This is a genomic window from Micromonospora sp. NBRC 110009 (assembly GCF_030518795.1).
GTDB lineage: Bacteria > Actinomycetota > Actinomycetes > Mycobacteriales > Micromonosporaceae > Micromonospora.
On record NZ_CP130427.1, the window covers coordinates 171,794 to 286,106 of the forward strand.

The window sequence follows — 114,313 nt, forward strand, 5'->3', positions numbered from 1 at the left end:
GTCGGGCGCCCGCCAGAACCGCTCGGTGGCCTGGTCGAGCTGGCTGGCCGTCATGCCGGGGCCGTTGTCGCGCACCGCCAGCGCGGTCCCGCCGTCGGCGGCGCGGACGGTCACCGTCACCTCGCCGCCGGCGCCGCTGAACTTGACCGCGTTGTCGATCAGCGCGTCGAGGGCCTGGTCGATGGCGGTCGGCACGGTCCGGGCGTACACGGGGGCGGTGGCCATGTCGAGGTGAAGGGCGACCGACCGGTGCCGGGCCAGCGGCAGCCAGGCCGCCACCCGGGACGCGGCCACCGCGGCGGCGTCCACGGTGACCCGCTGGTTCTCCTCGCGCTCGGCCCGGGCCAGGGTGAGCAGCGCGTCCAGCACGGTGGCCAGCCGGTCGGTCTCCTCCAGCGCCAGCCGGTGCTCGGCCCGGCCGTCCGCGTCGGTCAGGCTCGGTCCCAGTTCCTCCACCCGCAGCCGCAGCGCGGTCAGCGGGTTGCGCAGCTGGTGGCTGGCGTGCGCCACGAAGGCCCGCTGCCGGTCCATCACGTCGGAGACCACGTCGGCCATGTTGTTGAAGCTGGCCGCCAGCCGGCGCAGCTCCGGGGGGCCGAGCCGGGGGCGCACCCGGGCGGTCCGGTGTCCCTCGGCGATCTCGTGGGTGACCGCGTCCAGCTCGGTGACCGGGCGCAGCACCCAGCCGGCCAGCCCGAACGCGGTGGAGACGCAGGCCAGCACGGCGAGCAGGCCGATGCCGGCGAGCAGCAGCCACCACGTGGTGATGGTGTGCCGCACCTTGCCGGCCGGGGTGGCGGTCACCACCGCCCCGAGCACCTCGCCGCCGTCGTTGATCGGGACGGCCACCAGCACCGGCCCGTCCACCCACGGCCAGACCGACTCCGGCCCGCTGAACTGCTGCCCGGCGAGCGCGGTGTTCAGCGCCGCGTCGGCGCCCGGGCCGAATTTCCAGCTCACCGAGGCGGCCACGGTGCGGCGGTCCCGGTCGACCACCGCGGCGCCGATGCCGTACAGCTCGTCGTACGCGGCCAGCTCCGCGTCGAGCGGGCCGGGCCCGCCGCCGCGCAGCGCCGGGCCGGCCAGCGAGGCGACCCGGGTGGCGTCGGCGAGCCGGTCGGCGCGGACCCGGTCGGTCTCCCGGGTGGCGAGGGTGGCGGCCAGCGGCGTCTCCAGGGCCAGCAGCACCAGCACCATCAGCAGCAGGTAGCTGATCACCAGCCGGCGCCGCACCGCGGGCTCCTCACGCGCCGCGGAGCCGGTAGCCGACCCCGCGTACGGTCTCCACCAGCGTCGGGTCACCGAGCTTGCCGCGCAGCGAACCGACGTGCACCTCCACCGTGTGCCGGTCGGCCCACGTGGTGCCCCAGACGTCGAGCAGGATCCGCTCCCGGGGGACCGCCACGCCGGGCTGCCGGGCCAGGGAGAGCAGGATGTCGAACTCCTTGCGGGTGAGCGTGACGGCCTGGCCGGCGACGGTGACGGTCCGGCCGCCGACGTCGATGCGGACCGGGCCCGTCTCGATCAGGTTGCGCTCCGGCATGGTGTGGGCGGCCCGGCGCAGCACCGCCTCGATCCGGGCCTGCAGCTCCACCATGGAGAACGGCTTGACCACGTAGTCGTCGGCGCCGAGCCGGAGGCCGAGCACCCGGTCGCGTTCCTCGCCCCGGGCGGTCACCGCGATGATGCCGAGCTGGCTGCTGCGCCGGCGCAGCTCCCGGCAGAGGTCGGTGCCGTCCCCGTCGGGCAGGGTCAGGTCGAGTAGCACCAGGTCGCAGGGGGCGGCGGAGAGGGCGGCCTCGACGGTGGCCGCGTGCTCCACCTGGTAGCCACGCCGGGTCAGCGCGGAGGAGAGGGCGGCCGCCACCCGACGGTCGTCCTCGACCAGGAGGATCCGCACCCGTGCCTCCATCCGCTCGACGTACTGCCCTGCGAATGGTGGCAGACGTGGCGGCGGTACGGGAGGGGCGGTGTCCGGTCAGAGCCCGAAGACGTCCTCGGCGGTGGCGTCCCGGACGCCGTCGGTGAAGCCCCGGAAGCCGGGGTCGGCGTGGCTGAGCGGCACGCTGGTGAGGTTCTCCCCGGTGGCCTGGGTGACGGCGTCGACCAGCGGCCGGTAGTCGGTCTCGGCGTCGTCGAAGACGTCGTCGTCCGCCTCCGCCAGGTTGATCACGTGCTGGACGTCGTCCGAGGGGGTGTCCGGGTCGTCCGCCCACTCCGCGCCGGCCTGGTAGCACTCGTCGTAGATCGCCCGCTCGCCGTCGGTCCACTCCTCGTCGTAGCTCTTCATGCCCCTCCCTCCGCGGCCCTTCCCACCCGAGCATGCCGGTCGCGGCGGCGCGGGCGCGGGCGTACGCGGGAACACGCCCTAGGCTGCGGGGGTGATCTACAAGATTCTCGCCACCAGCGAGTGGGAGCAGGCGCGGGCGGCCGGGCACTTCGCCGGCAGCGAGTTCGACCACCAGTCCGGGTTCATCCACCTCTCCGGGGCGGACCAGGTCGTGGAGACCGCCCGGCGGGTCTTCGCCGGGGCGACCGGCCTCACCCTGCTGGCCGTGGACCCGGACCGGCTGGGGGACGCGCTGCGCTGGGAGGAGTCCCGGGGCGGCGCGCTGTTCCCGCACCTCTACGCGCCGCTGCCGGTCGAGGCAGTGGTGGCGGCGCACGCGCTGCCGGTGGACCGGCCGGCCGCCGACGCGGTGGCCGAACTGCTGCCCTGACGACTCGCTCCCGCGGCCCAACCACCGGGCACCCGACGAACGATCGTGGACATCGCACTATGCTGCGTCGAGCCCGTACCGGCACCGGGAGCCCCCGGGGGCGGCCGGGTGGTCCTGGCCCGGGCGGGTCCGCGCGCTGCGCCGGCGCGGTTCACCCGGCACCGACGGCGCGACGGCGCGCCCTGCCACGATGCGAGTAGACAATGACTGACACCAACGACCGGTCCGCCTCCGTGTTCGTCCACCCGACGGCCGACGTGGAGGAGGGCGCCCAGGTCGGCGACGGCACCAAGGTCTGGCACCTGGCCCACATCCGGTCGAGCGCGCACGTCGGCGCCGGCTGCATCATCGGCCGCAACGTGTACGTCGACGCGAACGTCACGGTCGGCGACCGGGTGAAGATCCAGAACAACGTCTCGGTCTACCAGGGCGTGACCATCGAGGACGAGGTCTTCGTGGGCCCCTGCGCGGTGTTCACCAACGACTTCCGCCCGCGCGCCCAGAACCCGGACTGGACGATCACCCCGACGATGGTCCGCCGGGGCGCCTCGATCGGCGCCAACGCCACCCTGGTCTGCGGGATCGAGGTCGGCGAGTACGCGATGATCGCCGCCGGCGCGGTGGTGACCAAGGACGTCAAGCCGTACCAGCTGGTGGCCGGCAACCCGGCCCGGCCGAAGGGCTGGGTCGACGAGAAGGGCGAGGTCGTCTCCCGCGACATCGACAACCCGCCGCACCGGGGCTGAACGCGCGACGGGGGCGGCGACCAGGCGGTCGTCGCCCCCGTTTCCCGCGTACGGGTCAGCCGCAGAGGCGGCCGACCTCGTCGCGGAACCGGTCCATCGGGTTCGACCCGGCCGGCCCGAGCAGATACTCCTTCAGCTCCCGCCGCGCCTCGGTCATCGGGTCGTCCCCGGCCCGGGTGACGGTCAGGACCTTCGCCAGCTCGCCGCAGTCGGCGGAGAGCAGGTAGGCCGCCCGCGCGGTGGGGAACCGGCGGCGGAACTCGTCCTCGGGCAGGCCGGCCGGGTTCGCCACCACGTACGGCCGCTCGCTCTGCACGAAGTCGGAGACCACGCTGGAGACGTCGCTGACCAGCAGGTCGGTGGCGTTGAAGCAGTCGAACAGCGACGGCGTGCGGCCGGTGACCACCAGGTGAGCGGTGCCGTCCAGCGAGTCGGCGTCGGTCTGCCCGCCGGCGGCCCGGATCCGGGCGACGATTCGCTCGTGGACCGCCCGGGCCTTCCTCGACCGGGTGCCGGTGAGCGGGTGCGGCTTGTAGATCACCCGGAGGCCGCCGGCGGCCAGCAGCCCGGCGACGATCTGCTCCCCCATCAGCACGAGCGAGGTGTGGTAGGGGTCGTCGTCCAGCCAGCCCTCCCAGGTGGGGGCGTAGAGCACGGTGAACACGTGGTCGGCGGCCCCGGAGCCGAAGGTGTGCACCCCGGCGAGCTGCGGACGGCCGATCTCGACGATGTTCCGGTCGAGCACGCCCACGCCGGCCCGGGCGTAGCGCTCCCGGCCCGCCGGACCGGCCACCCAGACCTCGTCGTACACCTTGCTGTAGGGGTTGACGCTGGCCTGCTTGTCGCTGTCGCCGTGGCCGACGAAGACGTGCTTCACGCCCGGCTCGCGCAGCAGGTGGATGTTCGCGCCGACGTTCGCCGCGTACAGGGCGACCTTGACGGAGCTGAAGTCGAGGTTCATGAAGTCGACCCCGGCCGGTACGCAGACCACCGGCAGCCGGGTGTCGGCGAGTTCGCGGAACGCGTCCTCGGCGCGGAGCAGCACGACCGCGCGGCGGCCGGCCGCCTCGACCGGGGCGAGCCACATGTTGGCCTGGTAGACGTCCTTGGCCGGGCCGGCGAAGTAGAGCGCCACCTCGGGCTGTTCCCGGGCCATCCAGGCGTGCACCGCGGGCAGCACGCCCGAGGTGCGGCCCCGCCCGCGTACCCAGGTCAGCGCCAGCGCCGCCGCGACGACCAGCCCCGCGACCAGGGTGACCGCGCCGGTCACCACCACGGGAGTGACCCGGTCGATCAGCGCGGCCACCACGGCCGCCGGCACGAGGAGCACGTTCAGCAGCGGCATCCGCAGGCCGGCGAGGCGCTGGGCCCAGGCCGGCGGGACCGGTACCGCGCGCTGCGCGCCGAGGTCGATGTTGCGGGTGAACGCCGGGGTGGCGGCGCGCCCGTTGACGATCCTGGTGAGGGCCGTCGTGCCCACCGCGACGGTCCAGAGCGCGGCCGGCAGCAGCAGGACGGCGACGGTGGCGCCCACCCCGGGGCGGACCGCGCTGACGGTCAGCAGGACCACGGACAGGTCGCGGAGGAGCCGCCGCCAGACCAGCCCGAGGCCGGCCTTGCGGAGCAGCTCGCCGGTGTCCGTGAACCGGGTGGCGAGGGACAGCTCACCGGCGATGACCACCGCCGCGGCGACCGCGTACGGGATCACCCAGCCGAGGACGCCGGAGAGGATCATGACCCCGTAGCCGAGCAGGGTCACGCCGACGGTGGCGACGCCCTGTTGGCTCCGTACTCTGCTGAACAACGACACGCTCCCTGTCTGCTCACCCGCGCCGATGAGGTCGATACCGGGCAGGTGCGACCTTAAACGGCGCAAGTAACACAAGTATTGCCGGGGTGTCCGATGGGTGAACAGCCAAAGACGGTGTTCCCCGCAGGCCGCGCAACGCAGCGGGCCCCGGCCGACGAGCGGCCGGGGCCCCGGAGCGCAGCGGGCGGGTCAGCCGCCGATGACCACCCGGCGGACGCCGGTCCAGCGGGCCGGGTCGGTGACCCGGCGGCCGTCGACCAGCACCGTCACGCCGGGCAGGTCGGCCGGGGTGAGGGTGCGGTACTCGGCGTGGTCGGCCTGGATGACGGCGGCGCCGACCGGCTCGCCGTCGTAGCCGGGCAGGCCGTGCGCGGCCAGCTCCTCGTTGGTGTACATCGGGTCGGAGACGTACGGCGTGGCGCCCCGCTTGCGCAGCGCCTCGACGGTCGGGAACACGCCGGAGAAGGCGCTCTCCTTGACCCCGCCCCGGTAGGAGGCGCCGAGCACCAGCACGCCCACGCCGGTCAGGTCGCCGTACGCGGCGGCGAGCAGGTCGACGGCGTAGTCCGGCATGGCGGCGTTGGCCTCGCGGGCGGAGCGCACCACGGTGGCGGCCGGGTCGTTCCACAGGTACATCCGCGGGTAGATCGGGATGCAGTGGCCGCCGACGGCGATGCCCGGGGAGTGGATGTGGCTGTACGGCTGGGTGTTGCAGGCCTCGATGACCTTGGTGACGTCGACGCCGACGGTGTCGGCGAACCGGGCGAACTGGTTCGCCAGGCCGATGTTGACGTCGCGGTAGGTGGTCTCGGCGAGCTTGGCCAGCTCGGACGCCTCGGCCGAGCCGAGGTCCCAGACGCCGTTGGGCCGGTTCAGGTCGGCCCGCTCGTCGAAGTCGAGCACCGCCTCGTAGAAGCGGACGCCGTGCTCGGCCGACGCCTCGTCGACGCCGCCGACCAGCTTCGGGTAGCGGCGCAGGTCGGCGAAGACCCGGCCGGTGAGCACCCGCTCCGGGCTGAAGACCAGGTGGAAGTCCTTGCCGGCGGTGAGGCCGGAACCCTCCTCCAGCATCGGCGCCCAGCGGCTGCGGGTGGTGCCGACCGGCAGGGTGGTCTCGTAGCTGACCAGGGTGCCCGGCTTGAGGCCACGGGCGATGGCCCGGGTGGCGTCGTCCATCCAGCCGAAGTCCGGCACGCCGTCGGCGTCCACGAAGAGCGGCACGACCACGACGACCGCCTCGGACTCGGCGACCGCGGCGGCGGTGTCGGTGGTGGCCGAGAGCAGCCCGGCGGCCACCGCCTCCTTCAGCTTGACGTCCAGGTCGGCCTCGCCCGGGAACGGCACGGCCCCGTCGTTGACCAGCTGGACGACCCGCTCGGAGACGTCGGCACCGATCACCCGGTGCCCCTTCGAGGCGAACTGCACGGCGAGCGGCAGGCCGATCTTTCCGAGCGCGACGACGCAGATGTTCATGAAACTACTTTCCTCCAGAGGGCCAGATTCGGCGCAGGCGGGCAAGGAACCGACGGGGGGTGACCGGCGTGATCGCGACGATCACCTGGCCCTTGTGGTTGGTGGTGGGCGTGACGAGGTGCAACCGGACACCACGCCGGGCCAGCAGGCGGGGTGCGGAGACACGGCGATCCGTGCGCAGCGGCACCGAGCCGGTGCCGCCCAGCGCGGTCACCTCCGCCCGTACCACCCGACGTTCCCCGTTCCCCGCGACGACCGCGAGCATCTGGTCCACCGCGAAGTCCGTCCTTACGACGGTACCGGGGCCACCGGCAGTGACCGTCGTCACACCCGTCAGCTCCCCGACGCTCACCCGGAGCGCCTCGGCGGTCAGCTCGGCCAGCTCCGCCCAGCGGCTCTGGGCGGTGACCACCAGCGCCCTGGCCCCGGCGGCGTCCCGCCCCCAGGCCAGCCCGGTCGCGGTGAGCTTCGCCATGGTCCGGGCGGCCTGGTCGGTGACGTCGTACCACTCGTCCGGGTAGCCCAGCGCGGGGTCGCGGAAGCCGACGTGGTGGGCGTACCAGCGGTCGCCCTCGATGGTGACCTCGGGCGGCGTCTTGTCGGCCTGCTGGCCGATCAGCTCGCGCAGCCGGTCCAGGCCGGCATCCCGGGCCAGCACCAGCCGCAGCCGCACGTCGGGCGCGAGCCGGGCCACGATGCCGTCGGTCAGGTACGCCTCGGCGAGCTTGCGGATCCGGTCGTGGACCTGCTGCTGGACGTCCGGGGCGAGGTCGAGGAACTCGTGCCGCAGCAGCTTGGCCACCTCCCAGCTGAAGTGGCGCAGCAGGACGGCGTCCCGCCGGGGACCGGGCTCGATCAGCCCGGCGACGAAGCCGACCAGCTCCTCGGCGCAGCGCAGCCGCTCCTCGAAGCGGCTGGCGTAGGTGATGTTCTGCGCGTTCTCCCGCTTGACCGCGTAGTAGTACTCGTAGTCGGCCAGCACGGAGATCTTCGCGGCCCGGACGCAGGCCTCCAGCGTGAACGGCTGGTCGCTGCCCATCGGCATGTCGGTGCGGAACCGCAGCCCGTGCCGCTCGACCAGGTCCCGCCGGAACAGCTTGGTGTTCGACAGCGACCAGGGCAGCTCGCTGTCGAAGAGGTCGACCCGCTCCTCGGTGCTGGCGTAGACGGCCTGGTGCACGTAGCGCTTGTTGGTGCCGACCATCCGGCCCAGCACCACGTCGGAGCCCCACCGGTCGGCGGCGTCGACCAGCCGCTCCAGCGCCTCCGGCCCCAGGTGGTCGTCCGAGCCGATGAAGAAGACGTACCGGCCGCGGGCCTCGTCGAGGGCCCGGTTGCTGGGCGCCGCCGGGCCACCCGAGTTGGCCTGGTGCAGCACCCGGACGGTGCCCGGGTAGCGCTTGGCGTAGCGGTCCAGCTCGGCCCCGCTGCGGTCGGTGGAGCCGTCGTCGACGGCCACCACCTCCAGCCGGTCCAGCCCGATGGTCTGCCCGACCAGCGAGTCCAGGCAGCTGGTCAGGTACGGCATGGTGTTGTAGACGGCGACGATCACCGTCACGTCGGGCTGGCTCACGCGCCCACCCCCACCGAGGTCGGCGCGGCGCCCGGGGCCGGATCGGCGTCGGGGGCCGGGCGGGGCGGGGCGTCCGGCAGCAGCCGCGCGTAGACGCCGTCCAGCACCTCCGCCTGCGCCTCCCAGGTCCAGCCCGCGAGCAGCCCCGGCCGGTCGTACGCGGCCCGGTAGCGGGCCGGATCGGCGAGCACCTCGCAGACCGCCCGGACGAAGTCGGTGACGTCCTCGGCGGTGAACACCTCGCCCTGCCCGGTCTCCCGGACCGTCTCGGACATCGTCCGGACGTCCGACACCACCAACGGCAGCCGCGCGTGCGAATACTCGAAGAACTTGGTGATCAACGCGATCTCGTGATTCGGCCAGTGATGGATCGGGATCACCCCGACCTGCGCCCCGGACAGGAACGGCACCACCTGGTGGTGCGGCACGTACGGCAGCACATGCACCCGCCCGGCCACGCCCAGCTCCTCCGCCTTGCGGGTCAGGCTCTTGACGTACGCCGAGTCGGTCTTGTTGACCACAAACGCCGCGTGCGCCTCGGGCAGCTGCGGCAGCGCCTCGACCATGACGTCCAGCCCGCGTCGGGCGGCGGCCACGCCGCTGTAGACCAGCAGCGGCACCTCCGGCCCGATCCCGCACAGCTCGCGGATGTCCGGCGCGGGTTCGTCGCCGGGCGCCGGCAGCTCGTCCAGCGCCGGGGCGTTGAGCACCACGGCCGGCCGCTCGGCCAGCTTGTGCTCGGTCCGCAGCAGGTCGGCCAGGCCGCCGGAGACGGTCATCGCCGCGTCCGCGTAGGGCACGAACTCCCGCTCGTGGGCGGTGTTGCCCGGCAGCCAGCGGGCGTTGTCCCGCCACGGCTGGACGCCGGGGAGGTACTCGTGGGCGTCCCAGACCACGGCGATCCGGCGGCCCTTGGCCGCGGCCCGCACCTTGGCCCGGGCGGCCACGCCGAGCATCCGGAAGTCGTTGGCGTGGATCAGGTCCGGCTGGAGCTCGTCCAGCGTCGCACCGTAGGCCAGCTCGTAGTCCCACAGCCCGGGCTCCAGCCGCCGCCACGCGCCGTCACCCTGAACCTGCTGCCAGAACAGCGTGTAGGCCCGGTCCCACGGGCCGGCCAGCTTGCGGTTGCGGCGGGCCCGGCTCAGCTCCCGGTTGCGCAGCGAGACCCAGCGGCGGACCAGACCGGAGAGCTTCTCCTCGAACCGCAGCGTCGGCCAGGCCAGCGCCGAGGGGCGGGCGCCCTCCCGGCCGGCCGCGGTCAGCGCCGCGCGCCGGAACCGCAGGTCCGCGCGCCAGGCCTTGACCGCTTGAGTGCGGTGCGCGCCGATCCCGGTCGGCGGGTACGCCAGCGGCGCGCGCAGCCAGGCGCGGCGGAACTCGTGCCGGCGCTTGGCCAGCGGCTCGGGCATCGGCAGCAGGCGCACCTCGGCGTCGCCGAGCCGCCAGCTGCGCCCGCCGCCGGCCGGGGCCTTGCCGAGGAGGATGACCTCCCAGCCGGCCGCGGCGGCGGAGCGGGCGGCCTTCTGCACCCGGGAGTCCCCGTTGACGCCGTTGTCGACCAGCATGACGACCCGACCCCGGGCACCCGGGATCCCGGCGCCGCCGTTGAGCTCCATCGTCTGTTTCTCCGCCTCTCCCCCACCGTGTCCGGCCGGGGAACCGGTCCGAAAATCCCGAGCGATTGTACGAGAACACGCGTCGCCGGCCCGCCCCTCACGACGGGCCTGCGGGCCGGAATCGCCGCCGCGCGCCCCGGAGCGTACCCCTCCGTCGTGCCTCTCGGCGTGACGCGTCGACGAGCGGGTCGCCAGAGCACCCTGCCACTCCGGCAACGGTCACGGAAGTATTCGGAGATGTCCGAAAAGTTAACATCTGGTGGCCCCGTCGACCAGTGGTCTTCCGCACCCGGCGCTCCGGCGGCACCGGGTGCGGCCGGCGGTCAGGCGGGGACCTGCGCCACGGCGTCGCCCCCGGGACGGGGCGCCGGGCGGGGCGGGGCGTCCGGCAGCAGCCGCGCGTAGACGCCGTCCAGCACCTCCGCCTGCGCCTCCCAGGTCCAGCCCGCGAGCAGCCCCGGCCGGTCGTACACCGACCGGTAGCGGGCCGGATCGGCCAGCACGGCCCGCACCGCCCGCACGTAGTCGGCCACGTCCTCGGCGGTGAACACCTCGCCCTGCCCGGTCTCCCGGACCGTCTCGGACATCGTCCGGACGTCCGACACCACCAACGGCAGCCGCGCGTGCGAATACTCGAAGAACTTGGTGATCAACGCGATCTCGTGATTCGGCCAGTGATGGATCGGGATCACCCCGACCTGCGCCCCGGACAGGAACGGCACCACCTGGTGGTGCGGCACGTACGGCAGCACATGCACCCGCCCGGCCACGCCCAGCTCCTCCGCGCGGGCCTGGAGATCCTTGATGTAGGGGGCCGCCGGCCGGGGCACCACGAACGCCACCTGCGCGTCGGTCAGCTCGGCGAGGCCGTCCACCATGATCCCGAGGCCGCGCTGCTCGGCGGCCGCGCCGCTGTAGACCAGCAGCGGCACCTCCGGCCCGATCCCGCACAGCTCGCGGATGTCCGGCACCGTGCCCTCGCCGACGCCCGCGGCGTCGCCGCTGCTCGGGGTGTTCAGCACGACGGTCGGCTGCTCGGGCAGGTGGTGCCGCTCACGGAGCAGGTCGGCCAGCCCGTCGGAGACGGTCAGCACGGCGTCGGCATACGGCGCGTACTCGCGCTCGTGGGCGGTGTTCGCCGGCAGCCAGCGCGGGCTGTCGTGCCACTGGCGGACACCGGGCAGGAACTCGTGCGCGTCCCAGACCAGGGCGATCCGGCGGCCGCCGGCCGCGGCGCGCAGCTTGGCCCGGGCGCCGACGCCGAGCATCCGGAAGTCGTTGGCGTGGATCAGGTCCGGCTTCAGCTTGTCGATCACCGGCCCGTACGCCAGCTCGAAATCCCACAGCCCCGGGTCCAGCCGCCGCCAGGACCGGTCCCCCGCCGCCTTCTGCCAGAACAGCGTGTAGAGCCGGTCGACCGGGCCGGAGAGCTGCTTGCGGGCCTCCTGGGCCCGGGTCAGCTGGCGCCGCCGCAGCCCCACCCACCTGCGGGAGGCCTTGGCGGCCAGCAGCTCGCCCCGGAGGACCTGCCGGCTCAGCGTGCCCCGCGCCCCGCCCGGCCGGCCCAGGGCCAGGGCGCCCAGCCGGGCCTCCACGTCGGCCCGCCAGGCGCGCACCTCCTGCTCCCGACGGGCGGCGACGCCGGTCGGCGGGTACGCCAACGGCCCGCGCAGCCAGGGGCGGCGGAACTCGTGCGGCGCGCGGCCCAGCGCGGTCGGCATCGGCAGCAGCCGCACCTCGGCCCCGCCGAGCTGCCAGGTCTGCGTCTTGTTGTTGGGCGAGCGGCCCAGCAGCACCACGTCCCAGCCCGCCTCGGCGGCCGAGATCGCGGTCTTCTGCACCCGGGAGTCGCCGTTGACCGCGTTGTCCACCAGCATCACGATCCGGCCCCGGGTGCCGGGGTTCCGGGCGGAGGCAACCGTCATGTCCACTCCTGTCTGAGTGCGGGCGACTCGGGCCCCGGCGAGTGTACGGCAGCCGTCCGTCCGTTCCGGGGCGCACTCGGGCGGCCGGGGGAACGCCAGGCGGCGGGCGGGCGGCCGGCCCCTCTAGCATGGCCCGGTGACCCCCTCACAGCCTGTCAACGTTGCCCCGACGCCGGCGACCGGACCCGGGCCGGCGACCACCACCCCCGGCCGCCCCGACGAGCGGCCCGCCGCCGCCGCGGCGCCCCCGGCCCGCGAGTACGGCCTGGACGCGCTGCGCGTGGTCGCCATCTGCGGCGTCGTCGCCATCCACATCTTCGGCGTGATCGTCGGCCAGGACGACCTGCGCGGCCATCGCGGCTGGTGGATCGCCACCGCGATCGACATCGGCGCGATCTGGACCGTCCCGGCGTTCATCATGATCAGCGGGGCGTTCGTCCTCGACCCGCGGGCGCACCGCGCCGGACCGGCCGCCTTCTACCGCAAGCGGTTCGCCCGGATCCTGCCCGCGATGATCGTCTGGCACGTCGTCTACGTGGTCGTGGTGCGGATGGCCATGCGCGGTGAGGACGTCACCGCCAGCGGGCTGGCCCGGCTGCTCATCGACGGCAAGGTCTTCACCGCGCTGTACTTCCTCTGGCTGATCGCCGGCCTCTACGTGGTCGCCCCGGTGCTGGCCCCCTTCCTGCACGCGGGCGGCCGGAACCGGTCGCTGATCACCGCCGGGGTGGCGCTGGGCTGGACCATGGTGGCGTACATGATCCCGGGCTGGGCGCTGCTCCTTGGCGACTCCCGGCCGAACATCCTGACCAGCTGGAACCGCTGGTGGCCGTACGTCGGGTTCTTCATCGCGGGCTGGGCGCTGCGCAAGGTGGTGCTCAACCGGCTCTGGACGACGGTGGCCCTGCTCGGCGCCGGGCTGCTGCTGGTCGAGGCGATCTGGCAGTTCGGGGTGGCGCCCCGGCACCGGCTGTTCCAGGCCACCTTCCCGGTGATGGCCACCGGCACGCTGGTCGCCGCGGCCACCCTGCTGATCTTCGTGGCCGCGGTGAGCATCGGCGCCCGCACCACGTGGCGGCCCGCGATCGCCCGGACCGTCGTCCGCCTCTCCGACGCCTCGTTCGGGGTGTTCCTGATCCACCTGCTGGTCTTCGAGGTGTTCCGCCAGCTGATCCCGGACGTGGCGGCGGGCCGGTCGCTGACGGTGATCGGTCTGGTCTACCCGGCGGTGGTGGTGATCTCGTTCGCCGTGTCGATGGTGGCGGCCCGCATCCCCTACGTCCGCGCCGTCTTCTGACCCCGTACGCCGAACGGCCCGCCGACCGGAAGGTCGGCGGGCCGTCGTCGTGCCGGGGCGGTCAGCTGCTGAGGAACGAGGCGAGCTGACGGGCCGTCCAGGTGCCGTCGTGGTACGCGCGGGCGTACTCGGCCGAGGCGAGGCCGATCTTGGCGGTGGCGTCCCGGTCGTCGAGCAGCGACTCCACCACCTCGGTCAGGTTGGCCGGGGAGGCGTTGACGATCGGCAGGTCACCGCCGACGGTCTTGGTCACCTGCTCGCTGAGGTAGGCCACCACCGGCTTGCCGGCCGCCATCGCCTCCACCGCGAAGGTGCCGAAGCTGCCCGTGGTGAACTGGTCGAGCACCAGGTCGCACTCGCGGACCAGCTCGCGCATCTCGGCCCAGGCGACGCCCTCGGCGAGGCGCAGCTCGATGACGCCCTTGTCGTGCAGCGCCTGCATGGCCGGCAGGATCCGGTCGGTGCCCTTGGTCCAGCGCTTGGAGGGCGCGTGCAGCACCAGCGGGCGGGCCCGCTCCATCACCGGCCGGTCGCACGCCCAGGACTCGACGTCCACCACCAGCGGCGTCCAGGTCGCCCAGGGCAGGTCCTCCAGCAGGTCCGGCGTGGTCACGAAGGCCGGCAGGCCGGACTCCTCGGCCACCCGCCGGTTCCGCTCCGCCTTCTTCTGCAGCTTGGCCGCGACGCCCTTCGGCGCGTCGGCGAAGAGCGAGAACTGGTGCCGCTCCTGGTGCCGCCCGGGGTGGCGGACCTCGCTGCCGTGCGCCAGCAGCGCCACCTTGATGCCGGCCTTGTGCAGCGCCGGCAGGTCACCCTCGATGTTGTCGCCGTTGAGGTGCCCGAGCAGCGGCATGAACGCGTCCACCAGCACGTGGGTGTACTGGCTGAGCACCCGGTTGACCTGCTCCAGCTGGAAGTCGAGCTCGGGCTGGCGCAGCGACTCGAGGTAGACGTCCGCGGGGTAGTCGAAGGAGGTGGGGAGCTTGTTCATCACCACCTCGATCGACACGTCCGGGTTGTCGCGGGAGATCGCCTTAGCGAACGCGGCGGCCTGCCCGGCGTAGTTGGCCGGGCCGAGGCCGAGCCGGACCTTGGTGTCGGTGAGGGCCCGCCAGGTCGGCAGCTCGCGCCGCTCGGCCGCCCGGCCGGGCAGCAGCCCCGCCGGGCGCTCCTGCACGGTCCACGCGATGTCCGGGCGCGGCGCCGCCGGGGCGAGACCGGAGATGTCCCGGTAGAGCTTGAGCAGCGTGCCGCTCTGCCGCTCCCAGGAGAGGTCGTCGAGGATCTCCTCGCTGATGTGCCCGGCCAGCTCCGACCGACGGGCGGTGGCCCGCTCGACCGCGGCGACGAAGCCCGCCACGTCGCCGGAGGGGAACACCTCGCCGATGTCGTGCTGCTTGACGTACGCGCTGACCACCTGCACGTCGCTGGTGACCAGGGGCAGCCCCGCGTGCAGGTACTCGGAGACCTTGGTCGGCAGGGAGAGCTCGCAGTTGGGCGTGCGCTGGAACGGGATCAGCCCCAGGTCGGCCGAGCTGAGGTAGTCGGCGACCTCGTAGGGCGCCACGTAGGGCAGCAGGTGCACCCGGTCGCGGGCGCCGAGCGCCTCGGCCTTGGCCAGCAGCTCCTCGAGCAGCGGGGTCATCCGTCCGGTGACCAGCGCCAGGTGGTGCTCGGGCAGCTTCGGCAGGGCCGCGATCACGGTGTCCAGGCCGCGCTCCGGGCCGATCCAGCCGCCGTAGACCATCAGCGGGACGTCCTCGGCCAGGCCGACCCGGGCGCGCACGGACGCCTCGACGTTGCCGCTGCGGATACCGTCCCGGACCGGCGAGTTGCCGACCACCAGCGGGCTCTTCGGCAGCGCGTACTGGCTGCGCAGCATCTCGGCGATCTGCTCGGAGACGGTCACCACGGCGTCGGCCCGGGCGATGAACTCCCGCTCGGCGGCCTTCACGCCGCTGGCCTGGTGCGGCTTGGGCCACTCCACGCCCTGGACGTACTCGTGGGCGTCGTAGAGCCAGACGCACTTCTTGCCCCGGGCGCGCAGCCGGGCCGCGCTCATCGCCGCGGCGGGGATGGTGTTGATGTCGTTGGCGTGGATGACGTCCGGCTCGAGCTCCTCGAGCACCGGCCCGAAGGCCAGGTCGATGTCGAGCAGGATCGGCCAGTCGGTCCGCCAGTCACCGGTCGGCGCGCCCGGCTTGCTGCCGTGGAACTGCTCCCAACCCCAGGCGCGCACGCGCAGCTCGTGGAACGTCTCGTGGGCCTTGATCCAGGCGCGCGGCGGCGGGTTCGCCTTGCCGGTCTGCTTGCGCAGCCACGCCTGGTGCCGGGCGCGGTAGCGGTTCAGCGCCGACTTGTCGGGGATGCGGAACTGGGTGAGCACGCGGCGCACCCGGTGCCGGCTGCCGTGCTGCCGGGAGAGCACCGGCGGGACGGGAACGCGGATCACCTCGATCGGGCCCATCGCGGAGTGCTCGGGCTCCTTGCCCTTCTTCTTCGGGCTGCGACCCACCAGGACGACGTCCCAGCCGTCCCGGGCGGCGGCGATGGCGGTCTTCTGGACGCGGGAGTCTCCGGTGATGCCGTTCGCGACCAGGACGACGAGTCTCGGCGGGCGGGAGGGCGATGACATTCGCGGTCCTTCGTGGAATGAGGGGCGGACGGGTTCGCGCCCGGCCGCGGCCCGCCGGTGCGGGCCGCGGCCGCCCGGGTCAGCGGGTAGGGACGGCGCCCTCGGCGGGGGACGCGTGCCGCGCCCCAACGGTCACGGTGCTGCCGTCCGAGGCCGAACGCAGCAGCGCCCCGGCCACCTCGACGGTGCGCAGTCCCTGACGGAGCGTGACGATGTCGCTCTCCTTGCCCTCCACCGCGTCGCGGAACCGCTCGTGCTCGACGAGCAGCGGCTCGCGCTTCGGGATGGCGTAGCGCACCATGTCGCCCTCGGCCACCCCGCGGAAGGCGCGCAGCGCCTCCCACTCGGTGTCGATCGCGCCGTTGGCGTAGAAGGTCAGGTCCGCGGTGAGCGTGTCGGCGACGAAGCAGCCCTTGTCGCCGGTGATCACAGTGGACCGCTCCTTGAGCGGGCTGAGCCAGTTGACCAGGTGGTTGACCATGGTGCCGTCGGTGAGCTGGCCGACCACGGCGACCATGTCCTCGTGCAGCCGGCCGCTGCGGGACACCGTCCGGGCCGAAACCGAGGTGTATTCCTGGCCGGTGACCCAGCTGGTCAGGTCGATGTCGTGGGTGGCGAGGTCCATGACCACGCCGACGTCGGCGATCCGGTGCGGGAACGGGCCCTGCCGCCGGGTGACGACCTGGTAGACCTCGCCCAGCTCACCGGCCTCCAGCCGCAGCCGCAGGCTCTGCAGGGCCGGGTTGTAGCGCTCGATGTGGCCGACGCCGGCGACCAGCCCGGCCGCCTCGAACGCCTCGACCAGCCGGGTGGCCGCCTCGACGGACTGGGCCAGCGGCTTCTCGATCAGCGCGCTGACGCCGTTGCGGGCCAGCTCCAGGCCGACCTGCTCGTGCAGCGCGGTCGGGCAGGCGACCACCGCGTAGTCGATCCCCATGGCGAGCAGCTCGCCCAGCTCGGGCACGACCGGCGCGCGCAGGGTGCCGGTGACGTCGCCGGCCGGGTCGACGATGCCGACCAGCTCGACGCCGTCGAGGCCGGAGAGCACCCGGCCGTGGTTGCGACCCATCGCGCCGAGGCCGATCAGGCCGGCGCGCAGCTTGCGGCCCTGGCTCATCGGGCACCCCCGGCCAGGTTCGCGCCCTCGGCGATCCGCTCCAGGTCGGCCTGGCTGAGCGACGGGTGCACCGGCAGCGAGACGACCTCGGCCGCGGCCCGCTCGGTCTCCGGCAGGTCCCACGGGCCCGGCTTGCCGTCCTCGGTCAGGTACGGCTTGAGGCGGTGGATCGGGGTCGGGTAGTAGACGGCGTTGCCGATGCCCAGCTCGGTCAGGCGGGCCATGGCGGCGTCCCGGTTGCCCTGCACCCGCACCGTGTACTGGTGGTAGACGTGCCGGGCGGCGTCGGCCACCGGCGGGGTCACCATGCCGGTGATGTTGGAGTCGAGGAACTTGGCGTTGGCCCGGCGCTGCTCGGTCCACTCCCCCAGCTGGGTCAGCTGCACCCGGCCGATGGCGGCGGCCACGTCGGTCATCCGCATGTTGGCGCCGACGATCTCGTTGGCGTACCGCTGCTCCATGCCCTGGTTGCGCAGCAGCCGCAGGGTGCGGGCGAGGCCGGCGTCGGCGGTGCTGATCATGCCGCCCTCCAGGGCGTGCATGTTCTTGGTGGGGTAGAAGCTGAAGCAGCCGGCGGTGCCGAACGCGCCGACCGGGGTGCCGTGCAGGCTGGCGCCGTGCGCCTGGGCGGCGTCCTCGACCACGGCGAGGTTGTGCCGCTCGGCGATCGCCATGATCTTGTCCATCGCGGCGGGGTGGCCGTAGAGGTGGACCGGCATGATGGCGACGGTCCGCGGGGTCACCGCGGCGGCGACCGCCTCCGGGTCGACGCAGAAGCTGCCCGGCTCGATGTCCACGAAGACCGGCTCGGCGCCGACCAGCCGGACCGCGTTGGCGCTGGCCGCGAAGGAGAACGACGGCACGATCACCTCGTCGCCCGGGCCGAAGCCGAGCGCCATCAGGGTCAGCTGCAGGGCGGAGGTGCCGGAGTTGACGGCGACGCAGTGCCGGCCGGCGACGAGCTCGCCGAACTCCTCCTCGAACGCCGCGACCTCGGGCCCCTGCACCACCTTGCCGCTACGCAGCACCCGGACAGCCGCCTCAATCTCGGCTTCGCCGATGATCGGCCGTGCTGGTGGGATAAAGTCTGGGTGCTGCCCAGCCATGGGGGATCCTCCTGGTGTAGATGGTGCTGGTGGGGGTTCGGTTGGCGATAGTAGCCGGTCCGACTGAGCGGTAAATTGTGCTCCCGCAACGTTCATGCGCCGGCCCGGTGCGGTTCAGATTCGGTCAGGGTGCGGGCGTCCCACACCTCTTGGTCCTGCTCGGCCGAACCCGTACATGCTACTCGCAGAGCCGCGACGACAGCGGTTGCCATGCGGCTGAGCTGAGGCGTGTCCAGGGGTGACCGGGAGATCGCCAGGCGCCAGTAGACGGGGCCGACGATCAGGTCAGCCGCGGCCCACGGGTCGGCGCCGGCCGGCAGCTCGCCGCGGGCGACCGCCCGGCCGATCACGATCTCGCCGACGCGCGCCTGGTAGTCGCGCATCGCCTTCTCCAGCGTCTCCGCGATCTGCGGGTTGCGCGCCGCCTCGGCGAGCAGGTCGGGAATGATCTGCGACGCCAGCGGGTGGCTGAGCGCCCCGGAGGCGACGAGGAGCAGCACCTCGACGTCCCCGTGCAGGGTGCCGGTGTCGAGCAGGGGCAGCTTGCGCCCCGCGGCGGCGGTCACCATGTCGAGCACCAACTCGAGCTTGGAGCGCCAGCGGCGGTAGATCGCCGTCTTGCTGACCCCGGCCCGCCGGGCGACCGCCTCGATCGACAGTCGTCCGTATCCGACCTGCGCCAGCTCCTGCATGACGGCCCGCCGGATGCCCTTGGTGATGTCGTCGCGAAGAACGGCCGCGCCGGCCGGTGCCCGCCTCTTGTCGGTCTTCACGGGGAACAATGTAGCGCAACGACGGTACGGTTGCGTCCCGACGTGTTTTGGACTACCTTCCACGCAGCAGCGAGGCACCCTCCCCACACCGGCCACGCTAGATTTCAACGCCGCGACACATTCTCATTGCTCCCCATCAGCACGAAAGATCGGAGCGCCTGACCATGGCCAACACCGCGGTGGCCGACCCCGAATCCGGGCTCACCCGGGCCCAGCTCGCGCAGCGGTACGGGCTCCGGATCGCCGGGGAACGCCCGCCCCTGGCCGAGTACGCCCGCCGCCTGTGGGCGTACCGACACTTCATGACCGCGTACTCGCGGGCGAAGGTCGCCTCGTCGTTCAGCCAGACACAGCTCGGCCAGCTGTGGCAGGTGCTGACCCCGCTCACCAACGCGGCGGTCTACTACCTGATCTTCGGCGTGATCCTGTCCCAGCACCGGACCGTGCCGAACTTCATCGCGTACCTCTGCACCGGTGTGTTCATCTTCATGTTCACCCAGAGCGCGGTGCTCCAGGGCACCAGCGCCATCACGGGCAACCTGGGGCTGATCCGGGCGCTGCAGTTCCCGCGGGCGGCGCTGCCGATCACCGTCACCCTGGTGCAGCTCCAGCAGCTGCTCATGTCGATGGTGGTGCTGGCCGGCATCGTCCTGCTGACCGGCGAGCCGCTGTCCTTCCGCTGGCTGCTGATCGCCCCGATGCTGCTGCTGCAGACCGTCTTCAACGTCGGGCTGACCATGGTGATGGCCCGGCTCGGCTCGAAGCTCACCGACCTCAAGCAGGTCATGCCGTTCGTGCTGCGGACCTGGATGTACGCCTCCGGCGTGCTCTACCCGGTCTCGCTCTTCCGGGAGCACCTGCCGCACTGGGCGGCCAAGCTGCTGGAGTGCAACCCGCCGCTGGTCTTCATCGAGTTGGCCCGCTACGCGCTGCTCGACTCCCACCAGCCGCACATGACGACCTCGCCGCTGATTCTCTGGGGCCTCGCCCTGGCCTGGGCGGTCGTGATGGGTCTCGGTGGGTTCGTCTACTTCTGGCGTGGAGAAGAGGAGTACGGACGTGGCTGAGCAGATCCAGCCGGCGGGCAGCGCCGCCGTCGTCGACTCGGGGCGCGTCCCCACCGTCGTGGTGGACGACGTGCACGTGATCTACCGGGTGCACAAGGGCGCCACCGGGGGCACCAGCCCGGTCTCCGCCCTCAAGCGCATCGTGTCCCGGACCAGCGCGCCGAACATCCGCGAGGTGCACGCGGTCAAGGGGGTGAGCTTCACCGCGTACGAGGGTGAGGCCATCGGCCTGATCGGCAGCAACGGCTCCGGCAAGTCGACCCTGCTGCGGGCCATCGCCGGCCTGCTGCCGCCGGCCCGGGGCGCCGTCTACACCCAGGGCCAGCCCTCGCTGCTCGGCGTGAACGCGGCCCTGCTCAACGACCTTTCCGGCGAGCGCAACGTGGTGCTCGGCTGCCTGGCCATGGGCATGCCGCCGGAGGAGGTCAAGCGGCTGGCGCCGGAGATCATCGAGTTCTCCGGGATCAACGAGCGGGGCGACTTCGCCTCGCTGCCGATGCGGACCTACTCCTCCGGCATGGGCGCCCGGCTGCGCTTCGCCATCTCCTCGGCGAAGAAGCACGACGTGCTGCTCATCGACGAGGCCCTCGCCACCGGTGACCGCAAGTTCCGCGCGCGCAGCGAGCAGCGGGTCCGGGAGCTGCGCGACAGCGCCGGCACGGTGTTCCTGGTCAGCCACTCCATCGGCTCGATCCGGGACACCTGCGAGCGGACCCTCTGGCTGGAGAGCGGCGTCCTGCGGATGGACGGCCCCACCGACGAGGTCTGCGACGCGTACGAGAACCAGAAGTAGTCCGACGGAGCGCACCGGTCCGGTTCCGCCCGGGTCGGTGCGCTCCGTCGTTCGCGTTATGGTTTCCTCGGTTGCCCACCAAAGTTCACCACCCGGTCACCGAGGCGTAAAAACCCCATCCCCCGCAGAAGTGAGGAACGGCAAATGACGCAGGACCGCACCATCGCACCGGACGCCGCATCGGCGAGCCCGGCGCCCTGGCGCCCCTCGCGGACGGTGGCGGTGATCCTCGCCGGGGGGACCGGGACCCGCCTCGGGCTGGGCATCCCGAAGCAGCTGCTGAAGATCGCGGGCAAGCCGATCATCGAGCACACCCTGGCCGTCTTCGAGGCCGCGCCGGAGATCGACGACATCATCGTGCTGATGGCCGCCGGCCACGTGCCCGACGCCGAGCAGATCGTCGCCAACGCCGGCTTCCGCAAGGTCACCAAGGTGATCGAGGGCGGCGACACCCGCAACGACACCACCCGCATCGCGCTCGACGCGGTCGGCGAGGGTGACGTCAACGTCCTCTTCCACGACGCGGTCCGGCCGCTGGTCAGCGCCCGGATCGTCCGCGAGTGCGTGAACGCGCTCTGGACGTACGCGGCGGTGGACGTGGCCATCCCGTCGGCCGACACGATCATCCAGGTCGACGCGGACGACTGCATCACCGACATCCCGGTCCGCTCGACCCTGCGCCGGGGCCAGACCCCGCAGGCGTTCCGGTCCGGCACCATCCGCGAGGCGTACCGGCGGGCCGAGGGCGACCCGCACTTCGCCGCCACCGACGACTGCGGCGTGGTGCTGCGCTACCTGCCCGGCACGCCGATCAAGGTGATCGACGGCTCGGACGAGAACATCAAGGTCACCCACCCGGTCGACGTGCACCTGGCGGACAAGCTCTTCCAGCTCGCCGCCGCCCAGGCGCCCAAGGTCAGCGACCACCGCAGCTACACCGAGGAGCTGACCGGCCGGACCATCGTGGTCTTCGGCGGCAGCTACGGCATCGGCCACGACCTGACCGAGCTGGCCCGCCGCTACGGCGCCCAGGTCTTCCCGTTCAGCCGCTCCACCACCGGCACGCACGTGGAGCGGGCCGAGGACGTGGCCGAGGCGCTGAAGACCGCCTTCGAGGCGACCGGCCGGATCGACCACGTGGTGGTCACCGCCGGCATCCTGGAGAAGGGGGCGCTCGCGGAGATGGACCAGGACACCATGGACCGGCTCCTGCACGTCAACTTCGTCGGCCCGGTCACCATCGCCCGGCAGTCCCTGCCCTACCTCCAGCAGACCAAGGGCCAGCTGCTGCTCTACACGTCCAGCTCCTACACCCGGGGCCGGGCCCGGTACGCGCTCTACTCGGCCACCAAGGCCGCGCTGGTCAACCTGACCCAGGCGCTGGCCGACGAGTGGGCGGAGTTCGGCGTACGGGTCAACTGCGTCAACCCGGAGCGCACCGCCACCCCGATGCGCACCAAGGCGTTCGGCGAGGAGCCGGAGCACACCCTGCTCTCCGCCGAGGCGGTCGCGCAGGCCTCCCTGGACGTGCTGATCTCCGAACTGACCGGCCAGGTGATCGACGTGCGCCGGGCGCCCGGCGAGCCGGTCGCGGCGGTGCCCGCCCAGGCCGGCCCGCAGTCATCCGAGCAGCTGCCCACCGGCGTCGACGCCTGAGCCGCGGGACGGGACGAGCCAGATGCGTGGTGACCTGGTCCGGAAGCTGCTCGCCCGGGTGCTGACCACCGGGCTGGCGGTGCTGGCCTTCCTCGTCGTGGCGCTCACCGGGGCCACCGGCTGGGGCCTGGCGATCGCCGTGGCCGCGCTGGCCGCCGCCGCGGTGGAGCGCCGGATCCGGCCCAACGCCGACGCCGTGGCCGAGTCGGTGCTGGTCGCCGCCGGGATCCTGGTCGGCTACGCCCGCCGGCTCGACGGCGGCTTCGACCCCGCGCTCGCCCTGACCGCGCTGGTCCTGCTCGGCCTGGTGCTGCTGGTGGGCCCGCTGCGCGACGCCGGCGCGCTGGAGATCCGCGCGGCCAACCTGCCGGTCCGCTCATGGACCCCGCTGGTCGCCGCCCGGCTCGGGGACGCGCTGCTCGGGCTGCTCGCCGTGGTGGCGGTGGCCGCCGGCCTGGCCCTGCCGGCCTGGGTGGCGCTGATCGCCGCCCTGCTGGTCGCGGCGGGCTGCGGCGCGGTCGGGCTGGACCTGGCCCGGCGCCGGTTCCGCCCGCCCGCCGGCGGCGGCCCGGTCGGCCGCGCGCTGCGCCGGCACCAGCCCGAGTTCGTGCTCTACTTCTCCGCCCCGCCCGGGTCGGAGTACCAGGTCACCATGTGGCTGCCGTACCTGGAGCGGATCGGCCGGCCGTTCCTGGTGCTGCTCCGGGAGCCGGAGTTCCTGCCGGCCGTCGCCGCGGCGACCCGCGCGCCGGTGGTCTTCTGCCCGACGCTGAAGACCATGGACGAGGCGCTGGTGCCGAGCCTGCGCGTGGCCTTCTACGTCAACCATGGCGCGAAGAACAGCCACTGCATCCGCTTCTCCCAGCTCACCCACGTGCAGCTGCACCACGGCGACAGCGACAAGGCGCCCAGCGCCAACCCGGTCTCGGCGATCTTCGACAAGATCTTCGTCGCCGGGCAGGCGGCGATCGACCGGTACGCCCGGGCCGGCGTGGAGATTCCCGCCGAGAAGTTCGTGGTGGTCGGCCGCCCCCAGGTCGAGGCGATCGAGGTACGCCGGGAACCGGCGCGCGGAGCGGCGAACCCGACCGTGCTCTACACCCCCACCTGGACGGGGCACCACGCCGACGCCAACTACTGCTCGCTGCCGGTGGCCGAGACGGTGATCCGCCGGCTGCTGGACCGGGGCGCCACGGTGATCCTGCGGGCCCACCCGTACACGGCGCAGAACCCGGCCTCGGCGCGGCAGCTGGCCCGGCTCACCGAGCTGCTCGCCGCCGACCGGGCCAGGACCGGCCGGGCGCACCTGTGGGGCGCGGCGGCCGGCCGCGAGCTGAGCCTGACCGAGTGCGTGAACCGCTCGGACGCGCTGGTCTCGGACGTCTCCGGGGTCATCTCCGACTACCTCTACTCGGGCAAGCCGTACGCGGTGACCGACATGGGCGCCGACGGCGCGGACTTCGTGACGCGGTTCCCCCTCGCCGGTTCCGGCTACGTGCTGCGCCGCGACATGTCCAACGTGGACGAGGTGCTCACCGAGCTGCTCGACACCGACCCGAAGGCGGCGGACCGCTGGGCGACCCGCAGCCGCTACCTGGGTGACTTCCCCGCCGAGTCGTACGCCGAGGCGTTCCTCGACGCCGCCCGCCGGGAGCTGGAACCGGAGTGGAACCGGCCCGCGCCGCGCGCCGCCGAAGCGCCGGCGCCGGACGGCTCGCCGCTCTCCCCCACCGCCTGAGCCGTCACAGGTACGGGTCGAGCAGGGCGAGCACCGCCTCCGGATCCTCGACGTGTGCGTTGTGGCCGAGCCCCGGCAGGCTGGTCACCGGCACGCCGAGCTCCTTGAGCTGCGCGTCGGAGACCATCGGGTCCTGCTCGCCGCGGGCCAGCAGCACCGGCACGTCCGTCGCGGCGAGCAGCGCGGGCAGCCGTGGCTCCCCCACCGCGAACGCGGCCGGGTCCATGGCCAGCCGCCAGCGGCCGTCCTCGCGGCGCAGCCCCGCGTCGACCACCGGGTGGTCCGGGGCGAACAGCCCGGCCAGCCCGGCGACCCGCAGGTAGCGGCGGGCGGCCTCGTCCCGGCTGCTGAACCAGGTCACCGGCCGCTGGGCCAGCTCCCGGGCCTTGTCCAGCTCGGCCGGGGACCAGGCGGCCTTGATGCCGAGCCCGACCACCGCGTCCACCGGTAGGCGCCGGGCCCGCGCGGCGAGGGCCAGCGCCACCACGCCGCCGAGCGAGTGGCCGAGCACGACGAGGCGGTCCCGGGGGCCGAGCCGCTCGGCCACCGGACCGAGGCTCGCCACAACCCGGCTCGCGAGGGCCTCGAAGGAGTACGCCGGCAGCGGCGGCGACCAGCCGTGGCCGGCGAGGTCGGGGGCGAGCCAGCGCCCCGGCCAGCGGCGCTCCAGCAGCGGCGCCCACGGCAGCCACACCTCGCCGGTGGCTCCCATGCCGTGGAGGAGCAGCAGATGGCGGATACCTGTCGCATCGCCCATACGGCGCAGTGTGCCACCCGGCGGACACGGCGCGCGAGACCGGCAGCGGCGGGAGTCCGACAGACGACGTCGGGCCCCGGCTCAGGAAGCCGGGGCCCGACGGGGAAGGGTGCGATCAGGCGGAGTAGCCGCGGGTGCCCGCCCAGTTCGCCAGGTCGATGGTGCTGATCCAGTACTCGGGCAGCGCCGGGTTCGCCGAGTCGGCGATCCGCACGGTCCGGCCGTCGTTCTTGTAGCCGATGACGGCGATGTAGTGGCCGCCCGGGAACGAGTGCCAGCCGCCGTCGGTGTCGGTGGCGTCGCCGGCCACGTTGACCACCACGCCCCGACCGTCGGTGATCGCCTTGACCACGTCCGCCTGGAGCTGGTCCATCTCCGCCGGGCTCGCCGAGCCGCCGAACATGTGGGTCTTGTACGGGTTGCCCTTGACCATCTGGTTCAGGCCCCGGGTGGTGTCCTCGGCGGAGTTGGTGCCGTTCTCGGTGGTGCCGAGCGGGACCGCCATCGCTTCCTGGGTGGTCTCGACGCCGCTCGCGCTGAGCGCGTTGCGCACCGCGGCCGGGCCGCAGTTCCAGAACTGGTTCTGCGCCTCGTAGGTGTAGTCGAGGACCTTGGTCGACGGCGGCTTCGGCTTCGCCTTGCGGGTGGTGTCCGGGTCGGCGGAGGCCTTGGCCCTGGCCGACGCGGACGCCGACGGCGACGCGCTCGGCGAGGCGGACGGCGACGGGGCGGCGACCCGGGCCTCGCCGCGGGTGGCGACGTCACCGAGGCGCGGGGCCAGCTCGGCGACGGCGGCCGCGTTCTCCTGGCGGACCGGGGTGCTGCCGTCGGTGGCGGCGATCGCCGCGCCGACGCCGCCGGCGAGCACGAGCGCCGCGGCCGAGCCGGCGACGATCCGGGCCGGGCGCTCGGTCACGACACGCCGCAGCTGACGCTTCATTCGGTGCTTCACGTGTTCCTCCACGGGGGGCCTGAGCGGCACACGCCGGCCCGACACGCGGAGGAGTTCACGCGCGTTGCGGGGAGCGGGTGGCCGCGGGGATGGGAGCGCCCGGCGGGCCGGGCTGGGGGACGGTGCCAGGAGTCGCCGGTCAGGCGAGCGCCGGCACCGCGATGCCGTGGAGGCGGGGGGAGTGTCGGGGGGTGGTTCGCACGAGGAATGGAACTCCTTCCGTGGCCGCCTACCGGGTTAGCTGACGGATTCGGGCGGGAAGTACGCCCTACCGCGGGCCGTGGCTCGCGGATTCACCCCGGTGTTGCCCTGGGTCCCCGGTTCGTGAGATCACGATTAGGCGGGTCGGCACGGCGTCGCCACTTGCGATCGAAAACCGCACCGGACGCGCCGACACTACCGGTGGGTACGCCGCAAGCCAAGCGCCCCCACCTGCGTAAACCTCGAACATCGTTACTCTGACCGGAACAGTCGATCACTGACGTTACTCAATGGGACGACCAGTTATCCCGGAACCGTCGGGCGACAATCGGACATCGGGTGGCGACCGACCCGGAATTGCGGGGGTCGATCGCCCGACCTGATCCCGATGACCGTTTCCGTCCGGCCGTGACCGGGCTCACCGCATTCGGGTAACGATTCAGCCCACGCGCGCCGGCCGCCACCGCGCCGTCGGCGCCGCCCGCGGGCCGGCCGGCACCGGGGCGAGGGGCTGGGTCGCCGGCTCGGCGGGGCGGGCCGGGGCGGGGCCGGGGCGCAGCGCCGCGGCGGCCGCGTACGCCTCGGCGGCCAGGGCGCGGGCCGCCTCGGCGGCCAGTTCGGCGTCCCGCCAGGCCCGCTGCTCCCGCTCGGCGGCGGCCCGCCAGCCGGCGCGCCGGCCGTCGCGTACCGCCCGGGCCAGCACGATCTCCTGCTCGGCCGGGTGCCGGCGCGGGTCCCACCCGTTGCGGTGCGCCAGCACGTCGGCGAGCTGCCGGGCGGTCAACTCGCCCCGCCAGTGCGCCGCCATCGCGGCGTGGTGCAGCCAGCGCTCCCGGGCCGCGTACTCGGCGGGTGTCCGGGGCGTCCGCGGCGGAGGCAGCGCGGCGGCGCCGGCGACGCGGCGGGCGGCCCCGTCGGCCTCGTCGTACGCCCGCCAGGCCCGATCGGCCTCGTCCTGGGTGGCGAGCCACTGCTCGCGCCGGCGCCGGGCGGTCTGCGCGGCCCCGTCGGCGGCCACCGCCACCTCGTCGGCGTAGCGGGACAGGTCGGCGAGGCGGGCCGCCCGCTCGGCGGTCGGATCGGGGGCCGGGTCGGGCGGGGCGTCCCGCTCCGGTCGGGCGACCAGCGCGGCGAGCAGCCCGAGGGCGAGCAGGAGCAGGGCGGACCAGATGGCGGTGGCTTCGGGGACCTCGGTCAGGAAGTGGTGGAGAACGGTCTTCTCCATGGTCGGCACCTCACGGGAAACGTCGTGGCGGAGAGGTCCGCACGGCCGGCGGGGCGGGGCGCGAACCGGGGCGGGCGCCGCCGGGCCGCCGTCGGGCGCGTGCGGGGGTGAGGTTCGGTGGTGCGGCGAGGGCGGGCCGGGCCGCCCCGAAGTCAGCGGGCGGGCGGGGCCCGGGAGCCGACGGTCGCGGGCACCAGCCCGACCGGGAGGGGGTATCGCTCCGGCGGGGCGACCCCGGCCGGCCGCGGTGCCGCCGGAGCCGGCACGACCGGCCGGTCGGCCGCCGTTCCCGGGTCGACGTCGGCGGTTGCCGCCCCGGCCCGCGCCGCGGCACCGGTCACCGTGTCGGGCGAACCGGTGGGGACGAAGCCGAGGGCGCGGTCGGGGGAACCGGCGCGGACCGTCCAGGTGTCGACCGGGCCGGGAGCGGCCTGGGCGGCAGCGGCCTGCGCGGCCACCCCGACCGGCAACGTGGCCGCGCCGAGCGAGCAGGCGACCACCACGGCCAGGCTGGCCAGCATGCGGGCCGTCCAGCGCGCCACCCACCACAGGGGACAGGTGAGCGCGATCGGAAGCACGTGCCAAACCTACCGTCGAGACCCGCGCGCCGCATCGTCCCGGGCGTGTCGCCAGGGCTCGGACCGGGGCACCGACCAGGGTGGACAGAGTTCGGAACGGGAGTTCCCGGCGCGCCGGCCGGGTCGGGCGTGGCTCAGCCCGGGTCGCGCCGTCCGGCGTACGCGACCGGCCGGCCCGGGGTGGGGCGGGCCTCGACCGGCCCGGCAGGGGCCGACCGCGGGGCCGGCACGGCGGGCGCCGGCGCGGCGGAGGCGGCCGGGACGCGGGCCCGGCGCGGCGGCCCGAGCAGGCGCATCATCGGCGTCTCCACCCAGCGGTGCAGGGCGGCGGCGAGCAGCAGGTTGGCCAGCAGGAAGCCGAGTACCGCGAGCGGGCCCCAGCCGCCGGGCAGCCCCGCACCCCAGTGCCCGGTGAGGCGCAGCACGGTCTGCATCACCAGGACGTGCACCAGGTAGAAGGCGAACGACACCTCACCGAGCCAGACCATCGGCCGGGACCGCCACGGCGTGGGTAGGCCGCGCACGTCGGCGTCCGCGGCGGCGGTGATCACCAGCAGGTACGCCACCGCGAGCAGGGCCGCCCAGAGCTCGGCGCGGACCCACTGCGCGGCGACCACCCAGGTGGCGACGAAGAGCAGGCTGGCCACGGTCAGCCCGGGCCCGCGCCAGCGTCCCCGGCGCATCAGCTCGGCCGCGGCCACGCCCATCCAGAACTCCAGCGACCGGACCACCGGGAAGATCTGGGTGAACCACCAGCGGCTCTCCTCGGGCACCAGCCGCTGGCCGGGCCAGAGGGCCAGGATGAGCAGCGGCGCGGCGATCAGCACCGCGCGGAGCACGCCGGTCCGGGCCCGGCGCAGCGCGGGCAGCACCAGCGGCAGGCAGAGGTAGAAGGCCAGCTCGCAGGAGAGCGACCAGCTCACCGTGTTGACGCTGTAGAAGTAGCCCGGGGTGGGATTCCACGCCTGGACCAGGGCGAGGTTGCCGAGCGCGGCCCACGGGGCGACCGGGTCGGCGAGCCAGAACGCGACGGCCAGCGCCGCGACGAACGTCACCAGGTGGTTCGGGTAGATCTTGGCGAGCCGGCGCCGCAGGAAGGTGCGTCGTCGCTCACCGTCCCGGTATGACCAGACCAGGACGAATCCACTGAGGATGAAGAAGAACTCCACACCGGACAGGCCGAGGGCGAACAGCCGATCCACGACCGCCCTGTAGTCGGGCTCGGCGACGATCCGCATGGTTCCCGCGTGGAAGCCGAAGACCAGCAGGGCGGCGACCCAGCGCAGCCCGGTCAGCGACGGCAGCCGGACGGCGGGGGTGGCGGTCGGGGCGCTGGTCATGACGGGCAACCCTACCCGCCGGTGCACCGGGCACCGTCCGGGCCGCCGGGCCGCCCGGCGCACGGGACACCTGTCCGTCAGTCGATGCCTTACGATTTCGGCGCCTGCACGGAACGGGGACCGTGCGCCGGCCACCGGCCCACTCCGGTTCCCACCGGGCTTGTCATGCCTGGAACGGAAGGTGGAGACCCGGATGCACCAGCGGATCCTACTGCGCGCCCGCAAGGGCCCGTTCGACGTCCTCAGCCCCGAGGAGACCTTCGAACGGAACTGGATCGGCGACAACAGCGGCAACCTGGTCTTCAGCCACGCCGCGTACAAGCTGCTCGCCACGTCGACGGCGGAGATCACCCCGTCACAGTTCCGGGCCAGCCCGCGCGACGCCGACGAGATCAACGAGAAGTACGACGTCTTCGTGATCCCGCTGGCCAACGCGTTCCGCCGCAGCTTCGTGCACCGGCTGGCGCCGATGACCCGGCTGATCGAGCGGCTGAAGATCCCCGTGGTGGTGCTCGGCGTCGGCGTGCAGACAAACCTCGACGGCGACCGGGAATACCTGCGCCCGATCGACGATGCGGTGCGCGCCTTCTGCCGGGCGGTGCTGAACCGCTCGCACAGCATCGGGGTGCGCGGCGAGATCACCGAGAGTTACCTGCGGACCCTCGGCTTCTCCGCGGTCGAGCAGATCGGCTGTCCGTCGATGTTCCTGCACGGGGGCAACTTCCGGATCGACAAGCCGAAGCCGACGCTGGACGGCGACGCCCGGATCGCGCTGACCATCTCGCCGTACGTCTCCTCGATGGCCGGGATCGTCCGCCAGCACCACGGGCGCTACCCCAACCTGCGCTACCTGCCGCAGGACCTGAAGACCCTCGGCACCCTGCTCTACGGCGACGCCCCCGAGCAGCGGGGGCGCGGCGGCGACATGCCCGTGCACACCTCGCACCCGCTCTTCGTCGAGGACAAGGTGCGGATGTTCGTCGACCCGTGGACGTGGATGGACTACCTCGGCGGGTTCGACTTCGCCTTTGGGACCCGGATCCACGGCACCATCACCGCGCTGATCTCCGGCACCCCCGGATACCTCTTCGCGCACGACTCGCGCACCCTGGAGCTGGCCCGGTACTTCGGCATCCCGCACCGGGCGATGCGGGACGTCCCGGCCGACGTCGACGCCGCCCAGCTCTACGAGGAGGCCGACTACACGGCCCTCAACGACGGCCACCAGGCACGCTTCGCGGCCATCACCGCGTTCCTGGCCAAGCACGACCTGGGCCACTCGTTCGCGGACGGGGACAGCGCCGGCCGCTTCGACCAGCGGGTCCGGGAGACGGTCTACCCGCCGGCGGTCCGACCGGCCGCCGGCACCCCGCCCGAGGAGCTGCTGTCCCGTATCCAGTGGCTGCGGGACCAGAACCGGACGCTGCGGGCCGACGTCGACTCGTTGCGGGCCCAGCAGCTGCGCGAACGGGTCAAGCAGGCCGTCGGCGGCGGGGTCCGCCGGATGCTGCGGCGCTGATCCTCGTACGCCGCGGACCGCCGGAGCCCCGCGGGATCCGTCCGAGCCGCCCGATGGCTTACGATTCCTCGTCTCAGGAGAACGCGAACCGCGCTCCGACCGGCCGGTCCGCTCGGGTTCCCGCCGGCCACATCGTGCCCGAGGGCGGAAGGTGGATATCCAGGATGCATCAACGGATTCTGCTGCGCGCCCGCAAGGGCCCGTTCGACGTCCTCACCGCCGAGGAGACCTACGAGCGGGACTGGATCGGCAAGAACACCGGCAACCTGGTCTTCAGCCACGCCGCGTACAAGCTGCTGGCCACCGCCACGGCGGAGATCACCCCGTCAAGGTTCCGGGCGGACCCGCGCGATGCCGGCGAGATCAACGAGAAGTACGACGTCTTCGTGATCCCGCTGGCCAACGCGTTCCGCCGCGACTACGCGGACCGGTTGGGGTCGATGACCCGGCTGATCGAGCGGCTGAAGATCCCGGTGGTGGTGCTCGGCGTCGGGGCACAGACCGACGTGGACGGCGACCGGGAGCACCTGCGCCCGATCGACGACGCGGTACGCGCCTTCTGCCGGGCGGTGCTCGACCGCTCGCACAGCATCGGCGTCCGCGGCGAGATCACCGAGGACTACCTGCGCGCGCTGGGTTTCTCCGCCGTCGAGCAGATCGGCTGCCCGTCGATGTTCCTGCACGGCGACAGCCTCCGCATCGAGAAGGCGAAGGCGGCCCTGGGCACCGAGGACCGGCTCGCGTTCGTCATCTCGCCGTACGTCCGCGCGCTCGCCCCGCTCGTCCGCCACCACCACCGGCGCTACCCGAACCTGCGCTACGTGGCGCAGGACCTCTACACCCTGGGCACCCTGCTCTACGGCGACGTGCCGAAGTTGCGCGGCAAGACCGACGACCTGCCGATCCACACCTCGCACCCGCTTCTGGTCGAGGACAAGGTGCGAATGTTCATGGACCCGTGGCCATGGATGGAGTATCTCTCCGGATTCGACTTCGCGTTCGGCACCCGGATCCACGGCACCATCACGGCGCTGATCTCCGGCACCCCCGGGTACCTCCTCGCGCACGACTCGCGCACGCTGGAGCTGGCCCGCTACTTCGACATCCCGCACCGGTTGATGCGCGACGTGCCGGCCGACGTCGACGCCGCCCAACTCTACGAGGACGCCGACTACACGGCCTTGAACGACGGCCACAAGGAGCGCTTCGCCCGGATCACCGCGTTCCTCGCCAAGCACGACCTCGATCTCTCGTTCGGCGACGGGAACAGCGCCGCCCGGTTCGACGAGCAGGTCCGCCGAACCGTCTACCCGCCGGCGGTCCGGCCGGCCTCCGCCTACCCCGCCGAGGACCTGCTGACCCGCCTCCAGTTTCTGCGCGACGAGAACCGGGCGCTCCAGCAGAAGCTCAAGGCGCTCCGCGCCCAGCCGCTGCGCGAGCGGGTCAAGCAGGCGGTCGGCGGCCGGGTCCGGCGGATGCTGCGCCACTGATCCTCGTACGCCTGTTCGATGACCGGGGTAGGATCGGCGGCGTGTCCGACGTCGCGTACCAGCCCTCGATGCTCGACTTCGCCGAGCAGGGTCCGAGCCTCGGCCCGCTCGCCGGCTCGCTGCGCCGACACCAGCTGAGCCGGGGCGCCTGGGTCGACCACCTGCCCGGCTGGGTGCGGGGCTCCGACGCGGTGCTCGACGTCCTGCTGCGGGACGTGCCGTGGCGGGCCGAGCGCCGCACCATGTACGACAGCGAGGTCGACGTCCCCCGCCTGCTCTGCTGGTACGCCGCCGGCCGACCGCTGCCCCACCCGGTGCTCACCGCGGCCCGTGAGGCCCTGACCCGGCACTACGCCGCCGAGCTGGGCGAGCCCTTCGTCACCGCCGGCATGTGCCACTACCGGGACGGCCGGGACAGCGTGGCCTGGCACGGCGACACGCTGGGCCGCTCCGCGCACGTCGACACCATGGTGGCCATCGTGTCGTTCGGCTCGCCGCGCCCGCTGCTGCTGCGTCCCCGCGGCGGCGGAGCCAGCCTGCGTTTCCCGCTGGGCCACGGCGACCTGGTGGTGATGGGCGGGTCGTGCCAGCGCACCTGGGAGCACGCCATCCCGAAGACCGCCCGGCCGGTCGGCCCCCGGGTCAGCGTCCAGTTCCGTCCCGCCGGGGTGGCCTGAGGCCGAGCCGGCCCCGAGGCCCGACGGGGCACGTGCTAGAAACAACTCTCAGGGTCGATCACCGCCCCCGTCACCTGACGACGCGAAGGGCGCAGCATGACCCAGTCCACCGAGTCACGATCCCGCAGGTCCGCCTGGCGCCTGCACGGCGACGGCCGCTCCGTCCGCCCCGGCGATGTGGTCCACCCGGACGAGCGACTCTCCTGGCCGCGTACGGTCGGCGTCGGCGTGCAGCACGTGGTGGCCATGTTCGGCGCCACCTTCACGGTGCCGCTGATCACCGGCTTCCCGCCGGCCACCACGCTCTTCTTCTCCGGGCTGGGCACCCTGCTGTTCCTGCTGATCACCGGCAACCGGCTGCCCTCGTACCTGGGCTCGTCGTTCGCGTTCATCGCGCCGGTGCTGGCCGCGAAGACCGGCGGCGGCATCGGCGCCGCGCTGGGCGGCATCGTGGTGGCCGGCGCGGTGCTGGCGCTGGTCGGCGTGGTGGTGCAACTGGCCGGGGCGCGCTGGATCGACGCGCTGATGCCGCCCGTCGTGACCGGTGCGATCGTCGCGCTGATCGGGCTCAACCTCGCCCCGGTCGCCTGGGACGGCGGCGGCAGCGGCACGGGCGTGAAGGCGCAGCCGCTGATCGCGGTGGTCACCCTGGTGGCGATCCTGGTCGCCACGGTGGTCTTCCGGGGCTTCCTGGCCCGGCTCTCCATCCTGCTCGGCGTGGTCGTCGGCTGGGTGCTCGCCGCGGTCCTCGGCGAGCTGGACCCGAAGGCGGTCACCGGGCTGAAGGAGGCCGCCTGGGTGGGCCTGCCGGTGTTCCACGCGCCCAGCTTCAGCCTGCGCGCGGTGGTGCTGGTCATTCCGGTCATCCTGGTGCTGATCGCGGAGAACGCCGGGCACGTCAAGGCGGTGGCAGCGATGACCGGCCGGAACCTGGACCGGGACATGGGGCGGGCGTTCCTCGGCGACGGCCTGGCCACCGTGCTCGCCGGCTCGGGCGGCGGCTCCGGCACCACCACGTACGCGGAGAACATCGGCGTGATGGCGGCGACCCGGGTCTACTCGACCGCCGCGTACTGGGTGGCGGGGGCGGCGGCGGTGCTGCTCGGGTTGAGCCCGAAGTTCGGCGCGCTGATCCTCACCGTGCCGGCCGGCGTGCTGGGCGGCGCGACCACCGCGCTCTACGGCCTGATCGCCATCCTGGGCGCCCGGATCTGGATCGAGAACCGGGTGGACTTCCACGACCCGGTGAACCTGATGACGGCCGCCGTGGCGGTGATCGTCGGTGCGGCCAACTACACGGTCACCGCCGGCGACCTGTCGTTCAGCGGCATCGCCCTGGGCACCGGCGCCGCCCTGGTCATCTACCACGGCATGCGCCTGATCGCCCACCTCCGCGGCACCACCCCGGACTCCCGCCGCGGCCCCGAACCCGAACTCTGACCCCTCCGGGCCCGGCCGATCCCGTTGATCATGAAGTTGGCTGCGCGAGATGCCCGGTTCCGCACCGTCAACTTCATGATCGACCGCGCCTGACGAGGGCGGGACGCGCGAAGGGGCCCTGCGGCACAGCCGCAGGGCCCCTTCGCCGGCCGGGTCAGTCGCGGTCGATCTGGTGGCCGATGACGGTGGGGCCGAGCATGACGGCGAAGCCGGAGCCGTCGCGGCGGGGGTCCGCCGGCGGCAGCTCCACCGGATCGCCGTTCGCCGTGGCGCCGACCGGGCGCGGGCCCACCCAGGCCACCGGCAGGTCCACCTCGCCCTTGAGGAACCGCTGCGCGCGCACGCCGCCGGTCGCCCGCCCCTTCGCGGGGTACGCCTTGAACGGCGTCACCTTGACCGTGGCACCGGTCGAGGTGACCACCATCGGCTCGCCGTGCGACGGGTCGTCGGTGCGGACCGCGCCGAAGAACACCACCGTCGCCCCGGCCGGCAGGTTGATGCCGGCCATGCCGCCGCCCTTGATGCCCTGCGGCCGGACCAGGGAGGCCGCGAAGCGCAGCAGCGACGCCTCCGACGAGATGAAGGCCAGGGTCTCGGCGCCGTCGGTGAGCCAGGTCGCCCCAACCACCTCGTCGCCGTCGCGCAGCGAGATCACCTCGAACTCGTCCGAGCGGACCGGCCACTCGGGCGCGCAGACCTTCACCACGCCCTGCCGGGTGCCCAGCGCCAGGCCGGCCGAGCCCTCGGCGGACGGGCCGAGCGGCGCCAGCCCCACCACCGTCTCCCCCGGCTCCAGCGGCACCAGCTCGGCCGCGGACATGCCGCCGCGCAGGGACACCGTGCCGGACTGCTCGGGCAGCACCGGCAGCGGCAGTACGTCGATCTTGAAGGCCCGGCCGGCGCTGGTGACCAGCAGCACCCGCCCCCGGGCGGTGGAGTGGACGACGGCGCGTACCGCGTCGTGCTTGACCCGGCCGGAGCGTCGCCGCGCCTCGGCGGCCTCCTCCGACTCGGCCGCCGTCCGGGCTACCAGCCCGGTGGCGGAGAGGATGACCTGGCACGGGTCGTCGGCGACCTCCAGCGGGCCGGCCGGCACGGAGGCCGCGAGGACCTCCTTGAGGTCGCCGTCGACCAGGGTGGTGCGGCGGTCCGCGCCGAACTGCTTGACCACGGCGGCCAGCTCGTCGGAGACCACCTTCTGCAGCACCTTCGCGTCGTCGAGGATCTTCGCCAGCTCGGCGATCTCGCCGCGCAGCTTCTCCTGCTCCGCCTCCAGCTCCAGCCGGTCGTACTTGGTCAGCCGGCGCAGCGGGGTGTCCAGGATGTAGGTCGCCTGGATCTCGGAGAGCTTGAACTTCTGCATCAGGCCGTCCTTGGCGGCCTGGGCGTCCTCGCTGCCCCGGATCAGCTTGACCACCCGGTCGATGTCGAGCAGGGCGATCAGCAGGCCGTCGACCAGGTGCAGCCGCTCCTCGCGCTTGCGCTTGCGGTACGCGCTGCGCCGGGTCACCACCTCGTACCGGTGGTTGATGAAGACCTCCAGCAGCGCCTTGAGCCCCAGGGTCTGCGGCTGGCCGCCGAACAGGACCAGGTTGTTCACGCCGAAGGACTGCTCCAGCGGGGTGAGCCGGTAGAGGTCGGCCAGCAGCGCCTGCGGGTTGACCCCGACCTTGCACTCGATGACCAGCCGGGTGCCGTTCTCCCGGTCGGTGAGGTCCTTGACGTCGGCGATGCCGGAGAGCCGCTTGGTCTTGTTGACCTCGTTGGTGATCGCCGCGATGACCTTCTCCGCGCCGACGCCGTACGGCAGCTCGGTGACCGTGATGGCCTGCCGGCCCCGGCTGCCCTCCAGCGGGCCGGTCTCGACCCGGGCCCGCATCCGGACCACGCCGCGCCCGGTCTCGTACGCCCGGCGCACCTCGTCGAGGCCGAGCAGCAGCCCGCCGGTGGGCAGGTCGGGGCCGGGGACGAACTCCATGAGCTTGTCCAGCGTGGCGTCCGGGTGGTTGATCAGCCAGCGGGCCGCCTGGACGACCTCGCCCAGGTTGTGCGGGATCATGTTGGTGGCCATGCCGACCGCGATCCCGGACGCGCCGTTGACCAGCAGGTTGGGGAAGGCCGCCGGCAGCACGGTGGGCTGGGTGAGCGAGCCGTCGTAGTTGGGTTCGACGTCGACGGTGTCCTCGCCCAGCTCGCCGACGAGGAGCATCGCCTCGCGGGACATCCGGGCCTCGGTGTAACGCGCCGCGGCGGGGCCGTCGTCGGGCGAGCCGAAGTTGCCGTGGCCGTCGATCAGCGGCGCGTTGAGCGAGAAGTCCTGGGCGAGCCGGACCATCGCGTCGTAGATCGCGGCGTCGCCGTGCGGGTGGTACTTACCCATCACGTCGCCGACGATCCGGGCCGACTTCACGTGGCCCCGGTCGGGGCGGTGGCCCTGCTCGTACATGGACCAGAGGATGCGCCGGTGCACCGGCTTGAGGCCGTCCCGCGCGTCGGGCAGGGCGCGGGAGTGGATGACCGAGAAGGCGTACTCCAGGTAGGAGTCCGAGACCTCGGTGACCAGCGGGTTGTCGAAGACCCGCGCGCCGGCCCGGTCGAAGGCGGACAGGTCGGCGCGGGCGCGGTCGTCCCTACGGCGTGCCATGGTTCAGCGTTTCCTTTCGAAACCCGGTGGTCAGGCGTCGATGGCTTCGCGGTCGACCCGGTCGGCCGAGTCGATCAGCCAGTTGCGGCGGGGTTCGACCTTCTCCCCCATGAGCAGTTCGAGGATCTGCTCGGCGGCCTCGACGTCGTCGAGGGTGATCCGGCGGACCGCCCGGGTGGCCGGGTTCATCGTGGTCTCCCAGAGCTCGTCGGCGTCCATCTCGCCGAGGCCCTTGAAGCGCGGGATCGGGGTGACGATCTGCTTGCCGGCCTTCTCCAGCTTGCGGATCGTCGCCTCCATCTCGGCCTGCGTGTAGGTGTAGATGGTCTGCGGGTTGCGCCCCTTGGTGGTGATCTTGTGCAGGGGCGGCATCGCCGCGTAGAGCCGGCCCGCCTCGATCAGCGGCCGCATGTAGCGGGCGAAGAGCGTGATCAGCAGGGTCCGGATGTGCGCGCCGTCGACGTCCGCGTCGGCCATGATGAGCACCCGGCCGTAACGCATCGCGGACAGGTCGAAGGTGCGCCCGGAGCCGGCACCGAGCACCTGCACGATCGCCGCGCACTCGGCGTTGTCCAGCACCTGCTGGAGGTTCGCCTTCTGCACGTTGAGGATCTTGCCGCGGATCGGCAGCAGGGCCTGGTATTCCGAGGAGCGGGCCATCCGGCTGGTGCCGAGGGCGCTGTCACCCTCCACGATGAACAGCTCGCTGCGCTCCACCCCGGTGGCCCGGCAGTCGACCAGCTTCGCCGGCATCGACGCGCCCTCCAGGGCGGTCTTGCGGCGGGCGGCGTCCTTCTGCTGCTTCTGGGTGAGCCGGACCCGGGCCGCGTCGACGATCTTCTGCAGCACCGTCCGGGCCTCGGCCTTGGTCTTCCGGTCCTCCAGCCACGCCTTGAGGTGCTGCTCGACCAGGCCCTGGAGCACCTTGGTGATGCCGGCGGTGGAGAGCTCGTCCTTGGTCTGCGAGGTGAACTGCGGCTCCGGGATGCGCACGTGCACCACGGCGGTCATGCCCTCCAGGACGTCGTCCAGGGTGGGCGCGTCCTCCTTGGGCTTGAGCAGGCCGCGGGTGTTGCGGGCGGCCTCGGCCAGGGTGCGCACCAGGGCCCGCTCGAAGCCCTTGCGGTGGGTGCCGCCGTGCGCGTTGCGGATGGTGTTGGTGAAGCACTCGACGGTGCGCTCGTAGCCGGTGCCCCAGCGGAAGGCGATCTCGACCTCGGCCCGGCGCTGCACGTTGGACTGCATCACGCCGTTGGCGTCGGCGGCGTTCTCCCGGTAGGTCCCCTCCCCGGTCACCAGCAGGGTCCCGGAGACCGGCCGGTCCCCGGCCGGGGCCAGGTATTCCACCATGTCGGTCAGGCCGTGGGGGAAGTGGAACTTCTCCTCGACGGTCTGCTCGCCCGTCTCGTCGCGCAGCCGGTAGGCGACGCCGGGGACGAGGAAGGCGGTGTTGCGCAGCTTGAGCCGGACCGCGTCGGTGTCGAGGTGGGCGCCGGTCTCGAAGTAGCGCGGGTCGTGCCACCAGCGGATCGAGGTGCCGGCGCGCTGGCCGCGCTTCATCGCGCCGACGATCTGCAGGCCCGGGCCGGGCGTGAAGGGGGCGTCCGGGCCGTCCCCGTCGAAGATCCCCGGCACGCCGTGCCGGAACGACATCGAGTGGATCTTGCCGCCACGCCGGACCGTGACGTCGAACCGCCGGGAGAGCGCGTTGACCGCCGAGGCGCCCACCCCGTGCAGGCCACCGGAGGTCTTGTAGCCCGAGCCGCCGAACTTGCCGCCCGCGTGCAGCCGGGTGAGCACCAGCTCCACGCCGGAGATGCCGGACTTGGCGTGCACGTCGGTGGGGATGCCCCGGCCGTCGTCGTCGACCTGCACCGAGCCGTCGGCGTGCAGGATCACGTCGACCTTCGTGGCGTGACCTCCGACACCCTCGTCGGTGGAGTTGTCGAGGATCTCGTTGACGAGGTGACCCACGCCACGGCTGTCGGTCGAGCCGATGTACATGCCGGGGCGCTTGGGGACGGCGTCCAGGCCCTCCAGGTGCGTCAGGTCGTCGGCCCCGTACAGGGTCTCAGGCTGTGCGGTCAACTGGTCGTACTCCCAGGTCTCGGCGGTGTGGTGCCGCTCACCGGCTCGATCGCCTCGCGCGGCGCGCCGGAGCGAGCCTAGCCCGGCACTCCGACAGAGCTGTGGCACCCGGTGCGGTGCGTTGTCCGGTTACCCTCCGGCCGGGGTCCACGCCGGCGCCGGCGGGACGACGCCGGAGGCGAGGCGGCGCCCGTGCACCACAACGATCCGACCCGGCGGCTCTCTTCCCCGGCGCTGGCGAAGGGCGACCCGACCGGCTGGTTCGAGCGGGTTCTGTGCCGGGCGGAGGTCCGGCCGCCGTCAGGCGCGGACGGCGGCGCCGAGCACGTGCGGGGCGGCGGGACCCGGCAACCCGGACGGCGGAAAGCGGAACCGGTCCAGCTCGACCACGGTGAACCCGGCCGCCCGGATGGCCGCCACGGTGTCCCGGCCGGTGTGGCAGCCGGCGCAGAACAGCGGCCAGAGGGTGGCATCCACCCAGCGCTGGGCCCGGCGCAGCCCGGGCGTCTCCGCCACGACGTGCTCGTAGAAGCGGAGCTGCCCGCCCGGACGCAGCACCCGGCGCGCCTCGCGCAGCGCGACCGCCTGGTCCGGCACCGAGCAGAGCACCAGGGAGAGCACCACCGCGTCGACGGAGGCGTCGGCGGCCGGCAGCGCCTCGGCGAGACCGGCGGCCACGGTCACGGGGACCGGGGCGTCGGGCGCGGCGGCCCGGCCGATGGCCCGCAGCCGCGGCTCCGGCTCGACCGCGAGCACGCCGGTGACGCTCGACGGGTAGTGCGGGAAGTTCCGGCCGTTGCCGGCGCCCACCTCGACCACCCGCCCACGCAGCCCGGCCACCAGGCGGCGCCGGTGCGCGGCCGCGCCGGCCCGGTCCATCGCCACGCTGGCCCGGGCGAAGATCCGGGAGAACACCGGATGCGAGACGGTCATCAGCTATGGACCTCCGGGGCGCCGAGGGTGAGCAGGAGCGGGCCGGCCGAGCCGTGGGCCAGCTCCCCGAGGCGTACGTCGTCGAGCACGGCGAGGAAGGCGGCCTGAGCCCGGCGGAGCTGCCCACGGAGCCGGCAGTCACCGGCCAGCGGGCAGAGCGGCTGCTCGCAGGAGACCACCTCGTCGTCCCCCTCGAAGGCCCGGACCACCTGCCCGACGGTCAGCTCGCCGGCGTGCTCGGCGAAGGCGACCCCGCCGGAGCGGCCCCGGATGGTGACCAGCACGCCGAGCCGCTGCAACCGTTGCACCACCTTGGCCACGTGGCTGCGGGGCAGCGAGAGCTGCGTGGCCAGCTCGTCCACCGTCGTCCGGACCTCGGCGGCGGCGGTGACCATGGCGATCCGCAATGCCATGTCCGTCGAGCGGTTGAGCTTCACAGCATCGACAGTAGCCAGCGGTTGCCAGCTCAGGAAACGGCCGGCAGGCGCGATCGGGAGTGTGATCCGGACAACCGATTGGCCGGGACCTTCGACCCTAAAGAGGAGTCCGCGATTCCTGTTCAGTGGAGATCGACCCGTTCGATGCCGCAAAAGGAGTAGTCGTGCTCTCGGAATCCTCAGCAGCCGTGGTGGCAGCCACCCTGCCCGCCGTACAGGCGCACGGTGAGGCGATCACCGGCCGGTTCTACCAGCGGATGTTCGACGCCCACCCGGAACTGCTGGACATCTTCAACCGGAGCAACCAGGCCACCGGGCAGCAGAAGGCGGCGCTCGCCGCCGCCGTGGTCGCGTACGCCGAGCACCTGACCGGCGACGGCACGGCCCCGTGGGGCCCGATCCTGGACCGGATCGCGCACAAGCACGCCTCGCTCGGCATCACCGCCACCCAGTACACGATCGTCGGCCGGCACCTGCTCGCCGCGGTCGGTGAGGTGCTCGGCGACGCCGTCACGCCGGCGGTGGCCGCCGCCTGGGACGAGGTCTACTGGCTGCTGGCCTGCGAGCTGATCGCCCGCGAGGCCCGCCTCTATACCGGCGCCGGGGTGCCGGAGAACGCCTCGGTGTGGCGGGAGTGGCGGGTGGCGGAGAAGGTCCGCGAGACCGTCGACGTCGTGTCGTTCACCCTGGTCCCGGCCGACGGCGGCCCGGCGCCGGCCTTCACCCCGGGCCAGTACGTCTCGGTGGCGGTCGACCTGGACGGCGGCCGGGGCCAGCAGATCCGGCAGTACAGCCTCTCCGGCCGGCCCGGCGCCACCCACTGGCGGATCACCGTCAAGCGGGTCCGCGGCGCCGCCGGCGCGCCCGACGGGATGGTCTCCACCGTCCTGCACGAGCGGGTGGCCGTCGGCGACACGCTCCGGCTCAGCCCGCCGTTCGGCGAGGTGAGCGCGATCGGCGAGGCCGGCCCGGTGCTGCTGGTCAGCGCCGGCATCGGCCTCACCCCGGCGATGGCGGCGCTGGAGCACCTGGCCGCGACCGATCCCGAGCGCCCGGTGACGCTGGTGCACGCCGACCGGAGCGGCGCGGCGCACGCCCTCCGCCACGAGCTGCCCGGCCTCCAGGAGCGGCTGCCGAACCTGTCGGTCCGGCTCTGGTACGAGGACGCCGCCGACGGCGAATTGGCCGGGCTGAAGGCGGAGGTCGCCGACGGCCTCATCGACCCGGCACGGATCCCGCTCGCCCCCGGGGCGGGGGTGCACCTGTGCGGGCCGGTGCCGTTCATGGCCCTGGTCCGGGGCGGCCTGCTGCGCCGGGGCGTACCGGCCGAGCGGATCGCGTACGAGGTGTTCGGTCCGGGCATGCTGCGCGGCTGAGCGAGCGGCCGCACGCCCTCGGGGCCGGTTCGGGCAATGCCCGCACCGGCCCCGCGGCGGCCCGTCACCCGTAGTTGTCGACCGCACCTCGGGCGCCTGCCCACCCGACCGTCAGGACCAGTGCTCGACCACCGCGGCGAACACCAGCAACGAGCCGACCAGCTCGATCACCCCGACCCGGACCGCGGTCAGCCGGCGGCCGGGCAGCAGCGCCGCGCGGAGCAGCAGGAGCGCGAAGACCATCGTGACCGCCGGGCCCCACCAGGCCGCCGCGATCAGCAGCGCCGCCAGGTGGTGGGCGGCCGAGGCGGCCCGGTAGCCGACCCTCCCCCGCTCCCGGATCATGGTCTTGACGTAGAGCACCGTGCCGACCAGATACGCGCCAACCGCCCCCGCCACCCCGACCAGCGCGCCGGGCGACACCCCGGCGACAGTGGCCACCACGAACACCATGAGCACGCTCTGGGCCACCGAGGCGAGGTCGTTGAGCAGGGCACGCTCGCGGCGCCGCCGGGCGTGGCCGACGTTGACCACGGCGAGCAGGGCGTAGAGCGGGGCGTACCCGAGGATCGCGGGCCGGGCGACCACCACCGGCGCGACCAGCAACGCGGCCGTGCCGCCGTAGACCAGCAGTTGCGGGCGCACCCGGGCCGGGCGGCCGGTCTTCACCGCCAGCATGGCGTAGTAGGAGAAGAGGTAGCCGGCGAGCCAGGCGCCGAGCAGCGGCAGGTGCGACCAGCGTGGACCGGCCACCCAGACGGCCGCGGCGTACGGCAGGAGCAGCATCGCCCAGGCACCGTGCTGCGGCGGCAGCCAGCGGTGCCGGCGCCCCCGCCCCGGCCGGGCGGCACGGGACGCGGCCCGCGGCACGGGCCGGACGGCGGCTGGCGCCGTATCGGGTGCGGCGGGAGCGGGCCGGACGGTGTGCGCGCCGGCGCGCGGGGTGGCGCTCATCCGCGGGCGACCGTGAGCAGCACCACGGCGTCCTCGTCGGCGTGCAGCGCGTGCCGGGCATCGGGGATCACCAGCAGGTCCCCCGCCGACCCCGGCCAGGACCGGTCCTGGGCAACCAGCCGGACCCGCCCGCGCAGCACCTGGAGGGTCGCGTCACCGGGGCTGGCGTGCTCCTCGAGGGCGTGCCCGGCGCCCAGGGCCACCAGGGTCTGCCGCAGTGGACTGCCCGGGCCGCCGTGCACCGTACGGGCACTGCGCCCGCTGCCGGTGGCCCGGGCCAGCGTGAGCTGCTCCTCGGCGAGCGTGGAGAGCGAGGACGGGGACACGGCCACCTCCGGGAATCGGTGCGGTAAAGGCGGTCACGAAAACTGGAGCCGCATGCACCTCTTGCACAGCTTCGTCGCTTCCGCGCTCCGCGACCAGGGACTTTGGTCCCTGATCCGAATCTCCACACGCGACCTCGACCTCTCCCCGAGAAGTCGATGATCTACAGGTTAGGAAGTGGTCGCCAGGGTAGGGACTGCTCATGCGCGTCCTCGGGATCAACGCAATCTTCCACGACCCGGCCGCCGCCCTGGTGGTGGACGGCACGGTGGTGGCCGCCGCCGAAGAGGAGCGGTTCAGCCGCCGCAAGCACGGCAAGCGTCCCGTCCCCTTCTCCGCCTGGGAGCTGCCCGAACTGTCCGCCGCCTGGTGCCTGGCCAGCGCGGGAATCGACGTCGACAGCCTCGACGCCGTCGCCTACTCCTTCGACCCCCAGCTGTGCCGGGACGCCGCCGACCTGGGGCTCAGCGACCCGTGGGACTGGCTGCGGGTGGACTACGCGAAGCGGGCCCCGCAGTTCCTCGCCGCCGCCCTGCCCCGGCTCGACCCGGAGAAGGTCCGATTCGTACCGCACCACGTGGCGCACGCCGCCTCCGCCGGGCTGGCCGCCCCGCCGGCCGGCGACGACACCGCCGTGCTGGTGCTCGACGGTCGGGGCGAGGTCGCGAGCCACCTCGCCGGCGTCTACCGCGACGGCCGGTTGTCACCGCTGTACGCGCAGCAGCTCCCGCACTCGCTCGGCCTGCTCTACGAGGACCTGACCCGGCACCTCGGCTTCCTGCACTCCAGCGACGAGTACAAGGTGATGGCGCTGGCCTCCTACGGCACGCCGAAGCACCTCGGCATGCTCCGCGAGCTGGTGCGGGTCACCGACGACGGCGGCTTCCACGTGGAGCGGATCGACTGGGCCAGCATGGCCAAGGCGCGCACCGCCGACGGCGAGATGACCGACGACCACGCCGACCTCGCCGCCAGCGTGCAGGCGCGGCTGGAGGAGATCATCCTCGACCTGTCCCGCTGGCTCTACGACGCCTCCGGCGGGGCCGGCACCCTCGCCATGGCCGGCGGGGTGGCGCTGAACTGCGTGGCCAACGCCCGGATCGCGGCCGAGGGGCCGTACCGGGACGTCTGGGTGCAGCCGGCGGCCGGCGACGCGGGCACCGCGCTCGGCGCGGCCCTGCACCTGGCCCGCGAGCTGGGCGACCGGTGCGTGCCGATGACCGGCGCGGACCTGGGTCGGGGCTGGTCGGACGAGGAGCTGGAGGCGGAGCTGCGCCGGGCGGCACTGCCCTACACCCGGCCGGCGTCGATCGCCGCCGAGGCCGCCCGGGTGCTCGCCGACAACGGCATCGTCGCCTGGCACCAGGGGCGCAGCGAGTACGGCCCGCGGGCGCTGGGCCACCGGTCGCTGCTCGCCCACCCGGGCGACCCGGACACCACCCGCAGGATGAACGACGTCAAGGGGCGGGAGCAGTTCCGGCCGATCGCCCCGATGGTCCGCGCGGAACGCTTCGCGGAGATCTTCGAGGGTGTCTACCCCAGCCCGTACATGCTCTTCGTGCACCGGGTGAAGCCGGAGTGGCAGGACCGGATCCCGGCCGTCACCCACGTCGACGGCACCGCCCGGGTGCAGACCGTGCACCCCGACACCGCGCCGGCGGTGGCCGAGCTGCTGGCCGAGTTCGAGCGGCTCACCGGCCTGCCGGTCGTGGTGAACACCTCGCTGAACACCGCCGGGCGGCCGATGGTGGACACCCCGCGTGAGGCGATGGAGCTGTTCGGCTCCGCGCCGGTGGACCTGCTCGCCCTCGGCCCGTTCGCGGTGCACCGCCGCGCGCTGGGCGGTGGCCGGTGATCAGCCTCGTGGTGCCGACGCTCGGCCGGCCGAGCCTCGCCACGCTGCTGGACGCCCTCGCCGGTCAGCTCGCCGAGCTGCCCGAGGCCGAGTTGCTGCTGGTCGACGACCGGGACGACGACACCGGGGAGCTGGCGGTGCCGGGGACGCTGGCGGCGTACACGAAGGTGCTGACCGGGCGGGGCGCGGGCCCGGCGGCGGCCCGCAACCTGGGCTGGCGGGCGGCCCGCGGCGAGTGGGTGGTCTTCCTCGACGACGACGTGCTGCCGGCACCGGACTGGGCCCGGCGGCTGCGCGCCGACCTCGCGACGACCGGCCGGGTGGGCGGCGTGCAGGGCCTCGTGACGGTGCCGCTGCCGGCGACGCGCCGCCCCACCGACTGGGAGCGCGGCACCGCCGGCCTGGCCGACGGAAAGTGGATCACCGCCGACATGGCCTACCGCCGGACGGCCCTGGCCGCCGTCGGCGGCTTCGACGAGCGCTTCCCCCGCGCCTACCGGGAGGACACCGAGCTGGCCCACCGGGTCCGGCGGGCCGGCTGGCTGCTGGTCCGCGGCCAGCGGCGGGTGACCCATCCGGTACGCCCGGAGAGCCGCTGGATCAGCCTGCGCACCCAGCGCGGCAACGCCGACGACGCGCTGCTGCGCCGGCTGTACGGCCGCACCTGGCGGACCGACCTGGAGCTGCCGCCGGGCCGGCGGCCCCGGCACGTGGCCGTGGTCACGGCCGGCGCGGTCGCGCTGGCCGGCCTGGCGCTGCGTGGCCTGGACCGGCCCGGTGGTCGGCGGCGCGCCCTCGGCGTGGTGGCCGGCCTGGCCGGGCTGGGCTGGGCGGCCGGCACGGCCGAGTTCGCCCGGGTCCGCGTCGCCCCCGGCCCGCGCACCGTCGAGGAGGTCACCACCATGCTGGTGACCAGCGCGCTCATCCCGCCGCTCGCGATCGGCCACTGGGTACGTGGCTGGTGGCGCACCCGGGCGGTGCCCGCCGGGGCGCTGGTCACGGCGGACCGGCCGGGAGCGGGAGGGTGATGTTTACTTCCCTTGCCCGGGGCAACTGCTCCGCCATGACGCCACCCGGCCCAGCCCTGTACGACGCGGTGCTGCTGGACCGGGACGGCACGCTGATCGAGGACGTGCCCTACAACGGCGACCCGGAGAAGGTCCGGCCGGTGCCCGGCGCCCGGGAGGCCCTCGACCGGCTGCGCGCCGCCGGGCTGCGTCTCGCCGTGGTGACCAACCAGTCCGGGCTGGCCCGGGGCTGTTTCACCGAGCGGCAGATGCGGGCGGTGCACGCCCGGGTCGAGGAGCTGCTCGGGCCGTTCGACCACTGGGCGGTCTGCCCGCACGACGACGGCGACCGCTGCGCCTGCCGCAAGCCCGCGCCGGGCCTGGTGCACGCCGCCGCCCGGGCGCTGGGCACCGTGCCGCGGCGCTGCGTGCTGGTCGGCGACATCGGCCGGGACATGGCCGCCGCGCTCGCCGCCGGGGCCACCGGGCTGCTCGTGCCCACCCCGGTCACCCGGGGCGAGGAGGTCGCCGAGGCGCCGGCGGTCGCCCGGGACCTGGCCGCCGCCGTGGACGAGATCCTGCGCCGGACGCGGGCGGTCCGGCCGGTGGTGCCCCGGGCCCGTCGGGCCGGCACGGTCCTCGTGGTGCGCAGCGACTCCGCCGGGGACGTGCTGGTGACCGGCCCCGGCATCCGGGCCGTGGCGGCCGGGGCGGAACGGGTGGTGCTGCTCTGCGGGCCACGCGGCCGGGCAGCGGCCGAACTGCTGCCCGGCGTCGACGAGATCATCGAATGGCCGCTGCCCTGGATCGACGGCTCCCCCGCACCGGTCGACCCGGCCGACATGCGCGCGCTCACCGACCGGCTGGCCGCCGTCGGCGCCGCCGAGGCCGTGATCTTCACGTCGTTCCACCAGTCGCCCCTCCCGCTGGCGCTGCTGCTGCGGATGGCCGGCGTCGCCCGGATCAGCGCGATCAGCGACGACTACCCGGGCTCGCTGCTGGACGTCCGGCACCGGGTACCCGTCGGGGTGCCGGAGCCGGAACGGGCGGTCTCGCTGGCCGCCGCGGCCGGGTTCGCGCTGCCGGCGGAGGACGAGCCGGCGCTGCGGCTCCGCGCCGACCTGGGCCGGCCGGGCCCGGCCGGCACCGGCGGCCGCGCCGCGAGCGGAACCGAAGCGGTGCCGGCCGGGCCCGGGCCCGAGCTGCCCGCGGGCGCCTACGTGGTGGTGCATCCCGGCTCGTCGGCGCCCGCCCGCGCCTGCCCGGCGCAGCGCTGCGCGGAGATCGTGGCCGCGCTCGCCGCCGACGGGCACCGGGTGGTGGTCACCGGGGGCCCCGGCGAACGGGAGCTGACCGCCCGGGTCGCCGCCGCCGGCGGCACCGACCTCGGCGGGAGCACCGACCTGGCCGGGCTCGCCCGGATCATCGCCGGCGCCCGCTGCCTGGTCGTCGGCAACACCGGGCCCGCGCACCTCGCGGCGGCAGTCGGCACGCCGGTGGTCAGCCTCTTCGCCCCGACCGTCCCGTTCGGACAGTGGGGGCCCTACCGGGTACCGACGGTGCGGCTCGGCGACGCCGGAGCGGCCTGCCGGGACACCCGGGCGGCGGTCTGCCCGGTCGCCGGGCACCCCTGCCTGACCGGCGTCGACCCGGCCCAGGTGGTCGCGGCCGTACGCCTGCTCACCCCCGGTTGACCCGCTCCCCGCCCCCGCCCCCGCACCCGTCGCCGACGAGGAGACACATGAACGTTCTGCTGTGGCACCTGCACGGCTCCTGGACGACGTCGTTCGTCCACGGGAGACACCGCTACCTGGTGCCGGTCACGCCCGACCGCGGCCCGTACGGGCTGGGTCGGGCCCGGACGTACGGCTGGCCGGCGAACGCCGTCGAGGTGACGCCGCAGGAACTGGGTACGGCGGAGGTGGACCTGGTCATCCTGCAACGACCCGAGGAGCTGGAGCTGGCCGAGCAGTGGCTGGGCCGCCGCCCCGGCCGGGACCTGCCGGCGATCTACGTCGAGCACAACACCCCGAAGGGCGACGTGCCGAACACCCGCCACCCGATGGCCGACCGGGACGACCTGCTGCTCGCCCACGTCACCCACTTCAACGAGCTGTTCTGGGACAACAGCGGCACCCGCACCGCCGTCGTCGAGCACGGCATCGTGCCGCCGAAGGTGGAGTGGACCGGCGACCTCGACCGGCTCGCGGTGGTCACCAACGAGCCGGTACGCCGCTGGCGGGTCACCGGCACCGACCTGATGCCGCGCTTCGCGGCGGTCGCCCCGCTGGACGTCTTCGGCATGGGGGTGGCCGGACTGCCCGAGGCGCTCGCCGCGGCCGGCGCCCCGGGGATCCCGGTGACCGGCCACGACGACCTGCCGCAGGACCGGATGCACGCCGAGGTGGCCCGGCGGCGGGCGTACCTGCACCTGTGCCGGTGGACCTCGCTCGGGCTGAGCCTGATCGAGGCGATGACCGTCGGCATGCCGGTGATCGCGCTGGCCTCCACCGAGGCGGTGGACGCCGTGCCGCCCGACGCCGGGGTGCTCTCCACCCGGGTGGACACGCTGGTCGAGGCGGCCCGCTGGCTCGCCGAGGACCGCGACGCGGCGTACCGGCTGGGGGCGCGGGCGCGCGAGGTGACGAAGGAACGGTTCGGGCTCGACCGGTTCCTCGCGGACTGGGATCGGCTGATGGAGGAGGAGACATGCGCATCGCGATGATTTCGGAGCACGCCAGCCCGCTCGCCGCGCTCGGCGAGGAGGACGCCGGCGGCCAGAACACGCACGTGGCGGAGCTCGCGGCCGCGCTGGTCGGCGCGGGTCACGACGTGCGCGTCTACACCCGCCGCGACTCCACTGCCCTGCCCGAATCGGTGTCCACCCCGGACGGCTATCAGGTGTGCCACGTGCCGGCCGGACCGGCCCGCCGGGTGCCCAAGGACCAACTGCTGCCGTACATGGGCGAGTTCGGCAGCTGGCTGGCCGACACCTGGCGGCGCGGCGACTGGCTCCCGGACGTGGCGCACGCGCACTTCTGGATGAGCGGGCTGGCCACCGTGCACGCCGGCCGCCGCACCGGGGTGCCGACCGTGCTGACGTACCACGCGCTCGGCACGGTCAAGCGCCGGCACCAGGGGGCGAAGGACACCAGTCCACCAGGGCGGGCCGGCTACGAGCGGGCGCTCGGGCGGGCCGTCGACCGGGTGATCGTGCAGTGCGAGGACGAGGTCCGGGAGCTGGTCCGGATGGGCGTGCCCCGGTCCCGGATGGCGCTGGTCCCGTCGGGCGTCAACCTGGCGGTCTTCCGCCCGGACGGGCCGGTCGCCCCGCGCGACCCGGCCCGCCCTCGCATCCTCACCGTCGGCCGGATGGTCGAGCGCAAGGGCTTCCTGGAGGTGGTCCGCGCGCTGCCGGCGGTGCCGGACGCCGAGTGCGTGGTGGTCGGCGGCCCGCCCGCCGACCTGCTCCCCGCCGACTCGTTCGCCCGGCGGCTGTCCGCACTGGCCGAGTCGTGCGGCGTCGCCGACCGGGTCAAGCTGATCGGCTCGGTGCCGCGCGAGGAGATGGGCGCCTGGTACCGCTCGGCGGACGTGCTGGTCGCCGCCCCGTGGTACGAACCGTTCGGACTCACTCCCCTCGAGGGGATGGCCTGCGGCGTGCCGGTGGTCGGCACCAACGTCGGCGGCATCGCCGACACCGTCGTCGACGGGCTCACCGGGGACCTGGTCCCGCCGCGCGACCCCCGCGCGCTCGGCACCGCGATCCGCCGGCTCCTCACCGACAAGGTCCGCCGCTTCGCGTACGCCACGGCGGCGCTGGACCGGATCCGCAGCCGGTACTCGTGGAAGCGCTGCGCCGAGCAGCTCGGCGCGGTCTACGCCACGCTGGCCACGGTGGCCCGGCCCGCTCCGGCGGTGGCCTGATGACCCACCGCGACGTCGTCGACGCGCACCTGGCCGGGCTGGCCGCGGCGCTGCTGCCGTACCGCCGGGAGGCGGAGCGGCTGGCCGACTGGGGCACCGAACTGACCTGGACGCTGGCCCGGGGCGGCCGGCTGCTGGTGGCCGGCAACGGCGGCAGCGCCGCCGAGGCCCAGCACCTCACCGCCGAACTGGTCGGCAAGCTCCGCGACGACCGCGAACCCCTGTCGGCCATCGCCCTGCACGCCGAAACCTCCGCCCTCACCGCCATCGGCAACGACTACGGCTACCAGCAGGTCTTCGCCCGCCAGGTCCGCGCCCACGGCCGACCCGACGACATCCTCCTGCTCATGTCCACCAGCGGCACCAGCGACAACCTCCTCACCGCCGCCCACGCCGCACACGACACCGGACTGCGCTGCTGGGCCTTCACCGGCCCCGCACCGAATCCACTGGCCGAACTGTGCCACGACGTGCTCGCCGTGCCGTCCCCGGACAGCCAGGTGGTGCAGGAGCTGCACCTGGTCGCCACCCACCTGCTCTGCGCGTACGTCGACCAGGCGCTCCCGCTGATCCGGCAGCTCCCGACCGCCGCCGTGCCGGTGAGCCGGGCGGCCACGGCCGGCCGGTGGGCACCCCCGTCGGTCCCGCGGCCGGCCGCCCCGCTCCCGGACCGGGACCGCCTGGGCATCCACGGGCAGCCGAGCAACGGGCACGCCCCGAACGGGCGGGCCACCGAGGGGGTGCAGTCGTGAGCGGGCCCCTGGTCGTGGTCGGGGACTCGCTGCTGGACCGGGATGTGACCGGCGCGGTCGGCCGGATCTGCCCGGACGCCCCGGTACCCGTGTTCGACGAGCGCTCGGCCACCGACCGGCCGGGTGGGGCCGGGCTGGCGGCACTGCTCGCCGCCGCGCAGGACAGCGAGGTCGCACTGGTCACCGCGCTCGCCGACGACGCCGGCGGGGCCCGGCTGGCCGAGCTGCTGGCCGCGGCCGGAGTGGAGGTCTACCCGATGCACCTGCCCGGCCCCACCGCCGAGAAGATCCGGCTGCGGGCCGGCGGGCAGACCCTGCTCCGGCTGGACCGGGGCGGCGACCCGCAACCGCCCCGCGAGCCGTCGGAGGCGGTGCGGGAGCTGCTGACCCGGGCCCGGGCCATCCTGGTCAGCGACTACGGTCGCGGGCTGCTCCGGCAGCCGACGCTGCGGGCGGCGCTCGCCGAGGCGACCGCCCCGCTGGTCTGGGATCCGCACCCACGCGGCCCGGCCGCGGTGCCCGGGGCCCGGCTGACCACGCCGAACGTCGCCGAGCTGCGGCAGCTCACCGGCGACGCGGGGGCCGGCTCGGCGCTCTCCACCGCCACCCGGGCCGGGCACGAGCTGCGCCGCCGCTGGCGCGCCGGGGCGGTCGCGGTGACCATGGGTGCGGAGGGCGCGGTGCTGTGCCACTCGGGCAGCGCCCCGCTGGTCGTCCCGCCACCGTCCAGCCTGGACCGCGTGGAGGACACCTGCGGCGCCGGGGACCGGTTCGCCGCCACCGCCACCCTCGCGCTGGGCGACGGCGCACCGGTCGCCGAGGCGGTCGGCGCGGCGGTCGCCGCCGCGTCCGCGTACGTGGCCGCGGGCGGGGCCGCCGGCCTGCACCGCGAGGCGGCGGAGCCGCGTCCCACGCTGGCCGCGGCCCGCACCGCCGAGGAGCTGGTGGCGAAGGTACGCGCCGACGGCGGCACGGTGGTGGCCACCGGCGGCTGTTTCGACATCCTGCACGCCGGGCACGTGGCCACCCTCCAGGCGGCCCGCCGCCTCGGCGACTGCCTGGTGGTCTGCCTCAACTCCGACCGGAGCGTACGCGGGCTGAAGGGCCCCGAGCGTCCGGTGAACCCGCAGGCGGACCGGGCCCGGCTGCTTGCCGCGCTGGACTGCGTCGACGCGGTGGTGGTCTTCGACGAGCCCACCCCGCACCAGGTGCTGGCCCGGCTGCGCCCCGCCGTCTGGGTCAAGGGCGGTGACTACGCCAGGGACGGCGCTGCGGAGCTGCCCGAGGCCGACCTGGTCCAGCGCTGGGGCGGGAAGGTCGTCACCGTCCCCTACCTGGCCGGACGGTCCACCACCGGCACCATCTCCGCCGCGCGCAAGCGCGGCCTCCACCTAGTCAAGGGAGCCGTATGAGCAGGGATCTGAACGGCAGGGCGGTCCTCGTCACCGGCGGGTCGAGCGGGCTCGGCGCGGCGGTGGTGACCGCCGTGGCCAAGGCCGGTGGGCGGCCGTACGTGCTGGACCGGCAAGCGCCGGCCGACGGGGTGCCCTGGGTCGAGTGCGACCTGGCCGACACCCGCGCCGCCGAGGCGGCCACCCGGCAGCTCGCCGACCAGGCCGGCGGCCTGGACGGGGTGGTCACCGCCGCGGGCATGGACGTGCCGGGCCGGTTGGCCGACATCGACGGTGCGACCTGGGACCGGATCGTGACGATCAACCTGCTCGGCACGGCAGCGGTCATCCGGGCGGCCCTGCCGCACCTGGAGCCGGCGCACGGCACCGTGGTCACGGTGGCGTCCACGCTGGGCGTCAAGGCGGTCAGCGACGCCACCGCCTACTGCGCGGCGAAGTTCGGGGTGGTCGGCTTCACCCGGGCGCTCGCCGCCGAGCTGGCCGGGAAGGTCGGCGTCACGCTGCTCATCCCGGGTGGCATGCGGACGGCGTTCTTCGACAACCGGGACGAGCGGTACAAGCCCGGTCCGGAGGCGATCCTCAACGACCCGGCCGACACCGCCGAGGCGGTCATGTTCGCCCTGGCCCAGCCGCCCGGCTGCGCCGTGCGGGAGCTGGTGGTCTGCGCCGAGCAGGAGTCGTCGTACCCGTGATCCTCGTGCTGCGGGCGCTCGGCGTCGGCGACCTCGCCACCGGGGTGCCGGCGCTGCGGGCGCTGCGGGCCGCGTACCCCGGGGAGGAGCTGGCTTTGGTGACGCCGCGCTGGCTGACCCCGCTGGTCGAGCTGGTCGGCGGCGTGGACCGGCTGGTGGAGGCGGACGGGCTGGGCCACCTGGCGTGGTCCGGCCCGCGGCCCGCGCTGGCGGTCAACCTGCACGGCCGGGGCCCGCAGTCGCACCGGATGGTGGCCGCGACCCGGCCGTGCCGGCTGCTCGCGTTTGCCAACGCCGAGGCCGGCCATGTCGGGCCGCCGTGGCGGGCCGACGAGCACGAGGTGGACCGGTGGTGCCGGATGCTGGCCTGGTACGGCATTCCGGCCGACCGCGCCGACCTGGCGCTGCGCCGCCCCGGGCCGGGCCGGCTGCCCACCGGGGTGAGCATCGTCCACCCGGGAGCGAAGGCCAGCGTTCGGCGCTGGCCGGCGGACCGCTTCGCGGCGGTGGCCCGGGAGCTGACCGGGTGGGGCCACCGGGTGGTGGTGACCGGCAACCCGGGCGAGCGGGCCGTCGCCGAAGAGGTGGCCCGCCGGGCCGGGCTGCCGGCCGACGCGGTGCTGGCCGGGGAGACCGACCTGGCCGAGCTGGCCGCGCTGGTGGCTCACGCCCGCCTGGTGGTCAGCGGCGACACCGGCGTCGGTCACCTGGCCACCGCCTATGCGACCCCGTCGGTGCTGCTCTTCGGCCCGGTCCCGCCCGCGCAGTGGGGGCCGCCGCCGGACCGGCCGTGGCACCAGGCGCTCTGGGTGGGGCCCCGGTCGGCCGGCGACGGCACGGCCGTGCACCCGGCGCTGGCCGAGCTGGACGTGCCGGCCGTGCTGGCCGCCGTGGAGCGGGTGGCGGCCGCCGCCCGGCCGCGGGTGGCGCCGGCCCCGGTACCGCTCCCCCGCTGCCGGCCGGCGTCGCCGACTCGCGACGGCACCGAACCGGCCCCCATTGCTACCCGCCGGTAGCTTGCCGTCGTACGCTGAGCCGGTGAGCGGGGACTACGCCCAGGAGTTCGTCGACGTCGACGGGGCGCGGATCGGCGTCCAGGTCTACCCGGAGCCCGACGGGCCGCCGGGAGCGCCGGTGGTGGTGATCTGGCCGGCGATGGGCGTCCGGGCCCGGTACTACCGCCCGTTCGCCGCCGCGCTGCGCGGCGCGGGTCTCGCCGTGGTCGTGGTGGACCTGCGGGGCACCGGTGAGAGCACCCCGGTGCCCGCCCGCACCTGCCGGTACGGCTACGCCGAACTGGCCGCGGACGTCGGCGCGGTGCTCGACGCGCTCAAGCCCCGGCTGGACGGGCGGACCCGGCTGCTGCTCGGGCACTCCCTCGGCGGGCAGGTCGCGGTGCTGCACCAGGCCCTGCACGAGGCGGACCGGGTGGACGGGCTGGCCCTGGTCGCGGTCGGCGTGCCCTGGTGGCGCGGGTACCCGGGGCTGCGGGGCTGGGGCGTGTTGCCGTACACCCAGGGGATCGCGGCGGTGGCCCGGCTGGTCGGCGTCTGGCCCGGCTGGGGGTTCGGCGGCCGGCAGGCGCACGGGGTGATCCGGGACTGGGCGTACACCGCCCGGACCGGGCGGTTCCCGGTGCTCGACGGGGTCGACGTCGAGGCAGCGATCCGGGCGGTCCGCACGCCGGTGCTCGCGATCAGCGTGGACGACGACCAGTACACCCCGCACGAGACGCTGGACCACCTCTGCGCCAAGCTCGCCGGCGCGCCGCTGACCCGGCACCGCTTCACCGTCGCCGAGGCGGGCGCCCCGCTGGACCACTTCACCTGGGTACGCGCCGCCACCCCGCTGGCCGCCCGGGTGGCCGCCTTCGCCGCCGGCCTGCCGCCCCGCTGAGCCCGCCGGCCGAGGCTCGTCTCCGGAACCGGACACCCGGCGCGAAAGCGGGCCGCGACCTGGGAATTCGCACAGAATCCCGGGCGCGTAGTCCACTGGAAGTTGGGTATCCGGCACCGCCCGAACACGGAGGGGGATCAGATGTCCGAACGGCACACGGCGTTGCGATCGATGCACGATCTGGGCCTGGCGGCCTGGTTCGGCGGCTCACTGATGGGCGCGCTCGGTGTGAACGGCGCGGCGGCACGGATCGACGACGCGACACAACGGCTGCCGGTGGCCTCGGCCGGCTGGGCGCGCTGGACCCCGATCAACGCGGCGGCGATCGGCGCCCACCTGGCCGGCGCGGTCGGCGAACTGGTCACCGAGAGCCCGCGGGTGGCCGCGCAGGCCGGGGTGGCCAAGATGAGCGCCGTGAAGACCGCGCTGACGGTCGGCGCGCTGGCGGTGACCGGCTACAGCCGACTGCTCGGCATGAAGCTGGAGAAGGCGGGCGCGCCGCCCGTCGAAGGGGCCACCGAGCCGAGCTACCAGACGCCCGCCAACATCGCCTCCTGCCAGCGGCAGATGAAGCTGCTCCAGTGGGCGATCCCGGCGCTGACCGGCGCGCTGGTGGTGGTGACCGCCTACATGGGCGAGCAGCAGAAGCCGGGCCAGATGTTCCGGGGCATGCTCGCGCGGGCCGGCGGGCTGGCGATGGCCCCGAAGGCCATCGGGAAGATGGCCGGGATGGGCCCGGGCCCGAGGACCATCGGGAAGATGGCCGCGATGGGCCCGGGCCCGAGGACCATCGGGAAGATGGCCGCGATGGGCCCGGGGCCGAAGACCATCGGCAAGGTCCTCGCGATGGGTGCGGCCACCCGCCACCTGGTCCCGACCGGACGCTGAGCCGCCGGGCGGCCGGCGGTCCACAACGGGGTGGGCGGCCGGCCGCCCGGCGTATCCGCACGACAGATCCGGGCGGCGCGGCATGACCGGGCGGACGGCGGGCAATCAGCGCGGGCACGGAGACCAGCCAGGTGAGGTGGCCATGACCAGCAGGAACCGACCGGGGACGGGCAAGGGGCGCGGGCCGGAGTCGACCGCGCCGTGGGGTACCACCGACGGCTATGACGCCGATCCGCCCTGGGGCGCGGACGAGGACGCGCCGATGGACGAGGGCAGCGAGGAGAACGCGGTCCCGGAGGGGCGCCGCGGGGAGCGCCGCGCGGCGGGCGCCGGGCCGGGCGGCCCCAAGGCGGGGCGGCACGGATTCGGGTCGGTGGAGCCCACCCGGACCGGGCCGGCCGGACCCGACGCGCCGCCGGACCCGGCGCCGTCCGGGCGTACCTTCCCCGACGACAGCGCCGAGGGGGATCTGGCGGACAACGCGCTGGAGGAGGCCACCGGCATGCACCCCGAGGGGTTCCGCCGGCGCGGCTGACCGCCCCGCGCGGCGCCGCGGTCAGGCGCCGGCCGGCTGGCCCGCGACCGCCACGCCCAGCAGTTCCGCGAGCCGGGCGGCGTCGCGCTGGGCCTGGTCTCCGCAGCAGTTGTTCATCAGCACGTGCAGCTCGGCGCACTGGTCGGCCAGCTCGCGCAGCAGCTCCGACCACCGCCGCAGTTCCGCCGCGCCGTAGGCGTATCGGAACTTCTCCTGCTTGTCACCGCTCGCCCAGGCGGCGCTGTGCCCGTGGAACCGGACCACCGCGAGGTCCGCGGTGGCGGTCAGGATCGGCGGCACCGACGACGGGTGCCCCTGCGGCATGTCCACGCAGACGTAGCTCAGCCCGTGCTCGCGCAGGAAGGTCACCGTGTCGACCACCGCGTCGTCGGTGAACCAGGAGGAGTGTCGCAGCTCGACACCGACCCGCCAGGGCCGGCACCGTCGGGCGGCGTCGACGATCCGCCGCTTGGCGGCGTCGCCCCGGGTCAGCCAGGGCGGGAACTGGAGCAGCACGGCGCCGAGCCGGTCGGCCGCCGCGATCGGCGCCAGCGCCGCGTGGAACCGGTGCCACAGCTCGTCGTACGCCCCGGCCGAGAGGTCGCGCCAGCGGATCCGGCTCGATCCGCCGGCCGGCCGCAGCTCGGCCGGCAGCGCCGCGACCGGGGTGTGGTGGCCGGTGAACAGGCGGAACGCCTTGACGTCGAAGGTGAAGCCGGGCGGGGTGGCGTTGACCCAGCCCGCGGCGGTCTCGGGCAGTGGGATCGCGTAGTGGGAGGTGTCCACCTCCACCAACGGGAACCGCTCCGCGTAGAAGCCGAGCCGCCCGGCCGGGGTGTTGACCGCGCGGGGGTACCAGCCCGAGCGGATCAGCATCTGGTCGGCCCACGAGGACGTGCCCACCTTAATGACACCCATGTCATTCAGTGCACCGCCAACCGCCGGGATCGGCAACCCGAGGCGGTCCGGAGTGGAGGCGGGAAACTGTCGGTGCCGGCTCGTACGGTGTAGGCGTCCTCAACCGAAAGGCGGGCGCATGAGCGTTTCCGAGCACGTCCTCACCGGCGAGCGGGCCGATCTGCTCGCCAGCCTGCGCCGGCACCGCGGGTTCCTGCGGCAGACGGTCCAGGGCCTGACCGACGAGCAGGCGGCGACCCGCAGCACCGTGAGCGAGCTGTGCCTCGGCGGCCTGATCAAGCATGTGGCGACTGTGGAGGAGCGGTGGCTGCGCTTCGCCGTGGGCGGCGCCGAGGCGATGGAGCGCGAGCCGATCGACTGGGTCGGGCAGTTCCGGATGGGCGACGGCGAGACCCTGGCCGGGCTGCTCGCCGAGTTCGAGCGGGTGGCCGCCGAGACCGACGAGCTGGTCGCCACGCTCGACCTGGACGCCGCCCAGCCGCTCCCGTCCGCCCCCTGGTTCGAGCCCGGGGCGAGCTGGTCGGTGCGCCAGGTGTTGCTGCACGTCATCGCCGAGACCGCGCAGCACGCCGGGCACGCCGACATCATCCGCGAGTCGATCGACGGGGCGAAGACGATGGGCTGACCGCAGGCGGCGTGACGGATCTCACCGACGTTTCGGGCGGTCCGGGCAGGTCCCGATGTGACGTCACCAGGGGTGGCGGCGCTGAGGGACACGAGATGAACGCACACCGCATGGACCAGGAGACCGCCGAGCGCCTGCTCGGCGGTCCCACCGTCGACGCGCAGGACGGTCCGGAGGTGCTCGTCCAACTCCTCGCCGCCGTCCGCGCCGCGCCCCACCCGCACGAACTCAGCGGGGAGGGGGCCGCCCTGCAGGCGTTCCGGATGGCGCGCGCCGGATCAGTGCCGGCGGCCGCCCGTCCCGAGCGACGGTTGCTGACCAGCCTGCTCGCCGCGAAACTCGCGCTGGCCGCCCTGCTCGCGGCGGGCACCGGCGGGGTGGCCCTGGCCGCCGTCACCGGGGCGTTGCCGGGCCCGTTCGGCACCGGCGGGGCGACCACGACGCCGAGCGGCGGCGACGACCGCCCCTCGTCGACCGGTGACCCGGGCGGCTCCCCCACCCCGGCCGCTCCGACGGCCCGCCCGGGCAGCCTGGCCGCGCTGGCCGAGCTCTGCACCGCCTACCGGGCCCAGCCGGGCGAGGACCGGCGCGGGTCGCTGGAGACTCCGCGCTTCGCCGACCTGGTCGCGGCCGCCGGCGGGCGGGAGAAGGTTCCGGGTTACTGCAACCAACTGCTCGACGGGCGGGGCTCGCCGGGCGGCCCGAACCCAGGCCCGACGAAGCGGCCCCAGACGACCAGAGGACCCGATCGCCCGCCGTCCGCACCTGCCGGCACCGTCGCGCCGACCACCCGTCCGGCCGGTCCCACGGTGAACCGGCCGGCCACGGTCGGCCCGTCCCCGCGCTGAACCGGCCCGGCGAGTCGCCGGCCGGCACGCGTCCGGGCTCGCCCCGGTCGCCTAACGGGCGAGCGGGCGGCTGTCGCGCCGCCCGCCGGCCGATGTCGGCACGCCGCGATCCGGGGCCGCGGGCGAACCGGGATCGCGTCGAGCGCAGCTCCGGCCTCGCCGGACGCGCGTCGGCCGTGCCGGCCCGGGCGGGTCGGCACGGCCGAGGCGGGACCGTCAGAAGGTGGCCACGTTCAGCAGCTTCTCCTGGATGCCGTCCGGGTCGCCGGCCGGCCAGCTGTAGTTGGTCGTACCGGCCGACTGGAGGGCCGACTTGACGGCGCTCGGCGTGGCCGTCGGGTGGGTCGCCTTGTAGAGGGCGGCGCCACCGGCGACGTGCGGGCTGGCCATCGAGGTGCCCGAGATGGTGTTGTAGCCGCCGCCCTTCCACGTCGAGTAGATGCAGACGCCCGGGGCCATCAGGTCGACGTCGGCGCCGTAGTTGGAGAAGTCGGCGATCGTGTCGTCCACGTCGCTGCGGCAGGTGGCCGCCGCGCCGCCACCGGGCAGGCCGTTGAAGTCGGCCAGCGCGGAGACGGTGATGACCTCGTCGTACGCGGCCGGCACGTGGTTGGCGGCGTTGTCGGTCTCGTTGCCGGCGGCCACGACGTAGGTCACGCCGGCCGCGACCGACCTGCAGATCGCCTCGTGCATGGCGTCCTTGTTGCTGCCGCAGGCGCTGTCGGAGCCGGAGCCGCCGAGGCTCATGTTGGCGACCTCGATCTCGCTGGCGTGCGCGGTCACGTAGTCGATGCCGCAGATGATGTCGGAGAAGGTCCCGCTGCCGGCGTTGTTGAGCACGCGGACCGGCCAGACCCGGGCCCCCGGCGCCATCCCGACCGCGCCGATGCCGTTGTCCAGCGCGCCGATGGTGCCGGCGACGTGCGAGCCGTGGCCGTTGCCGTCGTTGGCGCTGTTGCCGGTGGAGCAGTTCTTCGCTCCGGCGGTGTAGACGTTCAGGTCGGGGTGGGTGAGGTCGATGCCGGTGTCGATGACCGCCACGTCCACGTTGACCCGTTCGTCGGTGCCGTTGATCCGGGCGGTCGGGCTCAGCTCGGCGTCGGCCCGGTTGATGCCGGTCGGCGTGGTCTGGGCCGAGGCCGTCGCCACCCCGTCGGGCTGGACGAAGAGCACTCGGGAGTCGCGGGCGATGCGGGTGGCCGCGGTGGCGCTCATCCGGGCCGAGTAGCCGCGCAGCGCGTGCTCGTAGACGTGGCCGACGATGGCGCCGTTGGCCCTGGCCTGCTCGGCCGCGACCGACGCCGAGTTGGCGTCGGCACGGAGGACGACGATGTAGCCGCTCTCCACCTCGGCGCGCGGGGCGGCGGTGGCGCCGGTCGCCGAAGCGGCGACGACGATGCCGGTCAGCATCGCGACGCCCAGTGTCTTGCGCATGGGGGTTCCTCTCCACGTGCGGTTGGGGCGGTTGGCCCACGCCGAGGCTGGCGCAACCGGCAACCCCGGACCAGAGGCCGCAGCCATTCGTTATTGGAAATATATAAATTGCTACAAAATGCCGCACAACGACTGGCCCGGCGTCGGAAACGCCAGGTCGGACGGGCGGCACGCCGCTCCTGCCGGGTTATCGCGACCGGCCCGCGCGGCGTTTCACCACACCCCTTGGCGGTACGACCAGCGCCCGATACCGTCGAGCCAGCCACAGCGGAAGGGCCTCGTTGACCTCGATGGACACACCGGATCCTGACCTGGTACGGCGGGCCGTGGCCGGCGATCCCGCCGCCGTCGGCCGGGTACTCACCCAGATCAGGCCGATCGCGGTGCGATACAGCCTCGCCCGCCTGGGGCACGTGGGCGCCGGCGGCGCCACGGCGGAGGACGTGGCCCAGGAGGTCTGCCTCGCGGTGCTACGCGCGTTGCCCCGCTTCACCGACCAGGGCCGCCCCTTCCTGGCCTTCGTGTACGGCATCGCCGCCCGCAAGGTGGCCGACGCCTGCCGAGCCGCGCGCCGGGATCTGACCGAGAGCGTGGCCGACCTGCCCGACACCCCCGACCCGGCCCCCGGGCCGGAACCACGCGCCCTCACCGCCGATCTGGGCGCCCGCCTCTCCCACCTGCTGGCCCAGTTGCCGGCCACCCACCGGGAGATCCTGGTGCTCCGCCTGGCCGTCGGCATGACGGCCGACGAGGTCGGTACGGTGCTCGGCATGACCGGTGGTGCGGTACGCCTGGCGCAGCACCGCGCGTTGACCCGGCTGCGCTCCCTGGCCGGTGACTCGCTGACGGGGGTGTTCCAGTGAACGACGACGGCGCCGCGCCCCCGCCCGAGGACCCGGTGCTGCGGGACGACGAACTGCTCGACGCGCTGCGTCATGGCACGCCGCCGCCGGCCGATGACCCGGTGGCCACCCTCCTGGCCGGCTGGCACGCCGCGATCGAGCGGCGTGCCGCCCGGTTTGAGGCCACCTCGTGGCCGACCGCCGACGGGCGACGGACGAGCGACCTCGCGGCCCCGCTGCCGGACCCCGATCCGACGGCCCTCCACTCCGCAGCGCGGGACGCCGACGCCGCTCCCCCGCCGCAGGGCGGGTCGCCCACCGCGACGGTCCGGTCACGGCCGACCCGGCAGGGCGCCGGGCGTACGCCGCGCCGGCGGGGACGGGTGCTGGCCGGGGCGGCCCTGACCCTGGTGACGCTGACCGCCGGCGTCTGGCTGGGCGCCGCCCGGGCCGAGCCCGACGAGTTGCTCTGGCCGGTCACCGAGCTGGTCTGGACCGAGCGGGCCCAATCGCTGGTCGCCGAGCGCGAGATCGACCGGCTGCTGGACCAGGCCCGCCGCGACCTGGGCGCCGGCCGGTACGCCGAGGCCCGCGCCGACCTGGAACGAGCCGGTGCCCTCCTCGCCGACCTGGGCGACGACCAGCGGGCCGCCCGGCTCCGATCCGGCATCGAAGACCTGTGGCAGCGGCTGCCGGCACCGGACGCGCCGGTGAGCCAGGCGCCGCCGCCCGAGCCCGGCGCCCCGGTGGCCTCGCCGTCGCCCGGCCCCGATCAGGCCGAGGAAGGGGCCGCCCCGCCGTCCGGCGTCGAAACCGCCCCGGCGGCCGCGGAGCCGACCCGCCCCGGGTCGCCCCTGCGACCCGACCTGCCGGACCGCACCGAGCCGACCTCACCCGGGACAGCCCCGGCCAGGACCGCGCCCACCGGCGAGCGGCCTGGTCATACCGCCCCGACAGCGGTCCGACCGGCCCCGGCGGCCCCCCGACGTGCCCCGAGGACGGCGGGGGCCGACGCGCCGGGTGGGCCGACGACGGCGGGGGCCGACGCGCCGGGTGGGCCGGCACGCAGCGGCGCCGGCGACGGCCGCTCGGCCGCCGACGAGCCCCCGGACCGCCCGGACACCGTCCGCTCCCGGACCCGCCCGGCCACCGTCGCGCCACCGGCGGACCCGGGACAGCCGTCCACGGCGCCGTAGGGCCGGCAGCGCGAGCCGGCGGGCGGCTCGCCCGGTGGCCGGCGGCAGGCCGGCTGGTAGCTTGCCCCGGTGACTCCGCGGCGCCGACCAGTGGCGATCCTCTTCCGCCTGGCCATCGTGGTGAGCGTGGTGGCCGGCATCGTGCTGACCGCGCTCGGCCCGGCCACGGTGACCGGGCTGCTGCCCTACTTCACCATCCAGAGCAACCTGGCGGTCGGTGTCTTCGCCGGGTACGCCGCCTGGCGTGCCTGGCAGGACCGTCCCGAGCCGCCGTCCGCGCTCAAGGGCGCCGTCACCCTCTACATCACCATCACCGGCACGGTCTACCACCTGGTGCTGGCCAACCCGGCCAGCCCGTTCGCGATGGTCCAGCCGGACCGGGAACCCGGCGAGTGGTGGGGCAACCAGTGCCTGCACACCATCGTGCCGCTGCTCGCGATCGCCGACTGGGCGCTGTTCGACCGGCGCGGCCGGCTCCGGCCCCGGTACGCGGCCTGGTGGCTGGCGTTCCCGGTGGCGTACCTCGGGTTCGCCCTGGTCCGCGGCCTGGTCGTGCACCGCTACCCGTACCCGTTCATCGACGCCGGGCAGCTCGGCTACGCCGGGGTCGGGCTCAGCTCGCTCTTCTTCGCGGTCGCGTTCTGGCTGCTCGGCCTCCTCTTCGTCGGGATCGACCGGGGCCTGGCCCGCCGGACCCGGTCCGTCCCGGCACCCACCGCCGATCCGCCCGCCGCGCCGGCGGAGACCACGGCCGGGCCCCGGTGAGCGACGGGGCTCGCGGCGGCGGTCAGCGGGCTGTCCGGGGCGGCTGAGCCGGCTCCGTGCCGGGGGCCGACCGGCGCGGGTGCCGGTGGGCGGCCTGCTCCCGGCCGTAGGCGTCGGCGTGACCCCAGCGGCCGGGCACGTCCAGCAGCTCGATCCGGCCGTATCCCGGCGGGACGGCCGGGTCCGCCACCAGGTTGTCGCCGCACGGGCGCAGCCCGAGCATGGTGGCGAGCAGCATGAGCAGCCCGCCGGAGGCCCACGCCTGGGGCCGGCCGGCGGCCGGGAGCTGGACCGGGTACTTGGTCACCTCGCGGGGATAGCCGGCGATCACCTCGGGCACCGAGCCGCCGAGGGTCTCCACCACGGCGAAGATGCCGGCCGCGATCGCCGCCGCCTGGGTGTCGTACCCGTAGCGGCGCAGGCCCGCCGCGATCAGCGAGTTGTCCGACGGCCAGACCGAGCCGAGGTGGGCGCCGACCGGGTTGTACGGGCGCTGCCCGGCGGCGTACGTGCGCACTCCCCAGCCGGAGAAGAGTTCCGGCCCGCACAGGTGCGCGGCGAGGGACTCGGCCCGCTCCGGCTCGACGATGCCGGTGAAGAGCAGGTGGCCGAGGCTTGAGGTGAGCGCGTCGACCGGTTCCCCCTCCGGGGTCAGCGCGAACGCGTAGTAGCCGCGGTCCGGCAGCCAGAAGTCCCGGTTGAACCGCTCACGCAGGCGCGCCGCGTCGGCCTCCAGCCGGTCGGCGTACGCGGGGTCGCCCCAGACCTCCCGGGCCAGCCGGGCGCCCCGGAGCTTCGCGTCGTACGCGTACCCCTGGAGTTCGCAGGTGGCCCGGGGGAAGGCGGGCTGGCGGCCGTGCCGGTCCACGACGGCGTCCGGCGAGTTGCGCCAGGTCTGGTTGGCCACCCCGTTGACGGTGTTGCGCGGCTGGTAGCGCAGGTAGCCGTCGCCGCACAGGTTGCCGTAGGTGTCCATCCAGTCCAGCGCCATCCGGGCCGGGTGGTGCAGCTGCCGCACCAGGTCGGTGTCGCCGGTCCAGCGCTCGTACTCGTCGAGCAGCACCACGAACAGCGGGGTGGTGTCGGCCGCGCCGTAGTAGAGCGCGGTGGGCTGCTCGCCGAACGCCGCCGCCTCGCCGTAGCGCAGCTCGGCGAGGATCTTCCCGGGCTCCTCGTCGTGATAGTCGTCAAGCTGTCCGCCTTGGAGCAGGGCGAGCAGGTGCAGCGTCGCCGGGGTCAGCTCGGGGGTGAACGGCAGGGTCTGCAGGCAGGTGATCATGGAGTCCCGGCCGTAGAGCGTCATCGCCCAGGGGAGGCCGCCCACCGGTACCCGTTCGCGGTACGACAGTGGCATGTACCGCAGCGCGGCCAGGTCGGTCAGCGCCTGCGTGTACGCCGACTCCAGGGATTCGCGGTCGGCGAGGAGCTGCGGGGCGTGGTCGAACCATCGGGCGAGGTCCTCGCGCATGTTCAGCTGGACGTACCGCCGGTGGGCTTCCAGGCTGGACCGCAGGTCCTGGCCGCGGGCGCCGTGGATGATCATGACGACGTGCAGGTCCGCGTGCCACTCGCCGTTCGGCGCGACCCGGATCCGGAAGGTCATCCCGTGCTGGTCCACCTCCACCGGTTCGGTGCTGGTGACCCGGGTCTCCCGGACGAACCGTTCCCGTCGGTAGCACAGCCGCAGCTCGCGGTGGGCCGAGTCGGCGCTGACCGTCGGCCGGCGCGGCCCGGGGCGGCGGATCTCGGAGGTGTCCGCGAAGTCGCTGCCGATCTCCATACGGAGCGTGAACTCGGCCGGCTCCGCCGAGTGGTTGAGCACGATGAGCCGCTCGTTGAAGCTGTCGTCGATGGAGCGGTGCCGGATCACCGACACGTCGGCGTCGACGTAGTGGCTGGCGGTGCCGGGGACCAGCACGAACCGGGTCTCGAAGGAGGCCAGTTCGTCCCGGGACAGCGTGTGCATCCGCTGCCCGTCGAGGGTGAGCACCCAGCGGGACAAGAAGCGGGTGTCGAACGAGATGAGGCCGATCGGGGCGTACGGGTTGACCTCCATGTCGCCCTGCGCGTCGCTCATGGCGAAGGAGTTGCCGGCGACGACGTGGAACAGCTCCTGCTTCATCGGCCGCCCCCGCCGCAGCCCGCCGCGCGGGGATCGCGGGCCCCGGACGGGCCCGGGAACAGCCGGCGCAGCGTCAGCAGCAGCCGCAGGTTGCCCTGCACCGTGAGGTCGTTGCGCAGCAGCGCCGCCGCCGGGTGCAGCCGGCCCTCGGCCATCCGGTCGAAGACCTCCCGGTCGGCCCGGACCACCAGTTCGGCATCCTCGGCGGAGCGGGTCACCCGGACGTCCTGGTGCTCGATGGTCAGATACCAGTGTTCGGTCTGCCCACCGTCGCGCAGGTCGAGCCGGAGGCTGCCGGCCGTGCTCGCCGGCAGGTCAGGGTGCCGGCCGGCCACCCGCCGCTCCAGGTGCTGCACCGCCGCGCTGGCCATCGGTTCCCCCCGTCTCCGGTCGTCCCCGCAGGATCCCCGCCACGAAGGTGAGTCCAACTCACCCGATCCGGGTGAGCGGCGAGGCACGCCGCTCGCCCACGCCGCGCCGGCCCGGGCGGCGGTCAACCCCGCTGGATGAGCCCGCGCACGTAGGCGGCCTGCCCGGCGTGCTGGAGGTCGTCCGCCAACAGGCTGATCAGCCGCACGCCGAGGGTGACCGGCGGGTCCCAGTTCGGGTCGACCACCCGGTCGAGGTCGGCCGGGCGCAGTCCGCGCAGGTACGCCAGCGTCCGGTCCACCACCGCCCGGTGGTAGTCGACGAGCACCCGCCCGTCCTCCGGCCGGACGGCGGCGATCTGTTCGGAACCGTGCCCGAAGCCGGTGTCGTCCGGGTCGGCGGTCAGCCCGCACCGGCCCGCCCAGTCGCCGCCGACCCAGAGCTGCTTCTCCCCCAGCACGTCGGCCACCCCGTGGTCCTGGATCCGGGTCAGGTGCCAGACCAGCCAGCCCACCGGGTTCGCCCCGGCCGCCGGCGCCTGCCGGAGCTGCTCCGGGCTCAGCCCCTCGACCGCCGACTCCACCAGTTCGGGCAGCCGGCCGTACGCCTCAATCAACAGGTCGTTCACGTCCACGGGACCACGCTCCTCCACGGGTTGGTGCCACCCTGCGCAGTACCGCCCACCGGGCCGGACAAACCTCACCTTAGGCTGATCATGTGGTCGCGGCGCTGGAGCTGTACCTGGACACCGATGCCACCCGGCGGATCCGGGTGCTCTGGGACGCGTTGGAGTCCGAGGGCGTACAAAGCATGAAGTCGCTGCTGGAGCAGCGGCACCGCCCGCACGTCTCGCTCGCGGTGGCCGCCCGCTTCGATCCGGAACGGGTCGCCGAGGCGCTCACCGGGATGGTGGTCGCGGCCCCGCTGCGGCTGGAGTTCCAGCATGCCGGCCAGTTCGTCGGGCGGGTGCTCTGGCTCGGACCGTCGCCCACGACCGAGCTGCTGGCCCACCACGCCCAGGTGCACCACCGGCTGGCCCGGGCCGGCATCGACCTGGTCGAGCACTACCAGCCGGGGCGCTGGGTGCCGCACTGCACGCTCTCCATGCGGGTGCCGAACGCGCTGATGGCCGCGGCGGTGCGCCGCTGCCTGGAGGTGCTGCCGCTGACCGCCACCGTGGTCGGCGCCGCCATCACCGACCACGCCCGGGGCATCTCCCACCCGCTCCCCTGAGCCGCCGCGTGTCGCAGCGCCGGACCGCGCTCCGCCGGGGCCGGCGCACTGCTCTCGTCGCCCTTCCGAGTTGAGGTCGTAGACGACTCGGCGGCCCGCCCGCCGGTCGCGGCGCGCCGGCCGAGCACGGCCCCGCGGGCCCGCCGTGAGTCACCTGCGACATCAGCTCGACAGGCGGTCCGCACCCTCGCCAGCGGCAGATCCGGCCCCGAAAACGGCCAGGCCACGTCCACCGGTCCGCCACCGCCGTTTCCGTTGACAGCGCCATCGGAAAGTCTAAACTTACCGTTCGTGGCCACTTACCAAGGACGGATGCTCGACGCGCTGGGCGACCCGACCCGCCGCGCGGTCTTCGAGCTCCTCGCCGGCGGGCCACGCTCCGTCGCCGAGATCGCGGCCGACCTGCCGGTCAGCCGCCCCGCGGTCTCCCAGCACCTCAAGGTGCTCAAGGACGCCGCCCTGGTCTCCTCGACGGCCGTCGGCACCCGCCGCGTCTACGCGCTGGACCCACAGGGCCTGGCGGCCGTGCGCGGCTACTTCGACCAGTTCTGGCAGCAGGCCCTGGCGGCGTTCGCGGACGCCGTCGACAACCCTCCTGAGGAGGCCCCGTGACCACCGACACCGACCCCACCACCGCCGTACGCGCCAGCGTCCGCGTCGAGGCGCCGCCGGAGCGCGCCTTCGAGGTCTTCACCGCCGGCATCGACCGGTGGTGGAACCGCTCGCACCACGTCCAGCCCGGCACGCTCAATAAGATCGGCGTCGAGCCCCGCGTGGGCGGCGGCCTGTGGGAGGAGAACGACGCCGGCGACGTCTGCGTCTGGGGACGGGTGCTCACCTGGGACCCGCCGCGCACCTTCGCGTTCTCCTGGCTCATCGGGCCCGACTGGGGCATCCCCGCTCCCGACGCGCCCGGCAGCCGGGTCACCGTGACGTTCACCCCGGAAGGCGCGGGGACCCGGGTCGACCTGGTGCACGACCGGCTCGACGCCCACGGCCCCGGCTGGGAGAGCGTCCGGGACGGAGTCGGCAGCGACGGCGGATGGCCGGGCGGCCTGCGCGAGTACGCCGCGGCGGTCTGACTCCCCCTCCCGCCCGGTCGGACGGCCGGGCGGGGGAGGTCGGGCGGCCCGTGGACGGGTGACGTGGGCCGTCCGGCACGACGGCATAAACTGGCCGCATGAGGCAGACCTGGTGAGCCGCGCTGGCACGCCCTGCCGCGCCTACGGCCACTCCTGCCTGGCCTACGGCGACCCGGCGACGTTCGACGCCCACGCGGTGCCGTACCTGGCTGCCGGACTCGCCGCCGGGGAACGCGTCTGGTTGGTCGCCCCCGGCGCTCCCGACGACCTGGCCCGCCGGCTGGACCGGCTCCCCGGCCTCCCCGACGCGCTGCGGCGGGGCGCGGCCGTGCTGGTCCCCGTCGAGCAGGCGTACCGGGCCGGCGGGATCATCGACCCGGAGACCCAGGTCCGGGCGTACGCCGCGGCGACCGAGGAGGCGCTGGCCGCGGGCTACACCGGGCTGCGGGTGATGGCCGAGGCGACCAGCCTGGTCCGCACCCCCGCCCAGCGGGACGCGTTCGCCCGCTACGAGCACCTGATCGACCGCTACATCCGCCGGCGGCCGATGTCGGCGATCTGCGCGTACGACCGCCGGGAGCTGGACGACCGGGCGATCGCCGAGCTGGCCTGCCTGCACCCGGAGACCAACACCGACGCGCCGTTCCGGCTGCACGCCACGCTCGGCGACGCGGTGGTGGCGCTCGGCGGCGAGCTGGACCCGTCCAACCACCAGCAGTTCGCCGCCGCGCTGGATCGGGCCGACCCCCGACCGGTCGACGGCCGGGTCGTGGTCGACGGGGCCGCGCTGCGCTTCGTCGACCACCGGTGCCTGCTGCACCTGCGCGACCACGCCCGGCGGCGCGGCGCCACGGCGGTGCTGCGCACGTCCCGGGCCGCGGCCGCCCGGCTGGTCGAGCTGCTGGACCTCACCGAGGTCCGGGTCGAGGTCGTGCGATGAGGACGGGCGCCGCCGCGGGTCACGTCGGCTACTTCCACGAGGCCATCCTCTTCGACTCCGACGAGCACCTGCTCGCCGTGGTGGTGCCGTTCCTGCTCGGCGGCGTCGAGGCGGGCGAGCCGACCGTGGTGGGCCTGGGGGAACGCAACGCGGAACTGGTCCGCCGGGCGCTGCCCGTCGGCTCCGGCGTGACCTTCCTGCCGGGTGGGGAGGTGTATGCCCGGCCGACCGCGGCGATCCGGTCCTACCGGAAGATGCTGGCGGCGTACGTGGCCGGGGGCGCGCGGCAGATCCGGATCGTCGGTGAGCTGCCGGCGGCGGCCCTCGGCTCCACCTGGGACTGGTGGGCCCGCTACGAGTCGGCCATCAACCACGCCTACGACGACTTCCCGCTGTGGAGCATGTGCGCCTACGACACCCGGACCACCCCGCCCCGGGTGCTGGCGGACGTGGCGCGTACCCATCCCCGGGTGGCCGGACCGGACGGCCAGCACCTGCCGAGCGAGGTCTACCGAGAGCCGACGCACTACCTGACCGAGCCCCGGCCGATGCTGCCCGACCCGGTGCAGCGGACGACTCCACTGGTCGAACTGACCGACCCGACCCCGGCGCAGGCCCGCGCCGCCGTGCACGCCGCCGACCAGGGTCAGCTCCCCGGCGACGACGTCGAGGACCTCGCCGTGGCGGTCAGCGAGATGGTGGGCAACGCGCTACGGCACGGCCTCGGGCCGACCCGGATGCGGCTGTGGAGCGGCCCGGACCGGATCGTGGTGACGGTGCACGACCGCGGCCCCGGCCCGAAGGACCCGTATGCCGGGCTGCTGCCGGCGGGTGACGGCGCGGCCGGCGGTCTCGGGCTGTGGATCACCTACCAGTCCTGCAACCACGTGGCGCTGCATCGCGACGCCGACGGTTTCACCGTCCGGCTGACCGCGGGGAACCCCCACTTCCCGGTCTGAGCGGGTCAGCCGTCGGTGAGCACGACGTGCAGCCGGCGCGGGCCGTGCACCCCCTCCACCCGGTTCAGCTCGATGTCGCTGGTGGCCGACGGGCCGCTGATCCAGGTGAGCGGCCGGTCGGGGGTGAGCCGGGTGAGGGCCTCCGGCACCAGGCCGACGACCTGCTCCGGATGGACCACGCAGACGTGCAGGTCGGGCAGCAGGCTGATGGCCCGCCGGCCCTGGTCGGCCCCGGCGTCGAGGACGATCGTGCCGGTCTCGGCGACGGCGACCGCGGCGGCGGTGAGCACGGCGTCCAGCTCCGCGAGCCGGGCGGCGGGCAGGTCGTCGTCGACCACCACCTCCACCGCCGCGGGCCGCCAGTCGGCGGGCAGCCCGGCCGGCACCACCACGGCCCGGGCGCCGGCGGCGGCGAGGATGCCGGCGACGGTGTCGCCAACGTCCACCGCGGCCACCCGGTGCACCTCGGCCCGGTAGTCGGTGAGCCGCCGTTGCAGCAGGTCGACCAGGTCGGGATGGCCCGGCGGCCGGTCGCCCTGGCTCCGGGGCGCGGGGCCCGGCCGGGGCACCGCCGGCGGCGCCGCGGCGAGGGCGGCGCGCAGCCGGGCCAGGACGACCTCGCGCGCGGTCACGATCCGCTCCGGTGCTCGGCCCACCACTGCCGGAAGGTCTGCGGGGGTGCCGCCGGGACGTCCCGGCTGGCGGTCCAGCCGTTCAGCGGCGGCGGCAGGGCGCGGCCGGCGACCCGGCCCAGGCCCGCGGCGCGCTGCGCGGCCGCGTACAGGCGCGGGTGGTCCATGGTGTACGCGGCTGCGGCCATGGTCGCCGCCTCGCCGGCCGAGTGCGGGCTGCCGGCGCGCAGGTGCACCAGCAGCTCCGGAATGTTGATCATCACCGGGCAGGCGTCGTAGCAGGCCCCGCAGAGCGACGACGCGTACGGCAGGGAGGCGTTGTCGGCGACGCCGGTGAGCTGCGGGGAGAGCACCGCGCCGATCGGCCCGGGATAGACCGACCCGTACGCGTGCCCGCCGGTGCGCTCGTACACCGGGCAGACGTTGAGGCAGGCGGAGCAGCGGATGCAGTGCAGCGCCTGCCGCCCGACCTCGTCGGCGAGCACCGCGCTGCGCCCGTTGTCCAGCAGCACCAGGTGCACCTGCTGCGGCCCGTCGCCGGGGGTGACCCCGGTCCACATCGACGTGTAGGGGTTCATCCGTTCCCCGGTGGACGCCCGCGGCAGCAGCTGCAGGAACACCCCCAGGTCGGCCCAGGTGGGAATCACCTTCTCGATGCCCATCACGGTGATCAGGGTCTCCGGGAGGGTCAGGCACATCCGGCCGTTCCCCTCCGACTCGACCACCGCGAGGGTGCCGGTCTCGGCGACGGCGAAGTTCGCCCCGGAGACCGCCACCCGGGTGCTGAGGAAGGTCTCGCGCAGGTGCCGGCGGGCCGCCGCCGCGAGGGCCGCCGGCTCGTCGGTCAGCGCCGGGTCGACGCCGGGCATCTCGCGCAGGAAGATCTCCCGGATCTCGGCCCGGTTGCGGTGGATGGCGGGCACCAGGATGTGGCTGGGCTGGTCCCGACCCAACTGGACGATCAGCTCGGCCAGGTCGGTCTCCACCGGCTCGATGCCGGCGGCCTCGAGAGCTTCGTTCAGGCCGATCTCCTGGGTGGCCATCGACTTGACCTTCATCACCCGGTCGGCGCCGGTGGCCCGGACCAGGTCGGTGACGATCCGGTTCGCCTCGACCGCGTCGGCCGCCCAGTGCACGGTGCCGCCGGCCGCGGTGACCGCCGCCTCCAGTTGTTCCAGCAGTTCCGGCAGGCGGGCCATGGTGTCACTCTTGATCGCCCGGCCGGCGGCCCGCAGCTGCGGCCAGTCCGGCACCTCGGCGATCACCGCCCCGGACTTGGCGCGGATGGTGGTGGTGGCGTGGCCGAGGTTGCGGCGCAGTTGGGCGTCGGCGAGCGCGCGGCGGGCAGCGGCCGGGAACGGCTCGTCGCCGCGCAGGTGCCCCACCCCCCGCGGCGCCGTGGTGGGCATGCCCAGGAAGGTCCGCGTCACGGTCGCACCCCCATCCGGTCGCGCTCCCCGGCCGTCTCCGAGCGTCCCGTACTGGCCAGGATCTCCGCCAGATGCACCGTGCGCACGCCCGCTCGGAGCCGGGACAGGCCGCCGCCGATGTGCATCAGGCAGGAGGCGTCCCCGGCGGTGCACACGTCGGCCCGCGTCGTCAGCACGTTGCGCATCTTGTCGGCCAGCATCGCGGTCGACGTGTCCGCGTTCTTCACCGCGAAGGTGCCCCCGAACCCGCAGCACTGCTCGGCCTGCGGCAACTCCACCAGGTCCAGGCCCCGCACCGCCCGCAGCAGCCGCACCGGCCGGTCCCCCACCCGCAGCATCCGCAGCGAGTGGCAGGTCGGGTGGTACGTCACCCGGTGCGGGTAGTACGCCCCCACGTCGGTCACCCCCAGCACGTCGACCAGCAGCTCCGACAGCTCGTACGTGCGCCGGCCGACCTCCTCCGCCCGGCTGGCCAGCCGCTCGTCGCCGGCCCGCCGGGCCACCATCGCGTGCTGGTGCCGCACCGAGCCGACACACGAGCCCGATGGGGCGACCACCACGTCGTACGGGGCGAAGACCCGCACGTGCCGGCGGACCAGCCGCAACGCCTGGTCCGGATAGCCGGTGTTGACGTGCATCTGCCCGCAGCAGGTCTGGTCGGCGGGGAAGTCGACCTGGTGGCCGAGGCGCTCCAGCAGTCGGACCGTCGCCTTCGCCGCCTCGGGGAAGAGGGTGTCGGCGAGGCAGGTGACGAACAGGGCGATCCGCATCTTCAGCCCTCCCGGCTCGGGACCGGCCCGCCGAGGGCCGGGGTGGGGCGGGGCCCGCGCGGCGACGACGGTACCGTTGCGCCTCATCATGCCCTGCGGGGCGGTCATCCGCCGGCCTGACGCTGGCGAACCGACGGAGGATGGCGAATGTCCAACGGCGAGGAACCGTTCGCACCCCACGACGACGTGTCCGGGCGGCCGAGGTTCGAGACGGCGTTGCGTGGCTACGACAAGCGCCAGGTGGACCGGTACGTCGAGCAGATGGACGGCGAGCTGTCCGGGTTGACGGCCGACCGGGACCGGGCGTACGCGCAGGCGCGGGAGCTGGCCACGCAGCTGCAGCGGGCGCAGACCGAGGCGGCCGAGCTGCGCCAGCGGCCCGCGCCGGTGGACCGGGCGTCCTTCCGGGACCTCGGCCCGATGGTGGATCAGATCATCGAGCTGGCCGAGCGGCAGGCCGGGCAGATCAGCGAGAGCGCCGGCAAGCGCGCCGCCGAGCTCCAGTCGCAGGCCGAGAAGGTGCTGACCGCAGCCCAGGAGGAGGCCGCCCGCGAGCTGCGGGAGCTGGAGGAGGAGCTGTCCACCCGCCGCGCCGAGCACGAGAAGGCGGACGAGGAGCGACGGACCGCCGCCCAGGCGGAGCTGACCGCGATCCGGGAGCTGGCGGAGAAGCTCCGGTCGGAGGGCCAGGCCGCGCACGACCGGGCGCAGCAGGAGGCGAAGCGGATCGCCGACCAGAGCGCCCAGCAGGTGGAGCAGGCCCGTTCGGCGTCCGAGGCGCTGGTGAAGGCGGCCCGCACCCAGATCCAGCAGGAGGTGCAGGCGAACCGGAGCAAGGCCCAGCAGGAGCTGGCCCAGTGGCAGGCCACCATGGCCCGCGAGCTGGACGAGCGACGGGCCGCCGCCGAGCAGGAGCTGGCCGACCGGGCCAGCGCCGCCGAACGGGACATCGCCGCGCTGGTCGAGGAGGCGCAGCAGTACGCCACCGAGGTGCGTGAACGCGCCGACGAGGAGAAGGCGGCCCACCAGGAGCAGCTGTCCACCGTGCAGCAGGAGATCCAGCAGCGGCAGGAGGCCGTGGCGCAGCTGCGGGCCGAGCTGGAGACCGTGAGCGAGCAGCTCGAACAGACCCGGCAGGAGATCTCGGCGGTCGAGCAGCAGGGCGCCGACCTGGAGGAGCGCCTGGTGGAGGTGCGCCGGGACCTGACCACCGAGACGCGGCGGCTGGACGAGGCGCGCCGGGCGGCGGACCTGGCGGAGCAGCACGCGAAGGAGACCCGGGCCCGGGTGCAGCGCGAGGCGAAGCGGGTGGCGGACCTGGCCGCGGCGGCGGTCATGGCGGCCGCGGCGGGCGGCGCGGAGACCGCCGAGTATCCGCAGGTGGCGGTCCGGCCGGTCGCCGAGGTCGCCGATCCCGTGCCGGCCGACCGGGTCCCGGCCGACCGGACGCCGGAGGAGCGGCCCGCCGGCGAGGCGCGCAGCGAGCGGCCCTCCCTGGACGGACCCAGCTTCAACGCCTTCGCCGTCCGTAGCCCGGCGCCGCGGACCGCCCGGGACGAGGAAGCCCTGGCGGAGCCGGCCGCGGACCCCGACGCGGAGCTCCCGGCGAACGCCTGAGCCCGGCTCGCGCTGACCGGCGCCCGGGCGGGCGCCGGTCAGGAGTCGGCCGGCACCCCGGCGTCCAGCTGCCCGATCACCGGGGCGAGCAGCGCGTCCAGCTCCCGGGTGAGCACCGCGACCGCTCGCCGGGCGGCGGCGGGAACGGCCTCACCCGGCCCGTCCGGGGCCGGCGGCAGGTCGTCGAGCGGCAACGGCGCCTCCACCTGGAGCGTGGCCCGCAGGTGCGGGGTGCGGGTCAGGTCCCGCTCGGTGGGTGTGACGAACTGGCCGAACACCTCCGGCCAGTCCCGCCACCCGCGGTCCCGCTGCCACTGGCGGCTCCAGGTCAGCTCGGCGGGCCACCGGGAGACCAGGGTCACCGCGCAGGTGAGGCTGCCGTCCCACGGGCTGCGTGCGCAGGTCGCGGCGACGACCCGGCGGTGCCAGCGCACGTACGGCGGGTCCAGCGTGGTGGCCAGCCGCCAGGCGATCACCGCGAACGCGACCGGGGCGATGTCGCCCCAGACGTCGGCGAACTCGTCCATGCGGCGGGACACCTCGGCCTCGTACCGACCGTGACCGGCGCTGCCCCGCTCCCGGTCGAGCTGCTCGTCGAGCCAGAACGCCCGGACTGTCGTCATCGCCGCTCCCGTCCGCCGTGTGCCGCCTCCATGATGGCCCGTGGCGACCGTGGCGGGCGGCCGTACCGGAGTGTGGCTCAGTCGCGGCGCAGCGCGGCGGCCAGCGCACCGAGGTACCGGGCCACCGGGCCGGCGGTGAGCACCCCGCTGCCGGCCCCGGCCAGCTCGTCAGCGGCCGGGAGCAGCTCGGCGTGCAGCCGCGCGATCGCGGCCTGGTCGTCCAGGGCGAGCGCGACCCGGGCGGCGACGCAGAGCCGTGCCTCGCGCAGCAGGTCGTGCGGTGACTCCGGCAGCGACCGCAGCGCGGCGGCGGCCTCGTCCCGGCGGCCGGCGGCCAGCGCGGCCAGCGGTCGCACCCACGACGCGTACGGGCCCCAGCCCCCGTCCTCGGCCAGTGCCGGCCGGATGTCGCCGTCGGTGGCGAGGCGCAGGCAGAGCAGGGCGAACGGCAGCAGTCCCGGCGCCATGCCCGGCATCTGCCCGGCGTCGAGTCGCAGGTCGGCCGCCCGGTACGCCGCCTCGGCCTCCGCCGGGCGTCCGGCGATCGCCAGCCGGAGGGCGGCGTACCAGGCGGTGAAGACGCCGACGAGGGGCAACTCGTACCGCTCGGCGAGCCGGTCGGCGGCGGCCGCGTGGCCGTCGGCAGTGGCCAGGTCGGCGCGGGCGGCGTGGGCCTGGAGTGCAATGAGGTGCCCGAGCACCTCGAAGGTCACCAGGTGGTGGCGGGCGGCCAGGTCGACGAGTTCGGCGCCGATGCGGGCCCGCTCGGGAGCCAGGCCGGTACGCGCGAACTCGTGCAGGAAGCGGGCGTTGAGGGCGAAGGCCAGCAGCGCGGGGTCGCCGACCTGCCGGGCGGTCGCCTCCGCCTCGGCCGCCGCCCGCCGGCCCCGATCGGTGGTGCTGCCGCGCAGTTCGAGGGCGAGGGTGCTGAGCAGGCGGCTGCGTCGTTCCGCCTGGTCGGCGGGGAGCGCGGCGAGGGCGCGGGCGGCGGCGTCGACGATCTGGCGGGACAGCTCCTCGTCGTCGTTACGGGTCCACACGGCCGGCACGTCGAAGGCGGCCAGCACGTCCGCGGTCAGCTCGGGGTCGTCGAGCCGCTCGACCGTGGCGACCGCCTCGGCCCGCAGCCGGCGGGTCCGGTCGAGGTGGCCGGTGACGGCGAGGTTGCGTCCCCAGCCGATGACGGCGGCCAGCCGTGCCCGCACGTCGTCGTCGCCAGCCCGGTCCTGGGCGGCGACGACCTGCTGCCAGAGCCGGGACGCCTCGTGCGGGCGGCAGCGTCGCTCGGCCTGCTCGGCCGCCGCCCGGCCGTAGCGGGCCGCGGCGGTCGCGGCGGTGCGGCCGGTGGCCTGCCCGAAGTGGTGGGCGAGGGCGGCGACGTCGTCGGGCCGCAGCCGTTGCAGGGCCGCGCCGACGGCCGCGTGCCAGCGGGCCCGGCGCGGCGCCGACAGGTCGGTGTAGAGGGTGTCGCGGACCAGGATGTGGCTGAACCGGCTGCCGTCCGGGGTGAGGAACCCGGCCTGCGCGGCCCGGTCCACCGCGTCGAGCATCGCGTCCTCGCCGACGACGGCCGCCAGCACGTCCGCGTCGACGTCGCGGCCGATCACCGCGGCGTGTCGCAGCACCGTACGGGTCGTCTCGGGCAGCTGCGCCAGGCGGTGCCGGAGGACGTCCCGCACGCCGGCCGGCACGGTGTCCAGCGCGGCGGCACCCTCGGCGGCGAGCAGCCGGGCCAGCTCCCGGACGAAGAACGGGTTGCCGCCGCTGCGCCGGTGCAACAGCCGCACGGCGTCCCGGTCCACCTCCGCCCCGGCCAGCGCCCGCACCAGGTCGGCGGTGTCGACCTCGGACAGCCCGCCCAGGTAGACCCGGACGGGTTCGGTGCGGGCGAGACGGCCGAGGGCCGTGGTCAGTTCCGGGGTGATGCCGGTGGCCCGGTACGTGCCGACCACCAGCACCGGCCCGGTGACCGGCTCCGGCCCGGTGAGCAGGGCGGTCAGCAGGTCGAGGGTGTCCTCGTCGGCCCGGTGCAGGTCGTCGAGGACCACCAGCAGGGGTCCCCCTCGGGCCGCCGCGGTGAGCCGGGTCGCGGCGACCCGGTGCAGCCGGAGCCGGGCCACGGCGGGGTCGGCGCCGGCCTCCGGGGCCGGCGCGCCGGACGGTCCGGGCAGCGCGATGGCGATCTGGGTCCACGGCCAGGCGGCCGGTCCCCCCTCGTACTCGGGTACCCGCCCCCAGGCGCGGGTCCACCCGGCGCGGGCGAGCCGGCCGGCGAGCGCCTCGACGAGGGCGGTCTTGCCCGCACCGGCGTCCCCGGAGACCAGGGCGAGCCCGGGACGGCCACGCCGGGCCACGTCCTGCGCGGTCCACGCCAGCGCGGCCAGTTCGTCGCCGCGCCCGACGAAGGGGCGCGGCCCGCCCCGGGGCACCGCGGCGGGTGTTTCGTCCGGCGCCTCGACGTCGGGCGGCGCCGGTGGTGGCTCGCCGGCGGCGGCACCCGCGCCGGCCGTGTCGGGCCGGGGCGCCGGCGCACCGACGCCGGCGGGTGGCGCGTCGAGGTGCGGGGCCTGGGCGAGAATGTCGGCCTCGAGCCGGCGCAGGCGGGGGCCCGGATCCACGCCCAACTCCCGGACCAGGGCCGCCCGGGCCCGCCGCAGCGCGGCGAGGGCGTCGCCCTGGCGGCCCGCCCGGTAGAGGGCGACCGCGAGCAGGTGCCAGGCCTCCTCCCGGAACGGCTGGGCGGCCGTGTGGGCCCCCAGGTCGGAGGCGGCCTCGGCGGTCCGGCCCAGCGCCAGCAGCGCCGCGGCGCGCCGCTCCACCGCGAGCATCCGCAGCTCGTCCAGCCGGTCGATCTCCGCCCGCGCCCAGCCCTGGTCGGCGAACTCGGCGTAGGCGGGTCCGCGCCAGAGGGCGAGCGCGTCGTCCAGGTCTGCCAGCGCCACCCCGGCGCGGCCGGCCGCGAGCAGTTCGCCGGCCTCCCCCACCGCCGCCTCGAACCGCCCGGCGTCGACCGTGTCCGGGGCGGCCGGCAGCGCGTAGCCCGGTGGGCTGGTGACCAGCAACCGGGCCGGTTGTCGCGGCGGCCGGTCGGGCTCCAGGGCCCGGCGCAGGTCGGCGACGAAGGTCCGGACGGCCGCGACCGCGCCCTCCGGCGGCTCCGCCCAGAGGTCGCCGACGAGCCGGTCGACCGGCACCACCCGGCCCCGGGCGACCAGCAGCCGCGCCAGCACCGCCCGCTGCCGGGCACCCCGCAGCGGTACGGGCCCCCGGTCGCCGACCGCCTCCACCGGCCCGAGCACGCCGAAGGTCACCGTGGGTGTGCTCGGCGGGCTGCTCACCCGCCCACTCTAGGCAGCCGCCGGCCGGCGGGCGGCCGCTGCCGGCAGGGCACTCATCCGACGCTGATCCGCTGCTCATCCGCCCCGGGCAGGCTCGACGGGCACCCGACGTCACCGGAGAGGAACTTCCGTGGAACCGATCATCAACGGATTCGAACAGCGCCGCGTCACCGTCGCCGACGGGGTCACCCTGCACGCCGCCGTCGGCGGCACGGGCAGCCCGATCGTGCTGCTGCACGGGTTCCCGCAGACCCACCTGATGTGGCGGCACGTCGCCGCCGACCTGGCCGCCGACCACACGGTCATCTGCCCCGACCTGCGCGGCTACGGCGCCAGCGACAAGCCGGTCGACACCGACGGCACGGCGTACGCGAAGCGGACCATGGCCGCCGACGTCGTGGCCCTCGCCCGGACGCTGGGGCACGAGCGGTTCGCCCTGGCCGGGCACGACCGCGGCGCCCTGGTCGCCATCCGCGCCGGCCTGGACCATCCGGCCGTGGTGACCCACCTGGCCTCGCTGGACGTGCTGCCCACCCTCGACATGTGGGAGGTCATGCACGGGATCAGCGCCGCCGTCGGGTTCCACCTCTACCTGATGGCGCAGCCGCCCGGCCTGCCCGAGCAGCTGATCGGGGCTGCCCCGGACGCCTTCTTCGGCCACTTCCTGGACAGCTGGGGCGGCGACCCGGACGCGATGCCCGCCGACGTCCGGGCCGCCTACCTGCGGGCCTGCCGGGCGGCGGTGCCCTCGATCGTCGCGGACTACCGGGCGTCGGCCGGCATCGACGTCGCGCACGACCGGGCGGACCGGGCGGCGGGGAACCGGCTGCGGATGCCGGTGACCGTGCTCCAGCAGGACTGGGGTTCCGCGCTGGGCTTCGACGCGGCCGCGCTGTGGCGGGCGTGGGCGCCGGACCTGCGGCACGTGCCGGTGTCGTACGGCCACTTCATGGCGGAGGAGGCGCCGGCCGAGGTGGTGAAGGAGTTGCGCGCGTTGCTGGCCCGGTGATCGCCGGGCGCGACCGGCGGCCTGCGGGCTCTTGCCGTGGACCTTGAAGTATGCAAATATTCTGATCACTTTGCGTGTGGTTCCGACTCCGGGGGGTTGATCAAAGTGCGGAAGGTTTCCTCGATAGCGGCGGCCGTCACGCTGACCGTCGGCGGCACGGGTGTCGCGGTGGTCAGCGTGGCGGCGCCGGCGAGCGCGACGTGCAGCCACGCCCACTCCAACATCGACAGCGCCTACGGCCAGCTCTTCAACGCCAGCAACGTCAACATCCGCTCCGGTCCGCACACCAGCTGCGCCTCCCTGGGGTACGGGCAGCTCACCCACAGCGTCGACTTCCACTGCTACACCAGCGGCGACCGGGTCACCGCGAACGGGCACACCACCTACACCTGGACCTACCTGAAGGACACCTCCACCGGGGTGTCCGGCTGGGTCGCCGACGCCCTGCTGGACGGCCTCGGCAGCGGCATCGCCTGCTGACCGGCCCCGCACGGCCCGCGCCGAGCGGGCAGGATGACCCACCATGACCGCCACCGAGCCCGCCCTGTACCCGCCGATCGAGCCCTACGCCACGCACCGGGTCGCCGTCGGCGACGGCCACGAGCTGTACGTGGAGGAGGTGGGCCGGCCGGACGGCGTACCGGTGGTCTTCCTGCACGGCGGGCCCGGCGGCGGTCTGGTCCCGGCGGCGCGGCGGTTCTTCGACCCGGCCCGCTACCGGGTGGTGCTCCTCGACCAGCGCGGGGCGGGCCGGAGCACCCCGCTCGGCGGCCTGCGCGCCAACACCACCTGGCACCTGGTCGACGACCTGGAGGTGATCCGGGAGCGGCTCGGGATCGGCGCCTGGCTGGTGTTCGGCGGGTCCTGGGGGGTCACCCTCGGACTGGCCTACGCGCAGGCCCACCCGGCCCGGGTCACCGGCCTGATCCTGCGCGGCGTCCTGCTGATGCGCCGCTTCGAGCGGGACTGGTTCTACCAGGGCGGCCTACGCCACCTGCAGCCGGCGGAGTGGGATCGCTTCCTCGCGCCGATCCCGCCGGCGGAGCGGCACGACGTGCTGGCCGCGTACCACCGGCGGTTGCACGGCCCGGACGAGGCCGAGGCCCGGGCCTGCGCGGCGGCGTGGGGGCGCTGGGAGGCGGTGAACTCCTCGCTGCTGCCGGACCCGGGCCTGCTGGCTCACTTCAGCACCGGCGAGCACGCCCTGCCGATCGCCCGGATCCTCTCGCACTACGCGTGGCACGGCGGCTTCCTCACCGGCGAGACGCAACTCCTCGACGGGGTGGACCGCATCCGCCACCTCCCGGCCGTCATCATCAACGGCTGCTACGACCTCTGCTGCCCGCCGGTGTCCGCGTACGACCTGGCGCGGCGGTGGCCCGAGGCGGAGCTGCGGATGGTGCCCGGCAGCGGCCACTCCGCGGCGGAACCGGGCATCGCCCGGGAGCTGTTGCGCGCCACCGACGAGTTCGCCGACCGGCTCGCCGGCTGACCCGGGTCGGCCCGGTGGGCCGTCACCCGTCGGCGTCCGTGGCCAGCAGGTCGCGGACGGCGGTGGCGATCACCGGGTCCACCGGGAAGCGGGCCGTCAGCCAGCCCAGCGTCGCCCGGGCCGCCGCCCGGTTGTGCCGGTAGCCGGGCACCATCTCGGCCAGCGGCAGCACCTCCGGCGGGTACGCCCGTTCCACCCGCCGGCTCGCGTCGAACGGGTCCCGCCGGTGCACCGCCGCCTGCGGGGCGGTCAACCGCAGCAGGGCGAGCACCCGGTCCACCGCGTACGACTGGATGAACCGGGACGCGGTGAGCCGCTCCCCGCGCAGCTCCCGGTGCAGGCCGACGTAGAGGTTGGTCAGCGCCTCGTTGAGGTGGAACTCGACCGTGTCGTACGGGGTGGCGGGTCGGGGCGGCGGCCCGCACCGGTCCAGCCCGGCGGGCGCGTCGGGGCGTCGCCACACCACGCGGGCCCCGGTGAACGGCAGCAGGGCCAACTCGTCGACGGTGAAGACCGCGTACTCGACGAAGATCCCGTCGGCGTAGCGCGCCTTGCGCCCGTTGCGCTCGTTGCGGAAGCTGTACGCCACCGGGCAGGGCGCGGCCAGCCAGTCGACCGACTCGGCGTAGCGGGCCACCGCGCCGTCCGCGACGACGAGGAAGAAGTCCAGATCGGAGTGGGCATCGAGCCGGTCGTGCTCGGCCCCGGCGGAACCGAGGCCGAGCAGCGCCAGGGTGTCCGGCCGGGTGGCGAGGTGGGCGGCGAGGTCGTCGAGCCGACGCAGCATCGGGTGCATCCGTCGTCCCTTCCGTGAAGAGTCGACGTTTCAGCCCGTGCGGCCCTGCACCGCCGCCGGGGTCGCGACACCGATGCCGCCCATTCTGGACCGCCGGCCCGCGGCCCTTCAACCGGCGCTCGGCCCGGTTCGCCGCCGGCCGTGGCCGGCGGTCGGGCATCCGACCCCCGGCCCCCCGTGGTGATCTTTCCGCCGTCGGCTGCCGGTGGCAGGATCGGGCGGGTGACGGGTTCGCTGTTCGCGGTCAGTGATCTGCACGTGTCGTACGCCGAGAACCGCCAGGTGGTGGACGGCCTGCGCCCGGAGTCGGCGGACGACTGGCTGATCGTGGCCGGCGACGTGGGTGAGCTCTTCGGCGACGTCGAGCGGACGTTGCGGCAGCTGGGCGAGCGGTTCGCCACGGTGCTCTGGGCGCCGGGCAACCACGAGCTGTGGACCCACCCGTCGGATCCGGTGACGCTGCGCGGCCGGGACCGTTACACGGCGCTGGTCCGGATGTGCCGCGACCTCGGCGTGCTGACGCCGGAGGACGACTACCCGGTGTTCCCCGGCGAGGACGGGCCGGTCGTGGTGGCCCCGCTCTTCGTGCTCTACGACTACTCGTTCCGCGCGCCCGGCACGGACAGCAAGGAGGCGTCGCTGCGGCGGGCGTACGACGCCGGGGTGGTGTGCACGGACGAGATGCTGCTGCACCCGGATCCGTACCCGAACCGGGAGTCCTGGTGCTGGGCCCGGCTGGCCGAGACCGAGCGCCGGCTGGCCGCCGTCGACCCGACGCTGCCGACCGTGCTGGCCAGCCACTGGCCGCTGGTCCGCCAGCCCACGGACATCCTCCGCTACCCGGAGTTCGCGCAGTGGTGCGGCACCGAGCGCACCGCCGACTGGCACCTGCGGCACCGCGCCGTCGCGGCCGTCTACGGGCACCTGCACATCCCCCGCGCCACCGAGTACGACGGCGTGCGGTTCGAGGAGGTGTCGCTGGGCTACCCGCGCGAGTGGCGGCGGCGCGGCGGGGAACCGCGGCCGATGCGCCGGATCCTGGCGGGCAAGGAATGATCGAGACCCTGCTGCCGCCGCCGGTGGTCACCGTCCATGCGTTCGCCGACCTTCCCGGGGAGGCCCCGCACCCCGGCGAGGAGGACCTGGTCGCGAAGGCTGTCGCGACCCGCCGCCAGGAGTTCCTCACCGCCCGCCGCTGCGCCCGGGAGGCCCTCGGCAAGCTCGGCTACGCCCCGGGTCCGATCCGGTCCGGTCCCCGGCGTGAGCCGGTGTGGCCGGCGGGGGTGGTGGGCAGCATCACCCACTGCACCGGCTACCGGGCCGCGGCGGTCGCCCGGCACACCGACCTGGCGAGTCTCGGCATCGACGCGGAGCCGCACGAGGCGTTGCCGGACGGGCTGGACGCGGCGGTGACGGTCGCCGGCGAGCCGGAGCTGCTGGGCCGGCTCGCCGGCAGCCACCCGACCGTCCACTGGGGCCGGTTGCTGTTCAGCGCCAAGGAGTCGGTCTACAAGGCGTGGTACCCGGTGACCGGGCGCTGGCTCGGGTTCGAGGACGCCGAGCTGTCCATCGACCCCGCCGGCGGTTTCACCGCCCGACTGCTGGTCGACGGCACCCGCACCGACGGCGGGCCACCGCTGACCGAGCTGCCGGGCCGCTGGCTGGTCGACCACGGCCTGATCGTCACGGCCGTGTCGGTGCCCCCGCGCGCACGTCACGCACCGTAAGTGCGTCGGCGGGAGGTATTGACTGTTAACGAAGGCAGAACATTCAATGTCGAGGTGGTGAAGTTCACCCTCGGAGTGACCTGCGCACCTGCCGCCGACCGGCCTTCGAGCGACCTTGCCGACCCGCCTCCCGGCACAGCCGACCGGGGGGCGTGAGGGCTGTGGGCAGCGAGGTGGCCGAGCGTCGCCGACGGATGGAGCTGAGCGCCGACCTGCACGTCATCTCGCACGGGGTCGCGGTCGTCTACTGCCTGCTCACGCTGGACCAGCCGAACCGGGATCTGATGCTCGCCGTCTTCTCCTGCGGGATGGCCGCCGGCGTGGTGGGCATCTGGGCGGCGACGAGGGTCACCACGAAGGCGGCCGGCTACCGCACCTCGTTCGCGATCCTGATGGTCACGCTCGCCGTCGCCGCGCTCGGGGCGTACTGGGACGGGGGCGTCGCCTCCCCGGCCGCCCTGGGCTTCGTGACCACCAGCGTCTTCGTGGCCAGCCACACGCCGCACCTGCACGTGATGGTGGCGCTCGAAACGCTCACCCTCGGTGCCTACCTCGCCGTCGCCGTCGCCGGTGAGCCGGCGCCGCCGGGTCACGTCTTCGTCTACCTCTCCGCCATGGTGGTGCTGAGCTCGGTCTGCTCGACGCAGACCCGGGCCCTGGCGCGGCAGCGGTCGCAGCTCCGCGCGCTCGCCGCGCTGGACCCGCTCACCGGCGCGCTGAACCGGCGTGGCCTGGCCGAGTTCACCCGCCACCTGTTCGCCCGAGGCTGCCGGCCCGGCCCGTCCCTGCTCTGCCTGGATCTGGACGACTTCAAGCTCGTCAACGATCGGCTCGGGCACGCCGCCGGCGACGACCTGTTGCGCCGGACGGTGGCGGCGGCACGGGGGGCGCTGCGCGCCGGGGACGCGATCGCCCGCGTGGGCGGTGACGAGTTCGTCGTCGTGCTCGTCGACGCGGACGAGACCACCGCGCGGACGATCGCCGCCCGGCTCGACGCGGCGGTACGCCCGCACAACGCGATCAGCATCGGCGCGGCGACGGCACCGTACGACGGCTTCACGCTCGACGCCCTGATGCACGTCGCCGACCAGGACCTCTACCGGGCCAAGCAGGAGCGCCGTCGCGCCGGCGGCACCCGGGTCCCGTAGGCGGGGCGATCCGGCCGGCGTCGGCCGGGGCCACTCCCGCCGACCCGGCCCGGCGGGGCGGTGCTCCGCCCCGCCGGAGGTGGTCTCAGCGGCCTCGGGTGGCCCGGTAGATCTCCACCGGCAGGGCCGGCGCGCCGTCGACCGGCGCCGGGTCCTCCGGCGTGGCGGCGATCCCGCCGGCCGCGATCCGGTCCAGGGTGGCCAGCCCGGCCGCGTCGACGGTGCCGAAGACGGTGTAGTTCGGGCGCAGCGCCGAGTCGGACTGGACCAGGAAGAACTGGCTGCCGTTGGTGTCCGGGCCGGCGTTGGCCATGGCCAGGGTGCCCCGGGCGTAGAGCCGGCGGACCCCGGTCGGGTCGGTCGGCGCCGGCGGCAGGTCGGTGGGGAGTTCGTCGGCGTACCGGTAGCCGGGCCCGCCCTCGCCGGTGCCGGACGGGTCACCGCACTGCAGCACCTTGAGGGTCGGGTACGCGGTGAGCCGGTGGCAGGGGGTGCGGTCGTAGAACCTGTGGCGGGCCAGGTGCAGGAAGCTCTGCACGGTGCACGGCGCCTGTTCCCGGTCGAGGGTCAACCCGATGGGGCCCTGGCTGGTCCGCAGGGTGACCCGTACCGTGCCGTGGTCCGGCGTCCGCCGGGGGTCCGGCGGCAGCGGCACCGGCCGGGCCGCGGGCTCCTCGGGTGTCGGCGTGTACGCGCACGGGCCCTTGGTGGGCTGTGGCGCGGTGGCCGGCGCCGCGGTCGCGGCGGCGCCACCGGCGGCGACCAGCGCGGCGGAGATCACCGCCACCCCGGCGAGGCGGGACAGCAGCGGCGGCACGGCGTGCGGTCGGGTTTCGCTCGACACGTGGGTCCTCCCTGGACTCGTGGTACCAGAAAGACCGGAGTCTATGGATCCGACGACCGGATGTCGATGGTCGCGAAGCCCGGACGCGCCGCCGGCGCGGGATTCGAGAGGCAGGCGGCGCTGCCCGACGGCGCGGAAAACCGCGTGCGGCCGGACCTCCCGGCGGTTAGCTTCCGCGCATGAGCGCAACCCCGGCGGCCGGACCGCGCCTGCGGTTCCACACCGATCCGCGCGAGTTTCTCGCGGCGGCGGCCGACTACCTGGCCGCTGACCCGGTGGTCAGCACGGTGGTGACCACCGTCGCGCACCGGCTGCTCTCGCAGCAGGAAGAAGGAATCGTCGCACCCGACCGCAACTGGTGGTTGGTGGTCAGAGACGACTCCGGAGCCGTGGTCGGCGCCGCGATGCGGGCGGCGCCGTTCGCCCCCTACCCGCCGTTCCTGCTGCCGATGTCGGACGCGGCGGCCGTGGCCCTGGCCCGCGCGTTGCACGATCGCGGGGAGGAGGTGCTTGCCGTCAACGGGGCCCTCCCCGCAGCTCAACTGTGCGCCGCCGAGCTGACCCGACTCGGCGGCGGCCGGGTCCAGGTCAGCCAGCACACGCGGCTGCACGAGCTCGGCGAGCTGGCCCGCCCGAAGCCGGTGCCCGGCCGGCTGGTGGCCGCAACCGAGGACGACGTGGCCCTGGCTACCCGGTGGTTCGACGCGTTCATGGGCGACGCCGACGAACAGGCGGGCCGCCCGCGTGGTGCCAGCGCGCACGAAGTACCGGACCGGGCGGACATGCTGCGTCGCATCCGCGCCGGACAGCTCTGGTTCTGGGTGGACGAGGCCGGGCAGCGGGTGCATCTCACCGGCGCCAACCCGCCGTCGTTCGGGGTCGCGCGGGTGGGTCCGGTGTACACGCCACCGGCCCAGCGCGGGCGCGGCTGGGCCAGCAACGCGGTCGCCGAGGTCTCCCGGCGGATCCAGGACGAGGGCGCCCGGGTGTGCCTCTTCACCGACCAGGCGAACCCGACCTCGAACCGGATCTACGCGGCCCTCGGCTACCGGCCGGTGGTCGACATGGCCAACCTCGTCATCGTCCGTTGAGGTGGTCAACCCCCGCCGACCTCCGTGCGCGGAACCATGTCCGGCGACCAGGTGAGGTGGTACCGGGAGGCGGCCACCGCCTGGGCGAACGCCTTCGAGGCGGCGGCGGAACTCACGATGCGCCAGTCCAGCTCCTTGTTCACCTCGAACCAGATCAGCCCGATGATGTCCGGGTACCTGGGCAGGACCCGGAAGGTCTCTCTGATCCATTCGGCCTTGCGCCCCGTGGCGTCGGAGGCCCCGGTCTCGGTGATGACCACCGGCTTCCGGCTGAGGGTGCGCATCTCGGCGATGGTCTTCTTGAAGATCGCGTCGAAGGACCGGTAGGCCGAGAACGCCCCGGTGCCGTAGTAGCCCGTGACGCCGAGCCAGTCCACGTAGGCGTCGCCGGGGTAGTACGCGGAGAGTTTGGGGGTCGAGCGGCTCCATCTGACGTTCGCGCTCCACACCCAGGTGACGTTGGTGGCCCCGGCCTCTCGGAACACGTCGTGCACGTGGCGCCAGGCCCGCACGTAGTCGCCCGGCCGGTTGCGGTTGGTCAGCTCGCACCACGGGTACCAGTCGCCGTTCATCTCGTGGGCGAACCGGATCGCCACCGGGTAGCCGAGTGACCTGATCCCCTCGGCCCAGGACCGCAGGTAGCCGTCGAAGTCCCCACCCGCGATCCGGGACAACCGGTAGGCGGGCTGAGCGGACCGGATCTGGTCGATCCTGCGGGCCGAGATCTTCTTCTTCCGGGCCGCCGTGTCCACCCGGTAGTCCCAGGGCTCCCAACCCAACATCGGCAGCATGCCGCGCTCGCGGACCCGGTCGAAGACCGTCCGGTCGAACCTGTCCGTCGCCCATCCCGAGCTGAAGAGCATGACCTGCGGCTGACGCTTCGCGGCCGTCGTGAACCTGTCCACCGCCGTGAAGTCGTACGGGCCCTGCGCGGTCATGACACCGATGAACGTCTTTCCGGCGGGCGGGAAGAGTTCGGGCGCCGTTCGAGGCGGCATCGCCAGCGCGGCCGTCGCTGTCGTCGGTGCTCCGGACGTCACCACCACACCCGGTTCCGCCTTCGCGAGCTGGTCGGGCGGGACACCGTCCCCGCCTCTCGGCGCGGGGGCCGGCGCCGCGACGGAGCCGTACGTCAGCAGCAGCGCGGCGGTCAACAGCATCATCACCCGCGGAGCCGTCAGTCTCACCACGGCAGATCCCCTCAGCCGCCCCCGCTGGTTCGGCGGGTGGCGCTCCTCGTTCGCGGCGCGAGCGGCCGCTCGTCGACATCTGTTCCGGACGAGGAGGGGCACGCAGGGGACGTCTGGTCCGTCAGCTTCCTACGCAGGAGCCTAGTCCAGCTCGCCGTCCCCTCGGACCAGACCGCGCAGGTCCTGGTCTACTTCTCCAGTTCCTTGCGCGGGAGCAGGGACGGCGACCAGCTGAGGTCGTAACGAGGGGCGGCGACCTCCTGGGCGAAGGTCCCCGCCACGGCGGGGGAGCTCACGATGCGCCAGTCCAGTTCCTTGTCCACCTCGAACCAGATGAGGCCGATGATCTCCGGGTAGCGCGGCAGTGCCCGGAACGCCTCCTTGATCCATTCGGCCTTGCGCCCCGTGGCGTCGGAGGCCCCGGTCTCGGTGATGACCATCGGCTTCCGGCTGAACGCCCGGATCTCGGCGATGGTGGGGCCGAAGATCGCCTCGAAGGACCGGTAGTCCGTATTGGCCCCGATGCCGTAGTAGCCCGAGAGGCCCACCCAGTCGACGTAGTCATCGCCCGGATAGAAGCCGGAGAGTTTCGGCGTCGAGTCGTCCCATCTGACATTCGGGCTCCACACCCAGGTCACGTTGGTGGCCCCGGCCGCCCGGAAGAGATCATGCACGTGCCGCCACGCGTTGACGTACTCGCCCGGCCGGTTGGCGTTGCTCGCCTCGGACCACGGATACCAGTCACCGTTCATCTCGTGCGCCAACCGGATGGCCACCGGGTAGCCGAGTGACCGGATTCCTTCCGCCCAGGACCGCAGGTAGGGGTCGAAGTCCCCACCCGCGATCCTGGACAACCGGTAGTTGGGCTGGTTGGACCGGATCTGGTCGATTTCCCGGACGGGCAGCTTCTTCTTCCGGGCCGCCTCGTCCAGCTTGTTGTCCCATGGTTCCCAGGCCAGCATCGGCAGCATGCCCCGGCTGCTGATCCGGTCGAAGAGCGTCCGGTCGAATCTGTCGGACGCCCACCACGAGCTGAACATCATGACCTGCGGCTGGTGTCCCGCGGCAGCCGTGAACGTGTCCAGCGCCGCGAAGTCCCGCGGGCCCTCCTCGGTCATCACCCCGATGAACGCCTTGCCGGCCGGCGGGAAGACCTCCGCGGTCGGCGGTGCGCCCGGCTCGGCCCTGGCAAGCCGGTCGGACCGGCCGTCCTCCCGGCCCCCGAGCATGGTGGCCGGTGCGGCGGCGACCGCGTAGGTCAGCAGCAGCGCGCCGGTCAGCACCAGCAGGACCCGCGGAACGGTCAGCCTCATCGACCCTCCAGTTTCGTGCGCGGGAGCATCGCCGGCCCCCAGGTGACCTGGTAGCGAGGGGCCGCGACCGCCTGGGCGAAGGCCGTGGCCACGGCCGGGGAACTCACGATGCGCCAGTCGAGTTCCTTGTTCACCTCGAACCAGATCAGCCCGATGATGTCCGGGTAGCGGGGCAGCGTCTGGAAGGCCTGCTTGATCCATTCGGCCTTGCGCCCTTTGTGGTCCGAAGCCCCGGCCTCGGTGATGACCATCGGCTTCTTGCTGAAGGTGCGAATCTCGGTGATGGTCTTCTTGAAGATCTCGTCGAAGGAGAGGTAATCCGCGAAGTCCCACTTGCCGTAGTAGCCCGTGACGCCGAGCCAGTCCACGTAGTCGTCGCCGGGGTAGTACGTGGAGAGCTTGGGGGTCAGGTCGGTGTACCTGACGTTCGCGCTCCACACCCAGGTGACGTTCGTGACCCCGACCGCCCGGAACAGGTCGTGTACGTGGCGCCAGGCTTTCACGAAGTCGCCCGGCTGGTTGCCGTTGACCAGCTCGCACCAGGGGTACCAGTAGCCGTTCATCTCGTGGGCGAAGCGGATGGCCACCGGGTAGCCGAGTGACTTGATCCCTTCCGCCCAGGACCGCACGTAGCTGTCGAACTCTCCGCCAACGATGCGGGACAACCGGTAGGTGGGTTGATCCGACCGGATCCTGTCGATCTCCTGGGCGGTCAGCTTCTGCTGCCGAGCCCTTTCGTCCAGCCGGTAGTCCCAGGGCTCCCAGCCCAGCATCGGCATCATGCCGCGGTCGCGGATCCGATCGAAGAGCGTCCGGTCGAACGTGGCGGACGCCCAACCCTCGCTGAAGAGCATGACCTGCGGCTGGTGCCGGGCGGCCGCCGCGAAGCTGTCCACCGGCGTGAAGTCGTGGGGGCCCTTGTCGGTCATGATGCCGATGAAGGTCTTACCCGCCGGTGGGAAGGGTCCTCGAGGCCCGGGCGACGCGCTCGGTCGGGCGGGCGCCTTCGCTTCGGCCGGCACCGCCCCGCCCCGGCCCTCGGAGGTGGTGGCGGGCGCTACGGCGAAGGCGTAGGTCAGCAGCAGCGCACCGGTCAACGCCATCAGGACCCGCGGCACGGTCAGCCTGATCATCGCAGGACCCCCTCGGTCGCCACCCGTGACTTCGGCGGACGCCGTTCCTCCCGGTCGGCGTGGACGGCGGGCTCCGCCGGGTCGTCGTGCTGCTCACGGCCGGCCCGAATGTTCGAGACGAGCGCGATCAGTGGCGGCCCCAGACCGGTCAGGAGGGTCAGGACCGGCCACAGCCGCAGCAGGGGTGAGCTGTTGCCCAGCACGAAGCTCGCGCCGAGCAGGCCGGCCGAGGCGGCCGCCCAGCAGAAGTGCAGCCGGAACGTGCGCAACGACTCGGTGGTGCGCAGCTTGCCCTTGGCCGTCACCACGAATCCCAGCTTCCGGCGCAGCAGCGCGGTGAACCCGGCGGCCACGTAGATGGGCCCGGCGAACAGAGCCAATGCCATGCCGACCATGCCGATCTCCTCCCGCTCGTGGGGCGCGATGTTGAACCGGCGCAGCCAGAGCCAGAGCATGAACCAGGTGACGAAGGTCGAGCCCCACAGCAGGGACCACACGGTGACGTCGAGCTGCGCGGTGCCCACCCCGGTGAGCAGGTACATGGCCGTGGCGAGGTTGCCCAGCAGCAGGCTGACCGCCACGCTCGGGTAGTAGAACTGCAGCAGGCGGTACTGCCAGCGCCGCCGGGTCGGCAGCTCGCGTGGCGCGCGCAGCTCGGGGCGGACCAGGATCTCGCAGATGCCGGCGGCCCACCGCTTCTGCTGGTTGAAGTAGTCCGCCCACGAGGTCGGCCCCTCGCCGAGGGCGACCACGTCGGGGGTGTAGACGCCCTTCCACTTGTTGCCGGTCCGCGGGTTGGTCGCGGCGTGGATGCGGATGCTGGTCAGATGGTCCTCGATGATCGAATCCTGGTAGCCGCCGATGGTTCGCCACGCCGACGGCCGGTAGAGGTGGCCGGTGCCGGTCAGCAGCGGTGCGTCCAGGCCGTTGCCGCCGCGCGCGATGAGGCCGTTGTAGAGGTACTGCTGGACCGAGGCGCCGTGCGCGACGAAGTTCTGGTGCATGTTGCCGTAGACCTGCGGCGTCACCACGAAGGCGACGTCCGGATCGCGGAAGTAGCCGAGCGTCCGTTCGAGGAAGTGCGGCAGCGGCACGTGGTCGGGGTCCACGTTGGCCACCACGTCGTACTGGTCCTCGTGCTCGGCCCGCCAGGCGTTGTGGTTGCCGGACTTCGTCCGGGCGCGGAACTCGCCGTGGGGCTGGTTGTATTCCGGCCGTCCCTTGCGGCTGAAGTGCCGTACGCCGAGCCGCTCGGCCATCTCCTTCACCGCCGGGTCGTCCCCCTCGTCGAGGATCCAGACGTCGACCTGGCCGCAGTACACGATCTGGCGCAGCCGGCGCAGGGTGCGCTCCGCGACGTCGAGCGGTTCCTTGCTGGGCACGATGGTGGTGAGCAGGGCCACCCGCAGGCCGACCGGCGGGTCGACCGGGACCGGGTCCTTGGCGTGGAAGGCGAACATCCAGACGACCACGTTCTGCGCGAGGCGGATCAGCTCGACGCCGACGACCACGCAGAAGCCGAGCCGGGCCGCGACCGTCTGCCAGCTTCCGAGCCCGGTCCCGCCGGCCCCGGGTACGTGCTGGGGAAGCAGCAGCCAGCCGATGAAGAGCAGCCCGGCCGCGCTGTTGACCAGGACCAGCAGGCTCAGGACCAGCCGCGCCGCGGGTGAGGCGGCGTGGCGGAAATGGACCGCCGCGTCCGGGCGGCGCGGCGCGGTCAGCGGTCCGGCGATCGTGCCGCACTTCGCGTACGCGAGACGGGCTCGAATGTTCAGTTGACGGCGATCCGGGCCGTGACCCGGCGGCGGTTGCGCCGGGGAGCCCGCCGGAGGGCTGTCGCCCGGAGTCTCCGGTTTCGCGGCGCGCGACAGGCGTGTATCGGCGGTGACGGCCACAATTCCCCCATGGGTCTGAGTCTTGGGCGCCACGAACTCGACCGTGGCTGCTCCTAATCGGTCAATGCAGGGCACAGCTGTTGATCAGCGAATTCCTGGCTGCCACGGACGCAGCCGACGGCGTGCTCGCCGGTCAGAGATCGGGGCGCTCGTCCACCAGCAGGGCCAGCGTGAACCCGGTGGGTCGCCAGACCTGCGCCACGTGGTACCTGCTCCGGAGCAGTGCCTCGGCACCACCGAGCACGGGCGGCACCGGGTCGGTCCGCTCGCCGACGCGGATCACCCAGAGGCGCCGCACGCCGCGCAGGCAGTCGTCGGCGCATCCGGCGACCGGTTGTCGACCGTTGTCGCCCGCCGCAGCCGCCGGGAGCACGTCAACCGGCCGGCGGTCGGCCCGGAGGTAGCGAGTCACCACGTTCCGGACGCCCGCACCGTCCGCGGTGTCGCCGGCGCCGTAGACCACGCCGTCGCCGGACTGCACGTGACCACCGATGATCCGCGCGAGCTGGCGGGTGTCCTGCTCATGCCCGTCGGCTGCCCGCGTGGCGAGCTGCACCGGCGCACTGATCAGGGCGATCACCGCCACCACGGCCGTCGACAACCGGACGCGCACCCGGGACAGCGCGGCCGCCCCGAGCGCCGCCCACGCCGGTAGCGTGAAGAGCAGCCACTGCGGGGACCAGATCGGCGTCGCCTGGGCGGCGAGCAGCAGCACGAGCGGCGGCACCACCGCCCAGGCGGTGAAGACGGCCGCGGCGTACCGCAGCGGGAGGCTCAACAGCGCCAGCCCGAGCAGCAGCGCCCCCAGCGTGGCGGCACCGAACAACTCCCGCGGGGTCGCCGCCAGGGCGGTCAGGCTCGGACGGGACGCCGGAAAGAGCTGCCCACCGTCCCGCACGGCGAGCCAGACCAGCGCGGCCGCGGGCAGCGCGCCCAGGAAGGCGGCGGCCAGCCAGCGACCGACCACACCGCGCCGGAAGGCGAGCACGGCCCAGCCGTGGCCGACGAGCAGCAGGAGCGCGAGGGCGTGGGCCAGGCCCAGGATGATCACGGCGCCGGCGTACGCGGCGAAGCGCCAGAGCCTCGGCCGGTCGACGGCACACAGGAGCAGCCAGGTGGCGAGCACCGCGGCGAGCAGGGTGAGCGCGTACGGCTGGGCCTCCTGCGCGTACCGCGTCGACGCCGGCAGCAGCGCGAAGATCACCCCGGCCAGGACGCCGGTGCCCGGCGTGAACATGCGCGCCACCGCCGCACCGAGCAGCGCCGCGGCAGCGGCCATGGCCAGGATCGACGGTACGCGCAGGGCGAGGTCGGAGGCGCCGAACGCCTCGGCCCAGGCGCGCATCAGCAGGTGGTACGGCGTCATCGTGCCGTCCCCCCGATAGAGCGCGGACCAGCTGTCCCGCCAGGGTGACGTGGCGCTGCGCCAGGTCACCAGCTCCTCCGTCCGCAGCCCGGGTGTGCTGGCCCGGACGGCGCCGAGGGCGCCCATCAGCAGCGCCGGCACCAGCCATGCCGCGACCCGCCAGCGGGGGGCGCGGGTCGTCGTACCACCGGATGCCAGGGTCTCCGCTCCCCCGGGCCCGGCCACCCGGTCCTCGCCCCAGGGGTCCTCGACGCCGATCTCCACCGGTCCGTCGGGCCGGCTCAGCACCATCGTGTCCGCGTCCTTCATCGTTACTCACGTATCTCCGTGGGTTCCGGCAACCAGGGCCCAGCCGACTACAGACGCCTGGTCAGCACGCACTGTGCCGACCGAGCAGCACGAGCGCGCACCAGGAGTCCCGGGTCGAAGACTGGATGACACCGAGGAGCTTAATGAGGGATTGTCGGAATACGGTTGGTATCTACCAGAAGCGGCCGGACCCTACCCAATTGGGTCATCACCCCCGGTTTGACTGCGGAACTACGCTCCCCCCGCCTGTTGTTGACCTGTGGTCAGAGCCCCTCCCCGCGACGTCCAAATATTGAGGTCTTACGATGTTAGCGCTCCCGCAACGCCTTGCCGGAAGCGCGGGGCTGGCCCCGCACCGGACCCGCCGCCTCACGCCGGGGTTCGCCCAACCGGCCGCCTCTGGCCGCCCGGGTCGCGCACCCCCTGAGGGCCCGCCGCGCCGGTCGTCGACCAGTGGCGCGCGGGCCGCCAGATGTCCCGCGCCGACGCCCGGCGCCGCCAGGCACCCGTCCAGGAACGGCGCGGCACCCCGGTGGGGTCGCTGGTGGGTGTGCGGCGGTCCATGACGGACAGTCGATCGAGGACGCCGTCGTGGTGATGTGGACGGTGCGGTGGACGGAGGCCCGCGAACGGCCGTCGCGGCCGGTCCTGGCTTGACTTCGAGTACGCGCCAACTCCTAGCGTCGTGGTCATGGGTGTGCCACGGCGGCGGAGGGCCAGGGCCGGTGAGGTGGGCGGGTGGTTGGTGTACCGATGACGAAGGTGCTGGTGACCGGCGGGACGAGCGGACTGGGCCTGGCCATGGCCGCCGCGCTGGCCGAGGCGGGAGCGACGGTCGCGCTGACCGGCCGATCCGGCCGGCGGGCGAGCTCCGTCGCCGCCGCGCTCCCGGGGGCGATCGGCGTCGAGCTGGACGTACGGGACGAGTCGTCGGTGGCCAGCGCGGTCGACGAGGCGTGGTCGCGGCTCGGCGGCATCGACATGCTGGTGAACAACGCCGGGATCGGCATGCGAACGGTCAACCCGCACTTCATGACCCACCCGCAGGGCTTCTGGGAGGTGCCGGTCGACGGCTTCCGCGCGGTGATCGCGACGAACCTGACCGGCTACTTCCTGGTCGCTCGTGAGGTCACGCCGCGGATGTTGGCCGCCGGCGGGGGCCGCATCGTCAACATCGCGGTGAGCACGTCGACCATGCACCGCGCCGGGTTCGTCCCCTACGGTCCGTGCCGGCAGTGCGGCGCTGTCCCGGATCATGGCCGCCGACCTGCGGGACAGCGGCGTCACCGTCAACCTGCTGCTCCCCGGGGGCCCGACCGTCACGGGGATGCTGCCCCTCGACGCCGCGCCCCGCGAGGGCCAGCGGTTCCTCGATCCGGCGGTGATGGGTCCGCCCATCGTCTGGCTGGCGTCCGACGACGCGGCCGGAGTGCACGACGAGCGCATCGTCGCCGCCGAGTTCGCGCGCTGGCTGCGCGACCGCCGACCGGGCGAGCGCGATCAGGCCGGCGAGCCCCCGTCGTCGCGGGCGCGCGTGGCGCGGCACGGAAAAGCGGGTGACCGGAAGGAGGAGGCCTGCTAGATCCTTGGTCGCCAGATTCTCGACGTTTGTGTCAAGTTTTTGAGCGGGCGTAGCGTTGTGTTGCCCGCTCCACATTTTGCAGACATGGGTTCTGACCAGCCACTTGGGTGGCACAGCCGGTCGCCGCGGCGACCGGACATCGGCGCAGCGGGTGGCGGCGGCCGGCCAAGATCGGGCCGCGGGTCCCTGCGTGAGCTTGGCCCGAGGTAGGGCCACAGGCTGTTTGTCCAGCTCAACTGGCCTGCTCGGCGGTCCGAGGCGGAGCCTCTCTGGTGCTGTGTCCACTAACGTTCGCCGGGTTGGCCGCCTGAGGGAAATTGTCGTACCGGTGGTGTTGGTTTCGGTTGTGCCTCGTCGTCGAAATCCTGCCGCGCCGCGGGTGGTGCACCGCACCGCGCGTGTTGCTTTGCGAGTGACGGCCGGGCAGCGGCGGCGGTGTTTCGGGTTGCTCCGTTCGGCTGGTGACGTGCGGGCGTGTGTGTTGGAGATCAATGCGTGGCGGCGGCGTCGCGGTGCTGTGCCGCTGGTGGGCTATCAGGAGTGGTGTCGGGAGTTGGCGTCGTCCGGTCCTGGCACGTTCGGCGAGTTGGATTCGACGGGGGCCCGGTCGGTGTTGCGCCGCTTCTCGGATGCCTGGTTTGCTGCGGCGAAGCGCCGCAAGGATGGTGACGTGTCGGCGCGGTTCCCGCGCCGCCGGCGTGCGCTGATGCCGGTGCGCTGGTACCACGGCACATTCACCCTCGACGGGCGTCGGGTGCGCATCCCGACCGCACGCGGCACGGCGCCGTTGTGGGTGCGGTTGGCGCGGGAGGTGCCGTATCCGGTCGAGCAGGTCCGGTCGGTCACCCTGCTGTGCGAGGGCGGCCGGCTGTTCCTGGACGTCACCGCCGAAGTCCCGGTCGCGACCTACCCGCCCGGCGAGGCACCCGATCCGGGCCGGATAGCCGGGGTGGATCTGGGCATCATCCACCCCTACGCGGTAGCCAGCCCGGACGGTGAAGGCCTGTTGGTGTCGGGGCGGGCGATCCGCGCCGAACACCGCATGCACCTGGCCGACACCAAGGCCCGCCACCGCGCGGTGGCCGGGCGGGTGCCGAAGCCGGGGCAGAAGGGGTCACGGCGGTGGCGTAAGTATCGCCGCCGGGCCCGGCTGGTGGAAGGCCGGCACCGGCGCCGGGTCCGGCAGGCCCAGCATGAAGCCGCCGCCACGGTCGTCTCCTGGGCGGTACGCGAGCGGGTCGGGGTGCTGCACGTCGGTGACCCGCGCGGGGTCCTCGATATCGACGCGGGGCGGCGGCACAACCTGCGGCTACGGCAGTGGCAGATCGGCCGACTCCTGCAAGTCCTCACCGACAAGGCCACCCTGGCCGGCATCACCGTCCACCCCGTGAACGAGCGTGGCACGTCCTCCACCTGCCCCGCCTGCCAGCGGCGGGTGCCGAAACCGCGCGGGCGGACCCTGTCCTGCCCGCACTGCCAGTTCACTGGGCACCGCGACCTCGTCGCGGCCGCCATCATCGCCACCCGCACCCCGGGCGGCGGACCCACCACCCCGACAGCCGTCGTGCTGCCGCAGGTGGTCACGCACCGTCGAGCCGGACGACACCTCCCCGGTGCCGGCCAGTCCCGACGTGACCCCCGCCGCCCACACCAGGCGGCGAGAGGATCAGTTGGCCCGCGGAGGCCCGCCCCACCAGCATCTGGTGGGGAGTCGCTCGCCCCAACGGCGAGGATCCACAACAACCACCAGAAAACCCGGTGAACGTTCGTGGACACCGCACTAGCTTGCGCAGCATGCAACCGCTCGACGAGAAGGACATCCGGGGATCCTTCGTCAACTGCAGCAAGGGCGAGGCCAGCCGGATCCGGCTGCCCGCGGGCTTCGCCGAGGGCGGGATCCCGTGGCCGGATCTGGACTTCCTCGGCTGGACCGACCCGGGCGCCCCGCTGCGGGCGCTGCTGGTCGCGCCCGGCGAGGACGGGCCCATCGGCCTGGTGCTGCGGCGACCCGAGACGTACAAGTCGAGCACGATGCGGTCGAGCATGTGCCGGATCTGCCTGACCGATCACACCGCGTCGGGAGTGACGCTCTTCGTCGCGCCCCTGGCCGGGGCTGCCGGGCGGAAGGGAAACACCATCGGCGAGTACATCTGCGCCGACCTGGCCTGCTCGCTCTACCTGCGGGGCAAGCGGCAGCCGAAGATGCGGCTGGTCCGCCGGGAGGAGACCCTGGCGCTGCCGGAGCGGATCGACCGCGCGATGGCCAACCTGGCCGGCTTCACCAACCGCGTCGTGGCGGGCTGACCCGGTGGGCGCCGGCCCCGGGGAGGCCGGGCCGGCGCCCACCGGCTCTGTTCAGTTGTCCAGCCAGCGGTGGATGCAGCTGAGCAGGTCCTCCGCGTCGACCGGCTTGGTGACGTAGTCGCTCGCGCCGGAGGAGATGCTCTTCTCCCGGTCACCGCGCATCGCCTTGGCGGTGACCGCGATGATCGGCAGGTCGGCGTAGCGGGGCATGGCGCGGATGGCGGCCGTGGCGGCGTACCCGTCCATCTCCGGCATCATCACGTCCATCAGCACCAGGTCGATGTCGTCGTGGCGCATCAGGGTCTCGACGCCCTTGCGGCCGTTCTCCGCGTAGACCACGTCGAGGCCGTGCAGTTCCAGGATGTTGGTCAGGGCGAAGACGTTACGGGCGTCGTCGTCCACCACGAGCACCTTGCGGCCGGCCAGGGCCGGGGGAACCGGATCGCTGACCGGCGAAGCGTGGTTGTCCGGCGCCCGCAGGGGCATCACCCGCTCCGAGATGCCCGCGTTCAGGTGCAGCACGATCCGTTCCCGCAGCTCGTCCAGGCTGCCGATGATCTCCAGCGGCCGGTCGGCGGCCATGCCCTGCAGCAGGGTCTCCGGCCCGGCCGCGAGGGGCTGCCCGTGGTACGCCAGGACCGGCAGGCCACGCAGGTCGGCCTGCTCGTGCAGCGCCTTGAGCAGGGCGGTGCCGGCCTCGTCGGCCGGGTCGAGCTGGACCACGAGCAGGTCGTGCGGGTGTCCGGCGAGGGTCTCGATCGCCGACTCGGCGTCCACCGCGGTGGTCACCTGGACGGCCACCCCGCTCTCCGCGGTCGCCCCGCGGGTGAGCAGGGTGAGCAGGCCCTTGTCGCGCGGTTCGAGCACGAGCACCCGGCGTTGCAGCTGCTTGACCCAGCGCTCGGCGTCCGCCTCGGCCGGCGTGGCCGGGATCGCGACGGCCTCCACCGGCGGCGGGACGTTGGCGGTGGCCGGCAGGTAGAGGGTGAAGGTGCTGCCTTGGCCGAGAACGCTGCGCGCGGTGATCTGCCCGCCGAGCAGCTGGGCGATCTCCCGGCTGATGGACAGGCCCAGGCCGGTGCCGCCGTACCGCCGGCTGGTGGTGCCGTCGGCCTGCTGGAACGCGTCGAAGATGGCGGTCAGGTGCTGCTCGGCGATGCCGATGCCGGTGTCGATGACCCGGAACGCGATGACCGTCTCCGCGGCCGGCAGCTCGCTGGGCAGCTCGTCCGGGCGGGCCCGCTCGATCCGGAGCTGCACCCGGCCCTTCTCGGTGAACTTGACCGCGTTGGAGACCAGGTTGCGCAGCACCTGCCGGAGCCGCTGCTCGTCGGTGTGCAGCTGGATGGGCACGTCCGGGCTGGTGACGATGTCCAGCTCCAGCCCGCGGGGGGTGGTGAGCGGGCGGAAGGTGGCGTCGACGTAGTCGCGCAGCGCGGACAGGTCGAAGGTCTCCGGGTTGATGTCCATCTTGCCCGCCTCGACCTTGGACAGGTCGAGGATGTCGTTGATGAGCTGGAGCAGGTCGGCGCCGGCGGAGTGGATGACGGTGGCGTACTCGACCTGCTTCGGGGTGAGGTTGCGGCCGGGGTTCTGCGCCAGCAGCTGGGCCAGGATGAGCAGCGAGTTCAGCGGGGTACGCAGCTCGTGGCTCATGTTGGCGAGGAACTCGGACTTGTACTTCGAGGCGAGCGCCAGCTGCTGGGCGCGCGTCTCCAACTCCTGGCGGGCGTGCTCGATCTCGGAGTTCTTCGTCTCGATGTCGTGGTTCTGCCGGGCCAGCAGGGCCGCCTTCTCCTCCAGCTCGGCGTTGGAGCTCTGGAGCTCCTCCGAGCGGGCCTGGAGTTCCTCCGAGCGGGTCCGCAGCTCCGCGGCGAGGCGCTGCGACTCGGTGAGCAGGACATCGGTGCGGGCATTGGCCACGATGGTGTTGACGTTGACGCCGATGGTCTCGGTGAGCTGTTCGAGGAAGTCCCGCTGGGTCGCGGTGAACCGGCCCATGCCGGCCAGTTCGATGACCCCGAGGACCTGGTCCTCGAAGAGGATGGGCAACACGACCAGGTGCAGCGGCGCCGCGGCGCCGAGGCTGGACGAGACGGTGACGTAGTCCGCCGGCACGGCGTCCACCACGATGGCCCGCTTGCTCAGCGCGGCCTGGCCGACCAGGGAGTCACCGAGGGCGTAGGTGCGCCGGGCGGCGTCGTGGCCGTAGCCGCCGACGACCCGCAGCCCGCGGCCTCCGGCGGTGTCGTCCATCAGCAGGAAGGTGCCGAGCTGCGCGGAGACCAGCGGGGCCAGCTCGTTCATCACCAGGCCGGCGACCACCTCCAGGTCCCGGTGGCCCTGCATGAGGCCGGAGATGCGGGCCAGGTTGGTCTTGAGCCAGTCCTGTTCCTGGTTGGTCCGGGTGGTCTCGCGCAGCGACTCCACCATCGAGTTGATGTTGTCCTTCAGCTCGGCGACCTCGCCGGAGGCGTCGACGGTGATCGAGCGGGTCAGGTCGCCGGTGGCGACCGCGCTGGTCACCTCGGCGATGGCGCGTACCTGCCGGGTGAGGTTTCCGGCCAGCTCGTTGACGTTCTCGGTGAGCCGCTTCCAGGTACCGGAGACGCCCTCGACCTCGGCCTGGCCGCCGAGCCGGCCCTCGCTGCCCACTTCCCGGGCGACCCGGGTGACCTCGGCGGCGAAGCTGGAGAGCTGGTCGACCATGGTGTTGATGGTGGTCTTCAGCTCCAGGATCTCGCCGCGGGCGTCGACGTCGATCTTCTTGGTCAGGTCGCCCTGCGCCACGGCGGTGGTGACCTGGGCGATGTTGCGCACCTGGCCGGTGAGGTTGTTCGCCATGGAGTTGACGTTGTCGGTCAGGTCCTTCCAGGTGCCGGCCACGTTGGGCACCCGGGCCTGCCCGCCGAGGCGGCCCTCGGTGCCCACCTCGCGGGCCACCCGGGTCACCTCGTCGGCGAACGCGCCGAGCGTGTCGACCATCGTGTTGATGGTCTGCGCCAGCACGGCGACCTCGCCCTTGGCCTCGACGGTGATCTGCCGGCTCAGGTCGCCCTGGGCGACGGCGGTGGCCACGAGGGCGATGGACCGCACCTGGTTGGTGAGGTTGTTCGCCATCTCGTTGACGTTGTCCGTCAGGTCCTTCCAGGTGCCACCCACGTTCGACACCCGGGCCTGCCCACCGAGGCGACCCTCGGTGCCCACCTCGCGGGCCACCCGGGTGACCTCGTCCGCGAACGCCGAGAGCTGGTCGACCATCGTGTTGATGGTCTCCTTCAGGGCGAGGATCTCGCCGCGGGCGTCTACCCGGATCTTCTGCGTCAGGTCGCCCTTGGCGACGGCGGTGGTGACCTCGGCGATGCTGCGGACCTGAGCGGTCAGGTTGTCCGCCATGACGTTGACCGATTCGGTCAGCGCCTTCCAGGTGCCGGAGACGCCCTTGACGTCGGCCTGGCCGCCGAGGCGGCCCTCGGTGCCGACCTCCCGGGCCACCCGGGTCACCTCGTCGGCGAACGACGAGAGCTGGTCCACCATCGTGTTGATGGTGTTCTTCAGCTCCAGGATCTCCCCGTGCGCGGTCACGGTGATCTTCTGGGAGAGGTCGCCCCGGGCCACCGCGGTGGCCACCTGGGCGATGCTGCGGACCTGGTCGGTGAGGTTGACGGCCATCGAGTTCACCGAGTCGGTAAGGTCGCGCCAGGTGCCGGCCACGCCGCTGACCTGGGCCTGCCCGCCGAGCCGGCCGTCGGTGCCCACCTCGCGGGCCACCCGGGTCACCTCGTCGGCGAACGACGACAGCTGGTCCACCATCGTGTTGATGGTGTTCTTCAGCTCCAGGATCTCGCCCCGGGCGTCGACGGTGATCTTCTGCGACAGGTCACCCCGGGCCACCGCCGTGGTCACCTGGGCGATGTTGCGCACCTGGCTGGTCAGGTTGCCGGCCATGAAGTTCACCGAGTCGGTGAGGTCGCGCCACGTGCCGGCCACGCCGGGCACCTCGGCCTGCCCGCCGAGCCGGCCCTCGCTGCCCACCTCCCGGGCCACCCGGGTCACCTCGTCGGCGAACGACGACAGCTGGTCCACCATCGTGTTGATGGTGTTCTTCAGCTCCCGGATCTCGCCGCGCACGTCGACCGTGATCTTCTGCGACAGGTCACCCCGGGCCACCGCCGTGGCGACCTCGGCGATGTCCCGCACCTGGTCGGTCAGGTTCCCGGCCATCGCGTTGACCGAGTCGGTGAGGTCCTTCCAGGTGCCCGACACGCCCGGCACGTCCGCCTGACCGCCGAGCTGCCCCTCGGTGCCCACCTCCCGGGCCACCCGGGTCACCTCGGAGGTGAACAGCGACAGCTGGTCCACCATGCCGTTGAACACGGTCGCGATCTCACCCAGCAGACCGTCGGCGTCCGCCGGCAACCGGGTGCCGAAGTCGCCGTCGCGCACCGCCGTCAACCCGGCCAGCAGCTGCCGGAGCCCCGGATCCGTCATCTGGCCGCCGGCATCCAGACCAGCTGCCCGTCGTTGCGGCACCGACTGCTCGACCACCATTACCGCCTCACCCGAAACCGCCGTCCGGAGTTTCCGGCCGGCATGAAATCACCGCGCAAAGTATGCACACCGCTCTCACCGGCGCGCAGCGCGAGCATCGGCCGGCCAGGACGGCTAAGGGGGGTCAGCGACCCGTGCCGCCCACGTGGTCGCGCCAGGAGTGCCGAGGCTCATAGCCAAGCACCCGTCGCGCCTTGTCGATGCTGAGCAGGGTCTCGTGCTCGCCCAGTTCCTTGCGGACCTCGACACCGGGGTAGACCTCGGCCAGGAGGCTGGCACTGGACCGGCTCATCACGGTGTCGGCGTTGGCGATGATGAAGACGTCCGCGCCGGGCCGGTCATGGGCGAGGGCCCGCTCGACCGCCTGGGCGCCGTCGCGGGCGTCGATGTAGCCCCACAGGTTCCAGCGGCGCAGCCGCGGGTCGGCGTCGAAGGAGGGAAACCCCTTGTAGTCCTCGACGTCCATGACGTTCGAGAACCGCAGGCCCACCATGACCAACTCGGGGTCCCACCGGCAGAAGTGGCGCGCCATCTCCTCCTCCAGCGCCTTGTTCAGCGAGTAGGTCGACTCCGGGCGCGGCGGATACTCCTCGTCGACCGGCGCGTACGGCGGCGGGGTGTCGAACGGCAGCCCGAGCACGGTCTCGCTCGACGCCCACACCACCCGTTTGATTCCGGCCGCCCGGGCGGCGGCGAAGGTGTGGTACGTCGCCGCGGCGTTGTTCGCGAAGGTGGTCGCGTTGGGCAGCAGCCCGGGCGCCGGGACGGCCGCCAGGTGTACGACCGCGTCGACCGTGCCGCCGTGCTCGTCGGCGCCGCCGGTGAAGGCCTCCACCACCTGCCCGTAGTCGGTGAGGTCGACCACGAGGAACTCGCCGTCGACATCGCGCGGATCACGCCCGCCGGCGCGGTCCACGGCCAGCACGTCGACGCCCACGCCGCGCAGGTGCGCGACCACGGCACGTCCGAGCTTTCCGGCGGCCCCGGTGACCACGACGCGCCGCGGAAGTGCGGTTTGGTGAACAGGATCGGTCATGGGCACATCCTGTCCTGCGGTCTACCGTCCCGCATCAAGGGGTGCCCGAGCGGCGGGGGTCCGGGGTGGTCGCCCCGGCCGGACCCGGGCATGTGAGGATGCGGCGCATGCGTGCCGTGATCTTCGACGAGTTCGGTGCCCCACCCGAGGTCCGCGACGTCCCGGACCCCGTGCCGCCGCCCGGGGGTGCGGTCATCCGCGTGGAGGCGACCGGATTGTGCCGCAGTGACTGGCACGGTTGGCAGGGACACGATCCGGACATCCGCCCGCCGCACGTCCCCGGGCACGAGTTCGCGGGCGTCGTCACGGCGGTCGGCGCCGGCGTACACGGCTGGCGGCCCGGGGACCGGGTCACCGCGCCCTTCGTCTGCGCGTGCGGGCAGTGCCCGGCCTGCCTGGCGGGCGACCAGCAGGTCTGCGAGCGGCAGACGCAGCCGGGCTTCACCCACTGGGGCTCCTACGCCGAGTACGTGGCGGTGCACCACGCCGAGGTCAACCTGGTCCGGCTCCCCGACGAGCTGGACTACCCGGCCGCGGCGGCGCTCGGCTGCCGCTTCGCCACGGCGTTCCGGGCCGTGGTCAGCCAGGGGCGGGTGGCCGCGGGCGAGTGGGTGGCGGTGCACGGCTGCGGCGGAGTGGGCCTGTCGGCCGTGATGATCGCGGCAGCGTGCGGCGCGCAGGTGGTGGCGGTCGACGTCGCCCCCGGCGCGCTGGAGCTCGCGAAGCGCTACGGGGCGACCGTCTGCCTGGACGGCAGCGCCCTCACCGGGCCCGGCGCGGTGGCCGCGGCCGTTCGAGAGGCGACCGGCGGGGGCGCCCACCTGTCCCTCGACGCGTTGGGCAGTCACGCCACCTGCACCGCGTCGATCGAGAGCCTGCGGCGGCGGGGACGGCACGTGCAGGTCGGCCTCCTCCCGCCCGCCCAGGGCCGCCCGACCCTGCCGATGGAACTGGTGATCGCGTTCGAGTTGGAGCTGCGCGGCAGCCACGGCATGGCGGCGCACGCGTATCCGGAACTGCTGCGGCTGGTCACCGCCGGGGTGCTGCGCCCCGCCGAGCTGATCACCCGCACCATCGGCCTCGCCGAGGCGCCCTCCGCGTTGGCCACGATGGACCGGCCCGGCGCCGGCGGGATGTGCCTCATCCGCCCGCGGTGAATGGCCCGCGGAGCAACTGTCAGAGCTGGTGGCGGTCGTCGGCCGGCAGGCCGGGCGGCACGGTCGGCTCGGCGGACTGGTCGGGCTGACCGAGCTGCGCGACATGGGTCGGGTCGAGGACCCGGGAGAGGAACGAGCGGGTTCGCTCGTGCCGGGGCGCGCCGAGCACCTCCTGCGGCGGCCCCTGCTCCACCACGACGCCGCCGTCCATGAAGACGACCCGGTCGGCGACGTCCCGGGCGAACGCCATCTCGTGGGTCACCACCATCATGGTCATGCCGTCCTCGGCCAGGTTGCGCATGACGGTGAGGACGTCGCCGACCAGTTCCGGGTCGAGCGCGGAGGTCGGCTCGTCGAAGAGCATCAGCTTGGGGTCCATCGACAGCGATCGGGCGATCGCGACCCGCTGCTGCTGCCCGCCGGACAGCTGCGCCGGGAACGCGCCGGCCTTGTCGGTCAGGCCGACCCGCGCCAGGTTGTCCCGCGCGATCCGCTCGGCCTCGGCGCGGCCGCGCCGGAGCACCTTGCGCTGGGCGACGGTGAGGTTGTCCAGCACCGTCAGGTGCGGGAAGAGGTTGAACGACTGGAAGACCATGCCGATGCCGCGGCGTACCGAGTTGATCTCGACGTCCGGGTCGGTCATCTCGGTCCCGTTCACCCAGATCTTGCCGGCGGTCGGCTCCTCCAGCAGGTTGACGCACCGCAACAGGGTCGACTTGCCGGACCCGGAGGGACCGATGACGCAGACCACCTCGCCGTGGCCGACCTCGAAGTCGATGCCCTTGAGCACTTCCAGCGGCCCGAAGGACTTGTGCAGGTCGCGGATCTCGACGGCGGGCCGGGATTGGGGAGTCGTCATGTGGGTCACCGAGCCTTGGCGTAGCGGAGTTCGAGGCGTCGTACCACCTGGGACAGGGGCAGGGTGATGATCAGGTAGGTGAGGCCGGCCACCAGGAGCGGGGTGGCGTTCACCCGGTCGTTCAGGGTGTCCCGACCGAACTTGGTGACCTCGATGGTCTGCGCGGTCACGCCGAGCACGTAGGCGAGCGACGAGTCCTTCGTGAGCAGGATGAGCTCGTTCGTCAGCGGCGGGATCACGATCCGGAAGGCCTGCGGGATGACGATGGTGCGCATCGCCGTGAAGTGCGACATGCCGAGGGTGCGGGCCGCCTCCATCTGCCCCTTCGGCACGGCCTGGATGCCGGCCCGGATCGTCTCGGCCATGTACGCCGAGGCGGTCAGCCCGAGACCGATGGCGATCGACCCGAACACCCCGCCCGGGATCTCCCGCTCGGGGAAGGCGATGGGGATGCCGTACCCGACGAGGAAGAGCACCAGCAGCGCGGGCAGCCCCCGGAACAGCTCGATGTACGCCGTCGCCACCCAGCGGTACGGCGCCACCCGGGACAGCCGCATCAGCGCGAGGACGGTGCCGAACACCAGGCCGAAGGCGAAGGCGCCCAGCGTGTAGAGGATGGTGTTGCGCAGCGCGACGGTGATGACCGTCGGGAACATCGACTCGATGATGTCGACGCGGAAGAACGCTTCCCTCAGCCTGCCCCAGTCCGCGGCGAAGATCACCACGGCGATGACGGCGACGAAGGCCAGGTACTGGAGCCAGAGGGACAGCCGCTCTCGCTGGCGGCGTCGCAGCTTCACGGTTCGACGCTCCTTGACTGTGCGGGGGTGGCCGACGCGGAGGGCGCGCCGCACGGGCGCGCCCTCCGGCCAGAAATCAGGCGCTCGGCTTCTTGCCGATCCACTTCTCGTAGATCGTGTCGTACGTGCCGTCCTGCTTGGCCTTGGCCAGCACCTCGTTGATCTTCTTGAGCAGTTCCGGGTTGCCGTCCTTCTTCACCGAGAAGCCGTACTGCTCGCCGGTGTCGAACTCGGCCGTCACCTCGAAGCCGCCCTGGTGCTCCTTGATGTACTCGGTCCAGACCGGCAGGTCGTTGATGGCGGCCTCGATCTGGCCGTTGGACAGCGCCTGCTGCTCGGCCGCGAGGTCCTCGAACTCGACGAGCTGGAGGCCCTTCTCCTGCTCGAACTTCTTGGCGTAGTCGCGGCCGGTGGTCGCGGCCTGGACGCCGACCTTCTTGCCCCGGAGGTCGTCGAGCGACTTGTACGTCTTGCCGGTCTTGACGAGCATGGCCTGGGTCGCGTCGAAGTAGGGGTCGGAGAAGTTCATCACCTTCTGGCGCTCTTCGGTGATCGTCATGCCGGCCGCCGCGGCGTCGCACTTGCCCGTGTTGAGGTCCTGGCCGGACTTGATGCCCTCGAACGGGGTGTCGATGATCTTCTGCTCGACGCCCAGGTCCTTGGCGACCAGGTCCATGACGTCGACGTCGAAGCCGATCACCTTGCCGCCGGCGTCCTTGGACTGGAACGGGGCGTACGGCAGGTGGGTGCAGACGGTCAGCTTGCCCTTCTCGATGAGCTTGACGCCGCTCGCCTGGACCTCGCCCTCCTCCTTCTTGGCGCACCCCGCGCTCGCCGCGAGGGCGGCGATCGCCACGATGAGTCCGGCCTTGCGGACTGCGCTATGGAAAGTCACGGCAGTGTCCTCCGATCGGCCCCGCCACGACGGGCCCCCAGGTTGGCGCAAAGAACGATGCGACAGGGGACGCTACCCGATGTGCCGAGCCGCACAAAGATCACCGCGGGGCGTTGAAGCGAAGCTGTAACCGTCACGCTCCGTAAATGCGGCACTCGGGAGCTAACCGGACGCAGTGCGGCGCTACCAGGAGACGAGGCCGGTGCGAAACCGCACACTCCCGGCAGCGGCAGTGGCCATGATCGCGAGGAGTCACCGCCGCGCCGCGCGGAACCTGCTGCTCGGTGTGGCCACCGGGATTGCCCGCTGGACCTACCATCCGGCACGTGAAGGCGTCTCTCGTCCGGCTGCTCGCCTGCGTCGTCGTGCCGTTCCTGGCCGCCTGCGGCCCCGAGCCCAGCGGGCCGGTGGCGGCCGGGCCGGTGACGTACACCTGCTGCGCGGCCAGTGAGGTCGACCGGCTGTACCGGCCGGGGCAGACCGTGACCCTGCACTGGAGTGTCGAGGCCCCGGACGAGCCGGGCCCGGCGACCCCGCCGCGGGTCGAGCTGACCGCGCTCCTGACCGGCCCGTTCGCGACCGTGGACGAGCTCAAGATCGCGACGACCGATACCCGGACCGTCCCGGGGCTGGTCACCTTCGCCGCCGCACCGGTTCGACCGTCCGGCGCGCCCGGCGAACGACCCGTCAGCACCATCGCCATCGGTTCCGACGCCCGCCCGGGCTACTACCACCTCGCCACTTCCGTGATCGGCGACGGCGGCACGGCTGGCGGGGCGAGCGTCGTCCGACTGGTGCCCGGGACCTGAGCCACGCGGCGTCGACGCGCCCTACCCGGCGCTGATGGACGAGCCGGGTTCGCGGCCGCCGGGACGCCGGAGGGCCGGGGCGAGGAACAGCGACGGGGACGATGTAACAGGCGGCCCGTCACCTCGCGCCTGTACCCAGTGAAGTCACGCCTGGGTGAAGGGCACGCTCATGTCTGATCTTTCCGCCGCAGCGCGGGAGCGGGCAGCGCTGGCGACCGTCGCGGACGCGATCGTCGCAGCGTCGGTCGGTCGCGGCCTGCGGGTGGCCGTCGTGTGTCCCACCTCCCACCTCGACGTTGTCGACCACCTGGCACAGGCGCTGCACGCACGTGGACGGGCCTGCCGCTGCCTGCCGGTCGATCCGGAACGGGAGGACGATGTCGGCGTGCCGGCGGATCGCCACCAGACCGGTCCCGCCGTTGTCGTGATCACGAGCGGCCTGGCTGCCGAGTCCGACCGTGCGGTGCATCGGGTGAACATCACCGTGACAGCTGGCCTCCCCGTCGCGCGGGCCGGCGAGCTCGACCGACAGAAGCGGGCCGAGGCGCCTTCCGCGGCACGTGGCGAGGCGGACATCATTCTGGACTACCGCGAGGCCGCCGGCCCGAGGATCCGCTACATGTCGCCCCATCTCACTGCCGGCGACTGGCGGTAGGACGAGCAGACGGAGCGCCCGGCGGCCCACTCTGGACGATCGGCAGGCGGGCCCGGCCCGCCGGTACGGACCGGATCGGAACCGGGACGCGCGTAGATTGCGGAGACAGCGCCGTCATCGAGAGGAGAGCCATGTCGAAGCCGCCGCTTCCCGAACCTGCGGTCGTCATGCTGCAGAAGCCGAACCCCGCCGTCATCGCCACGCTCCGACCGGATGGTCAGCCGGTGTCCGCGGCCACCTGGTACCTGTGGGACGACGGCCGGATTCTGGTCAACATGGACGAGGGCCGCCGGCGGCTGAGCCATCTCCGCAACGACCCCCGGGTCACGCTGACGGTGCTGGACGAGCAGCAGTGGTACACCCACGTCACCATCATCGGGCGCGTCGTCGAGCTGCGCGACGACGAGGGCCTGGCGGACATCGACCGGCTTTCCCAGCAATACACCGGGCGGCCCTATCCGCGGCGGGAGCGGCGTCGCGTCAGCGCGTGGATCGAGATCGACCGCTGGCACGGTTGGGGCGCGCTCAAGGAGAACAACCAGATCGGCTGACGCGTCCCCCGGCGCGCGCCGCGGCTACGACGCTGCCAGGGCGGCCAGGTCCCGCTCGGCGTAGCACCGGTGCTCCCATTCCTCGTTGAGGATGATCAACAGGCAGTCACGTACCGGGTAGCTGCGGGGCGCGGGCCAGCCGGCAGCCTCGACCGGCTCGGTGTGGCTCTTCAGCGACTCCTGGGTCAGACCCTCGATGACGTGGCGCACGGTGGACATCCGGTCGCGGCGCAGTTCGAGCACCGCGTCGAGCGGGGGCCGTGCGGCGCGGTCGCGCGGTATGCCCGGGGTGTCCGGCATCTCGTCCCACGGCAGGTCCAAGGGGTGCCACGGTGCCGGGTCGCCGAGGATCACCCGCCTGATCCAGGAGTCGGTGGCGAACGCCAGGTGCCGCAGCGTCTCGATGAACGACCACTCCCCGTCGACCGACTCGTGCAGCAGCTCGGCCGGCAGCCGGCCGGCTCGATCGAGGGTCTCGTCCCAGAGCCGCTCGAGGATGTCCCACGCCTCGCGGAAGCCGGCCGGGTCGGTCGGGCGCATCTTGACCCGGTCCGGATACCGCCGGTCCAGCTCAGCGGTGACCAGGGGACCGATGTCGACGCCGTTGATGGTCAGGTTCTGGATCTCGCCGTGGATGTCGACGTCGGCCAGTTCGACGCCGCGCATCACCACCCCGGCCAGATCGACGTCGCGAAGCCGGGCACCGGCGAGGTCGACGGCGCGGAACTGCGCACCGCGGAGGTCGACCCGCTCGAATCGGGCGCCGCGCAGATCGGCGCCGATGAATTCAGCCATGCGAGCACGCTAACCCCACGCGCCGACACTCCGCGGAACGCCCGCCGGGCAGTGACGCCATCCGGCGCGCCGGCAAAAGGCGTTGCGGGCGATGCGCTTCGCGATCCGGCCGCCCGGAGGAGCGATCCCTGGCCCTCCGCGTACTTCCCACACGATCGCCGCTGTGGAATCGTTGCCACATGCGCCTCACGGACAGCGTGCGCTTGCACCACGACACCTGCAACGTCTACCTGCTCGTCAGCGGCCCGGACGCCATCGCCATCGACTTCGGGTCGGGCGCCGTCCTCGACCACCTGGCCGACCACGGTGTCGAGCGCATCACGGACGTGCTGATGACCCACCATCACCGGGACCAGGCGCAGGGCCTGGCGCGGGCGGCCGGCGCCGGAATCCGGATCTGGGTGCCGTCGACGGAGCGGGACCTGTTCGCCGACGTCAGCACGCACTGGCAGATGCGCGGCCTCGACAACAACTACGACCTTCGGCAGGACCGGTTCTCGCTGCTGGAAGACGTACCGGTGCACGGCACCGTGCCGGAATACCGGCCCACCCGGTTCGGCGGGATCACCGTCACCGCGCTGCCCACGCCGGGACACACCCTGGGCTCGGTCAGCTACCTGGCGGAACTGGACGGCAAGCGGATGGCCTTCACCGGCGACCTGCTGCACGGCCCCGGAAAGGTCTGGTCGGTGTCGGCATTGCAGTGGAGTTACAGCGGACTGGAAGGGGCCGCCGCGTCGGTGCTGTCGCTCGGCCTGCTCGCCGACCGGGAGCCCGACCTGCTGCTGCCGTCCCACGGTCGGCCCATCGCCGAGCCGGCGTCGGCGATCACCGAGACCCGGCACCACCTCCAGGCGCTCGTGGACTTCCGGCGCGACCTGCCCTGGGACCTGGACGCGTGGCTGCGCCAGCCGTACGAGGAGATCAGCCCGCACCTGCTGCGCAACCGCACGTCCTTCGCGACGAGCTACGCGCTGCTCTCGGACTCCGGCGCCGCGCTGCTGATCGACTACGGCTTCGACATGATCACCGGCCTGCCCTCGGGCAGCGACCGGTCGTCGCGCCGGCCGTGGCTGGCGTCGCTGGACGCGCTCAAGCGCAGGTACGGGATCGATCGCATCGAGGTGGCCCTGCCCACCCACTACCACGACGACCACGTCGCCGGGTTCGGGCTGTTGCACGAGGTGGAGGGCACCCAGGTCTGGGCGGCGGACCTGATCGCCCCGATCCTGCGCGACCCGCTCCGGTACGACCTGCCGTGCCTCTGGTACGACCCGCTGCCCGTGCATCGGGTGATCACCACCGGCATCCCGGTGCAGTGGCACGAGTACGAGCTGACCATGTATCCGCTGCCGGGCCACACGCTGTACGCGGTGGCGATCGCGTTCGAGGTCGACGGCAACCGGGTGGTGGCCACCGGGGACCAGCAGGACGGCGGCTCGCCCACCGGGCAGCGCACCGAGACGCCCAACTTCCAGTACCGCAACCGGTTCCGCATCGACGACTTCATCGACTCGGCCCTGCTCTACCGGCGACTCTCCCCCGATCTCATGATCAGTGGCCACTGGGAGCCCCGCCGGGTCGACGACGCCTATCTGGAGATGCTGCTCGCCAAGGGCGAGGAGCTGGCCCGACTGCACCGGGCGCTCCTGCCGCTGGACGAGGTGGACTTCGGCGCGGAGGGGTTCGGCGCCCGGATCATGCCGTACCGCTCGGCGGTGAGCGGCGGCGAGAGCCTGCACCTGGAGGTGGAGGTGCGCAATCCGTTCCGGCGGCCCTGCGCCCTGCGGGTGGACCTGGTGGCGCCGCACGGGTGGCGGGTTTCGCCCGGGCACCGCGAGGTCAAGGCCGGGGCGCTCGGCGAGAAGTGCGTACGGTTCACCGTCCAGCCGCCGCCCGGCGTGCCGCGGCGGCGGGCCCGCGTGGCGGCCAACCTGACCGCGGGCGGCCGCGATTTCGGGCAGCAGGCCGAGGCCCTGGTGGACGTGCGATGACACCGGAGGTCGAGGTCGACGAGACCGGCGGACACCTGGAGATCCGCACCCCGCGGTACACGGCCCGGATCGATCGCCGGCGGCTGCTGGCGGACGTGACCGGGGCGGACGGCGGTTCGTGGGGACGGCTGCGCCTGCTCGCCTCCGTGCACGCCCTCGACGGACCCGACGAGACGGTGCGGGTGGAGCGGGTCGAGCACGAGTCCCACGACGGCGTCGTCCGGGTCACCGTCGCCTGCACCAGTTCCCGCTGGTCCGATCGCACCCAGGTGACGGAGTTCCACCCGGAGGCGATCACCTTCCGCGCGACCGTCCGCGGCCGGGGCCGCGTCACGACCGTGCACCTGCTCGGCGGCGCCCGCCTCCCGCAGGGCATGCTGCCCAGCGGCGCGGCGCACCGGACGGTCTTCTCGCCGAACCCCGACCACCCGTGGCGGATCGCCCGACCAGCGGTCGAACCGGCGGTGATCAGCGTCAATGGTGAGGGCGGCGAGCCCGGGGTGGGCCGCTGGTTGTTCACCCCCGCGCCGACCTGCTTCGGCTTGTCCCGCCAGCCGGCCGACGACGATCGGCGGCTGCCGGCCGGGCCGTGGCTGATGGTCGGGCTGGCGGCCGAACGGCGCCCCTTCGTGGAGTTCGGGTACGACCCCACGCCGGGCGGGTTCAGCCTGCGCTGTGAATACCAGGGACACACCCAGGTCGACGGTGCCTTCACCACGCCGACCGTGCTGCTGCTGTTCGGCGCGCGGGACCCGTACGAGGGGCTGGGCCGCTACCGGGACGAGTTGGTGGCGCGCGGCCTGACGCCGCCGGCCACCCCACGGCCGCTCGCCGAGCACTGGCGCCAGCCGATCTTCTGCGGCTGGGGGGCCCAGTGTGCCCTGGCAGCCGACGGTGGTTCCGCCGCTCCGGACCTGTCCCGGCAGGCGCTGTACGACGAACTCCTCACGACGCTGGCGGCCAACGACGTCGTACCGGGCACGGTCGTCGTGGACGACAAGTGGCAGGCGGAGTACGCCACCTGCCGGGCCGACACCGGAAAGTGGCCGGATCTGGCGGGGTTCATCGCGGCCCGGCACGCCGAGGGGCAGCGGGTGCTGCTCTGGTGGAAGGCGTGGGATCCGGAGGGCGCGCCCGACGAGGCGTGCGTCCGCGATCCCGACGGCAGGCCCCTGGCGATCGATCCGGAGAGCCCGCTGGGCCGGTCGGTCATCGAGGCGGCGGTGGCCCACATGCTGGGGCCGGGCGGGCTGAACGCGGACGGGCTGAAGGTCGACTTCACGGGCCGCACGCCGTCCGGCACCGCCCTTCGGCACGCCGGCCCCGCCTGGGGCTTCGACCTGTTGCACGAACTGCTGGCGGTCGCCTACCGGGCGGCGAAACAGGTGAAGCCGGACTCCCTGATCGTCACGCACACACCCGATCCCGGCTTCCTCGACGTCACCGACATGGTCCGGCTCAACGACGTGCTGCACCTCGACCATCCGGAGGGGCGGACGCCACCGCCCGGGGTGGACGGTTCGGCGGTGGTGGAGCAGATGACCTACCGGGGGCGGGTGGTGCGGGCGGCCTGCCCGGAGATGCCGGTGGACACCGACGGCTGGTGCCTGCCGGGACAGCAGGATCTCGTCGCGTACGCCGCGGCCGCGCCGGCGCTGGGCGTGCCGGCGCTGTACTACGCCGACCGGATGGATCTGGAGCGTGGGCCGGTGGTCGAGGCGACCTGGTCGGCCATCGCGGCCGCCTGGGCGGCCTACCGCCGCGCCAAAGGGCTGGTGTTGCCGCATAGACTGCAGTCTTATGGTGCGGAAACGTGAGGGTGGCGGCGGCGAGGGGCGCACGACGGCTCCCGCGCCCCGGCGCCGCCCCACGATCCAGGATCTGGCCCGCGCCGCCGGCATCTCGCCCTCCACCGCATCCCGGGCCCTCAGCGGCAACGGCTACGTGTCGGCGGAGGTGCGCGCCCGGGTGCTCGCGGCCGCCGAGGAGATCGGCTACGTCCCGGACAGCATCGCCCGGTCGTTGCGCAGCCGCACCAGTCGCGCGGTGGGCGTACTGATCTCCGACATCCGTAACCCCTTCTACGCCAGCCTCGCGGCCGGCATCGAGGAGCGACTGCGCTCGGCGGGCTACCACGTGATCGTGGTCAACAACGACGGCGAGGCGGACGCCGAGGTCGAGGGGGCCCGCACATTCCTGGCGCTCCGGGTGTCGGCGGCGATCGTCACGCCGGTCTCCGACCGGGCGGTACGGATGCTGATGAGCGACGGTGTTCCGGTGGTGCAGGCCGACCGGCTGGTGGACGGCCTGAGCTCGGATGCCGTGCTGGTCGACAACGTCCAGGGGGCACAGGAGATCACCAGTCACCTCGTCGCGCTCGGTCACACGACGATCGCGCTGCTCATCGACGAGACCGACTGGACCTCCGGCGCCGGCCGCCTCGCCGGATACCGCGCCGCGCTGCGCGCCGCCGGCATTCCGATGGATCCCGGCCTGGTGGTGCCGACGCGGTTCCAGCCCGATGCGGCGCGCGACGCCGTCAACGCCCTGCTGGACCGGCGCCCCGACGTCACCGCCCTGTTCGCCGCGAACAACCTGCTGGCCGAGGGGGCGTTCCAGGCGCTGCGGCTGCGCGGGCTGCGGGTGCCGGAGGACCTCTCGCTGGTGGCCTTCGACGACGTGCCGTGGATGTCGATGGTGTCGCCCGGGATCACCACTGTGGACCAGCACACCGACGAACTCGGGCGCACCTGTGCGCAGCTGGTCGTGGACCGGATCGCCGGGTCCCAGCCCGGCGAGGCGACGGTCCGATACATCGAGCCGTCGGTGGTCGTCCGCGGCTCCACGGCGGCGCCGGGTCAGCCGTCCGGACCCCTCGCGCGCGCAGGGTCCACAGAGGCCGATTCCGCCGCCGGCTGATCGGGGGAACGGGCCCGTCGCGGGCCGGCAACACGACGGCAAACAAGTCTTGACAGCCCCTGTGGCCGGAAATATGGTCCAGGTCACTGTGGTAACGATGCCACACTCGATGTCCCGGACCTGGGTCCACCGGAAGAAGCACCGCCGGAGCGCCAGAACCAGCAGCTCAGGGCTGCGGTTCTCGCCCCCACGGCCCCGGACATCCGCCGTCTTTGAGGAGTGACGATGACGATCACCCGACGGGGTCTTCTGGCCGGTTCGATGGGGGCGCTCGCGCTGGGCATCAGCGCCTGCGGCGGGGTCAACAAGAGCGACAGCAGCAACAGCGACGCCACCAAGGGCGGCGACAGCGGGTCCTTGTCGACGATGGGCTTCGGCAAGCCCGACGACGTCGGTCAGGCCCGCA

Annotated in this window: 98 protein-coding genes, 2 pseudogenes and 1 riboswitch (2 of these 101 cut by a window edge); of the genes and pseudogenes, 54 read left to right on the plus strand and 46 right to left on the minus strand. The window is 73.7% G+C overall.

What is annotated here, in order from left to right; genetic code table 11:
* The 3 genes from Q2K19_RS00820 to Q2K19_RS00830 all read right to left on the minus strand — a co-directional run.
* Positions 1-1,233 carry the 5' portion of a sensor histidine kinase gene (locus Q2K19_RS00820; protein WP_302766739.1) on the minus strand. 198 nt of this gene lie to the left of the window's left edge, so 1,233 of the gene's 1,431 nt are visible here — the first part of the coding sequence; it begins with the start codon at positions 1,231-1,233; its stop codon lies off the left edge, out of view.
* A gap of 10 nt (positions 1,234-1,243) precedes the next feature.
* Positions 1,244-1,900, minus strand: coding sequence for a response regulator transcription factor (locus tag Q2K19_RS00825; RefSeq protein ID WP_302766740.1), 657 nt, complete (start codon positions 1,898-1,900; stop codon positions 1,244-1,246).
* A 78-nt stretch (positions 1,901-1,978) separates the two neighbouring features.
* Positions 1,979-2,290 carry a hypothetical protein gene (locus Q2K19_RS00830; RefSeq protein WP_302766742.1) on the minus strand — a complete coding sequence of 104 codons (312 nt, stop codon included), beginning with the start codon at positions 2,288-2,290 and terminating at the stop codon, positions 1,979-1,981.
* Positions 2,291-2,381: 91 nt separating this feature from the next.
* Here Q2K19_RS00830 and Q2K19_RS00835 point away from each other — a divergent pair, with 91 nt between their 5' ends.
* Both Q2K19_RS00835 and Q2K19_RS00840 read left to right on the plus strand, forming a co-directional pair.
* On the plus strand, positions 2,382-2,720 hold the full coding sequence (locus Q2K19_RS00835; RefSeq protein ID WP_302766743.1) for a DUF952 domain-containing protein: 339 nt from the start codon (positions 2,382-2,384) through the stop codon (positions 2,718-2,720).
* Between the two features lie 203 nt (positions 2,721-2,923).
* Positions 2,924-3,466, plus strand: coding sequence for an acyltransferase (locus Q2K19_RS00840; protein ID WP_302766745.1), 543 nt, complete (start codon positions 2,924-2,926; stop codon positions 3,464-3,466).
* Between the two features lie 55 nt (positions 3,467-3,521).
* Here Q2K19_RS00840 and Q2K19_RS00845 read toward each other — a convergent pair whose 3' ends face one another.
* From Q2K19_RS00845 to Q2K19_RS00865, 5 genes are all read right to left on the minus strand, one after another.
* Positions 3,522-5,270: a CDP-glycerol glycerophosphotransferase family protein gene (locus Q2K19_RS00845; protein ID WP_302766746.1), complete on the minus strand. Its 1,749-nt coding sequence runs from the start codon at positions 5,268-5,270 to the stop codon at positions 3,522-3,524.
* A gap of 195 nt (positions 5,271-5,465) precedes the next feature.
* Positions 5,466-6,749: a nucleotide sugar dehydrogenase gene (locus Q2K19_RS00850; protein WP_302766748.1), complete on the minus strand. Its 1,284-nt coding sequence runs from the start codon at positions 6,747-6,749 to the stop codon at positions 5,466-5,468.
* A gap of 4 nt (positions 6,750-6,753) precedes the next feature.
* A complete protein-coding gene (locus tag Q2K19_RS00855) occupies positions 6,754-8,322 on the minus strand; it encodes a glycosyltransferase family 2 protein (RefSeq protein WP_302766750.1) in 1,569 nt (522 codons plus the stop codon).
* Positions 8,319-9,887: a glycosyltransferase family 4 protein gene (locus Q2K19_RS00860; RefSeq protein ID WP_302772908.1), complete on the minus strand. Its 1,569-nt coding sequence runs from the start codon at positions 9,885-9,887 to the stop codon at positions 8,319-8,321. The genes Q2K19_RS00855 and Q2K19_RS00860 overlap by 4 nt, the downstream gene beginning before the upstream one ends.
* A gap of 374 nt (positions 9,888-10,261) precedes the next feature.
* Positions 10,262-11,815, minus strand: a complete 1,554-nt coding sequence (locus Q2K19_RS00865; RefSeq protein ID WP_302772910.1) for a glycosyltransferase family 4 protein — start codon at positions 11,813-11,815, stop codon at positions 10,262-10,264.
* 184 nt (positions 11,816-11,999) lie between these two features.
* Here Q2K19_RS00865 and Q2K19_RS00870 point away from each other — a divergent pair, with 184 nt between their 5' ends.
* Positions 12,000-13,160: an acyltransferase gene (locus Q2K19_RS00870; protein ID WP_302766753.1), complete on the plus strand. Its 1,161-nt coding sequence runs from the start codon at positions 12,000-12,002 to the stop codon at positions 13,158-13,160.
* Positions 13,161-13,221: 61 nt separating this feature from the next.
* On the opposite strand, the gene Q2K19_RS00875 is transcribed toward Q2K19_RS00870, so the two are convergent.
* The 4 genes from Q2K19_RS00875 to Q2K19_RS00890 form a co-directional block, all read right to left on the minus strand.
* A complete protein-coding gene (locus tag Q2K19_RS00875; RefSeq protein WP_302766755.1) occupies positions 13,222-15,795 on the minus strand; it encodes a glycosyltransferase in 2,574 nt (857 codons plus the stop codon).
* Positions 15,796-15,874: 79 nt separating this feature from the next.
* Positions 15,875-16,912: a Gfo/Idh/MocA family protein gene (locus Q2K19_RS00880; RefSeq protein ID WP_302766757.1), complete on the minus strand. Its 1,038-nt coding sequence runs from the start codon at positions 16,910-16,912 to the stop codon at positions 15,875-15,877.
* A complete protein-coding gene (locus Q2K19_RS00885; protein WP_302766759.1) occupies positions 16,909-18,018 on the minus strand; it encodes a DegT/DnrJ/EryC1/StrS family aminotransferase in 1,110 nt (369 codons plus the stop codon). Before Q2K19_RS00885 ends, Q2K19_RS00880 begins: the two co-directional genes overlap by 4 nt.
* Before the next feature lie 92 nt (positions 18,019-18,110).
* Positions 18,111-18,791: a TetR/AcrR family transcriptional regulator gene (locus Q2K19_RS00890; RefSeq protein WP_302766761.1), complete on the minus strand. Its 681-nt coding sequence runs from the start codon at positions 18,789-18,791 to the stop codon at positions 18,111-18,113.
* Between the two features lie 164 nt (positions 18,792-18,955).
* Between Q2K19_RS00890 and Q2K19_RS00895 the strand changes: the two genes are divergently transcribed.
* The 4 genes from Q2K19_RS00895 (at position 18,956) to Q2K19_RS00910 (ending at position 24,045) form a co-directional block, all read left to right on the plus strand.
* A complete protein-coding gene (locus Q2K19_RS00895) occupies positions 18,956-19,858 on the plus strand; it encodes an ABC transporter permease (RefSeq protein ID WP_302766763.1) in 903 nt (300 codons plus the stop codon).
* On the plus strand, positions 19,851-20,651 hold the full coding sequence (locus Q2K19_RS00900) for an ABC transporter ATP-binding protein (RefSeq protein WP_302766765.1): 801 nt from the start codon (positions 19,851-19,853) through the stop codon (positions 20,649-20,651). Before Q2K19_RS00895 ends, Q2K19_RS00900 begins: the two co-directional genes overlap by 8 nt.
* Before the next feature lie 144 nt (positions 20,652-20,795).
* Positions 20,796-22,307 carry a bifunctional cytidylyltransferase/SDR family oxidoreductase gene (locus Q2K19_RS00905; protein ID WP_302766767.1) on the plus strand — a complete coding sequence of 504 codons (1,512 nt, stop codon included), beginning with the start codon at positions 20,796-20,798 and terminating at the stop codon, positions 22,305-22,307.
* A gap of 22 nt (positions 22,308-22,329) precedes the next feature.
* On the plus strand, positions 22,330-24,045 hold the full coding sequence (locus tag Q2K19_RS00910) for a CDP-glycerol glycerophosphotransferase family protein (protein ID WP_302766770.1): 1,716 nt from the start codon (positions 22,330-22,332) through the stop codon (positions 24,043-24,045).
* A 4-nt stretch (positions 24,046-24,049) separates the two neighbouring features.
* Here Q2K19_RS00910 and Q2K19_RS00915 read toward each other — a convergent pair whose 3' ends face one another.
* The 5 genes from Q2K19_RS00915 to Q2K19_RS00935 form a co-directional block, all read right to left on the minus strand.
* Positions 24,050-24,802: an alpha/beta fold hydrolase gene (locus Q2K19_RS00915; protein WP_302766771.1), complete on the minus strand. Its 753-nt coding sequence runs from the start codon at positions 24,800-24,802 to the stop codon at positions 24,050-24,052.
* A 115-nt stretch (positions 24,803-24,917) separates the two neighbouring features.
* The gene (locus Q2K19_RS00920; protein WP_302766772.1) at positions 24,918-25,766 is read right to left on the minus strand and encodes a C39 family peptidase; all 849 of its coding nucleotides are present in this window, start codon (positions 25,764-25,766) and stop codon (positions 24,918-24,920) included.
* A gap of 199 nt (positions 25,767-25,965) precedes the next feature.
* Positions 25,966-26,107, minus strand: a riboswitch (cyclic di-AMP (ydaO/yuaA leader).
* Between the two features lie 287 nt (positions 26,108-26,394).
* Positions 26,395-27,180 (minus strand): hypothetical protein, encoded by a 786-nt coding sequence (locus tag Q2K19_RS00925; protein ID WP_302766774.1) that lies wholly within the window; start codon positions 27,178-27,180, stop codon positions 26,395-26,397.
* Positions 27,181-27,332: 152 nt separating this feature from the next.
* Positions 27,333-27,758, minus strand: a complete 426-nt coding sequence (locus Q2K19_RS00930; protein ID WP_302766777.1) for a hypothetical protein — start codon at positions 27,756-27,758, stop codon at positions 27,333-27,335.
* 134 nt (positions 27,759-27,892) lie between these two features.
* Positions 27,893-29,098 carry an acyltransferase family protein gene (locus tag Q2K19_RS00935; protein ID WP_302766779.1) on the minus strand — a complete coding sequence of 402 codons (1,206 nt, stop codon included), beginning with the start codon at positions 29,096-29,098 and terminating at the stop codon, positions 27,893-27,895.
* A 193-nt stretch (positions 29,099-29,291) separates the two neighbouring features.
* Here Q2K19_RS00935 and Q2K19_RS00940 point away from each other — a divergent pair, with 193 nt between their 5' ends.
* The 4 genes from Q2K19_RS00940 to Q2K19_RS00955 all read left to right on the plus strand — a co-directional run bounded on the left by Q2K19_RS00940 (position 29,292) and on the right by Q2K19_RS00955 (position 34,224).
* On the plus strand, positions 29,292-30,617 hold the full coding sequence (locus Q2K19_RS00940; protein WP_302766782.1) for a polysaccharide pyruvyl transferase family protein: 1,326 nt from the start codon (positions 29,292-29,294) through the stop codon (positions 30,615-30,617).
* 164 nt (positions 30,618-30,781) lie between these two features.
* Complete coding sequence (locus tag Q2K19_RS00945; RefSeq protein WP_302766784.1) at positions 30,782-32,107, plus strand: polysaccharide pyruvyl transferase family protein; 1,326 nt, start codon at positions 30,782-30,784, stop codon at positions 32,105-32,107.
* Between the two features lie 41 nt (positions 32,108-32,148).
* Positions 32,149-32,784 (plus strand): alpha-ketoglutarate-dependent dioxygenase AlkB, encoded by a 636-nt coding sequence (locus Q2K19_RS00950; RefSeq protein WP_302766785.1) that lies wholly within the window; start codon positions 32,149-32,151, stop codon positions 32,782-32,784.
* Positions 32,785-32,880: 96 nt separating this feature from the next.
* Positions 32,881-34,224, plus strand: a complete 1,344-nt coding sequence (locus Q2K19_RS00955) for a uracil-xanthine permease family protein (RefSeq protein WP_302766786.1) — start codon at positions 32,881-32,883, stop codon at positions 34,222-34,224.
* A 154-nt stretch (positions 34,225-34,378) separates the two neighbouring features.
* Here Q2K19_RS00955 and Q2K19_RS00960 read toward each other — a convergent pair whose 3' ends face one another.
* The 4 genes from Q2K19_RS00960 to Q2K19_RS00975 all read right to left on the minus strand — a co-directional run bounded on the left by Q2K19_RS00960 (position 34,379) and on the right by Q2K19_RS00975 (position 40,326).
* Positions 34,379-36,868, minus strand: coding sequence for a DNA gyrase/topoisomerase IV subunit A (locus Q2K19_RS00960; protein ID WP_302766787.1), 2,490 nt, complete (start codon positions 36,866-36,868; stop codon positions 34,379-34,381).
* Between the two features lie 30 nt (positions 36,869-36,898).
* Positions 36,899-38,956, minus strand: coding sequence for a DNA gyrase/topoisomerase IV subunit B (locus Q2K19_RS00965; protein ID WP_302766788.1), 2,058 nt, complete (start codon positions 38,954-38,956; stop codon positions 36,899-36,901).
* A gap of 300 nt (positions 38,957-39,256) precedes the next feature.
* A complete protein-coding gene (locus Q2K19_RS00970) occupies positions 39,257-39,889 on the minus strand; it encodes a class I SAM-dependent methyltransferase (RefSeq protein WP_302766790.1) in 633 nt (210 codons plus the stop codon).
* Positions 39,889-40,326 (minus strand): RrF2 family transcriptional regulator, encoded by a 438-nt coding sequence (locus tag Q2K19_RS00975; protein ID WP_302766792.1) that lies wholly within the window; start codon positions 40,324-40,326, stop codon positions 39,889-39,891. The genes Q2K19_RS00970 and Q2K19_RS00975 overlap by 1 nt, the downstream gene beginning before the upstream one ends.
* Positions 40,327-40,490: 164 nt before the next feature.
* Here Q2K19_RS00975 and Q2K19_RS00980 point away from each other — a divergent pair, with 164 nt between their 5' ends.
* The gene (locus tag Q2K19_RS00980) at positions 40,491-41,702 is read left to right on the plus strand and encodes a globin domain-containing protein (RefSeq protein WP_302766794.1); all 1,212 of its coding nucleotides are present in this window, start codon (positions 40,491-40,493) and stop codon (positions 41,700-41,702) included.
* A 111-nt stretch (positions 41,703-41,813) separates the two neighbouring features.
* Here Q2K19_RS00980 and Q2K19_RS00985 read toward each other — a convergent pair whose 3' ends face one another.
* Together Q2K19_RS00985 and Q2K19_RS00990 are read right to left on the minus strand one after the other, a co-directional pair.
* Positions 41,814-42,656, minus strand: coding sequence for a YwiC-like family protein (locus Q2K19_RS00985; protein ID WP_302766796.1), 843 nt, complete (start codon positions 42,654-42,656; stop codon positions 41,814-41,816).
* The gene (locus Q2K19_RS00990; RefSeq protein ID WP_302766798.1) at positions 42,653-42,982 is read right to left on the minus strand and encodes a cupin domain-containing protein; all 330 of its coding nucleotides are present in this window, start codon (positions 42,980-42,982) and stop codon (positions 42,653-42,655) included. Before Q2K19_RS00990 ends, Q2K19_RS00985 begins: the two co-directional genes overlap by 4 nt.
* Before the next feature lie 200 nt (positions 42,983-43,182).
* Here Q2K19_RS00990 and Q2K19_RS00995 point away from each other — a divergent pair, with 200 nt between their 5' ends.
* From Q2K19_RS00995 to Q2K19_RS01050, 12 genes and pseudogenes are all read left to right on the plus strand, one after another.
* Positions 43,183-44,835 (plus strand): carbamoyltransferase family protein, encoded by a 1,653-nt coding sequence (locus tag Q2K19_RS00995; RefSeq protein ID WP_302766799.1) that lies wholly within the window; start codon positions 43,183-43,185, stop codon positions 44,833-44,835.
* A complete protein-coding gene (locus Q2K19_RS01000) occupies positions 44,832-45,863 on the plus strand; it encodes a glycosyltransferase family 2 protein (RefSeq protein ID WP_302766800.1) in 1,032 nt (343 codons plus the stop codon). Before Q2K19_RS00995 ends, Q2K19_RS01000 begins: the two co-directional genes overlap by 4 nt.
* Entirely contained in the window at positions 45,863-47,536 is a 1,674-nt protein-coding gene (locus tag Q2K19_RS01005; protein WP_302766801.1) for an HAD-IIIA family hydrolase, read from the plus strand. Before Q2K19_RS01000 ends, Q2K19_RS01005 begins: the two co-directional genes overlap by 1 nt.
* A gap of 47 nt (positions 47,537-47,583) precedes the next feature.
* On the plus strand, positions 47,584-48,567 hold the full coding sequence (locus Q2K19_RS01010) for a glycosyltransferase (protein WP_302766802.1): 984 nt from the start codon (positions 47,584-47,586) through the stop codon (positions 48,565-48,567).
* Positions 48,552-49,769, plus strand: a complete 1,218-nt coding sequence (locus Q2K19_RS01015; protein ID WP_302766804.1) for a glycosyltransferase — start codon at positions 48,552-48,554, stop codon at positions 49,767-49,769. Before Q2K19_RS01010 ends, Q2K19_RS01015 begins: the two co-directional genes overlap by 16 nt.
* Entirely contained in the window at positions 49,769-50,521 is a 753-nt protein-coding gene (locus Q2K19_RS01020; RefSeq protein ID WP_446839714.1) for a D-sedoheptulose-7-phosphate isomerase, read from the plus strand. Before Q2K19_RS01015 ends, Q2K19_RS01020 begins: the two co-directional genes overlap by 1 nt.
* Positions 50,518-51,933: a D-glycero-beta-D-manno-heptose 1-phosphate adenylyltransferase gene (rfaE2, locus tag Q2K19_RS01025; RefSeq protein ID WP_302766806.1), complete on the plus strand. Its 1,416-nt coding sequence runs from the start codon at positions 50,518-50,520 to the stop codon at positions 51,931-51,933. Before Q2K19_RS01020 ends, rfaE2 begins: the two co-directional genes overlap by 4 nt.
* Complete coding sequence (locus Q2K19_RS01030; RefSeq protein WP_446839713.1) at positions 51,930-52,625, plus strand: SDR family oxidoreductase; 696 nt, start codon at positions 51,930-51,932, stop codon at positions 52,623-52,625. The genes rfaE2 and Q2K19_RS01030 overlap by 4 nt, the downstream gene beginning before the upstream one ends.
* Positions 52,622-53,560: pseudogene (locus Q2K19_RS01035) on the plus strand (glycosyltransferase family 9 protein); the annotation flags it as partial. The gene Q2K19_RS01030 and the pseudogene Q2K19_RS01035, both read left to right, overlap by 4 nt.
* Positions 53,561-53,663: 103 nt before the next feature.
* On the plus strand, positions 53,664-54,521 hold the full coding sequence (locus Q2K19_RS01040; protein WP_302766808.1) for an alpha/beta hydrolase family protein: 858 nt from the start codon (positions 53,664-53,666) through the stop codon (positions 54,519-54,521).
* 141 nt (positions 54,522-54,662) lie between these two features.
* Entirely contained in the window at positions 54,663-55,409 is a 747-nt protein-coding gene (locus Q2K19_RS01045; RefSeq protein WP_302766810.1) for a hypothetical protein, read from the plus strand.
* A 142-nt stretch (positions 55,410-55,551) separates the two neighbouring features.
* Positions 55,552-55,944: a hypothetical protein gene (locus Q2K19_RS01050; protein WP_302766811.1), complete on the plus strand. Its 393-nt coding sequence runs from the start codon at positions 55,552-55,554 to the stop codon at positions 55,942-55,944.
* A 21-nt stretch (positions 55,945-55,965) separates the two neighbouring features.
* Here the strand turns inward: Q2K19_RS01050 and Q2K19_RS01055 are convergent, their stop codons facing one another.
* Complete coding sequence (locus tag Q2K19_RS01055; protein WP_302766813.1) at positions 55,966-56,862, minus strand: DUF72 domain-containing protein; 897 nt, start codon at positions 56,860-56,862, stop codon at positions 55,966-55,968.
* Between the two features lie 118 nt (positions 56,863-56,980).
* On the opposite strand from Q2K19_RS01055, the gene Q2K19_RS01060 reads away from it, so the two are divergent.
* Together Q2K19_RS01060 and Q2K19_RS01065 are read left to right on the plus strand one after the other, a co-directional pair.
* Positions 56,981-57,487, plus strand: a complete 507-nt coding sequence (locus tag Q2K19_RS01060) for a DinB family protein (RefSeq protein WP_302766814.1) — start codon at positions 56,981-56,983, stop codon at positions 57,485-57,487.
* Positions 57,488-57,582: 95 nt separating this feature from the next.
* Positions 57,583-58,335 (plus strand): hypothetical protein, encoded by a 753-nt coding sequence (locus Q2K19_RS01065; RefSeq protein WP_302766815.1) that lies wholly within the window; start codon positions 57,583-57,585, stop codon positions 58,333-58,335.
* A gap of 216 nt (positions 58,336-58,551) precedes the next feature.
* On the opposite strand, the gene Q2K19_RS01070 is transcribed toward Q2K19_RS01065, so the two are convergent.
* Positions 58,552-59,769 (minus strand): S8 family peptidase, encoded by a 1,218-nt coding sequence (locus Q2K19_RS01070; RefSeq protein WP_302766817.1) that lies wholly within the window; start codon positions 59,767-59,769, stop codon positions 58,552-58,554.
* Positions 59,770-60,059: 290 nt separating this feature from the next.
* Between Q2K19_RS01070 and shbA the strand changes: the two genes are divergently transcribed.
* The 3 genes from shbA to Q2K19_RS01085 all read left to right on the plus strand — a co-directional run bounded on the left by shbA (position 60,060) and on the right by Q2K19_RS01085 (position 62,572).
* Positions 60,060-60,632, plus strand: a complete 573-nt coding sequence (shbA, locus tag Q2K19_RS01075) for an RNA polymerase sigma factor ShbA (protein ID WP_302766818.1) — start codon at positions 60,060-60,062, stop codon at positions 60,630-60,632.
* On the plus strand, positions 60,629-61,807 hold the full coding sequence (locus tag Q2K19_RS01080) for a hypothetical protein (protein WP_302766819.1): 1,179 nt from the start codon (positions 60,629-60,631) through the stop codon (positions 61,805-61,807). Before shbA ends, Q2K19_RS01080 begins: the two co-directional genes overlap by 4 nt.
* A 69-nt stretch (positions 61,808-61,876) precedes the next feature.
* Positions 61,877-62,572: a Pr6Pr family membrane protein gene (locus Q2K19_RS01085; RefSeq protein WP_302766821.1), complete on the plus strand. Its 696-nt coding sequence runs from the start codon at positions 61,877-61,879 to the stop codon at positions 62,570-62,572.
* Between the two features lie 22 nt (positions 62,573-62,594).
* Here the strand turns inward: Q2K19_RS01085 and Q2K19_RS01090 are convergent, their stop codons facing one another.
* From Q2K19_RS01090 to Q2K19_RS01100, 3 genes are all read right to left on the minus strand, one after another.
* The gene (locus Q2K19_RS01090; protein ID WP_302766822.1) at positions 62,595-64,694 is read right to left on the minus strand and encodes an amylo-alpha-1,6-glucosidase; all 2,100 of its coding nucleotides are present in this window, start codon (positions 64,692-64,694) and stop codon (positions 62,595-62,597) included.
* Entirely contained in the window at positions 64,691-65,065 is a 375-nt protein-coding gene (locus Q2K19_RS01095) for an SCP2 sterol-binding domain-containing protein (RefSeq protein ID WP_302766823.1), read from the minus strand. Before Q2K19_RS01095 ends, Q2K19_RS01090 begins: the two co-directional genes overlap by 4 nt.
* A 122-nt stretch (positions 65,066-65,187) precedes the next feature.
* Complete coding sequence (locus tag Q2K19_RS01100; RefSeq protein ID WP_302766824.1) at positions 65,188-65,697, minus strand: mycothiol transferase; 510 nt, start codon at positions 65,695-65,697, stop codon at positions 65,188-65,190.
* An 83-nt stretch (positions 65,698-65,780) separates the two neighbouring features.
* Here Q2K19_RS01100 and Q2K19_RS01105 point away from each other — a divergent pair, with 83 nt between their 5' ends.
* The 5 genes from Q2K19_RS01105 (at position 65,781) to Q2K19_RS01125 (ending at position 69,277) form a co-directional block, all read left to right on the plus strand.
* Complete coding sequence (locus Q2K19_RS01105; protein ID WP_302766826.1) at positions 65,781-66,296, plus strand: 2'-5' RNA ligase family protein; 516 nt, start codon at positions 65,781-65,783, stop codon at positions 66,294-66,296.
* Positions 66,297-66,587: 291 nt separating this feature from the next.
* Complete coding sequence (locus Q2K19_RS01110; RefSeq protein ID WP_302766827.1) at positions 66,588-66,908, plus strand: ArsR/SmtB family transcription factor; 321 nt, start codon at positions 66,588-66,590, stop codon at positions 66,906-66,908.
* A complete protein-coding gene (locus tag Q2K19_RS01115; protein ID WP_302766828.1) occupies positions 66,905-67,378 on the plus strand; it encodes an SRPBCC family protein in 474 nt (157 codons plus the stop codon). Before Q2K19_RS01110 ends, Q2K19_RS01115 begins: the two co-directional genes overlap by 4 nt.
* 112 nt (positions 67,379-67,490) lie before the next feature.
* Positions 67,491-68,318 carry an MEDS domain-containing protein gene (locus Q2K19_RS01120; RefSeq protein WP_302766829.1) on the plus strand — a complete coding sequence of 276 codons (828 nt, stop codon included), beginning with the start codon at positions 67,491-67,493 and terminating at the stop codon, positions 68,316-68,318.
* The gene (locus tag Q2K19_RS01125) at positions 68,315-69,277 is read left to right on the plus strand and encodes a sensor histidine kinase (protein ID WP_302766830.1); all 963 of its coding nucleotides are present in this window, start codon (positions 68,315-68,317) and stop codon (positions 69,275-69,277) included. Before Q2K19_RS01120 ends, Q2K19_RS01125 begins: the two co-directional genes overlap by 4 nt.
* A gap of 5 nt (positions 69,278-69,282) precedes the next feature.
* On the opposite strand, the gene Q2K19_RS01130 is transcribed toward Q2K19_RS01125, so the two are convergent.
* From Q2K19_RS01130 to Q2K19_RS01140, 3 genes are read right to left on the minus strand one after another with little or no spacing between them, the layout of a single operon-like run.
* A complete protein-coding gene (locus Q2K19_RS01130) occupies positions 69,283-69,909 on the minus strand; it encodes a LutC/YkgG family protein (protein ID WP_302766831.1) in 627 nt (208 codons plus the stop codon).
* A complete protein-coding gene (locus Q2K19_RS01135) occupies positions 69,906-71,318 on the minus strand; it encodes a lactate utilization protein B (protein ID WP_302772192.1) in 1,413 nt (470 codons plus the stop codon). The genes Q2K19_RS01130 and Q2K19_RS01135 overlap by 4 nt, the downstream gene beginning before the upstream one ends.
* Positions 71,319-71,335: 17 nt before the next feature.
* A complete protein-coding gene (locus Q2K19_RS01140) occupies positions 71,336-72,109 on the minus strand; it encodes a (Fe-S)-binding protein (protein ID WP_302766833.1) in 774 nt (257 codons plus the stop codon).
* 147 nt (positions 72,110-72,256) lie between these two features.
* Between Q2K19_RS01140 and Q2K19_RS01145 the strand changes: the two genes are divergently transcribed.
* On the plus strand, positions 72,257-73,726 hold the full coding sequence (locus Q2K19_RS01145) for a coiled-coil domain-containing protein (RefSeq protein WP_302766834.1): 1,470 nt from the start codon (positions 72,257-72,259) through the stop codon (positions 73,724-73,726).
* A gap of 38 nt (positions 73,727-73,764) precedes the next feature.
* Here the strand turns inward: Q2K19_RS01145 and Q2K19_RS01150 are convergent, their stop codons facing one another.
* Positions 73,765-74,349 carry a hypothetical protein gene (locus Q2K19_RS01150; protein WP_302766836.1) on the minus strand — a complete coding sequence of 195 codons (585 nt, stop codon included), beginning with the start codon at positions 74,347-74,349 and terminating at the stop codon, positions 73,765-73,767.
* Positions 74,350-74,426: 77 nt separating this feature from the next.
* Positions 74,427-77,687 carry a BTAD domain-containing putative transcriptional regulator gene (locus tag Q2K19_RS01155; RefSeq protein ID WP_302766837.1) on the minus strand — a complete coding sequence of 1,087 codons (3,261 nt, stop codon included), beginning with the start codon at positions 77,685-77,687 and terminating at the stop codon, positions 74,427-74,429.
* Positions 77,688-77,817: 130 nt separating this feature from the next.
* Here Q2K19_RS01155 and Q2K19_RS01160 point away from each other — a divergent pair, with 130 nt between their 5' ends.
* The 3 genes from Q2K19_RS01160 to pip all read left to right on the plus strand — a co-directional run bounded on the left by Q2K19_RS01160 (position 77,818) and on the right by pip (position 80,188).
* The gene (locus Q2K19_RS01160; RefSeq protein WP_302766839.1) at positions 77,818-78,696 is read left to right on the plus strand and encodes an alpha/beta fold hydrolase; all 879 of its coding nucleotides are present in this window, start codon (positions 77,818-77,820) and stop codon (positions 78,694-78,696) included.
* Between the two features lie 105 nt (positions 78,697-78,801).
* Positions 78,802-79,176: an SH3 domain-containing protein gene (locus Q2K19_RS01165; protein ID WP_302766841.1), complete on the plus strand. Its 375-nt coding sequence runs from the start codon at positions 78,802-78,804 to the stop codon at positions 79,174-79,176.
* Positions 79,177-79,219: 43 nt separating this feature from the next.
* Positions 79,220-80,188 (plus strand): prolyl aminopeptidase, encoded by a 969-nt coding sequence (pip, locus tag Q2K19_RS01170; protein WP_302766842.1) that lies wholly within the window; start codon positions 79,220-79,222, stop codon positions 80,186-80,188.
* 22 nt (positions 80,189-80,210) lie between these two features.
* Here pip and Q2K19_RS01175 read toward each other — a convergent pair whose 3' ends face one another.
* On the minus strand, positions 80,211-80,984 hold the full coding sequence (locus Q2K19_RS01175) for a hypothetical protein (RefSeq protein ID WP_302766844.1): 774 nt from the start codon (positions 80,982-80,984) through the stop codon (positions 80,211-80,213).
* A 180-nt stretch (positions 80,985-81,164) separates the two neighbouring features.
* Here Q2K19_RS01175 and Q2K19_RS01180 point away from each other — a divergent pair, with 180 nt between their 5' ends.
* The 3 genes from Q2K19_RS01180 to Q2K19_RS01190 all read left to right on the plus strand — a co-directional run bounded on the left by Q2K19_RS01180 (position 81,165) and on the right by Q2K19_RS01190 (position 83,859).
* Positions 81,165-82,040: a metallophosphoesterase family protein gene (locus tag Q2K19_RS01180; RefSeq protein WP_446839772.1), complete on the plus strand. Its 876-nt coding sequence runs from the start codon at positions 81,165-81,167 to the stop codon at positions 82,038-82,040.
* Entirely contained in the window at positions 82,037-82,711 is a 675-nt protein-coding gene (locus Q2K19_RS01185; RefSeq protein WP_302766848.1) for a 4'-phosphopantetheinyl transferase family protein, read from the plus strand. Before Q2K19_RS01180 ends, Q2K19_RS01185 begins: the two co-directional genes overlap by 4 nt.
* A 161-nt stretch (positions 82,712-82,872) precedes the next feature.
* Complete coding sequence (locus Q2K19_RS01190) at positions 82,873-83,859, plus strand: GGDEF domain-containing protein (RefSeq protein WP_302766850.1); 987 nt, start codon at positions 82,873-82,875, stop codon at positions 83,857-83,859.
* A gap of 85 nt (positions 83,860-83,944) precedes the next feature.
* Here Q2K19_RS01190 and Q2K19_RS01195 read toward each other — a convergent pair whose 3' ends face one another.
* Positions 83,945-84,703 (minus strand): peptidylprolyl isomerase, encoded by a 759-nt coding sequence (locus tag Q2K19_RS01195; RefSeq protein WP_302766851.1) that lies wholly within the window; start codon positions 84,701-84,703, stop codon positions 83,945-83,947.
* A gap of 179 nt (positions 84,704-84,882) precedes the next feature.
* On the opposite strand from Q2K19_RS01195, the gene Q2K19_RS01200 reads away from it, so the two are divergent.
* Complete coding sequence (locus Q2K19_RS01200) at positions 84,883-85,794, plus strand: GNAT family N-acetyltransferase (protein WP_302766853.1); 912 nt, start codon at positions 84,883-84,885, stop codon at positions 85,792-85,794.
* 5 nt (positions 85,795-85,799) lie between these two features.
* Here Q2K19_RS01200 and Q2K19_RS01205 read toward each other — a convergent pair whose 3' ends face one another.
* The 5 genes from Q2K19_RS01205 to Q2K19_RS01225 all read right to left on the minus strand — a co-directional run bounded on the left by Q2K19_RS01205 (position 85,800) and on the right by Q2K19_RS01225 (position 93,000).
* Positions 85,800-86,984, minus strand: coding sequence for a glycoside hydrolase family 26 protein (locus Q2K19_RS01205; protein ID WP_302766855.1), 1,185 nt, complete (start codon positions 86,982-86,984; stop codon positions 85,800-85,802).
* Between the two features lie 188 nt (positions 86,985-87,172).
* The gene (locus Q2K19_RS01210) at positions 87,173-88,297 is read right to left on the minus strand and encodes a glycoside hydrolase family 26 protein (protein WP_302766857.1); all 1,125 of its coding nucleotides are present in this window, start codon (positions 88,295-88,297) and stop codon (positions 87,173-87,175) included.
* A complete protein-coding gene (locus Q2K19_RS01215; RefSeq protein ID WP_302766858.1) occupies positions 88,294-89,430 on the minus strand; it encodes a glycoside hydrolase family 26 protein in 1,137 nt (378 codons plus the stop codon). Before Q2K19_RS01215 ends, Q2K19_RS01210 begins: the two co-directional genes overlap by 4 nt.
* A complete protein-coding gene (locus tag Q2K19_RS01220) occupies positions 89,427-91,358 on the minus strand; it encodes a glycosyltransferase family 2 protein (RefSeq protein ID WP_302766859.1) in 1,932 nt (643 codons plus the stop codon). The genes Q2K19_RS01215 and Q2K19_RS01220 overlap by 4 nt, the downstream gene beginning before the upstream one ends.
* 100 nt (positions 91,359-91,458) lie before the next feature.
* Complete coding sequence (locus Q2K19_RS01225; RefSeq protein ID WP_302766861.1) at positions 91,459-93,000, minus strand: glycosyltransferase family 39 protein; 1,542 nt, start codon at positions 92,998-93,000, stop codon at positions 91,459-91,461.
* 801 nt (positions 93,001-93,801) lie between these two features.
* Here Q2K19_RS01225 and Q2K19_RS33290 point away from each other — a divergent pair.
* The 4 genes and pseudogenes from Q2K19_RS33290 to Q2K19_RS01245 all read left to right on the plus strand — a co-directional run.
* Positions 93,802-94,167, plus strand: a pseudogene (locus Q2K19_RS33290) (SDR family NAD(P)-dependent oxidoreductase); the annotation flags it as partial.
* 88 nt (positions 94,168-94,255) lie between these two features.
* Positions 94,256-94,582 carry a Rossmann-fold NAD(P)-binding domain-containing protein gene (locus Q2K19_RS01235; RefSeq protein WP_302766864.1) on the plus strand — a complete coding sequence of 109 codons (327 nt, stop codon included), beginning with the start codon at positions 94,256-94,258 and terminating at the stop codon, positions 94,580-94,582.
* A gap of 610 nt (positions 94,583-95,192) precedes the next feature.
* On the plus strand, positions 95,193-96,344 hold the full coding sequence (locus Q2K19_RS01240; protein ID WP_302772194.1) for an RNA-guided endonuclease InsQ/TnpB family protein: 1,152 nt from the start codon (positions 95,193-95,195) through the stop codon (positions 96,342-96,344).
* 32 nt (positions 96,345-96,376) lie between these two features.
* Positions 96,377-96,886: an FBP domain-containing protein gene (locus Q2K19_RS01245; protein WP_302766866.1), complete on the plus strand. Its 510-nt coding sequence runs from the start codon at positions 96,377-96,379 to the stop codon at positions 96,884-96,886.
* A 51-nt stretch (positions 96,887-96,937) separates the two neighbouring features.
* Here Q2K19_RS01245 and Q2K19_RS01250 read toward each other — a convergent pair whose 3' ends face one another.
* Together Q2K19_RS01250 and Q2K19_RS01255 are read right to left on the minus strand one after the other, a co-directional pair.
* Positions 96,938-101,377: a HAMP domain-containing protein gene (locus Q2K19_RS01250; protein WP_302766868.1), complete on the minus strand. Its 4,440-nt coding sequence runs from the start codon at positions 101,375-101,377 to the stop codon at positions 96,938-96,940.
* A 184-nt stretch (positions 101,378-101,561) separates the two neighbouring features.
* Positions 101,562-102,473 carry an NAD-dependent epimerase/dehydratase family protein gene (locus tag Q2K19_RS01255; protein ID WP_302766869.1) on the minus strand — a complete coding sequence of 304 codons (912 nt, stop codon included), beginning with the start codon at positions 102,471-102,473 and terminating at the stop codon, positions 101,562-101,564.
* A gap of 107 nt (positions 102,474-102,580) precedes the next feature.
* Between Q2K19_RS01255 and Q2K19_RS01260 the strand changes: the two genes are divergently transcribed.
* Entirely contained in the window at positions 102,581-103,630 is a 1,050-nt protein-coding gene (locus Q2K19_RS01260) for a zinc-dependent alcohol dehydrogenase family protein (protein ID WP_302766871.1), read from the plus strand.
* Between the two features lie 19 nt (positions 103,631-103,649).
* Here the strand turns inward: Q2K19_RS01260 and Q2K19_RS01265 are convergent, their stop codons facing one another.
* The 3 genes from Q2K19_RS01265 to Q2K19_RS01275 all read right to left on the minus strand — a co-directional run bounded on the left by Q2K19_RS01265 (position 103,650) and on the right by Q2K19_RS01275 (position 106,184).
* Positions 103,650-104,489 carry an amino acid ABC transporter ATP-binding protein gene (locus tag Q2K19_RS01265; protein WP_302766872.1) on the minus strand — a complete coding sequence of 280 codons (840 nt, stop codon included), beginning with the start codon at positions 104,487-104,489 and terminating at the stop codon, positions 103,650-103,652.
* 5 nt (positions 104,490-104,494) lie between these two features.
* Positions 104,495-105,289: an amino acid ABC transporter permease gene (locus Q2K19_RS01270; RefSeq protein ID WP_302766873.1), complete on the minus strand. Its 795-nt coding sequence runs from the start codon at positions 105,287-105,289 to the stop codon at positions 104,495-104,497.
* 76 nt (positions 105,290-105,365) lie between these two features.
* A complete protein-coding gene (locus Q2K19_RS01275) occupies positions 105,366-106,184 on the minus strand; it encodes a basic amino acid ABC transporter substrate-binding protein (protein ID WP_302766874.1) in 819 nt (272 codons plus the stop codon).
* Between the two features lie 326 nt (positions 106,185-106,510).
* Between Q2K19_RS01275 and Q2K19_RS01280 the strand changes: the two genes are divergently transcribed.
* The 3 genes from Q2K19_RS01280 (at position 106,511) to Q2K19_RS01290 (ending at position 108,199) form a co-directional block, all read left to right on the plus strand.
* The gene (locus tag Q2K19_RS01280) at positions 106,511-106,993 is read left to right on the plus strand and encodes a hypothetical protein (protein WP_302766877.1); all 483 of its coding nucleotides are present in this window, start codon (positions 106,511-106,513) and stop codon (positions 106,991-106,993) included.
* A gap of 154 nt (positions 106,994-107,147) precedes the next feature.
* Positions 107,148-107,648, plus strand: a complete 501-nt coding sequence (locus Q2K19_RS01285) for a hypothetical protein (RefSeq protein ID WP_302766879.1) — start codon at positions 107,148-107,150, stop codon at positions 107,646-107,648.
* Positions 107,649-107,779: 131 nt separating this feature from the next.
* Positions 107,780-108,199 carry a PPOX class F420-dependent oxidoreductase gene (locus Q2K19_RS01290; RefSeq protein ID WP_302766881.1) on the plus strand — a complete coding sequence of 140 codons (420 nt, stop codon included), beginning with the start codon at positions 107,780-107,782 and terminating at the stop codon, positions 108,197-108,199.
* 24 nt (positions 108,200-108,223) lie between these two features.
* On the opposite strand, the gene Q2K19_RS01295 is transcribed toward Q2K19_RS01290, so the two are convergent.
* Positions 108,224-108,994: a DinB family protein gene (locus Q2K19_RS01295; RefSeq protein WP_302766882.1), complete on the minus strand. Its 771-nt coding sequence runs from the start codon at positions 108,992-108,994 to the stop codon at positions 108,224-108,226.
* A 179-nt stretch (positions 108,995-109,173) separates the two neighbouring features.
* On the opposite strand from Q2K19_RS01295, the gene Q2K19_RS01300 reads away from it, so the two are divergent.
* The 4 genes from Q2K19_RS01300 to Q2K19_RS01315 all read left to right on the plus strand — a co-directional run.
* Positions 109,174-110,988, plus strand: a complete 1,815-nt coding sequence (locus tag Q2K19_RS01300) for an MBL fold metallo-hydrolase (protein ID WP_302766883.1) — start codon at positions 109,174-109,176, stop codon at positions 110,986-110,988.
* Positions 110,985-112,805, plus strand: coding sequence for an alpha-amylase family protein (locus tag Q2K19_RS01305; protein ID WP_302766884.1), 1,821 nt, complete (start codon positions 110,985-110,987; stop codon positions 112,803-112,805). The genes Q2K19_RS01300 and Q2K19_RS01305 overlap by 4 nt, the downstream gene beginning before the upstream one ends.
* Positions 112,789-113,907, plus strand: a complete 1,119-nt coding sequence (locus Q2K19_RS01310; RefSeq protein WP_302766886.1) for a LacI family DNA-binding transcriptional regulator — start codon at positions 112,789-112,791, stop codon at positions 113,905-113,907. The genes Q2K19_RS01305 and Q2K19_RS01310 overlap by 17 nt, the downstream gene beginning before the upstream one ends.
* A gap of 225 nt (positions 113,908-114,132) precedes the next feature.
* Positions 114,133-114,313 carry the 5' portion of an ABC transporter substrate-binding protein gene (locus Q2K19_RS01315; protein ID WP_302766888.1) on the plus strand. The gene runs 1,175 nt beyond the window's last position, so 181 of the gene's 1,356 nt are visible here — the first part of the coding sequence; the start codon lies at positions 114,133-114,135; the stop codon falls past the right edge of the window.

Bases quoted from the DNA above. Each gene is read 5' to 3' on its own strand.
- Q2K19_RS00830 (WP_302766742.1), bottom strand. From the start codon at position 2,290: ATGAAGAGCTACGACGAGGAGTGGACCGACGGCGAGCGGGCGATCTAC.
- Q2K19_RS00910 (WP_302766770.1), top strand. From the start codon at position 22,330: ATGCGTGGTGACCTGGTCCGGAAGCTGCTCGCCCGGGTGCTGACCACC.
- Q2K19_RS01210 (WP_302766857.1), bottom strand. From the start codon at position 88,297: ATGAGGCTGACCGTTCCGCGGGTCCTGCTGGTGCTGACCGGCGCGCTG.
- Q2K19_RS01150 (WP_302766836.1), bottom strand. From the start codon at position 74,349: ATGACGACAGTCCGGGCGTTCTGGCTCGACGAGCAGCTCGACCGGGAG.
- Q2K19_RS01030 (WP_446839713.1), top strand. From the start codon at position 51,930: ATGAGCAGGGATCTGAACGGCAGGGCGGTCCTCGTCACCGGCGGGTCG.
- Q2K19_RS00945 (WP_302766784.1), top strand. From the start codon at position 30,782: ATGCATCAACGGATTCTGCTGCGCGCCCGCAAGGGCCCGTTCGACGTC.
- Q2K19_RS01300 (WP_302766883.1), top strand. From the start codon at position 109,174: ATGCGCCTCACGGACAGCGTGCGCTTGCACCACGACACCTGCAACGTC.
- Q2K19_RS01135 (WP_302772192.1), bottom strand. From the start codon at position 71,318: ATGCCCACCACGGCGCCGCGGGGGGTGGGGCACCTGCGCGGCGACGAG.
- Q2K19_RS01045 (WP_302766810.1), top strand. From the start codon at position 54,663: ATGTCCGAACGGCACACGGCGTTGCGATCGATGCACGATCTGGGCCTG.
- Q2K19_RS01295 (WP_302766882.1), bottom strand. From the start codon at position 108,994: ATGGCTGAATTCATCGGCGCCGATCTGCGCGGCGCCCGATTCGAGCGG.
- Q2K19_RS01060 (WP_302766814.1), top strand. From the start codon at position 56,981: ATGAGCGTTTCCGAGCACGTCCTCACCGGCGAGCGGGCCGATCTGCTC.
- Q2K19_RS00995 (WP_302766799.1), top strand. From the start codon at position 43,183: ATGCGCGTCCTCGGGATCAACGCAATCTTCCACGACCCGGCCGCCGCC.
- Q2K19_RS00875 (WP_302766755.1), bottom strand. From the start codon at position 15,795: ATGTCATCGCCCTCCCGCCCGCCGAGACTCGTCGTCCTGGTCGCGAAC.
- Q2K19_RS01225 (WP_302766861.1), bottom strand. From the start codon at position 93,000: ATGAAGGACGCGGACACGATGGTGCTGAGCCGGCCCGACGGACCGGTG.
- Q2K19_RS00840 (WP_302766745.1), top strand. From the start codon at position 2,924: ATGACTGACACCAACGACCGGTCCGCCTCCGTGTTCGTCCACCCGACG.
- Q2K19_RS01260 (WP_302766871.1), top strand. From the start codon at position 102,581: ATGCGTGCCGTGATCTTCGACGAGTTCGGTGCCCCACCCGAGGTCCGC.
- Q2K19_RS00985 (WP_302766796.1), bottom strand. From the start codon at position 42,656: ATGAGCGCCACCCCGCGCGCCGGCGCGCACACCGTCCGGCCCGCTCCC.
- Q2K19_RS01185 (WP_302766848.1), top strand. From the start codon at position 82,037: ATGATCGAGACCCTGCTGCCGCCGCCGGTGGTCACCGTCCATGCGTTC.
- Q2K19_RS01250 (WP_302766868.1), bottom strand. From the start codon at position 101,377: ATGACGGATCCGGGGCTCCGGCAGCTGCTGGCCGGGTTGACGGCGGTG.
- Q2K19_RS01140 (WP_302766833.1), bottom strand. From the start codon at position 72,109: ATGCGGATCGCCCTGTTCGTCACCTGCCTCGCCGACACCCTCTTCCCC.
- Q2K19_RS01070 (WP_302766817.1), bottom strand. From the start codon at position 59,769: ATGCGCAAGACACTGGGCGTCGCGATGCTGACCGGCATCGTCGTCGCC.
- Q2K19_RS01245 (WP_302766866.1), top strand. From the start codon at position 96,377: ATGCAACCGCTCGACGAGAAGGACATCCGGGGATCCTTCGTCAACTGC.
- Q2K19_RS00955 (WP_302766786.1), top strand. From the start codon at position 32,881: ATGACCCAGTCCACCGAGTCACGATCCCGCAGGTCCGCCTGGCGCCTG.
- Q2K19_RS01050 (WP_302766811.1), top strand. From the start codon at position 55,552: ATGACCAGCAGGAACCGACCGGGGACGGGCAAGGGGCGCGGGCCGGAG.
- Q2K19_RS00860 (WP_302772908.1), bottom strand. From the start codon at position 9,887: ATGCTGGTCGACAACGGCGTCAACGGGGACTCCCGGGTGCAGAAGGCC.
- Q2K19_RS01265 (WP_302766872.1), bottom strand. From the start codon at position 104,489: ATGACGACTCCCCAATCCCGGCCCGCCGTCGAGATCCGCGACCTGCAC.
- Q2K19_RS00935 (WP_302766779.1), bottom strand. From the start codon at position 29,098: ATGACCAGCGCCCCGACCGCCACCCCCGCCGTCCGGCTGCCGTCGCTG.
- Q2K19_RS01290 (WP_302766881.1), top strand. From the start codon at position 107,780: ATGTCGAAGCCGCCGCTTCCCGAACCTGCGGTCGTCATGCTGCAGAAG.
- Q2K19_RS01015 (WP_302766804.1), top strand. From the start codon at position 48,552: ATGCGCATCGCGATGATTTCGGAGCACGCCAGCCCGCTCGCCGCGCTC.
- Q2K19_RS01095 (WP_302766823.1), bottom strand. From the start codon at position 65,065: ATGGCCAGCGCGGCGGTGCAGCACCTGGAGCGGCGGGTGGCCGGCCGG.
- Q2K19_RS01200 (WP_302766853.1), top strand. From the start codon at position 84,883: ATGAGCGCAACCCCGGCGGCCGGACCGCGCCTGCGGTTCCACACCGAT.
- Q2K19_RS01310 (WP_302766886.1), top strand. From the start codon at position 112,789: ATGGTGCGGAAACGTGAGGGTGGCGGCGGCGAGGGGCGCACGACGGCT.
- Q2K19_RS01255 (WP_302766869.1), bottom strand. From the start codon at position 102,473: ATGACCGATCCTGTTCACCAAACCGCACTTCCGCGGCGCGTCGTGGTC.
- Q2K19_RS01175 (WP_302766844.1), bottom strand. From the start codon at position 80,984: ATGCACCCGATGCTGCGTCGGCTCGACGACCTCGCCGCCCACCTCGCC.
- Q2K19_RS01065 (WP_302766815.1), top strand. From the start codon at position 57,583: ATGAACGCACACCGCATGGACCAGGAGACCGCCGAGCGCCTGCTCGGC.
- Q2K19_RS01145 (WP_302766834.1), top strand. From the start codon at position 72,257: ATGTCCAACGGCGAGGAACCGTTCGCACCCCACGACGACGTGTCCGGG.
- Q2K19_RS01090 (WP_302766822.1), bottom strand. From the start codon at position 64,694: ATGAAGCAGGAGCTGTTCCACGTCGTCGCCGGCAACTCCTTCGCCATG.
- Q2K19_RS01235 (WP_302766864.1), top strand. From the start codon at position 94,256: ATGGCCGCCGACCTGCGGGACAGCGGCGTCACCGTCAACCTGCTGCTC.
- Q2K19_RS00895 (WP_302766763.1), top strand. From the start codon at position 18,956: ATGGCCAACACCGCGGTGGCCGACCCCGAATCCGGGCTCACCCGGGCC.
- Q2K19_RS01055 (WP_302766813.1), bottom strand. From the start codon at position 56,862: ATGGGTGTCATTAAGGTGGGCACGTCCTCGTGGGCCGACCAGATGCTG.
- Q2K19_RS00960 (WP_302766787.1), bottom strand. From the start codon at position 36,868: ATGGCACGCCGTAGGGACGACCGCGCCCGCGCCGACCTGTCCGCCTTC.
- Q2K19_RS00885 (WP_302766759.1), bottom strand. From the start codon at position 18,018: ATGGCTGGGCAGCACCCAGACTTTATCCCACCAGCACGGCCGATCATC.
- Q2K19_RS01010 (WP_302766802.1), top strand. From the start codon at position 47,584: ATGAACGTTCTGCTGTGGCACCTGCACGGCTCCTGGACGACGTCGTTC.
- Q2K19_RS01125 (WP_302766830.1), top strand. From the start codon at position 68,315: ATGAGGACGGGCGCCGCCGCGGGTCACGTCGGCTACTTCCACGAGGCC.
- Q2K19_RS00915 (WP_302766771.1), bottom strand. From the start codon at position 24,802: ATGGGCGATGCGACAGGTATCCGCCATCTGCTGCTCCTCCACGGCATG.
- Q2K19_RS01215 (WP_302766858.1), bottom strand. From the start codon at position 89,430: ATGATCAGGCTGACCGTGCCGCGGGTCCTGATGGCGTTGACCGGTGCG.
- Q2K19_RS00970 (WP_302766790.1), bottom strand. From the start codon at position 39,889: ATGACCGTCTCGCATCCGGTGTTCTCCCGGATCTTCGCCCGGGCCAGC.
- Q2K19_RS01305 (WP_302766884.1), top strand. From the start codon at position 110,985: ATGACACCGGAGGTCGAGGTCGACGAGACCGGCGGACACCTGGAGATC.
- Q2K19_RS00940 (WP_302766782.1), top strand. From the start codon at position 29,292: ATGCACCAGCGGATCCTACTGCGCGCCCGCAAGGGCCCGTTCGACGTC.
- Q2K19_RS00905 (WP_302766767.1), top strand. From the start codon at position 20,796: ATGACGCAGGACCGCACCATCGCACCGGACGCCGCATCGGCGAGCCCG.
- pip (WP_302766842.1), top strand. From the start codon at position 79,220: ATGACCGCCACCGAGCCCGCCCTGTACCCGCCGATCGAGCCCTACGCC.
- Q2K19_RS00925 (WP_302766774.1), bottom strand. From the start codon at position 27,180: ATGGAGAAGACCGTTCTCCACCACTTCCTGACCGAGGTCCCCGAAGCC.
- Q2K19_RS00880 (WP_302766757.1), bottom strand. From the start codon at position 16,912: ATGAGCCAGGGCCGCAAGCTGCGCGCCGGCCTGATCGGCCTCGGCGCG.
- Q2K19_RS00865 (WP_302772910.1), bottom strand. From the start codon at position 11,815: ATGCTGGTGGACAACGCGGTCAACGGCGACTCCCGGGTGCAGAAGACC.
- Q2K19_RS01005 (WP_302766801.1), top strand. From the start codon at position 45,863: ATGTTTACTTCCCTTGCCCGGGGCAACTGCTCCGCCATGACGCCACCC.
- shbA (WP_302766818.1), top strand. From the start codon at position 60,060: ATGGACACACCGGATCCTGACCTGGTACGGCGGGCCGTGGCCGGCGAT.
- Q2K19_RS00850 (WP_302766748.1), bottom strand. From the start codon at position 6,749: ATGAACATCTGCGTCGTCGCGCTCGGAAAGATCGGCCTGCCGCTCGCC.
- Q2K19_RS01020 (WP_446839714.1), top strand. From the start codon at position 49,769: ATGACCCACCGCGACGTCGTCGACGCGCACCTGGCCGGGCTGGCCGCG.